The organism is Roseobacter sp. FCG-D35 (genome assembly GCF_033436665.1).
Lineage (GTDB): Bacteria > Pseudomonadota > Alphaproteobacteria > Rhodobacterales > Rhodobacteraceae > JAWQFO01.
In genome coordinates, this window is the sequence record NZ_JAWQFO010000001.1 from 617,704 (window position 1) to 730,655 (window position 112,952).

Annotated in this window: 101 protein-coding genes, 1 tRNA gene and 1 pseudogene (2 of these 103 only partly in view); 38 read left to right on the forward strand and 65 right to left on the reverse strand. The window is 66.3% G+C overall.

All coding sequences use genetic code 11. From position 1 onward, the window contains the following. From R5H30_RS02855 to R5H30_RS02880, 6 genes are all read right to left on the reverse strand, one after another. On the reverse strand, nt 1–640 hold the 5' end (the start) of the coding sequence (locus R5H30_RS02855; RefSeq protein ID WP_318326484.1) for an acetyl/propionyl/methylcrotonyl-CoA carboxylase subunit alpha. 1,292 nt of this gene lie to the left of the window's left edge; 640 of the gene's 1,932 nt are visible here — the first part of the coding sequence; its start codon is at nt 638–640; the stop codon falls past the left edge of the window. After that, entirely contained in the window at nt 633–1,079 is a 447-nt protein-coding gene (locus R5H30_RS02860) for an ASCH domain-containing protein (protein WP_318326485.1), read from the reverse strand. The genes R5H30_RS02855 and R5H30_RS02860 overlap by 8 nt, the downstream gene beginning before the upstream one ends. Nucleotides 1,080–1,193: 114 nt before the next feature. Then, complete coding sequence (locus R5H30_RS02865) at nt 1,194–2,798, reverse strand: carboxyl transferase domain-containing protein (RefSeq protein WP_318326486.1); 1,605 nt, start codon at nt 2,796–2,798, stop codon at nt 1,194–1,196. Nucleotides 2,799–2,808: 10 nt separating this feature from the next. Continuing rightward, nucleotides 2,809–3,525 carry a flavodoxin family protein gene (locus tag R5H30_RS02870; RefSeq protein WP_318326487.1) on the reverse strand — a complete coding sequence of 239 codons (717 nt, stop codon included), beginning with the start codon at nt 3,523–3,525 and terminating at the stop codon, nt 2,809–2,811. After that, nucleotides 3,522–3,836: a hypothetical protein gene (locus R5H30_RS02875; RefSeq protein WP_318326488.1), complete on the reverse strand. Its 315-nt coding sequence runs from the start codon at nt 3,834–3,836 to the stop codon at nt 3,522–3,524. The genes R5H30_RS02870 and R5H30_RS02875 overlap by 4 nt, the downstream gene beginning before the upstream one ends. 7 nt (nt 3,837–3,843) lie before the next feature. Continuing rightward, a complete protein-coding gene (locus tag R5H30_RS02880) occupies nt 3,844–5,007 on the reverse strand; it encodes an isovaleryl-CoA dehydrogenase (RefSeq protein ID WP_318326489.1) in 1,164 nt (387 codons plus the stop codon). A 159-nt stretch (nt 5,008–5,166) separates the two neighbouring features. Between R5H30_RS02880 and R5H30_RS02885 the strand changes: the two genes are divergently transcribed. Together R5H30_RS02885 and R5H30_RS02890 are read left to right on the forward strand one after the other, a co-directional pair. Beyond that, nucleotides 5,167–5,640 carry a pyridoxamine 5'-phosphate oxidase family protein gene (locus R5H30_RS02885; RefSeq protein ID WP_318326490.1) on the forward strand — a complete coding sequence of 158 codons (474 nt, stop codon included), beginning with the start codon at nt 5,167–5,169 and terminating at the stop codon, nt 5,638–5,640. Next, on the forward strand, nt 5,640–6,107 hold the full coding sequence (locus R5H30_RS02890; RefSeq protein ID WP_318326771.1) for a CreA family protein: 468 nt from the start codon (nt 5,640–5,642) through the stop codon (nt 6,105–6,107). Before R5H30_RS02885 ends, R5H30_RS02890 begins: the two co-directional genes overlap by 1 nt. Here the strand turns inward: R5H30_RS02890 and R5H30_RS02895 are convergent. Together R5H30_RS02895 and R5H30_RS02900 are read right to left on the reverse strand one after the other, a co-directional pair. Continuing rightward, nucleotides 6,086–7,294 carry a DegT/DnrJ/EryC1/StrS family aminotransferase gene (locus R5H30_RS02895; RefSeq protein WP_318326491.1) on the reverse strand — a complete coding sequence of 403 codons (1,209 nt, stop codon included), beginning with the start codon at nt 7,292–7,294 and terminating at the stop codon, nt 6,086–6,088. The genes R5H30_RS02890 and R5H30_RS02895 overlap by 22 nt on opposite strands. Nucleotides 7,295–7,325: 31 nt before the next feature. Further along, a complete protein-coding gene (locus tag R5H30_RS02900; RefSeq protein WP_318326492.1) occupies nt 7,326–7,991 on the reverse strand; it encodes an HAD-IA family hydrolase in 666 nt (221 codons plus the stop codon). Nucleotides 7,992–8,119: 128 nt separating this feature from the next. Here R5H30_RS02900 and glmU point away from each other — a divergent pair, with 128 nt between their 5' ends. From glmU to R5H30_RS02920, 4 genes are read left to right on the forward strand one after another with little or no spacing between them, the layout of a single operon-like run. Further along, nucleotides 8,120–9,472, forward strand: coding sequence for a bifunctional UDP-N-acetylglucosamine diphosphorylase/glucosamine-1-phosphate N-acetyltransferase GlmU (gene glmU, locus R5H30_RS02905; RefSeq protein ID WP_318326493.1), 1,353 nt, complete (start codon nt 8,120–8,122; stop codon nt 9,470–9,472). A 2-nt stretch (nt 9,473–9,474) separates the two neighbouring features. Continuing rightward, nucleotides 9,475–11,295 carry a glutamine--fructose-6-phosphate transaminase (isomerizing) gene (glmS, locus tag R5H30_RS02910; protein WP_318326494.1) on the forward strand — a complete coding sequence of 607 codons (1,821 nt, stop codon included), beginning with the start codon at nt 9,475–9,477 and terminating at the stop codon, nt 11,293–11,295. Nucleotides 11,296–11,305: 10 nt separating this feature from the next. Then, nucleotides 11,306–11,857, forward strand: a complete 552-nt coding sequence (locus tag R5H30_RS02915; protein ID WP_318326495.1) for a pyridoxamine 5'-phosphate oxidase family protein — start codon at nt 11,306–11,308, stop codon at nt 11,855–11,857. Beyond that, the gene (locus R5H30_RS02920; RefSeq protein WP_318326496.1) at nt 11,850–12,521 is read left to right on the forward strand and encodes a DNA alkylation repair protein; all 672 of its coding nucleotides are present in this window, start codon (nt 11,850–11,852) and stop codon (nt 12,519–12,521) included. Before R5H30_RS02915 ends, R5H30_RS02920 begins: the two co-directional genes overlap by 8 nt. A 3-nt stretch (nt 12,522–12,524) precedes the next feature. Here the strand turns inward: R5H30_RS02920 and R5H30_RS02925 are convergent, their stop codons facing one another. Continuing rightward, nucleotides 12,525–13,001 (reverse strand): hypothetical protein, encoded by a 477-nt coding sequence (locus tag R5H30_RS02925; RefSeq protein ID WP_318326497.1) that lies wholly within the window; start codon nt 12,999–13,001, stop codon nt 12,525–12,527. Nucleotides 13,002–13,088: 87 nt separating this feature from the next. On the opposite strand from R5H30_RS02925, the gene moaA reads away from it, so the two are divergent. From moaA to R5H30_RS02940, 3 genes are read left to right on the forward strand one after another with little or no spacing between them, the layout of a single operon-like run. Beyond that, complete coding sequence (gene moaA, locus R5H30_RS02930; RefSeq protein ID WP_318326498.1) at nt 13,089–14,096, forward strand: GTP 3',8-cyclase MoaA; 1,008 nt, start codon at nt 13,089–13,091, stop codon at nt 14,094–14,096. Between the two features lie 6 nt (nt 14,097–14,102). Then, entirely contained in the window at nt 14,103–15,392 is a 1,290-nt protein-coding gene (locus tag R5H30_RS02935; protein WP_318326499.1) for a 3-deoxy-D-manno-octulosonic acid transferase, read from the forward strand. Continuing rightward, nucleotides 15,389–16,453 carry a glycosyltransferase family 4 protein gene (locus R5H30_RS02940; protein ID WP_318326500.1) on the forward strand — a complete coding sequence of 355 codons (1,065 nt, stop codon included), beginning with the start codon at nt 15,389–15,391 and terminating at the stop codon, nt 16,451–16,453. The genes R5H30_RS02935 and R5H30_RS02940 overlap by 4 nt, the downstream gene beginning before the upstream one ends. A 30-nt stretch (nt 16,454–16,483) precedes the next feature. Here the strand turns inward: R5H30_RS02940 and R5H30_RS02945 are convergent, their stop codons facing one another. From R5H30_RS02945 to R5H30_RS02970, 6 genes are all read right to left on the reverse strand, one after another. Next, nucleotides 16,484–17,647, reverse strand: a complete 1,164-nt coding sequence (locus tag R5H30_RS02945; protein WP_318326501.1) for a M20 aminoacylase family protein — start codon at nt 17,645–17,647, stop codon at nt 16,484–16,486. 140 nt (nt 17,648–17,787) lie between these two features. After that, a complete protein-coding gene (locus R5H30_RS02950) occupies nt 17,788–18,267 on the reverse strand; it encodes a MarR family winged helix-turn-helix transcriptional regulator (RefSeq protein WP_318326502.1) in 480 nt (159 codons plus the stop codon). 189 nt (nt 18,268–18,456) lie between these two features. Further along, nucleotides 18,457–19,803 carry an NAD(P)/FAD-dependent oxidoreductase gene (locus tag R5H30_RS02955; protein ID WP_318326503.1) on the reverse strand — a complete coding sequence of 449 codons (1,347 nt, stop codon included), beginning with the start codon at nt 19,801–19,803 and terminating at the stop codon, nt 18,457–18,459. Nucleotides 19,804–19,813: 10 nt separating this feature from the next. Next, the gene (argE, locus tag R5H30_RS02960; RefSeq protein WP_318326772.1) at nt 19,814–20,953 is read right to left on the reverse strand and encodes an acetylornithine deacetylase; all 1,140 of its coding nucleotides are present in this window, start codon (nt 20,951–20,953) and stop codon (nt 19,814–19,816) included. Next, complete coding sequence (locus R5H30_RS02965; RefSeq protein WP_318326504.1) at nt 20,856–21,482, reverse strand: hypothetical protein; 627 nt, start codon at nt 21,480–21,482, stop codon at nt 20,856–20,858. Before R5H30_RS02965 ends, argE begins: the two co-directional genes overlap by 98 nt. A 23-nt stretch (nt 21,483–21,505) precedes the next feature. Next, nucleotides 21,506–23,338 carry an ABC transporter ATP-binding protein gene (locus tag R5H30_RS02970; protein WP_318326506.1) on the reverse strand — a complete coding sequence of 611 codons (1,833 nt, stop codon included), beginning with the start codon at nt 23,336–23,338 and terminating at the stop codon, nt 21,506–21,508. Between the two features lie 276 nt (nt 23,339–23,614). Here R5H30_RS02970 and R5H30_RS02975 point away from each other — a divergent pair, with 276 nt between their 5' ends. The 3 genes from R5H30_RS02975 (at nt 23,615) to R5H30_RS02985 (ending at nt 27,429) form a co-directional block, all read left to right on the forward strand. Continuing rightward, entirely contained in the window at nt 23,615–25,318 is a 1,704-nt protein-coding gene (locus R5H30_RS02975; RefSeq protein ID WP_318326507.1) for a peptide ABC transporter substrate-binding protein, read from the forward strand. Between the two features lie 124 nt (nt 25,319–25,442). Next, nucleotides 25,443–26,450 (forward strand): ABC transporter permease, encoded by a 1,008-nt coding sequence (locus R5H30_RS02980; RefSeq protein ID WP_318326509.1) that lies wholly within the window; start codon nt 25,443–25,445, stop codon nt 26,448–26,450. Further along, on the forward strand, nt 26,443–27,429 hold the full coding sequence (locus R5H30_RS02985; RefSeq protein ID WP_318326510.1) for an ABC transporter permease: 987 nt from the start codon (nt 26,443–26,445) through the stop codon (nt 27,427–27,429). The genes R5H30_RS02980 and R5H30_RS02985 overlap by 8 nt, the downstream gene beginning before the upstream one ends. A gap of 80 nt (nt 27,430–27,509) precedes the next feature. On the opposite strand, the gene R5H30_RS02990 is transcribed toward R5H30_RS02985, so the two are convergent. The 3 genes from R5H30_RS02990 to R5H30_RS03000 all read right to left on the reverse strand — a co-directional run bounded on the left by R5H30_RS02990 (nt 27,510) and on the right by R5H30_RS03000 (nt 32,084). After that, the gene (locus R5H30_RS02990; protein WP_318326511.1) at nt 27,510–28,793 is read right to left on the reverse strand and encodes a DUF3422 family protein; all 1,284 of its coding nucleotides are present in this window, start codon (nt 28,791–28,793) and stop codon (nt 27,510–27,512) included. Nucleotides 28,794–28,999: 206 nt separating this feature from the next. Beyond that, the gene (locus R5H30_RS02995) at nt 29,000–30,496 is read right to left on the reverse strand and encodes an NAD(P)(+) transhydrogenase (Re/Si-specific) subunit beta (RefSeq protein ID WP_318326512.1); all 1,497 of its coding nucleotides are present in this window, start codon (nt 30,494–30,496) and stop codon (nt 29,000–29,002) included. A gap of 13 nt (nt 30,497–30,509) precedes the next feature. Further along, the gene (locus R5H30_RS03000) at nt 30,510–32,084 is read right to left on the reverse strand and encodes a Re/Si-specific NAD(P)(+) transhydrogenase subunit alpha (RefSeq protein ID WP_318326514.1); all 1,575 of its coding nucleotides are present in this window, start codon (nt 32,082–32,084) and stop codon (nt 30,510–30,512) included. 283 nt (nt 32,085–32,367) lie between these two features. Between R5H30_RS03000 and R5H30_RS03005 the strand changes: the two genes are divergently transcribed. Next, nucleotides 32,368–33,126, forward strand: a complete 759-nt coding sequence (locus R5H30_RS03005; protein WP_318326515.1) for an SDR family NAD(P)-dependent oxidoreductase — start codon at nt 32,368–32,370, stop codon at nt 33,124–33,126. Nucleotides 33,127–33,135: 9 nt separating this feature from the next. On the opposite strand, the gene R5H30_RS03010 is transcribed toward R5H30_RS03005, so the two are convergent. The 9 genes from R5H30_RS03010 to R5H30_RS03050 form a co-directional block, all read right to left on the reverse strand. Next, nucleotides 33,136–33,534, reverse strand: a complete 399-nt coding sequence (locus R5H30_RS03010) for a RidA family protein (RefSeq protein ID WP_318326516.1) — start codon at nt 33,532–33,534, stop codon at nt 33,136–33,138. 21 nt (nt 33,535–33,555) lie between these two features. After that, a complete protein-coding gene (locus R5H30_RS03015; RefSeq protein WP_318326517.1) occupies nt 33,556–34,245 on the reverse strand; it encodes an ABC transporter ATP-binding protein in 690 nt (229 codons plus the stop codon). After that, nucleotides 34,242–34,997 (reverse strand): ABC transporter ATP-binding protein, encoded by a 756-nt coding sequence (locus R5H30_RS03020; RefSeq protein WP_318326518.1) that lies wholly within the window; start codon nt 34,995–34,997, stop codon nt 34,242–34,244. Before R5H30_RS03020 ends, R5H30_RS03015 begins: the two co-directional genes overlap by 4 nt. After that, entirely contained in the window at nt 34,990–35,973 is a 984-nt protein-coding gene (locus tag R5H30_RS03025) for a branched-chain amino acid ABC transporter permease (RefSeq protein ID WP_318326519.1), read from the reverse strand. Before R5H30_RS03025 ends, R5H30_RS03020 begins: the two co-directional genes overlap by 8 nt. After that, a complete protein-coding gene (locus tag R5H30_RS03030) occupies nt 35,973–36,890 on the reverse strand; it encodes a branched-chain amino acid ABC transporter permease (RefSeq protein WP_318326520.1) in 918 nt (305 codons plus the stop codon). Before R5H30_RS03030 ends, R5H30_RS03025 begins: the two co-directional genes overlap by 1 nt. A gap of 89 nt (nt 36,891–36,979) precedes the next feature. Further along, a complete protein-coding gene (locus R5H30_RS03035) occupies nt 36,980–38,119 on the reverse strand; it encodes an ABC transporter substrate-binding protein (protein WP_318326522.1) in 1,140 nt (379 codons plus the stop codon). Between the two features lie 68 nt (nt 38,120–38,187). Continuing rightward, the gene (gene kynU, locus R5H30_RS03040) at nt 38,188–39,378 is read right to left on the reverse strand and encodes a kynureninase (RefSeq protein WP_318326523.1); all 1,191 of its coding nucleotides are present in this window, start codon (nt 39,376–39,378) and stop codon (nt 38,188–38,190) included. Next, nucleotides 39,379–40,197, reverse strand: coding sequence for a tryptophan 2,3-dioxygenase (kynA, locus tag R5H30_RS03045; RefSeq protein WP_318326525.1), 819 nt, complete (start codon nt 40,195–40,197; stop codon nt 39,379–39,381). It abuts the gene before it with no gap. Next, the gene (locus R5H30_RS03050; RefSeq protein WP_318326526.1) at nt 40,194–41,810 is read right to left on the reverse strand and encodes an AMP-binding protein; all 1,617 of its coding nucleotides are present in this window, start codon (nt 41,808–41,810) and stop codon (nt 40,194–40,196) included. The genes kynA and R5H30_RS03050 overlap by 4 nt, the downstream gene beginning before the upstream one ends. A gap of 258 nt (nt 41,811–42,068) precedes the next feature. On the opposite strand from R5H30_RS03050, the gene R5H30_RS03055 reads away from it, so the two are divergent. Together R5H30_RS03055 and R5H30_RS03060 are read left to right on the forward strand one after the other, a co-directional pair. Continuing rightward, nucleotides 42,069–42,839, forward strand: a complete 771-nt coding sequence (locus tag R5H30_RS03055) for an SDR family NAD(P)-dependent oxidoreductase (RefSeq protein ID WP_318326527.1) — start codon at nt 42,069–42,071, stop codon at nt 42,837–42,839. A gap of 19 nt (nt 42,840–42,858) precedes the next feature. Next, on the forward strand, nt 42,859–43,719 hold the full coding sequence (locus tag R5H30_RS03060; protein ID WP_318326528.1) for an SMP-30/gluconolactonase/LRE family protein: 861 nt from the start codon (nt 42,859–42,861) through the stop codon (nt 43,717–43,719). A gap of 9 nt (nt 43,720–43,728) precedes the next feature. Here R5H30_RS03060 and R5H30_RS03065 read toward each other — a convergent pair whose 3' ends face one another. From R5H30_RS03065 to xylF, 6 genes are all read right to left on the reverse strand, one after another. Next, the gene (locus R5H30_RS03065; protein ID WP_318326529.1) at nt 43,729–44,661 is read right to left on the reverse strand and encodes a glucokinase; all 933 of its coding nucleotides are present in this window, start codon (nt 44,659–44,661) and stop codon (nt 43,729–43,731) included. A 12-nt stretch (nt 44,662–44,673) separates the two neighbouring features. Beyond that, the gene (xylA, locus tag R5H30_RS03070) at nt 44,674–45,978 is read right to left on the reverse strand and encodes a xylose isomerase (protein ID WP_318326530.1); all 1,305 of its coding nucleotides are present in this window, start codon (nt 45,976–45,978) and stop codon (nt 44,674–44,676) included. Then, nucleotides 45,975–47,414, reverse strand: coding sequence for a xylulokinase (xylB, locus tag R5H30_RS03075; protein WP_318326531.1), 1,440 nt, complete (start codon nt 47,412–47,414; stop codon nt 45,975–45,977). Before xylB ends, xylA begins: the two co-directional genes overlap by 4 nt. Before the next feature lies 1 nt (nt 47,415). Further along, nucleotides 47,416–48,177, reverse strand: a complete 762-nt coding sequence (locus R5H30_RS03080) for an ATP-binding cassette domain-containing protein (RefSeq protein ID WP_318326533.1) — start codon at nt 48,175–48,177, stop codon at nt 47,416–47,418. Beyond that, nucleotides 48,177–49,469, reverse strand: coding sequence for a sugar ABC transporter permease (locus R5H30_RS03085; protein WP_318326535.1), 1,293 nt, complete (start codon nt 49,467–49,469; stop codon nt 48,177–48,179). The genes R5H30_RS03080 and R5H30_RS03085 overlap by 1 nt, the downstream gene beginning before the upstream one ends. 88 nt (nt 49,470–49,557) lie before the next feature. After that, complete coding sequence (gene xylF / locus R5H30_RS03090) at nt 49,558–50,583, reverse strand: D-xylose ABC transporter substrate-binding protein (RefSeq protein ID WP_412105093.1); 1,026 nt, start codon at nt 50,581–50,583, stop codon at nt 49,558–49,560. Nucleotides 50,584–50,773: 190 nt separating this feature from the next. Here xylF and R5H30_RS03095 point away from each other — a divergent pair, with 190 nt between their 5' ends. Beyond that, entirely contained in the window at nt 50,774–52,048 is a 1,275-nt protein-coding gene (locus R5H30_RS03095) for an ROK family protein (RefSeq protein WP_318326536.1), read from the forward strand. Next, nucleotides 52,045–53,520 (forward strand): CRTAC1 family protein, encoded by a 1,476-nt coding sequence (locus R5H30_RS03100; protein ID WP_412105094.1) that lies wholly within the window; start codon nt 52,045–52,047, stop codon nt 53,518–53,520. The genes R5H30_RS03095 and R5H30_RS03100 overlap by 4 nt, the downstream gene beginning before the upstream one ends. 5 nt (nt 53,521–53,525) lie before the next feature. Here the strand turns inward: R5H30_RS03100 and R5H30_RS03105 are convergent, their stop codons facing one another. Together R5H30_RS03105 and hpaR are read right to left on the reverse strand one after the other, a co-directional pair. Beyond that, entirely contained in the window at nt 53,526–54,833 is a 1,308-nt protein-coding gene (locus R5H30_RS03105) for a cytochrome-c peroxidase (protein ID WP_318326538.1), read from the reverse strand. A 93-nt stretch (nt 54,834–54,926) separates the two neighbouring features. Continuing rightward, entirely contained in the window at nt 54,927–55,367 is a 441-nt protein-coding gene (hpaR, locus tag R5H30_RS03110; protein ID WP_318326539.1) for a homoprotocatechuate degradation operon regulator HpaR, read from the reverse strand. A 79-nt stretch (nt 55,368–55,446) separates the two neighbouring features. Here hpaR and R5H30_RS03115 point away from each other — a divergent pair, with 79 nt between their 5' ends. After that, nucleotides 55,447–56,856 (forward strand): pyridoxal phosphate-dependent decarboxylase family protein, encoded by a 1,410-nt coding sequence (locus R5H30_RS03115; RefSeq protein WP_318326540.1) that lies wholly within the window; start codon nt 55,447–55,449, stop codon nt 56,854–56,856. A 9-nt stretch (nt 56,857–56,865) separates the two neighbouring features. Here R5H30_RS03115 and R5H30_RS03120 read toward each other — a convergent pair whose 3' ends face one another. The 5 genes from R5H30_RS03120 to dctP form a co-directional block, all read right to left on the reverse strand. Next, entirely contained in the window at nt 56,866–58,380 is a 1,515-nt protein-coding gene (locus R5H30_RS03120; RefSeq protein WP_318326541.1) for a malonate--CoA ligase, read from the reverse strand. Further along, the gene (locus tag R5H30_RS03125) at nt 58,361–59,635 is read right to left on the reverse strand and encodes a malonyl-CoA decarboxylase domain-containing protein (protein WP_318326775.1); all 1,275 of its coding nucleotides are present in this window, start codon (nt 59,633–59,635) and stop codon (nt 58,361–58,363) included. The genes R5H30_RS03120 and R5H30_RS03125 overlap by 20 nt, the downstream gene beginning before the upstream one ends. After that, nucleotides 59,632–60,948, reverse strand: coding sequence for a TRAP transporter large permease (locus R5H30_RS03130; protein ID WP_318326543.1), 1,317 nt, complete (start codon nt 60,946–60,948; stop codon nt 59,632–59,634). The genes R5H30_RS03125 and R5H30_RS03130 overlap by 4 nt, the downstream gene beginning before the upstream one ends. Then, entirely contained in the window at nt 60,948–61,550 is a 603-nt protein-coding gene (locus R5H30_RS03135) for a TRAP transporter small permease (RefSeq protein WP_318326544.1), read from the reverse strand. The genes R5H30_RS03130 and R5H30_RS03135 overlap by 1 nt, the downstream gene beginning before the upstream one ends. Nucleotides 61,551–61,615: 65 nt before the next feature. Continuing rightward, entirely contained in the window at nt 61,616–62,602 is a 987-nt protein-coding gene (gene dctP / locus R5H30_RS03140) for a TRAP transporter substrate-binding protein DctP (protein WP_318326545.1), read from the reverse strand. Nucleotides 62,603–62,749: 147 nt separating this feature from the next. Here dctP and R5H30_RS03145 point away from each other — a divergent pair, with 147 nt between their 5' ends. Further along, nucleotides 62,750–63,406 (forward strand): GntR family transcriptional regulator, encoded by a 657-nt coding sequence (locus tag R5H30_RS03145; protein ID WP_318326546.1) that lies wholly within the window; start codon nt 62,750–62,752, stop codon nt 63,404–63,406. A gap of 48 nt (nt 63,407–63,454) precedes the next feature. Here R5H30_RS03145 and denD read toward each other — a convergent pair whose 3' ends face one another. Next, nucleotides 63,455–64,462, reverse strand: a complete 1,008-nt coding sequence (gene denD, locus R5H30_RS03150) for a D-erythronate dehydrogenase (protein WP_318326547.1) — start codon at nt 64,460–64,462, stop codon at nt 63,455–63,457. Between the two features lie 140 nt (nt 64,463–64,602). Here denD and R5H30_RS03155 point away from each other — a divergent pair, with 140 nt between their 5' ends. After that, nucleotides 64,603–65,526 carry an aminotransferase class IV gene (locus tag R5H30_RS03155; RefSeq protein WP_318326548.1) on the forward strand — a complete coding sequence of 308 codons (924 nt, stop codon included), beginning with the start codon at nt 64,603–64,605 and terminating at the stop codon, nt 65,524–65,526. Between the two features lie 278 nt (nt 65,527–65,804). Here the strand turns inward: R5H30_RS03155 and R5H30_RS03160 are convergent, their stop codons facing one another. Continuing rightward, complete coding sequence (locus R5H30_RS03160; protein ID WP_318326549.1) at nt 65,805–66,416, reverse strand: TetR/AcrR family transcriptional regulator; 612 nt, start codon at nt 66,414–66,416, stop codon at nt 65,805–65,807. Nucleotides 66,417–66,490: 74 nt separating this feature from the next. Here R5H30_RS03160 and R5H30_RS03165 point away from each other — a divergent pair, with 74 nt between their 5' ends. The 3 genes from R5H30_RS03165 (at nt 66,491) to R5H30_RS03175 (ending at nt 71,881) form a co-directional block, all read left to right on the forward strand. Then, nucleotides 66,491–67,651: an efflux RND transporter periplasmic adaptor subunit gene (locus tag R5H30_RS03165; protein WP_318326550.1), complete on the forward strand. Its 1,161-nt coding sequence runs from the start codon at nt 66,491–66,493 to the stop codon at nt 67,649–67,651. Beyond that, nucleotides 67,651–70,782, forward strand: a complete 3,132-nt coding sequence (locus R5H30_RS03170; RefSeq protein ID WP_318326552.1) for an efflux RND transporter permease subunit — start codon at nt 67,651–67,653, stop codon at nt 70,780–70,782. Before R5H30_RS03165 ends, R5H30_RS03170 begins: the two co-directional genes overlap by 1 nt. A gap of 88 nt (nt 70,783–70,870) precedes the next feature. Further along, complete coding sequence (locus R5H30_RS03175) at nt 70,871–71,881, forward strand: GT-B fold glycosyltransferase domain-containing protein (RefSeq protein ID WP_318326553.1); 1,011 nt, start codon at nt 70,871–70,873, stop codon at nt 71,879–71,881. A 15-nt stretch (nt 71,882–71,896) separates the two neighbouring features. Here R5H30_RS03175 and R5H30_RS03180 read toward each other — a convergent pair whose 3' ends face one another. Then, a complete protein-coding gene (locus tag R5H30_RS03180) occupies nt 71,897–72,580 on the reverse strand; it encodes a hypothetical protein (RefSeq protein ID WP_318326555.1) in 684 nt (227 codons plus the stop codon). A gap of 141 nt (nt 72,581–72,721) precedes the next feature. Between R5H30_RS03180 and R5H30_RS03185 the strand changes: the two genes are divergently transcribed. Further along, nucleotides 72,722–74,014 (forward strand): O-acetylhomoserine aminocarboxypropyltransferase/cysteine synthase family protein, encoded by a 1,293-nt coding sequence (locus tag R5H30_RS03185; RefSeq protein ID WP_318326557.1) that lies wholly within the window; start codon nt 72,722–72,724, stop codon nt 74,012–74,014. A 123-nt stretch (nt 74,015–74,137) separates the two neighbouring features. Here the strand turns inward: R5H30_RS03185 and R5H30_RS03190 are convergent, their stop codons facing one another. Then, nucleotides 74,138–74,839: an SIMPL domain-containing protein gene (locus tag R5H30_RS03190; protein WP_318326558.1), complete on the reverse strand. Its 702-nt coding sequence runs from the start codon at nt 74,837–74,839 to the stop codon at nt 74,138–74,140. Between the two features lie 222 nt (nt 74,840–75,061). Here R5H30_RS03190 and R5H30_RS03195 point away from each other — a divergent pair, with 222 nt between their 5' ends. Further along, nucleotides 75,062–77,842, forward strand: coding sequence for a hypothetical protein (locus R5H30_RS03195; protein WP_318326559.1), 2,781 nt, complete (start codon nt 75,062–75,064; stop codon nt 77,840–77,842). A 51-nt stretch (nt 77,843–77,893) separates the two neighbouring features. Here R5H30_RS03195 and hppD read toward each other — a convergent pair whose 3' ends face one another. Continuing rightward, nucleotides 77,894–78,988, reverse strand: coding sequence for a 4-hydroxyphenylpyruvate dioxygenase (gene hppD / locus R5H30_RS03200; RefSeq protein ID WP_318326560.1), 1,095 nt, complete (start codon nt 78,986–78,988; stop codon nt 77,894–77,896). A gap of 150 nt (nt 78,989–79,138) precedes the next feature. Here hppD and R5H30_RS03205 point away from each other — a divergent pair, with 150 nt between their 5' ends. Further along, nucleotides 79,139–79,594 carry an Lrp/AsnC family transcriptional regulator gene (locus R5H30_RS03205; RefSeq protein WP_318326561.1) on the forward strand — a complete coding sequence of 152 codons (456 nt, stop codon included), beginning with the start codon at nt 79,139–79,141 and terminating at the stop codon, nt 79,592–79,594. Between the two features lie 161 nt (nt 79,595–79,755). Then, nucleotides 79,756–81,636, forward strand: coding sequence for a cation:proton antiporter domain-containing protein (locus R5H30_RS03210; RefSeq protein WP_318326562.1), 1,881 nt, complete (start codon nt 79,756–79,758; stop codon nt 81,634–81,636). A gap of 3 nt (nt 81,637–81,639) precedes the next feature. Here the strand turns inward: R5H30_RS03210 and cobT are convergent, their stop codons facing one another. Next, complete coding sequence (gene cobT, locus R5H30_RS03215) at nt 81,640–82,656, reverse strand: nicotinate-nucleotide--dimethylbenzimidazole phosphoribosyltransferase (protein WP_318326563.1); 1,017 nt, start codon at nt 82,654–82,656, stop codon at nt 81,640–81,642. Between the two features lie 78 nt (nt 82,657–82,734). Between cobT and cobS the strand changes: the two genes are divergently transcribed. Continuing rightward, a complete protein-coding gene (gene cobS, locus R5H30_RS03220; RefSeq protein ID WP_318326564.1) occupies nt 82,735–83,502 on the forward strand; it encodes an adenosylcobinamide-GDP ribazoletransferase in 768 nt (255 codons plus the stop codon). Between the two features lie 139 nt (nt 83,503–83,641). Here the strand turns inward: cobS and R5H30_RS03225 are convergent, their stop codons facing one another. From R5H30_RS03225 to R5H30_RS03245, 5 genes are all read right to left on the reverse strand, one after another. Continuing rightward, nucleotides 83,642–84,154: a CarD family transcriptional regulator gene (locus R5H30_RS03225; protein WP_318326565.1), complete on the reverse strand. Its 513-nt coding sequence runs from the start codon at nt 84,152–84,154 to the stop codon at nt 83,642–83,644. A gap of 270 nt (nt 84,155–84,424) precedes the next feature. After that, the gene (gene fdxA, locus R5H30_RS03230; protein ID WP_318326566.1) at nt 84,425–84,763 is read right to left on the reverse strand and encodes a ferredoxin FdxA; all 339 of its coding nucleotides are present in this window, start codon (nt 84,761–84,763) and stop codon (nt 84,425–84,427) included. Nucleotides 84,764–84,814: 51 nt separating this feature from the next. After that, nucleotides 84,815–85,192, reverse strand: coding sequence for an Hsp15 family ribosome-associated heat shock protein (locus R5H30_RS03235; protein WP_318326567.1), 378 nt, complete (start codon nt 85,190–85,192; stop codon nt 84,815–84,817). After that, complete coding sequence (locus R5H30_RS03240; protein ID WP_318326568.1) at nt 85,193–88,159, reverse strand: helicase-related protein; 2,967 nt, start codon at nt 88,157–88,159, stop codon at nt 85,193–85,195. 51 nt (nt 88,160–88,210) lie between these two features. Next, complete coding sequence (locus R5H30_RS03245; protein ID WP_318326569.1) at nt 88,211–88,768, reverse strand: tetratricopeptide repeat protein; 558 nt, start codon at nt 88,766–88,768, stop codon at nt 88,211–88,213. A gap of 74 nt (nt 88,769–88,842) precedes the next feature. Between R5H30_RS03245 and R5H30_RS03250 the strand changes: the two genes are divergently transcribed. Genes R5H30_RS03250 through R5H30_RS03265 form a run of 4 tightly spaced genes read left to right on the forward strand, consistent with a single transcriptional unit; the run spans nt 88,843 to nt 92,728 of the window. Beyond that, nucleotides 88,843–89,133 carry an SCP2 sterol-binding domain-containing protein gene (locus tag R5H30_RS03250; RefSeq protein ID WP_318326570.1) on the forward strand — a complete coding sequence of 97 codons (291 nt, stop codon included), beginning with the start codon at nt 88,843–88,845 and terminating at the stop codon, nt 89,131–89,133. Beyond that, nucleotides 89,133–90,083, forward strand: a complete 951-nt coding sequence (locus R5H30_RS03255; protein ID WP_318326571.1) for an alpha/beta fold hydrolase — start codon at nt 89,133–89,135, stop codon at nt 90,081–90,083. The genes R5H30_RS03250 and R5H30_RS03255 overlap by 1 nt, the downstream gene beginning before the upstream one ends. Before the next feature lie 39 nt (nt 90,084–90,122). Next, nucleotides 90,123–91,130, forward strand: a complete 1,008-nt coding sequence (locus tag R5H30_RS03260) for a ligase-associated DNA damage response exonuclease (protein WP_318326572.1) — start codon at nt 90,123–90,125, stop codon at nt 91,128–91,130. After that, nucleotides 91,130–92,728 carry an ATP-dependent DNA ligase gene (locus R5H30_RS03265; protein ID WP_318326573.1) on the forward strand — a complete coding sequence of 533 codons (1,599 nt, stop codon included), beginning with the start codon at nt 91,130–91,132 and terminating at the stop codon, nt 92,726–92,728. Before R5H30_RS03260 ends, R5H30_RS03265 begins: the two co-directional genes overlap by 1 nt. 37 nt (nt 92,729–92,765) lie before the next feature. Here the strand turns inward: R5H30_RS03265 and R5H30_RS03270 are convergent, their stop codons facing one another. Next, entirely contained in the window at nt 92,766–93,677 is a 912-nt protein-coding gene (locus tag R5H30_RS03270; RefSeq protein ID WP_318326574.1) for a hypothetical protein, read from the reverse strand. Between the two features lie 207 nt (nt 93,678–93,884). Between R5H30_RS03270 and R5H30_RS03275 the strand changes: the two genes are divergently transcribed. Continuing rightward, the gene (locus R5H30_RS03275; RefSeq protein WP_318326575.1) at nt 93,885–95,708 is read left to right on the forward strand and encodes a M3 family oligoendopeptidase; all 1,824 of its coding nucleotides are present in this window, start codon (nt 93,885–93,887) and stop codon (nt 95,706–95,708) included. Between the two features lie 51 nt (nt 95,709–95,759). Here the strand turns inward: R5H30_RS03275 and R5H30_RS03280 are convergent, their stop codons facing one another. From R5H30_RS03280 to R5H30_RS03295, 4 genes are all read right to left on the reverse strand, one after another. Then, nucleotides 95,760–96,059: a DUF4389 domain-containing protein gene (locus tag R5H30_RS03280; protein ID WP_318326576.1), complete on the reverse strand. Its 300-nt coding sequence runs from the start codon at nt 96,057–96,059 to the stop codon at nt 95,760–95,762. A gap of 49 nt (nt 96,060–96,108) precedes the next feature. Beyond that, the gene (locus R5H30_RS03285) at nt 96,109–97,077 is read right to left on the reverse strand and encodes a Gfo/Idh/MocA family protein (RefSeq protein WP_318326577.1); all 969 of its coding nucleotides are present in this window, start codon (nt 97,075–97,077) and stop codon (nt 96,109–96,111) included. Between the two features lie 208 nt (nt 97,078–97,285). Next, entirely contained in the window at nt 97,286–98,182 is an 897-nt protein-coding gene (gene rpoH / locus R5H30_RS03290) for an RNA polymerase sigma factor RpoH (protein ID WP_318326578.1), read from the reverse strand. A gap of 183 nt (nt 98,183–98,365) precedes the next feature. Further along, the gene (locus R5H30_RS03295; protein WP_318326579.1) at nt 98,366–99,394 is read right to left on the reverse strand and encodes an RluA family pseudouridine synthase; all 1,029 of its coding nucleotides are present in this window, start codon (nt 99,392–99,394) and stop codon (nt 98,366–98,368) included. Here R5H30_RS03295 and R5H30_RS03300 point away from each other — a divergent pair. Continuing rightward, a complete protein-coding gene (locus tag R5H30_RS03300) occupies nt 99,393–99,692 on the forward strand; it encodes a DUF6476 family protein (protein ID WP_318326580.1) in 300 nt (99 codons plus the stop codon). The genes R5H30_RS03295 and R5H30_RS03300 overlap by 2 nt on opposite strands. A gap of 38 nt (nt 99,693–99,730) precedes the next feature. Here the strand turns inward: R5H30_RS03300 and R5H30_RS03305 are convergent, their stop codons facing one another. The 3 genes from R5H30_RS03305 to R5H30_RS03315 all read right to left on the reverse strand — a co-directional run bounded on the left by R5H30_RS03305 (nt 99,731) and on the right by R5H30_RS03315 (nt 104,493). Further along, nucleotides 99,731–103,636 carry an ExeM/NucH family extracellular endonuclease gene (locus R5H30_RS03305; RefSeq protein WP_318326581.1) on the reverse strand — a complete coding sequence of 1,302 codons (3,906 nt, stop codon included), beginning with the start codon at nt 103,634–103,636 and terminating at the stop codon, nt 99,731–99,733. A 209-nt stretch (nt 103,637–103,845) separates the two neighbouring features. Beyond that, nucleotides 103,846–103,922 (reverse strand) — tRNA-His (locus R5H30_RS03310). Between the two features lie 88 nt (nt 103,923–104,010). Continuing rightward, on the reverse strand, nt 104,011–104,493 hold the full coding sequence (locus R5H30_RS03315) for a GNAT family N-acetyltransferase (RefSeq protein WP_318326582.1): 483 nt from the start codon (nt 104,491–104,493) through the stop codon (nt 104,011–104,013). An 83-nt stretch (nt 104,494–104,576) separates the two neighbouring features. Between R5H30_RS03315 and R5H30_RS03320 the strand changes: the two genes are divergently transcribed. After that, nucleotides 104,577–104,780, forward strand: a complete 204-nt coding sequence (locus tag R5H30_RS03320; RefSeq protein WP_318326583.1) for a DUF6324 family protein — start codon at nt 104,577–104,579, stop codon at nt 104,778–104,780. A gap of 7 nt (nt 104,781–104,787) precedes the next feature. On the opposite strand, the gene R5H30_RS03325 is transcribed toward R5H30_RS03320, so the two are convergent. From R5H30_RS03325 to R5H30_RS03350, 6 genes are all read right to left on the reverse strand, one after another. Then, nucleotides 104,788–105,243 (reverse strand): MmcB family DNA repair protein, encoded by a 456-nt coding sequence (locus R5H30_RS03325; protein ID WP_318326584.1) that lies wholly within the window; start codon nt 105,241–105,243, stop codon nt 104,788–104,790. A gap of 587 nt (nt 105,244–105,830) precedes the next feature. After that, nucleotides 105,831–106,313, reverse strand: a complete 483-nt coding sequence (gene nusB / locus R5H30_RS03330; RefSeq protein WP_318326585.1) for a transcription antitermination factor NusB — start codon at nt 106,311–106,313, stop codon at nt 105,831–105,833. 19 nt (nt 106,314–106,332) lie between these two features. Continuing rightward, the gene (locus R5H30_RS03335) at nt 106,333–106,857 is read right to left on the reverse strand and encodes a 6,7-dimethyl-8-ribityllumazine synthase (protein WP_318326586.1); all 525 of its coding nucleotides are present in this window, start codon (nt 106,855–106,857) and stop codon (nt 106,333–106,335) included. A gap of 4 nt (nt 106,858–106,861) precedes the next feature. Next, on the reverse strand, nt 106,862–107,986 hold the full coding sequence (ribB, locus tag R5H30_RS03340) for a 3,4-dihydroxy-2-butanone-4-phosphate synthase (RefSeq protein WP_318326587.1): 1,125 nt from the start codon (nt 107,984–107,986) through the stop codon (nt 106,862–106,864). A gap of 83 nt (nt 107,987–108,069) precedes the next feature. Beyond that, nucleotides 108,070–108,654: a hypothetical protein gene (locus R5H30_RS03345; protein WP_318326588.1), complete on the reverse strand. Its 585-nt coding sequence runs from the start codon at nt 108,652–108,654 to the stop codon at nt 108,070–108,072. Beyond that, entirely contained in the window at nt 108,651–109,238 is a 588-nt protein-coding gene (locus R5H30_RS03350) for a riboflavin synthase (RefSeq protein WP_318326589.1), read from the reverse strand. Before R5H30_RS03350 ends, R5H30_RS03345 begins: the two co-directional genes overlap by 4 nt. Nucleotides 109,239–109,384: 146 nt before the next feature. Here R5H30_RS03350 and R5H30_RS03355 point away from each other — a divergent pair, with 146 nt between their 5' ends. The 3 genes and pseudogenes from R5H30_RS03355 to R5H30_RS03365 all read left to right on the forward strand — a co-directional run. Then, the gene (locus tag R5H30_RS03355) at nt 109,385–110,671 is read left to right on the forward strand and encodes a capsule polysaccharide biogenesis protein (protein WP_318326590.1); all 1,287 of its coding nucleotides are present in this window, start codon (nt 109,385–109,387) and stop codon (nt 110,669–110,671) included. A 117-nt stretch (nt 110,672–110,788) separates the two neighbouring features. After that, nucleotides 110,789–111,922 carry a polysaccharide biosynthesis/export family protein gene (locus tag R5H30_RS03360; protein ID WP_318326591.1) on the forward strand — a complete coding sequence of 378 codons (1,134 nt, stop codon included), beginning with the start codon at nt 110,789–110,791 and terminating at the stop codon, nt 111,920–111,922. Nucleotides 111,923–112,116: 194 nt separating this feature from the next. Further along, nucleotides 112,117–112,952 (forward strand): annotated as a pseudogene (locus R5H30_RS03365) (capsular polysaccharide export protein, LipB/KpsS family) (its annotated part continues 73 nt past the right edge of the window); the annotation flags it as partial.

Genomic DNA, 112,952 nt, shown 5'->3' on the forward strand with positions numbered 1-112,952 from the left:
AGACCTGCACCTCGATATGCCGCGGCCGCGTGACGAATTTCTCGACCAGCACGTCGGGGTTTCCGAAGGCCTTCTGCGCCTCCGACCGCGCGCTTTCGAGCGCCGCAGCGAAATCGCCGGCCGTCTCGACCAGCCGCATGCCCTTGCCGCCGCCGCCCGCAACGGCCTTGATCAGCACCGGAAACCCGATCTTCTCGGCCTCCGCCGCCAGCAGCGCATCGTCCTGATCCGCCCCGTGATAGCCGGGCACCACCGGCACGCCGGCCTCGGCCATCAGCGCCTTGGCCGCGTCCTTGAGCCCCATCGCCCGGATCGCCTTGGCCGACGGCCCGATGAAGACCAACCCCGCAGCCTCGACCGCCTCGACGAAATCCGGGTTCTCGCTCAGAAACCCGTAACCCGGATGAATGGCCTGCGCGCCCGTGGCCTTTGCCGCGTCGATGATCGCATCGCCCCGCAGGTAGCTGTCGGACGGTGCCGGGCCGCCGATATGCACTGCGCGGTCGGCCATCTGCACATGTTTTGCGCCCGCATCCGCGTCCGAATAGACGGCGACCGTGCGCACGCCCAGAGCCCGCGCCGTCTCGATTACCCGGCAGGCGATCTCGCCCCGGTTCGCGATCAGGATCCTGTCAAACATCGCCTTGCCCCTTCGTCCCGTCATCTTCTGCGAAATCCTCGACCACGGCGAAGCGCTCCCAGATCAGCCCCATGTCCTCCGAGAAGATGCCCTTGCGCTCGAAATAGCGTCGGTGGTCCGCCTTCCAGCCTTCCAGCGTCTCGTTTTCGCCTTCCATCAGCGCCATCTCCTCGGTCATCTTTGCCCAGGTCGTCGGCACCAGCTCCAGCGTCTTGATCACCAGCGCCGGTTCGCCGTCCGGTCCGAGAGCGATATCGCGGCGCCCGACCTGCGGTGCCGCCGCGCCGGCTTCGATTTCCGCCAGGGACGAACAGGTCGCGCGCTTCTTTCCCGATCGCACAAGCGCCGTCAGTTCCGCGATAAAGTCCGGCGTATCCCCGAAGGAAAACGTCTGCGCCCCCGGATACCGCCGCAGGGCCTCGTCCAGCGTCACGGCCATCCTGCGCACCTCCGCATCGTCACGCCCCCCATCTCTGGTTGAGAAATATCCCGGGGGTCCGGGGGCTGGCCCCCGGTCCGGACACCGAACCTTGTCCCACTATCTCGCATCGCATCACATCCGGAACACGCCGAAGCGCGTCTCGTCGATCGGCGCATTCAGAGCCGCGGAAAGCGACAGCGCCAACACGTCGCGCGATTTGCGCGGATCGACGATCCCGTCATCCCAGAGCCGGGCCGAGGCATAAAGCGGATGCGACTGTTCCTCGAACATGTCGATGGTCGGTTGCTTGAACGCCGCCTCCTCCTCTGCGGACCAGTCCTTGCCGGCGCGCTCCATGGCGTCGCGCCGCACGGTGGCCAGCACGCCCGCTGCCTGCGCCCCGCCCATCACCGAGATCCGCGAATTCGGCCAGGTCCACATGAAGCGCGGGCTGTAGGCACGGCCCGCCATCCCGTAATTCCCGGCCCCGAAGGACCCGCCGACCAGCATGGTGATCTTCGGTACCTCGGTGCAGGCCACCGCCGTCACCATCTTGGCCCCGTGGCGCGCGATCCCCTCGTTCTCGTATTTCCGCCCGACCATGAAGCCGGTGATGTTCTGCAAGAACACCAACGGGATCTTTCTCATCGAGCAGAGCTCGACGAAATGCGCGCCCTTCTGCGCACTCTCCGAAAACAGCACACCGTTGTTGGCGACGATCCCCACCGGGCAGCCCTTCACATGGGCGAAACCGCAGACCAGCGTCTCGCCGAAGCGCGGCTTGAACTCGTCGAAGCGCGAACCGTCGACCAGCCGCGCGATCACCTCGCGGATGTCGTAGGGCGTGCGCAGGTCCGCCGGCACAACGCCCAGGATTTCCTCGGGGTCATAGGCCGGATCCTCGGGTGCCTGCATCTGCACGCCCGCCGGTTTTGCGCGGTTGAGCCCCGCAACGGACCGCCGGGCCAGCGCCAGCGCATGCGCGTCGTCCTCGGCAAGATAGTCGGCGACACCCGACAGCCGCGTATGCACGTCGCCGCCGCCGAGATCCTCGGCGCTGACCACCTCGCCAGTCGCCGCCTTGACCAGCGGCGGCCCGGCTAGGAAGATGGTTCCTTGCTCGCGCACGATGATCGTCACGTCCGACATCGCCGGGACATAAGCGCCGCCCGCTGTGCAGGACCCCATCACCACGGCGATCTGCGGGATACCTTTCCCGCTCATCCGGGCCTGATTGTAGAAGATGCGCCCGAAATGATCGCGGTCGGGAAAGACCTCGTCCTGGTTCGGCAGGTTGGCACCGCCGGAATCCACCAGGTAAACGCAAGGCAGATGGTTCTGCTCGGCGATCTCCTGGGCGCGCAGGTGTTTCTTGACCGTCATCGGGTAGTAGGTGCCGCCCTTCACGGTGGCGTCGTTGCAGACCACCATGACCTCCTGCCCCTGGACGCGCCCGATCCCGGCAACGACGCCCGCGCAGGGTGCGGCCCCGTCGTAAAGCCCGTGCGCCGCGGTCGCCCCGATCTCGAGGAATGGCGAGCCGGGATCGAGCAGCCCCGCCACGCGTTCGCGCGGCAGCATCTTCCCGCGCGAGACATGTCTCTCGCGCGCCTTCTCGCCACCGCCCAGCGCCGCAGCTTCGGCGGCCTGCGCGATCTCGTCCAGCGCCGCGAGATGCGCCGTGCGGTTCGCCTTGAAGGCGTCGGAGGACGGCAGCGCCTGTGAGGTAAGTTTCATGGAGTGCCCCTCAGCTTCTGTACTCGGGATTTTCGAACCCGAACCGTGCGCCCGCCTTCCAGGCCTCGCGGTCATTGCCCTCGTTCGGATATCCGCCCACGCGTTTCAGCAAGGCAGCGAGATGCATCAGGTTCCAGGTCATGATCGTGGTGTTGCGCTGGGTGAAGGCGTTGTCGAAGCCGACCGGCCCGTCGTCGCCGTCATCGCCGTAGGACGGACCCGGACCGGCCTCGCCGATCCAGCCGCAATCGGCCTGCGGCGGAATCGTGTAGCCGAGGTGGTTGAGCGCGAAACCGGTGGTCATCGCGACATGCTTGATGCCGTCCTCGTTGCCCGTGACGACGGTGCCGCCGACCTTGCCGTAGAACACGGACTGGCCCTTGTCGTTGAGCTCCGCCGACATCGCGTAAAGCCGCTCGATCAGCACTCGGCAGACCGAGCTTTCTTCGCCCAGCCAGATCGGCGTGCCGATCACGAGGATGTCTGAGGACAACACCTTTTCCCAGATCTCCGGCCAGTCATCGCGGTCCCAGCCGTGCGCGGTCATGTCCGGATAAACGCCGGGCGGCACCTGAAAGTCCAAAAGGTGGAGATGCTCGACCGTCACGCCCTGTGCTTCCATGATCCGCGCAGAGGCGTTCATCAGAAGCTGCGTGTGGCTCTCGCCGCGCGTCTTCTTCAGCGAGGTGTTGACGTAAAGCGCCTTGAGGCCCTCGAAATCGCTCATGTCTCGGGCTCTCCCGCCTTGCGGCCCTCGGGCCGTCTCCATCGTCCCAGCCGGTCGGCCGGATAGTCGAAGCGGCGGCCGTCGGCATGACGGCAGCTCACCACCAGCCACAGCCCGCGCATCTCCGCCGGCCGGGCCACGCAATCGGTCACGCGCGCCCCGGGACCGGCGTCCTGAAGATAGCGTTGCGCGAACCCTCCGATCACGTCCGTCTCCGTTATCGTCGCCGCGATCCAGCCCAGTCGAAAGAGCCAGACCGCAAGAAACAGCGTCAGCGCGGCCAGCGGGGCGAACCAGAGCCAGCGCGGCATGCGCGGCTCACGCCATCGCGGCCATCAACTCGCGCCCCACAAGCATGCGCCGGATCTCGCTTGTCCCGGCACCGATCTCCATCAGCTTGGCGTCCCGGAAGATGCGGCTGACCGCCGTGTCGTTCATGAAGCCCGCGCCACCCATCGCCTGCACGGCCTGGTGCGCCTGCTTCATCGCCTCCTCGGAGGCGTAGAGACAGCAGGCAGCGGCGTCCTGGCGTGTCACGTCACCCCGGTCGCAAGCCTTTGCCACCTCGTAGACATAGGCCCGCGCCGAGTTCATCGCCGTATACATGTCGGCGATCTTGCCCTGCATCAGCTGGAAACTCCCGATCGGCTGGCCGAATTGCTTGCGCTCGGACAGATAGGGCATGACCTCGTCGAGGCAGGCCGCCATGATGCCCAGTCCGATGCCCGCCAGCACCACGCGCTCATAATCGAGTCCGGACATCAGCACCCGGACGCCCTTGCCCTCTTCGCCGAGCACGTTGTCGAAGGGCACCTCGACGTCCTCGAAAATCAGCTCCGCTGTGTTCGATCCGCGCATGCCGAGCTTGTCGAAATGCGCGCTGGTCGAAAACCCGGTCATCTCCTTCTCGATCAGGAAGGCGGTGATGCCCTTGGAGCCGGCGTCGGGGTCGGTCTTGGCATAGACCACCAGGGTCGAGGCATCCGGGCCGTTGGTGATCCAGTACTTGGTGCCGTTGAGGCGGTAGTGGTCGTTGCGCTTCTCGGCGCGCAATTTCATCGACACCACGTCGGACCCTGCGCCAGCCTCGGACATGGCAAGCGCGCCGACATGCTCGCCCGAGATCAGTTTCGGCAGGTACTTCTGCTTCTGCACGTCGCTGCCATTGAGCTTGATCTGGTTCACGCAGAGATTCGAGTGTGCGCCGTAGGACAGCGAAACCGAAGCCGACGCGCGGGCGATCTCTTCCACTGCGACGACATGGGCGAGATAACCCATGCCGGACCCGCCATCCTCTTCGCTGACGGTGATGCCGAGCAGGCCCAACTCGCCCATCTCGGTCCAGAGATCGGCCGGAAAGACATTCTCGGCGTCGATCTTGGCGGCCATCGGCTTGACCCGTTCCTGCGCCCAACGGTGAGTCATTTCGCGCAGCGCGTTCACGTCCTCGCCGAGATCGAATCTCATGGTCGCGTCGAACATCATCGGGCTCCTCTCCCGGAAATATTGAACAGTCGTTCATTTGTTCGCACGCGGGCTTTTCCCGGTCAAGCCCCACTCGCCTGTGCCGGAACTTTCGCAATGCCCGGCACGTTTGGGCAGCAGAGTAACACAGACCTGCCCCATTGGAGGACAACGAGAATGACGACGGACCTGAAGCAGCAATTCTGGGAGCGAATCGGCGATGTGCGCGCGGGCATGCTCGCCGCGGGCGATCATCGTGCCGTTCCCATGTCGCATTTCGCGATGCAGGACGACAACGCGCTGTGGTTCGTCACTGCCGATGGCACCGGCGTGGCGGATGCCGCGAAGTCGGGTCAGTCGGGCGAATATGTGATCGGTGCTGCGGATGCGCAGCTCTACGCCCGGGTCGACGGCCGGCTCGAGCACGTGACTGATCGCGAGAAGCTGGAGCAAATCTGGTCGCCGATCGCCGCCGCCTGGTTCGAGGATGGCAAGGAGGATGAGGACGTCTGCCTCGTGAGGTTCTCGCCGGCCTCGGCCGAGGTCTGGACAACCGATGGCGGCGCGAAGTTTCTCTACGAAATCGCCAAGGCGAACCTGTCGGACGACAAGAAGCCGGATATCGGCGACCACGGGACGGTGTCGTTTTGATCACCCGTAGCGGATCGGCCGCGAGCCTCGCGCTCGCGGCTTTCGTCTGTGGCCCGGCCGAGGCCGAACAGGTGGGCGAGATCGGGGTCGACTGGGTCGGAAACGACATCGTTATCGAGGCGGTGCATGATCCCAAGGTTGAAGGCGTCACCTGCCACATCGCCTATTTCGACCGTTCCGTGATCGACCGGCTGTCGAACGGAAACTGGTTCGAGGATCCGTCCAACAGTTCGATCGACTGCCGCCAGACCGGCCCGATCACCTTGGGGGACATCGACCGTTCCGAAGATGGCGAGGACGTGTTCCGCACCAGCCGCTCGATCGTGCTCAAGTCGTTGCGGATCAAGCGCGTCTACGACGAGGGCAACAAGACCCTAATCTACGTGGCCCACGCCCGCGAGTTGACGCAAGGATCCGCCAAGGTCTCGATCTCGACCGTGCCGCTCTACACGCCCGGCGAGGACTGAGCCTGAAAGACCGCGCCGACCTCGGCGCGGATGATCCGGGCGATCAAGGCGCAGTCCTCGAGACTAAAGGTCAGTGGCACGCGCATATCCAGCAGACCAGCGAGCACCCTGTCTGTTGCGGGCATGGCGTCTGACTCGACGTAGCGCCATGAATCATACCGGCTGGTGAAGGCGACCGGTTCCGCGGCACCAAACCATTTCAACTCGACGCCGCGAGCCGCACATCGCGACACGACCTCGCGCACCGCTTCCGCTGCCCAATCCAAAAGCAGGAACTGGAAAGATGAGCCGACGATCGACTCCGCGGCGGGACGGTCCACGATGGTCAGACCGGGTGTCCCGCTCAACCCTTTTTCCAACCTGCGATAGCGCGCGTTCCACCGGGTGCATTGTGCCGGAAGGTCAGCCAGTTGCGGCCGCAGGATCGCCGCGCGCAGGTTGTCCATGCGGCCGGAGATGTTCGGCGTCTCGTAACGGATCGACTCGTAGGCTTCCGGCGGTGGCCCGGCCGCGTGACGCCCATAGAGCATGTAGCTCCCCGACAGCATAATGGCGCGCGCGGCGACTGCCTCATCGTCGGTGACGAGAAACCCGCCTTCGCCCGAATTGACGTGCTTGTAGGTCTGGCAGGAGTAGCAGCCGACTGTGCCGTGCCGGCCGGACGGGGTGCCGTTCCAGGCCGCGCCCATGGTGTGGGCGCAATCCTCGATGACGGTGATGCCGGCCGCGTCGCAGATCGACATCAGCCGGTCCATGTCGCAGATATGGCCGCGCATGTGGCTGAGCAGCAAGACACGCGCCTTGTCCGCCTTGGCCGCGAGATCGTCGAGGTCGATGGTCAGGCTTTCGGTAACCTCGACGAAGACCGGCACGGCGCCCACCGCAGCGATCGCGCCAGGGACAGGAGCCAGCGTGAAGGCATTGGACAAGACCGGCTGGTCCGGTTTCACGCCCACGGCGCGCAGCGCCGTGGCCAGCGCGTAACCACCGGACGCGACGGCGAGGCAGTATTTCGCGCCGACCAGAGTCGCGAACTCCTGTTCGAGCAGCGCCGCCTCGGCAGTCTCGCCCGGGGCGGTGTTGTAGCGATGCAGACGCCCGTGCCGCATGACCGCGATGGCGGCCTCGATACCGGATTCCGGGATCGGCTCCTGCTGGGTGAAACTGCCGGTGAAGACCTCGCTCATGTCCCGTTTGTGGGCACGAGCGCGCGGCGGGTCAAGCCAGCAGGCGCCCGACGGCCTGCGGCAGTTCGGCATAGCTGCCGATCAGCGCCTCGGGTTCCAGCGCGGCCATATTTGCACCGGACGGGCCGAAGGTGACCAGCACACAGGGCACGCCCGCGGCGCGCGCCGTGCGTCGGTCAGTGTCGGAATCGCCCACCAGCAGGCAGCGCGCCGGGTCGCCACCGGCGCGCCTTGCCGCCTCGAACAGCGGTTCCGGATCGGGCTTGCGCACCGTCAGCGTGTCGGCGCCGACCATGGAGGCGAAGGACTGGCGCACACCGAGCCGGGTCAGAAGCAGCTCGGCCAGCGCCTGTGGCTTGTTGGTGCAGATGCCCACCCCGTAGCCCGAGCTGGACAGTTCTTCCACTGCCTCCATCGCACCGGGGTAGAGCCGCGTGTGCGTGTCGATGGCATTGCCATAGGCCTCGAGCAGCACCGGATAGTAGCTGTCGATGGTCGCGGTCTCGCCGTCCCGGCCCAGACGCTCCATGCCCAGGGTCAACATGGCGCGACCGCCGCGCAGGGCGGTTCCGGCATCGGTCAGCGGGTCGAGCATGTCGCCCGCTCCCATCTCGCGGAAACAGTGGTTTGCCGCGGCGATCAGGTCGCCGCTGGTGTCAGCCAGCGTCCCGTCGAGGTCGAAGATCACGGTTCTCATTGCCTGCCCTGCCCGGTTGACCGCCCGCCGGCGGCTTGTTGCAACCCGCAACCTAGTTTGATCGCGTCCGCCTTGCACCAGTGCGTCAACCGATTAAACAGAGCCGACCCGGAACGAAAGTGATTTCCATGCCTACCGCCCTCGTCGTCCTCGCTGCCGGAAAAGGCACCCGGATGAACTCGGACCTGCCCAAGGTTCTGCACCCGATCGCCGGCGCGCCGCTGCTGGTGCACGCCATGTCGGCGGCGGCCCCTCTGGAACCCGAGCACGTCGTCGTCGTCGCCGGACACGGGATCGAGCAGGTCCGCGCCGCGGCTCTGGCCCATGACGAGACCGCGCGGGTGGTCGCGCAGTCCGAACAGCTCGGCACCGCGCATGCGCTGGCCCAGGCCGCGCCGGCGCTTAAGGATTTCGACGGCACCGTCGTCATGCTTTTCGGCGATACGCCGTTCGTGCGCCCCGAAACGCTCGAGACCATGATCGCGGCGGCCGAACAGAAGGACGTCGTGTTCCTCGGGTTCGAGGCCGCCGATCCCGGCCGCTACGGCCGGCTTATCATGGACGGCGACCGGCTTGCGCGGATTGTCGAGTACAAGGACGCCACCGAGGCCGAGCGCGCCATCACCTTCTGCAACAGCGGCGTCGTCGCCTGCCGTGCGCCCCTCCTCTTCGATCTCGTGTCGCAGGTCGGCAATGACAACGCGGCGGGTGAGTACTACCTCACCGAGATCGCCGCCATCGCCGGCGAGCGCGGGCTGTCGGTCACCGCCGTATCCTGCGACGAGGCCGAGACTCTCGGCATCAACTCGCGCTCAGAGCTTGCGGATGCAGAGGCGCAATTCCAGGCCGCGGCCCGCGCCGCCGCCTTCGAGAACGGTGTCACGATGATTGCCCCGGACACCGTCTATTTCGCCTATGACACCGTGATCGGGCGCGACGCGATCATCGAGCCCAACGTGGTCTTCGGCGCCGGGGTGACGATCGAATCCGGCGCGCACATCCGGGCCTTCTCGCATCTCGAAGGCTGCCATGTCGCGCAACGCGCCACGGTCGGGCCCTACGCCCGCCTGCGCCCCGGTGCGGAACTTTCCGAGGACGTGCACATCGGCAATTTCGTCGAGGTCAAGAACGCCCGCATCGACAGCGGCGCCAAGGTCAACCACCTGACCTACATCGGCGACGCCTACGTCGGCGAGAAGACCAACATCGGCGCCGGCACGATCACCTGCAACTACGACGGCGTCATGAAGCATCACACCCATATCGGGGCCAATGCCTTCATCGGGTCGAACACCATGCTGGTCGCACCCGTCAGCATCGGCGACGGGGCGATGACCGGAAGCGGCTCGGTCATCACGTCGGATGTCGAGCCCGACGCGCTGGCGCTGTCGCGTGCGCCGCAGGTGGAGAAACCGGGCAGCGCCGCGAAATTGTTGAAAATCCTGAAGGCCAAGAAGGCCCGACTGCAAAGAGGCAGCTGAAAATGTGCGGAATCGTCGGGGTCCTGGGAGACCACGAAGCAGCACCGATCCTCGTCGAGGCGCTCAAGCGGCTCGAGTACCGCGGGTATGACAGTGCGGGGATCGCGACGGTCGAGGACGGCATTCTGGACCGCCGCCGCGCGGTCGGCAAGCTGGTCAACCTCAGCGACCTGCTGGTGCACGAACCGCTCACCGGCAAGTCGGGAATCGGCCACACACGCTGGGCCACCCACGGCGCGCCGAGCGTCGCCAATGCGCACCCGCACCAGGCCGGCCCGGTGGCCGTGGTGCATAACGGGATCATCGAGAATTTCCGCGAGTTGCGCACCGAACTCGACGCGGCCGGATTTTCCTTCGTCACCGAGACCGACACCGAAACCGTGGCCCTGCTGACCCAGCTCTACATGGACGAAGGCGCGAAACCGGTCGAGGCGGCGTTCAAGGCGCTCGACCGGTTGCAGGGGGCCTTCGCGCTCGCCTTCCTGTTCTCGGGCGAGAACGACCTGATGGTCGGCGCGCGCAAGGGGTCGCCGCTGGCTGTGGGGCATGGCGACGGCGAGATGTTCCTTGGCTCGGACGCGATCGCGCTGGCGCCGCTGACCAACCGGATCACCTATCTCGAGGAAGGCGACCGCGTCGTGCTGACCCGCACCGCAGCCACGATCTTCGATGCGACCGGGGCGCAGGTCGACCGGCCCATGAAGACCGTGCAGATCGGCGCCAACCGGATCGACAAGGCCGGGCACAAACACTTCATGGCCAAGGAGATCGCCGAGCAGCCGACAGTGATTGGCGAGGCGATCGGAAACTACCTGGGCAACGACGGCAGCATTCGCCTGCCCGGAGACGGCCTCGACTTTTCCGGGATCGACCGCCTGACGATGGTGGCCTGCGGAACCGCCTATTACGCCTGCCTGACCGCGAAGTACTGGTTCGAGCGCATCGCGCGAATCCCGGTCGACGTCGATGTCGCGTCCGAGTTTCGCTACCGCGAACCGCCAATCCCTGCGCGTTCGGCCGCGATCTTCGTCTCGCAATCGGGAGAGACGGCCGACACGCTGGCCGCGCTGCGCTACTGCGCGGGCAAGACCGACCACATCCTGTCCGTGGTCAACGTGCCGGAAAGTTCGATCGCCCGCGAAAGCGACCTCGCGCTGCCGATCTTCGCCGGGGTCGAGGTCGGCGTCGCCTCGACCAAGGCCTTCACCTGCCAGTTGACCGTGCTCTACCTGCTGGCCCTGAAGGCGGCATCGGATCGCGGTGTCATCGGCGCGGAGCAACTGGCCGATCAGGTTTCGGCCCTGCGCGGCCTGCCCGCCACGATCAACATAGCACTCGAGGCGGACGCCGAGATGCGGCAGGCCGCCCTGCGCCTTGCCGAAGCGCGCGACGTGCTGTTCCTGGGGCGCGGCCTGATGTATCCACTCGCGCTCGAAGGTGCGTTGAAGCTAAAGGAAATCAGCTACATACACGCCGAAGCTTATGCGTCCGGGGAACTCAAGCACGGACCCATCGCACTGGTCGACAAACTGGTCCCGGTCGTCGTGCTCGCGCCCCGCGATTCGCTTTACGACAAGACCGTCAGCAACATGCAGGAAGTGATGGCCCGCAAGGGCCGTGTGATCCTGGTGTCGGACCGGTCCGGGCTCGAAGACGCTGGCGAGCATGTCTTTGCCCGGGTAGAGATGCCAAGCGTGGCCGAAGCGCTCACGCCGATCCTTTACGCCATCCCGGCGCAGCTTCTGGCCTATCACACGGCGGTCGCCAAGGGGACGGACGTCGACCAGCCGCGCAACCTCGCCAAATCGGTGACCGTCGAGTAGGAAGAACATCATGGCCAAGCAGTTCGACGCCCTCAGCGACACCCTGACCCGCTTCATCGAGGCGCAGCACCTTTTCTTCGTCGGCACTGCAGGGCTGGAAGGACGAGTGAATGTGTCGCCGAAGGGCATGGACAGTCTGCGCGTGCTGGGGCCGAACCGCATCGTCTGGCGCAATCTCACCGGGTCCGGCAACGAGACCGCCGGCCATCTCGCGCAGATCAACCGGATGACACTTATGTGGTGCTCGTTCGAGGCCAAGCCGATGATCCTGCGCTGCTACGGGTCGGCCCGCACGCTGCATCCGCGGGATGCCGATTTCGACGCGCTCAACGAGCTTTTCCCGGCGTCCGAAGGCGCACGGCAGGTCTATGACCTCGCCATCGACCTCGTGCAGACCTCCTGCGGATATGCCGTGCCCTTTTTCGAGCATGCAGGCGGTCGGGACGTGCTGGCCGACTGGGCCGCACGCAAGGGCCGCGACGGGGTGAAGGCCTACTGGGCCGAGAAGAACCGCAACACAATCGACGGCCTGCCCACGCATATCCTCGACGCCGATGCATGAGGCCGCGCTGGCGGAACTCGAGTCGCTTGCCGATCCGGCACGTGGCGCTCAGATGCGGGCCTATCACAAGGCCGACCGCACCTACCTCGGGCTCTCCAACGAGGACATTAACCGCCTGAGCACCGCGTGGCGCCGTGCGATGGACACCGAAACCCGTGTCGCGGTTGCCGACGGTCTCTGGCGCACCGACATCCACGAGGCGCGCGTCGCGGCCGCCAAGCTGCTGACCCAGGCGCGGATCCGCGATGATGCACCGGTCTGGACGCTGATCCGGTCCTGGGTGCCGCAGTTCGACGCCTGGGCCATAGCGGACCACGCCTGCAAGGCCGGCGAGAAGCGGCTGGTGGCCGATACCGACCGGCTCGACGTAGTGGAGAGCTGGACCGGATCCGACCACCTCTGGATGAAGCGAGCAGTACTGGTCATCACGCTGCCCTGGACCAAGCAGAACTTTCCGTCACCGGACGATCTTGCCATCCGAGACCGCGTGCTGGGCTGGGCGGCCGGCTATGTCGAGGACCGCCGCTGGTTCATCCAGAAGGCCATCGCCTGGTGGCTGCGCGAGTTGAGCAAGCACGACCCCGAGCGCGCCACCCGTTTTCTCCACGCACATGGCGCCGAGTTGAAGCCCTTCGCCCTGCGCGAGGCGCGCAAGTACCTCTGAACCTCAGCCGCCCGCGCTGACCTCGACCGTCGTGAGGTCAGTCAGGTCCGCCCCGATGAGCCGCATCGCGGGCAGCGACATGCGGCTTCCGGCCGTGGATGGCCCGTCGATCGGAATCAGCGTCACGCTCGCCGACTTGCCGGTCGCGGGATTGGTCACCCGGCCTTCGGTCTCGGCATCGACCAGTGGCGTCTTAAGCCAGAAGCCGGGCTCGGTCGGGCTGCCGAGCGAAGCGACCGTGGTGCCGAGGCTGCGCGCGCCCGCGGGCTCGGGCGCCGCGGCGGCGGCGCGCTGCTCGGCCGTGGTGGTGTCGAATTGCTCGGCCGTGCGTGCGCCCGCGGGCGGTGGCGGGCTTGCCGCCGGCGCCGCGGCGGCGGCAGGAGTCTCCGTCTCGGGCGCGGCCTCGCGCTCGAAGGGGTTTTCGAGCCCCGCGCATCCGGCGAGAACAAGAACGCTCAAACAGGCAAGCCGCGCTTTCATGGGTCCGAGATGACCACAGCGCGCCCCGACCGGCAATCCCGTTAATCGCCCTTGCCGCCCCGGGGGCGGACCTTTACCTATTGTGCCATGACCGCACCGCTTATCGATCCGTTCGCACGCGCGATCACCTACCTGCGGGTTTCCGTGACGGACCGCTGCGATTTCCGCTGCGTCTACTGCATGTCCGAGAACATGACGTTCCTGCCGAAAAAGGAGCTTCTGACGCTCGAGGAACTCGACCGGCTGTGTTCGAGCTTCGTAAAGCTTGGTGTCGAGAAACTGCGTATCACAGGCGGCGAGCCACTGGTGCGGCGCGGGATCATGACCTTCTTCAATTCGATGACCCGGCACCTGGAAAGCGGAGCGCTGAAAGAGCTGACGCTGACCACCAACGGCAGCCAGCTCGAGAAATACGCCGACGATCTTTATGCCGCGGGCGTCCGGCGTGTGAACGTCTCGCTCGACACGCTCGACGCCGACAAATTCGCCGAAATCACGCGCTGGGGTCGCCTGCCGCAGGTGCTGCGCGGCATCGACGCGGCCCAACGCGCCGGCCTGCGCGTCAAGCTCAACGCGGTGGCGCTCAAGGGCTTCAACGAGGACGAACTGCCGCGCATCACCGAATGGTGCGCCGAGCGCGGCGCGGACCTGACCTGGATCGAGGTCATGCCCATGGGCGACATCGGCAATGAGGACCGGCTCGACCAGTACTGGTCGTTGCGCGACGTGCGCGCGCGCTACGCCGAGCACTACATCGTCACCGACCTAGCCGAGCGCACCGGTGGGCCCGCGCGCTACGTGCGGCTCGAGGAGACCGGGCAGAAGATTGGCTTCATCACCCCGCTCAGCCACAATTTCTGCGAAAGCTGCAACCGCGTGCGCGTGACCTGCACGGGCGAGATCTATCTCTGCCTCGGACAGGAGGACCGCGCCGACCTGCGCGCGCCGCTGCGCGACTGGCCCGAGGACGACCGCCCGCTGGAAGAGGCGATCCGCGCGGCGATATCGCTCAAACCCAAGGGGCACGATTTCGACTATTCGCGCCAGCGTCTCGACGGTCAGATGCCACGCCACATGAGCCATACGGGCGGCTGACGCCCGATGACTCCCCCCCTGCTCTACCGGGCCTATGTCGCGCTGACATCGGTCATCCTGCCCTTCGCGGCGCTGTCCTCGCTGCGCAAGCTTCGCGCCGCCGGGGTGCCGGTCGAGCGCGCGCATGAACGGCTGGGCCACGCCACCGAAGACCGGGCCGGGACCGGCCCGCTGGTCTGGTTTCACGCTGCCTCGGTCGGCGAAAGCCTGTCGGTGCTGGCGCTGATCACCCGCATGGGCCGCGCCCTGCCGCGCGCACGCTTCCTGATCACCTCCGGCACGCCGACCTCGGCCCGGCTGGTTGCCGAGCGGATGCCGCCCAGTACCCTGCACCAATACGCGCCGCTCGACGGTGCCGGCCCGATGCGGCGCTTTCTCGACCATTGGCGCCCGGACGCGGCGGTCTTCGTCGAAAGCGAGATCTGGCCGCAGATGCTGCGCCTGACCCGCGCACGCGGGACGCCGATGGCGCTGGTCAATGCACGGCTCAGTGCGAAGTCCCGGAAAGGCTGGGCCAAGCGGCGGCGGACGGCGGCCTACGTGTTCGATGTCTTCGACCTGATCCTGACGCAGAACGACGAGATGGCGCAGGCGATGGTCGAGCTTGGCGCGCCTCCCGAGCGCGTTGCGCGCGGGCTGAACCTCAAGTCCCTGTCCGACCCGCTGCCGGTCCGACCCGAAGTCGTGGCCGAAACCGAGACCGCGCTTGCAGGCCGACCGCGCTGGGTCGCCGCCTCGACCCATGAGGGCGAGGAGGCGGTCGTGCTCGACGCGCATCGCGCGCTGCTGGAAGGCTGGCCGGATCTCTGCCTAATCCTCGCCCCGCGCCACCCGCAGCGCGGCGACGCGGCGACAGACGCGATCCGGACGGCGGGACTGTCATTCACGCGCCGCACCGAGGGCGGCGCGCCGTCCGCACAGGTCTACCTTGCCGACACCCTGGGCGAGCTCGGCAACTGGTACGCGCTGACCGGCTTCGTCTTCCTTGGCGGGTCGCTGTTTCCGATCGGCGGTCACAACCCCTTCGAGGTCGCGCAGGCCGGCGCGGCGGTGCTGTCCGGTCCGCACGTGACCAACTTCGCCGAAACCTTCGACGAGATGGAAGACCGCGGCGCAGCCGTCATCACGCCGGATGCCGCGCGCATCGCGGCGCACGCCGGCGAGTGGCTGGCCGACGAGGATCGCCTCGACCGGGCGCGGCGTGCGGCCTCGAAATTCGCAGCACAGCGGCGCGACCAGCTCGACCTGATCGCCGAACGGCTGATCCAAGCGCTCAAGCTGGAGGACCCGGAGTGAGCACGGTCGATCCCGCCCGGGTCGAAGTGATCGCCCCCAACTTCAAGCGCCGCCTCTCGGGTGTCACCGCCACCATCGTGCGCCTCGTGCCCCTCCAGGCAGGCGAGATCGCCATTGCGGCGACCGGTCCCGAATTGCCCGACCACGTGCCGCAGATCGCACTGTCGGCGCTGCCCGCGCTCAGCCGACGCGGGCCCGGACCTTCGGGCTGGCGGGTCTGGCACGCACGGCGCAACGTCGAGATGATCGGCGGGCTGGTCCTGCGCGACTTGCTGCGCAAACGCCTGAAGCTCGTCTTCACCTCAGCCTCGCAGCGCGAGCAGAGCTGGCTCACGCGCTGGCTGATCCGGCGCATGGACGCGGTGGTGGCGACCTCCGAGCGCACAGCGGCCTATCTCGAAGGTCCGAGCCAGGTCATCATGCACGGCATCGACACCGAGGCCTTCGCGCCATCGGGCGACCGCGGCGCACTTCGGCGCGGGCTGGACCTGCCCGATGACGGTCAGCTGATCGGCTGTTACGGACGCATCCGGGAGTCGAAGGGCACCGATGTCTTCGCCGAGGCGATGATCGGGCTGCTGGCTGACCGCCCGAATGCCGTGGCGCTGATCATGGGCCGCGCGGTCAAGGCGCACGAAGGATTTGAACGGGACCTGAGAACCCGCGTCGCCGATGCCGGAATGGAAAACCGCATCCGCTTCCTGCCCGAGGTGGCGACGCACGAGATCGCGGACTGGTACCGGGTGCTCGATCTTTATGTCGCGCCGCAGCGATGGGAGGGGTTCGGGCTGACCCCGCTCGAGGCGATGGCCTGCGGGGTGCCGGTCGTGGCGACACGCGTCGGCGCGTTCGAGGCGCTGGTCGCGGAGGGAGAGACCGGCGCGCTGGTGCCGCCAGACAACCCGGAAGCCATCCGTGACGCTTGCGCGGCGATCCTCGACGAGCCCGAGCGGCTCGCGGTGATGTCAGAGGCCGCGCGACGGCGCGTCGAACACCAATTCTCGATCGAGAAAGAGGCGGCGACGCTGGTCTCGCTCTACCGCCGCCTGCTGTCCAATTAGGGCGCGCCGTGGCCAGCCCTGCGCTGTGTGTCAGGCCGCAGGAAGACGCTGCTCGACAATCTCAGCCCACCAGCTGCACCCGGCGGGAATGGCCTCGTCGTTGAAGTTGTACTGCGGGTGGTGGACCATCGCCGTGTCGCCGTTGCCAACGAGGATGTAAGCGCCCGGACGCTCCTCGAGCATGAAGGCGAAATCCTCGCCACCCATGACCATCGGCGCCACTTCGCAGTCGCCCGAGACCTTGCGCGCCACGTCGGCGGCAAAGGCGGTCTGCTCGTCGTGGTTCACCATCACCGGGTAATTGCGCAGGTAGTCGACCTTGGCCGTCGCTCCGAAGCTTGCCGCGACGCCCTCGGCTATGGCGGTCAGCCGGGTCTCGGCAAGATCGCGCACCGCGTTCGACATCGTGCGCACCGTGCCCTTCATGGTCACGCGCTGCGGGATCACGTTGAAGGCCTTCGAGGAAGTCTCGAAGGAGGTGACGGAAACGACAATGTTGTCGATCGGGTCGGCGTTGCGGCTGGCAATGGTCTGCAGCGCCAGCACAACTTGGCTGGCGACCACGGTGGGGTCGATGGTCTCCTGCGGCTTGGCCGCATGGCCACCGCGCCCCTCGATCACGATGTCGAAGAGATCGGTTGCGGCAAAGAAGGCACCCGGACGGATCGCGAAGCTGCCTACCGGACGGCCCGGCCAGTTGTGCATGCCGTAGACCTCCTGGATGCCGAAACGCTCCATCAGCCCGTCCTGGCACATTTCGCGGCCGCCGCCGCCGCCTTCCTCTGCCGGCTGGAAGATCACCACGACCGTGCCGTCGAAGTTGCGGTTTTCGGCCAGGTAGCGCGCGGCGCCCAGCAGCATGGCGGTGTGCCCGTCATGGCCACAGGCATGCATCGCGTTGGGAGTCTTGGAGGCGTAGTCGAGCCCGGTCTGTTCGTGGATCGGCAGCGCGTCCATGTCGGCGCGCAGCCCGATCACCTTGCCCTTGCTGTCGCTCTTGCCGCGGATGACGCCGACGACGCCGGTGCGCCCGATGCCGGTTGCGACCTCGTCGCAGCCGAATTCCTTCAGCTTCTCGGCCACCAGCGCCGAGGTGCGGTGGGTCTCGAACAGGATCTCGGGGTTCTCGTGGATGTCGCGGCGCCAGGCCGTGATCTCGTCATGCAGTTCGGCGAAGCGGTTCTTGACGGGCATGGTGCATCTCTCCTTGCAGGGGACCGCCGGCGGGACGCAAGAAAGCGCCCGGGCCTTGGCGGGATCGCGTCCTCCCTACGCCCCGTGACCGGCAGGGGCAAGTCTTGCACTGCTCATTCGCCGAGTGCGCGCGGCGCAACTCAGCGCGGCGTCACGTTGCGTTCGAGAAAGACCTTGAGCGCCGCCACGAGCTTGTCGTAGTCCCGTCCGCCGACGCGCGCCCTCACCTGTTTTTCGTAATCCCGATAGGCCGTGCGTTGCTCGGCCAGAAGTGCCGTTCCCGCAGGCAGGAGACGCAGCATACGCTTGCGCTGATCGTCGTCCGCCGTGACCTTCTCGACCAGCCCGTCATCGACTAGCGCGTTGACGTAGCGCCCGATGCTTGCAAGATCGAGAGACATGAGCGCCGCGTAATGCGAGATCGGCCTGCCGGGTTCACGGTGAATATGCCACATCAGAGTGAGCATCGGCGGCAACTGCCCGTGGTTGTCCAGCGACGCGGCCTCCTGCTCGAAGACGCGCCGCGCGGCGTCGCCGAGGTAGCCCCCAAGAGGGGCTTCGGACAGCAGTTCCTCGATCGGAACCGCCTTGATCTGTTTGGACCTGCGTTCGGCTGGCACGAAAAAATTTCCCGTATTACGAGTAACTTAGCGGTTTTCCCCTGACGGCATCGAGTTCGCACAAAACAATTTTGCCTGACAAGGCATAATTGGACCGGAAGGCCTTAAAATACGGGAAATGGCGACCGCAGCGCGAAATCCTTGGCATCGGCTCTCGCCGGGGTGGCGTGGGCGCGAAAACCTGCCGATCTAAAGGGCAGGACCGAGCCGCATCGCGGACCCGTCGGAAAATCGCGTGGCGCGAAACCGCGTAAGGTCGTGTCCGGTGTCTCGCCCCTGCGCCAGCGCGGCCAGGATCCGGCCCATGGCCGGACCGATACCGAACCCGTGACCGCTCATTCCGGTGCCGAGAGTCAGCCCGGGAAGCTGCGCGATCCGGTCGACGACCGGCACCACGTCGGGCATCGTGTCGATCATCCCGGCCCATGCGCTGCGGATACGAACCGGAGCGAGGTCCGGGAAAAGCCGGCCGAAGTCCCGGGAAAGTGCTGCGATTTTCCGCCGGTTCGGAGCGGGGTTCAGCACGCGAAGGGCTTCGAAGGGCGACACCGCATCGCCTTGCCAGCGGCGCGGCGTGCGCCACGCATCGGGATATCCTCGCGGTGCCGCGGGCAAAATCCGGGTGCCGAAAGGATCGGCGCGCAGCTGCGTCAGGAATTTCGGCAGTGCGCGCACCGCATCGGGCCCCACGAACAGCTCGTGGAACCCGCCCGCGGCAAGCGACAGCCCGCCGTCCGCCCGCGTCCGAAAGGCGATTTGGCTGTCTGCAGCGCCGCCCGCATAGGACATCGCCACAGGCTCGGTCGCCGCGACGGTGGCGCGGACCGACAGTTGCGGCAGGCTGACACCGTGGTTGCGCAGGAAAAGCGCGCTCCAAGCGCCCCCGGCAAGAACCACCTCGGGCGCCCGGATCCCGCCGCGCTCGGTCACCACGCCCGCGACGCGACCCGCCGAAAGGTCGAGGCACCGCACGGCGCAATGCTCGAGGATAGTCGCGCCCTCGCGCACGGCGATGCCGGCCAGGGCCGGAACCGCCACCCAGGGCTCGGCACGCATGTCCGACGCGGTGTAAAGCGCACCCGCGTAGTCGCGCGCCATGCCGGGGATCAGGTCTGCTGTCTCGGACCGGCTCAGCAGGCGGGTGTCGACACCGTTGGCCCTGGCATGCGGCAGCCAGGCCTCATAGCGCGCCATCTCGGCTGCGGTCGCCGCGAGGTAGGTCACCCCACCCCGCACGAGGCCGATGTCGACATTGGTCTCGCGCGCCAGTTCGCGCCACAACCGGTTCGCCTCGACCATGATCGGCAACTCGTCGGGGTCGCGTCCCTGCTGGCGGATCCAGCCCCAGTTGCGGCTCGACTGTTCGCCAGCGATCCGGCCCTTCTCGAGCAGAACCACGCGCAGCCCGTCGCGGGCGAGATAAAGCGCCGTGCAGGTGCCGATCACGCCGCCGCCGATGACCACGACGTCGGCCTCGGCGGGCAGCGGACCGTCGAAGACGACCGGCGACGCTTCGGAAATCGGGAACGGGATCATCCGGTGCGCGTCACCCGGCCAGCCGCGTCACGAGCCCGCGCATGAAATCGTGGCCGGCCTCGAACTGGGCCACCTCAATGTATTCGTTGGGCTGGTGCGCCTGGGCGATCGACCCGGGGCCGCAGATCACCGCGGAGTAGCCGGCGACCTGAAAATGGCCCGCCTCCGTGCCGTAGCTGACGACTTCTCGGGCGTTCGAGCCGGTGATGGCCCGCACCAGCGCCTCGGCCGCGCCGTCCTCTTCGGGTTGCAGCGCGGGCACGTCGAACCGCGTCGAGATCTCGATACCCGTCTCCGGGACGATCGCCTGCATCATCGCCTCGACCTCGGCGACCCGGTCGCGGTAGGCCTGTTCCCAGACCGCCTTGTCCTCGCCAGCGACGACGCGGAAATCCATCGCGAAACGGCAGTCCTTGGCGGTGATGTTATGCGCCGTGCCGCCCGCGATCTGGCCGACATGCGCGGTGGTGAAGGGCGGGTCGAACAGCGCCGCGATGTCGCTGGGTTCGGCGGCCATGTTCGCGGCGTTCACGTCGTTGGCCCAGTCGATCAGCTTGGCGCCGTACATGATCGCGTTGACCCCGCGGTCGAGCAGCGAGGAATGCACCTCGAAGCCCTGGACATGAGTGTCGAAGCCGATGCCGCCCTTGTGCCCCGTGACCGCCTGCATCGAGGACGGCTCGCCAACAATCACCGCCTTGCCCTTCGGCAGGACCGGCTCCATCGCCCGGATCAGCGGCGGCGCGCCGGTGCAGCCGATCTCTTCGTCGAAGCTGAGCGCGATCTGCAAGGGACGCGCGATGCCCTGAGAGTGCGCCGCGACCAGTGCCCAGATCGCCAGCGCATCGAACCCCTTCATGTCGCAGGTGCCGCGCCCGAAGTAACGCCCGTCCTTCTCGATCACTTCCCAGGGGTCCGTGTCCCAGGCCTGCCCATCCACCGGCACCACGTCGGTATGTCCCGACAGCACGATTGCGCCCTCTTCCCAAGGGCCGACATGCGCGAAGAGCGCCGCCTTGTGCGGCTGGTCCGGGTCGATCCAGCGATGCGCCTCAATGCCATGATCGGACAGATACTCCGCGACCCAGTCGATAAGCGGCAGGTTGGTATCCCGGCTGACGGTCGGGAACGAGACCAGTTTCTCGAGTATTTCGCGCGGCGATAGCTTCTGCGGCATGGGGCGATCCAGTTGTTCGGCGACAGGTGGCGAGGCTATCAGACCCGGTGTCGGGGTCCATCGCATTCACAGCAGGATCGACAGAAAAAAATCCCTGTGCGATCAGAAGACCGGCCCAGATCGCCGTTGAGAGTTGCTGGCCGTAGCGCAGCCCTTCGAAGGCTTTTTCGCCGTGTGTGTGTTCGGAACGCAGGAACACGAAGTAGTATTCGGCCCAGAACCAGATCGGCGGACCAATGGCCCAAAGCAGGGCAAGGAGGCAGAGCAGCCAGACATTCGCCAATTGCCAGAAACTCAGCGTCTCCGCCTGCAAGGCACCGTCTGAGGTTCGCGCCAGCATCGGCAGCATCCAGATCATGCTGGCGAGATAGACAAGCGCGGTCACGACCGCCAAACCAACGGAAAGCCAAGAGAGGCGGTGCACGACCGGCGGTGTCCGGCCTTCGTAGGGGTGGTAGGGATGCGCCGCGCTCTGATCGACCTCGCTCTGGTCTCCCTGCATGGCCTCTGTCCCCGAGCGCCGACCTAGTAGCCGCTGTCGGTCTGCAGCACGAGATGCCCCGGTTCCACCTCGGCATAGACGGAAGGTTCGGCCTCGTAGCCGACGGGGTGGATCGGGGACGGGATCGGCTTGAAGTTCAATTCGCTCTCGTCCTTGCGCTGGCGCGGATCGGCGATCGGCACCGCCTGCATCAGCGCTTGGGTGTAGGGATGCTGCGGGTTCTCGAAGACCCGCCGGCGCGGACCCAGCTCGACGATCCGGCCGAGGTACATCACCCCGACGTGGTGGCTGACGCGTTCGACCACGGCCATGTCGTGGCTGATGAAGAGAAAGCTCAGCCCCATCTCCTGCTGCAGTTCCATCATCAGGTTCAACACCTGCGCCTGCACAGACACGTCGAGCGCCGAGACCGCCTCGTCGGCGATGATCAGCTTCGGGTTCAGCGCGAGGGCGCGTGCGATGGCGACGCGCTGGCGCTGGCCGCCGGAAAGCTCGTGCGGGTAGCGCCGCATGAAGCTGCGCGGCAGTTCCACCCGGTCGAACAACATCGCCACGCGGTCCTTGACCTCGGTTCCTTTGAGCGTGCCGAAGTTGTTGATCGGTTCGGCCACCTGCTCGGCGAGCTGCATCTGCGGGTTCAGCGAGGCGAACGGATCCTGAAAGATCATCTGCATGTCGCGCCGCGCCGCCCGCAGCTTCTCGACGCCGAGCGACATGACATCGGTGCCGTCGAGGTCGATGGAGCCCGAAAGCGGCTCGACGAGGCGCAGGATCGACCGGCCCGCGGTCGACTTGCCGCAGCCCGACTCGCCGACGAGGCTGAGGGTCTGGCCCTTGTTGATCGAGAATGTCAGATCCTCGACCGCATGCACGTTCGCCACGGTGCGTCGGAAGAACCCGCCCTTGACCGGGAAGCGCGTGGTCAGGTTCTCGACCCGCAGCAGCCTCTGGTCGGTGCCGATGATCGGCTTGATCTCTGCATCCGGCGTGCCCAGCAGGCGCATCGGTTCGGGCGCGGACTTGCCGGTCATCTCGCCGAGCTTGGGCACGGCCGCCAGCAGCGCCTTGGTATAGGGATGTTCCGGCGCCTCGAAGATCTTTTCGACCGGCCCCTCTTCGACCTTGTTGCCACGAAACATCACCACCACCCGGTCCGCCATCTGCGCAACGACCGCCATGTCGTGGGTGATGAACATCACCGCGGTGCCGGTCTCGCGCTTGAGGCGATCCATCAGCGCCAGGATCTCGGCCTGGATGGTGACGTCGAGCGCCGTGGTCGGCTCATCCGCGATCAGAAGGCGCGGCTTGCAGGCCAGCGCCATCGCGATCACGACCCGCTGCCGCATGCCGCCGGACAACTCGTGGGGATACTGTTTTAGCCGCCGCTCGGGTTCGGGAATGCGCACCTCGCGCAGAAGTTCAAGCGCGCGCGCGTCGGCCTCGGCCTTGGACATGTCCTTGTGCAGGCGCAGCCCTTCGGTGAGTTGTCGCCCGATGGTGAAGACCGGGTTGAGCGCGGTCATCGGCTCCTGAAAGATCATGCCCATCTCGTTGCCGCGGATCTCGCGCATCGTGTCGCCCGGCGCATGGGCAAGGTCGAGAACCTCGTGGTCCTTTCGGTCAAAGAGCAGCCGGCCCCCGGCGATTTCGCCACCGCCGAATTCCACCAGACGCATCAGCGACAGCGAAGAGACCGACTTGCCCGATCCGGACTCGCCCACCACGCAGACGGTCTCGCCGGGCTTGATGTCGAAGGAAACGTTTTCGACCCCGACCACGGGCCCGTCCTTGGTCTGGAATTCGACCCTCAGCCCCTCGATCTGCGCGATCGGCTGCGTCGCGGCGCCGTCCAGCATGAATGCCCCCGTTTTCGGTGTCTCATCGGACGCTATGGCCAAGGCTCGGTCAGTGTCAAACCCTGGCGCCGAGTTTCGCAACGACAGCAGGTCACAAGGCTTGCATTTTCTGCTAAAGGTGGTTGGATGACGCCATGCGTTTCTGGGGGCGAACGAAAATGAGAAGCTTTCCCCGCTCTGGGTGAAGCGGCATCACATCCCCCTTGATCGTCAAAAACAGCGCCGGGCGAGTCCACGGTGCGAAACGGCACGAATGTGTCCAACATGGAGTATGACATGAAACTAAAAACCCTATTGATGGGGGCGATCGCGACAACCGCACTGGCCCCGGCCGCCCTGGCCGAGCGCGGCTCGGACGGTCACGTCAACATCATCTACTGGCAGGCCCCGTCGATCCTGAACCCCTATCTCTCGGGCGGCACCAAGGACATCGAAAGCGCCTCGCTGATCATCGAACCGCTCGGCCGATACGACCAGAACGGCGCACTCGTGCCCTACCTCGCCGAAGAAATCCCGACCGTCGAGAACGGCGGCGTGAGCGAGGACCTCACCTCGGTCACCTGGAAGCTCAAGCCCGATCTGCTGTGGTCCGATGGCAGCCCTGTGACCTCGGCCGACGTCAAGTTCACCGCCGAGTACTGCATGCATCCCGAAGGCGGCTGCGCCCAGCGCGCCAAGTTCGACGGCGTGGAGTCCGTGGAAGCGGTCGACGACCTGACGGTCACGGTGACGTTCAGCCAGCCGCAGCCGAACCCCTACGGCCCGTTCATGGGTGGCCAGTCGCCGATCATCCAGGCCGCGCAGTTCGCCGACTGCCTCGGCGCCAAGGCGCCCGAATGTACTGACGCCAACTTCAGCCCCATTGGCACCGGTCCGTTCGTGGTGACGGATTTCCGTCCCAACGACGTGATCCAGATGGAGGCCAACCCTAACTTCCGCGACCCGGCGAAACCCGCCTTCGCGACGCTGACCTTCAAGGGCGGCGGCGATGCCACGGCGGCCGGACGCGCGGTTCTTGAAACCGGCGAGTTCGACTACGCCTGGAACCTGCAGCTTGCGCCCGACGTGCTGGCCAAGATGGCCGAGGCCGGCAAGGGCGTTCCGGTCGCAGCCTTCGGCACGCTGGTCGAGCGGATCGAGATGAACATGACCGACCCCTCGCCCGACTTGCCGGAAGGCGAGCGGTCAACGGTTGCGCATCCGCACCCGATCCTGAGCGACATGAAGGTGCGCCAGGCGCTGTCGATGGCCATCGACCGCGAACTGCTGGTCGAGGTCGGCTACGGACAGGCCGGTCGCGCGACCTGCAACCTGGTTCCGGCGCCCGCGCTTTATGCCTCGGACAACACCGAGTGCCTGACGCAGGATCTCGAAGGCGCCAAGGCGCTGCTCGAGGAAGCCGGCTGGACCGACAGCGACGGCGACGGCATCCGCGAGAAGGACGGCATGAAGCTGTCGCTGCTCTACCAGACCTCGACCAATGCCGTGCGCCAGGACTTCCAGGCCCTGATCAAGGACTGGTGGAACCAGATCGGCGTCGAGACCGAGCTGCGCAACGTCGACGCGTCGGTGTTCTTCGGCGGTGACCCCGGTTCGCCCGACACCTTCCAGAAGTTCTACGCGGACGTCGAGATGTACGCGAACAACTTCGACGGCACCGATCCGCAGGCCTATCTGTCGATGTACCGCTGCGGCAATGAGCCGAAGCCGTCCTCGCAGTGGCAGGGTGAGAACATCAACCGCTTCTGCAGCGAGGAATACGACGCCCTGCTCGACGAGCTGGCGCGCACCGGTGAACTCGACAAGCGCGGCGAGATCGCCAAGAAGCTCAACGACATGCTGACCAAGGAAAGCTACACCATCGTTCCGCTGGTGGACCGTGGTCGCGTCTCGGCGCACTCGGTCACCCTGGGTGGCGTGATCCTGAACACCTGGGATTCCGAGCTCTGGAACGTGGCCGACTGGTACCGCGTGAAGTAAACCATTGCGTGCGGGCGTGGCAGCGATGCCGCGCCCGTATTGCATTCAACGACCCCGTGCTTGCGGCCCCGGCGTCCGGCAGGCACGGTCACAAAGACAAGACTGACCCGAAAAGGCAGCGCGCATGCTGACATTCACCGTCCGAAGGCTGGTTCTGGCGATCCCGACCCTGCTCTTCATCAGCCTGGTGATCTTCCTGTTGCTGCAACTCGCCCCCGGCGACCCGATGGCGCAGGTGCCGCTGACGGTCCCGCCCGAGGTCAAGCAGCAGATGCGCGAGGCGCTGGGACTGGGGCAGCCAATCCACATCCAGTACCTCAAGTGGCTGGTGCAGTTCTTCTGGATCGAGCCGCTGAACCTCGTCGACCACTACTTCGGAACGACCTTCGCCGAGGGCAAGCTGCGGGTGATCTCCTGGCAGACCCGCTCGCCGGTGATGGACATCGTGGTCCAGCGCCTGCCGCAGACGCTCTGGGTGGTCGGGCTGGCCTACGTCGTCGGCGTGCTGATCGCGCTGCCGATCGGCATCTATTCGGCCTACAAGCAGTATTCGCTTTTCGACCAGGCCGGGACCTTCGTGTCGATGATCGGCTTTTCCGTTCCGCCGTTCTTCTCGGGCGTGCTGGTGATCGTGATATTCTCGGTCCAGCTCGGCTGGTTCCCCTCGATCTACGATACCACGCACGTGGTGAACGACTGGGACAGCTTCAAGGTGCAGCTGCAACAGATGATCATGCCGGTGATGGTGCTGGCGCTGCAGACAACCGCGCAGATCAGCCGCTTCATGCGGGCCTCGATGCTCGACAACCTCAACCAAGATTATGTGCGCACGGCGCGTGCCAAGGGGCTCAAGGAAACCTCTGTGGTGATGGTGCATGTGCTGCGCAACTCGATGATCCCGGTGATCACCGTGATCGCGCTGGGGATCCCGGCGATCTTCGGCGGTGCGATCATCACCGAACAGGTGTTCAAGGTGAACGGGATCGGGCAGTTGCTGATCACGGCGCTTTTCGCCAACGACCTGCCGATGGTGATGACGCTGACCTTCATCTTCGCGATCCTGATCGTGCTCTTCAACCTGATCGCCGACATTCTCTACGGCATCATGGACCCGAGGATCCGCTATGACTGAAGACTCCGTTGCGGAAGCCGACCTGCAGACTTATGGCGCGCTGCGCGACAAGGAGCCGCCGCAAGCACCGCGCAGCCAGTGGAAGGACGTCTGGGACCAGTTCAAGCGCCACAAGGGCGCGCTGATCGGTGGCGGGTTCCTGCTTTTCATCACGCTGGCCGTCGTCTTCGGCGGCTGGATCTGGAATGTCGATCCCAAGGCGCTGGACATCCGCAACAAGGACATGCGCCCGATCTACCACGCGCTCTGGGACAGCGAGGCCAAGGTCGGCTGGAACCATCCTGCCGGCACCGACAACCTCGGGCGCGACATCCTCGCCACGCTGATCGCAGGTGGACGCGCCTCGATGGCGGTGGGCTGGACGGCGATGGTGCTGTCGCTTCTGATCGGCACCGCCGTGGGCGTCTGCGCGGGCTATTTCAAGCGCCTCGACGGGCCGCTGATGCGTCTTACGGACCTGTTTTTGTCGCTGCCGATCCTGCCGCTGCTGCTGGTCGCCGTGACGCTGTTCCGGCAACCGCTGCGGGCGAATTTCGGACCCGAGGGTGGCATGTTCATCCTGATCGTCGCGGTGATCGGGATCACCTCGTGGATGCAGACCGCGCGGATCGTGCGTGGCGACATCCTGGCACTGAAGGAACGCGAGTTCGTCCTCGCCGCCCGCTCGATCGGCACCACGCCGTTCAAGATCATCCGCCGTCACCTGCTGCCCAACGTGATCTCGCCGATCATGGTGTCGGCGACGCTTGGCCTGGCCACGGCGATCATCACCGAAAGCGCGCTGTCGTTCCTCGGGGTCGGGTTCCCGTCGGATTTCCCGACCTGGGGCAAGCTGCTGTCGGACGCGGTGCCGCGGATGACCGAGTTTCCCGAACGGGTGATGTTGCCCGGGTTCCTGATCTCTCTCACCGTGCTCAGCGTGAACTACCTCGGCGACGGTCTGCGCGACGCGCTCGATCCGCGGATCCGGGGGCGCTGACCTGCTGCTGGCCAGGGGGCGCTGCCCCCGTCCCTGCGGGACTCCCCCGGGATATTTGAGAACCAGAGAGGACCCGAACGTCAGGTGACGTGGGCGCGGACGCGGCGGACCATCCACCAGACCATCAGCACGATGGGGATCGTGACCGCGGCGGTCAGCGCCCCGCGCGACATTCCGAGCGTTTCGGCAAAAGGATAGAGCAGATAGGCCGCAAGCGACACGGCGTAATAGCTGATCGCAACGGTCGAGAGCCCTTCCACCGTCTTCTGCAAGCGCAATTGCATGTCGGCGCGCCGGTCCATGCTCTCCAGAAGTGACTGGTTCTGGGCCGAGCGTTCGACGTCGACGCGGGTCCGCAACAGGTCGGAGGCGCGCACCGAGCGGTGCGACATGGTTTCGAGCCGGCGCACGGCCGATTGCACGGTGCGCATCGCCGGGGCGTAGCGGCGCATCATGAACTCGGCGAAATGCTGACGACCGCCGAAGCGTTCTTCGCGCAAGGCGGCGATGCGCTGGTCGACGATAGCCTCGTAGGCGCCCGTGGCGCCGAACCGGAAGGAGGCGCGCGCCGCCAGTCCCTCGAGTTCGGCGGAGATCGCCAGCAGATCGTTCAGCGTGGATTCGGCCGCCGCCGTCTCGTCGGCCATCGCGGCCATGAGCCCGGTCAGGCGGGTGTCGAGCGCGTTCAGATCGTCCTGCATGGCGCGGACCCGGGCAAAGCCGAGCATCGACATGGCTTTGTAGGTCTCGATCTCGCAGAGGCGTTGGACGATACGGCCGATGCGGCGCGCGTCGGTGCCCCCCGAGGCGAAGACCGCGAAGCGCAGGTGCCCGCTCTCGTCGATGCGGAAATCCCCGGCGATGATCGCGGCATCGTCGATGACCCGTGACACCGCGAGGCTTTCGCTGACGAACCAGTCGTCGAGGTGTGCGGAGACCGCTGCCTCGGTATCGGGTCGGGCGACGATGTTGACGATGGTCGATGTGATGCGCTGGCCCGGCGCCTGCGCAAGCCAGTCCTGCGGAAAGACGTCGAAGGCCGCCGGGTCGAAGGCACGCGCCACCGACCCTTCGGCGAAAGCAGTATAGGTGACGAACTCGGTGTGCTGTTCCCATTTCAGCCAGTAGCGCCCGATGCGGCCGTAGTAATGCGTGGCGCCCGGCTGGGGGTGCGGGGCATCGTAGCGATCGAGAAGGGCCACGAGATGTGCGAGGTCCTTCTCGCGGTCGCGGCTGACGGCGTCGTCGGGTTGCTTGATCGCAATGAAAACGGCCGTTGACGGCGCCTCCATCGACGGAAACGGGCGGGCGTGCAGCTCGTTGGCGAGCCGGTAGCGCAGGGGGTGGTCAGCGATGGGCGGCATCAGGAGCTCCGTTGGCCGCAGGCTGGCCCGCCGTTGGTCCCATGTCAAACATTCCGGCAAGCATCTTCAATCACTTGGCCGAATGCGGCGGCATTTGACACCCGTCGCAGCACTGTGCTGGTCCGCCCGGCAACTGCGTCCCGAAAAAGGAAAGGCGCGCCGCATCGGGGCGGCGCGCCTGTCGTGACGTGCATCTGTCTCCACGCTCAGTCGATCAGCGGCAGCAGCTTGTTGAGGCTTTCCTTGGCATCGCCGTAGAACATCCGAGTGTTGTCTTTGAAGAACAGCGGATTCTCGATGCCGGAATACCCGGTGCCCTGCCCGCGCTTCGAGACGAAGACCTGTTTCGCCTTCCAGCATTCGAGCACCGGCATCCCGGCGATGGGCGAGTTGGGATCGTCCTGGGCCGCCGGGTTCACGATGTCGTTCGAGCCGATGACGATGGCGACATCCGTGGAGGGGAAGTCGTCATTGATCTCGTCCATCTCGAGCACGATGTCGTAGGGCACCTTGGCCTCGGCCAGAAGCACGTTCATGTGCCCCGGCAGGCGACCGGCGACCGGGTGGATCGCGAAACGCACCTCCTTGCCCTTGCCGCGCAGCTTGCGCACAAGCTCGCTGACCGCGCCCTGCGCCTGGGCCACGGCCATGCCGTAGCCGGGGATGATGATGACGCTGTCGGCCTCGTTGAGCGCCGTCGCCACGCCGTCGGCGTCGATGGCCACCTGTTCGCCCTCGACCTCCTGGGCCGGGCCGCCAGTGCCCCCGAAACCGCCGAGGATGACCGAGACGAAGCTGCGGTTCATCGCCTTGCACATGATGTAGCTCAGGATCGCGCCCGAAGAGCCCACCAGCGCCCCGACGACGATCAGCAGATCGTTGCCGAGGCTGAAGCCGATGGCCGCCGCCGCCCAGCCGGAGTAGGAGTTCAGCATCGAGACCACCACCGGCATGTCCGCACCGCCAATACCCATGATCAGGTGGTAGCCGATGAAAAGCGCCAGCAGCGTCAGCAGAACCAGCGTCCAGGACCCGGCGCCGCCGAGGTACATCGCGGCGAAGATCACCGAAAGCGCCGCCGCGGCCGCGTTCAACAGGTGCCCGCCGGGCAGTTTCTTCGCGGCGCTGTTCACCTTGCCCGCGAGCTTGCCATAGGCGATCACCGAACCGGTGAAGGTCACCGCCCCGATCCAGATGCCCAAGACAAGTTCGACTCGCAGGATGGTGATCTCGACCGACGTCTTCTTGGCGATGAGTTGCCCGAAGGCCGAGAGGCCGTCGTAGATCTCCTTGGGCAAGGCGATGGCGGTATAGCCGTCGGGCCCGGTATCGCCCAGCACCAGCGCGTTTTCGGCAAAAAGCGCCTGCATGGTGTTGATCATGATGTCGGCGTTGAAGCCGACGAAGACCGCCGCCAGGCCGACGAGGCTGTGCATGATGGCGACAAGCTCGGGCATCTGAGTCATCTGCACCCGCGTGGCGAGTTGATGGCCGACACCGGCGCCCAGCGCCACCAGGACCAGCGAGACAAGCCAGAGCCCCGAGCCGGGTCCGACCAGCGTGGCGAGCACGGCGATCGCCATGCCGGCGATGCCGTACCAGACCGCGCGCTTGGCGCTTTCCTGGTTGCTCAGGCCGCCGAGGCTGAGGATGAAGAGAACTGCCGCGACCGCGTAGGCCGCAATCGTGAATCCGTATTCCATGATCCTCTACCCCTTACGATTTCTGGAACATGGCGAGCATGCGCCGGGTGACGAGGAAGCCGCCGAAGATGTTGATCGACGCCATGAAGATCGAGAGCGCGGCCAGCAGCGTGATCAGCAGTGAGCTCGACCCGATCTGGATCAGCGCGCCCAGGATGATGATCGACGAGATGGCGTTGGTTACGGCCATCAGCGGCGTATGCAGGCTGTGTGCCACGTTCCAGATCACCTGGAAGCCGATGAAGACCGAGAGCACGAAGACGATGAAATGCTGCATAAAACTTGCCGGGGCAACGAGGCCCACGGCCAACACCAGCACTGCGGCCACGGCAATCAGCCCGACTTGCGTCTTGGTCTGCTGGCGGAAGGCGTCGAGTTCGGCGGCGCGTTTCTCTTCCGCGGTGAGTTCCTTGACCTTTTCCTTTTTCGGCGCGGCTGCGATCGCGGCGACCTTGGGCTTCGGTGGCGGATAGGTCACCTCCTTGCCATGCGCGATGGTGGCGGCGCGGATCACGTCGTCTTCCATGTCATGCACGACGACCCCGTCCTTTTCTGGCGTGAGATCGGTCATCATGTGACGGATGTTGCTGGCATAAAGCGACGAGGCCTGCGTCGCCATGCGCGACGGGAAGTCGGTATAGCCGACGATGGTGACGCCGTTGTCCGTGACGATCTTCTCGTCCGGCACGGTCAGCTTGCAGTTGCCGCCCTTCTCGGCGGCGAGATCGACGATGACCGAGCCCGACTTCATCGCCGCGACCATGTCCTCGGTCCAGAGCTCGGGCGCCTCGCGGTTGGGGATCAGCGCGGTGCAGATGACGATGTCCATGTCGGGCGCCATCTCGCGGAATTTCTCGAGCTGCTTTTCGCGGAACTCGGGTGAGGACGGGGCCGCGTAGCCGCCCGTGGCCGAACTGTCCTGGCCGCTTTCCTCGAAGTCGAGAAAGACGAATTCTGCGCCCATCGATTCGATCTGCTCGGCCACTTCGGGCCGCACGTCGAAGGCGTAGGTAATCGCGCCGAGGCTGGTCGCGGTGCCGATCGCGGCAAGCCCCGCGACGCCTGCGCCGATGACCAGCACCTTGGCGGGCGGCACCTTGCCTGCCGCCGTCACCTGGCCGGTGAAGAAGCGTCCGAAGTTGCCGCCGGCCTCGATCACGGCGCGGTAGCCGGCGATGTTGGCCATCGAGGACAGCGCGTCCATCTTCTGCGCCCGGCTGATGCGCGGCACCATGTCCATCGCGATCACCGTCGCGCCCTTGGCCGCCGCCGCGTCCATGAGTTCGGTGTTGCCCGCCGGGTTGAAGAACGAGATCAGCGTGTGTCCGGCCTTGAGGCGTTTGATTTCGGCCTCGCTCGGCGCGCGCACCTTGGCGATGACCTCGGCTTCCTTCCAGAGCGCCGGCGCGGTCTTGACCACACTCACGCCTGCCGCCTCGTAATCCGCGTCGGCAAAGCCGGCGTCCTTCCCGGCACCCGCCTCGATCAGGCAGTCATGCCCGAGCTTTTGCAACTGCGCCGCGCTTTCCGGTGTCATCGCCACGCGGCGCTCGCCCGGAAAGGTCTCTTTCGGTGTCCCGATTTTCACCTGGATCTCCCCCTTGAAAGTCTCGTCCCGCCCATAATGCCGTCTGCGGGTTCCATGTCCACTAGCTTGCCCGGATGCCCGTCACAAGCGAACCACGTCCTGTCACACGCTAACAATCCGGCCTGTGATGCCTTCGTGCCTGCGGAGGCTGCAACCGGGTGGCGCCGCGGCGGTTTTCGCCCGGGATCGCATGGACCGTAACCCCGACGAAGGTCCCGCGATCGCAGCTTGCGCTCCGGACCCGGTCGCATAGTCTGCGCGGGGCAGCAGAGAGGGCGCGAACATGACACTCGAGGGCAAACATGCACTGGTCACCGGCGGCGGTACCGGCATCGGGCTCGCCATCGCGCGCGACCTCGCCGCCAAGGGGGCGCAGGTCACGATCACCGGGCGGCGGCAGGAGGTGCTCGACACCGTGGCCGCCGAGAGCGCGGGCCTGTTCGGCCTCGCGATGGACGTGCGCGACGAGGCGGATGTCATCGACAAGGTGGCCGCGGCCGTGGCTGAACGGGGCCCGGTGCAGGTCTGCATCGCCAATGCCGGCATCGCCGAAGGCCGGGCGGTGCACAAGATGGACCTCGCGTTCTGGCGCAACATGATGGCCACCAACCTCGACGGCGCATTCCTGACCATCCGCGAAAGCCTCAAGTCGATGCGCGAGACCGACTGGGGCCGGGTAATCGCCGTGGCCTCGGTCGCGGGTCTGCGCGGTCTGCCCGGGGCGGCCTGCTACACCGCCTCGAAACACGGCATGGTCGGGCTGATCCGGGCGCTGAGCGAGGATTATCTCGGCAGGCCCATCACCTTCAACGCGCTCTGCCCGGCCTACGTCGATACCGAGATCGTGGACCGCAACACCGCCTCGATCTCGCAGCGCGCCGGGGTGAGCGCCGACGAGGCGCGCGAGATCATGGTCTCGGCCAACCGGCACCGTCGCCTGATCCGCCCCGAGGAGGTCGCCGCCGCCGCCGCCTGGCTGGTCTCGCCCGGATCCGAAAGCGTGAACGGTCAGGCCATCGAGATCGCCGGCGGCATGATGTAGCTGCGCGCCCTACTGCGCGATCACCGCGGTCGCTTCGATCTCGACACGCGCCGCGTCCTCGACCAGTTCCTTGACCACGACCATCGTCATCGCCGGGAAATGCCGGCCCATGACATCGCGATAGGCGCGTCCGACCTCGCCCTGGTGCGCGAGATACTCCGCCTTGTCGGTCACATACCAGGTTAGCCGCACGAGGTCTTCCGGCGTGCCGCCCGCCGCCTCGACCACGGCGCGAATGTTCTGCAGGGCCTGGCGCATCTGCCCAATGAAATCCTGCGCCTCGAACACCTGTTCCGCGGTCCAGCCGATCTGACCGCCGACGTAAAGCGTACCGTCGGCGCAGAGCACACCGTTGGCATAGCCTTTCGCCGGGGCCCAGCCCTCGGGGTGAATGATCCGATGTCCCATGTCCTGTCCTTTCGCTTCGGCTCAGACGCCGAGATATCGTTCCGCCACGCTCGCATCGAGCGCGCCCATTGCCCCGCTCCAGACCGTCGCGCCGCGTTCGAGCACCACCGCTCGGTCCGCGACCCCGCGCAGTTCCGCGATCGACTTGTCCACCACGATCAGCGCCAGCCCGGTTTCGGCCTTCAGGCGGCGCACCGCCGCCCAGATCTCCTGCCGCACCACCGGGGCCAGGCCTTCGGTCGCCTCGTCGAGCATCATCAGGCGCGGATTGGTCATCAGCGCGCGACCGATCGCCAGCATCTGCTGTTCGCCGCCCGAGAGCGACGCCGCCATCTGGTCGCGCCGCTCCGCCAGACGCGGGAAAAGCCCGGTCACGCCGTCGAGCGTCCAGTCTCCGGGTCGCGCCGCTGCGATCAGGTTCTCGCGCACGGTGAGGTTCGGAAAACAGCGCCGCCCCTCGGGCACCAGCCCCAGTCCACGACGCGCGGCCTTGAAGGACGGCAGGCCCGCGATGTCCTCGCCCGCGAACCGCAGGGTACCGCCCGAATGCTTCAGCATCCGGCAGATCACCTTGACGGTCGAGGACTTGCCCATGCCGTTGCGCCCCATCAGCGCGCAGACCTCGCCTTCGCCGACCTCGAGATCGACACCGAAAAGCGCCTGGCTCGGTCCGTAGAAGGCTTCGATCCCCTGAAGCGACAGCAGGCTCACGCGGCGTCCTCCGTCCCGAGATAGGCCTCGCGGACATCCGGGTTGGCGCGGATCTGGTCGGCGGTGCCGGTCGCGATGACCTTGCCGTAGACCAGCACCGAGATGCGGTCGGCCAGCGCGAAAACCGCGTCCATGTCGTGTTCGACCAGCAGGATCGGCGCTTCGCCGCGCAAGCCGTCGAGAAAGCCGGTCAGCGTCTTCGACCCGTCGGTGCCGAGCCCCGCCATCGGCTCGTCCATCAGGAAGGCCCGCGGGCTGAGCGTCAGCGCCACGGCGACCTCGAGCAGCCGCCGCTGGCCGTGGGACAGATCTGCCGTGCGCCGCGCCGCCTGATCGGCGAGCCCGACCCGTTCCAGCGCCGCTTCGGCACGCGCGCGCAGGGCCCTGTCGCCCATCACCGGGGTGAAAAAGCGCCAGACCGTGCCGCGTTGCCCCAAGGCGCCCAGCATGGCGTTCTGGAGCACCGTGCATTCCATCGCCAGCGACGAGATCTGGAAGGTGCGCCCCAAACCCAGCCGCGCCCGCTGCACGGTGTCGAGGGGCGTCACGTCGCGCCCGCCGAAATGCACCTCACCGGCGTCCGGGGCGAGGTTGCCGGCGATCTGCTTGATCAGGGTCGACTTGCCCGCGCCGTTCGGGCCGATCAGGGCGTGGATCTCGCCCGGCCTCAGCGTCAGAGACACGTCGTCGGTCGCCGTGAGCGCGCCGAAGGACTTGCTCAGCCCGCGGATGTCGAGAAGCGATTCAGTCATGGGCGACCTCACGGCCCGCAAGGCTGCCGATCATGCCGCCGCGGGCAAAAAGCACCACAAGCAAGAGCAGCAGGCCGAGGTACACGTGCCAGAATTCCGACAGCCCTCCGAGCACGTGTTCGAGCAGGATGAACAGGGCCGCCCCCGCGACCGGGCCGAAAAGCCGCCCCACCCCGCCGAGGATCACGAAGATCATGATCTCGCCCGAGGTCTGCCAGCTCAGCATTGTCGGGCTGACGAAACGGTTGAGGTCGGCAAAAAGCGCCCCGGCCAGTCCGGTCAGCGCACCCGAGATGACGAAGGCCACCAGCCGCAGCCGGTAGGGCGAGAGCCCCACCGTCGCCACGCGCTCGGCGTTCTGGCGCGCCGCCGACAGCGCGAGGCCGAAGGGCGACCGCGCAAGCCGACCTGCGAGAAAGAGCGCCAGCGCCAGCACGACGAAGCAGAGGCCGAAGAACTGGATCGGGTCGAGCGTGTTCAGCCCCGGAAACTCGTTGCGCACGTAGACCGACAGCCCGTCCTCGCCGCCATAGGCCGGCCAGCTAATCGCGAAATAGTAGAGCATCTGCCCGAAGGCGAGCGTGATCATGATAAAGTAGACGCCCGAAGTGCGCAGCGACAGCGCCCCGATGGCCAGCGCCGCAAGCGCGCTACTGACCAGCGCGACAAGCCAGATCACCGGCATCGACTTGGTGCCCTCGATCAGGAACGGGACGTCCATCAGCGGCGTGTAGCTTTGCGCGTGGCTGGCGAGAATGCCCATTGCGTAGCCGCCGATCCCGAAGAAGGCGGCATGCCCGAGGCTGACCAGCCCGCCGAGCCCAAGCGCGATGTTGAGCCCGACGCCGGCCAGCGCGAGGATCGCGACCTTGGTCGTCAGGGTGATGATGAACGGCTCGTCCAGCGCCAGGGCGACCGCCGCCGTCACCGGCAGCAGGGCAAAAAGCACAGCATTGATGAGGGAGGCGCGGTGCATCAGGCCACTCCGTAAAGACCGGTGGGCCGGAACAGCAGCACGCCCGCCATCAGGATGTAGATCGACATCGACGCCAGCGCCGACCCGATGGCGGTGGCTTCGGACGGCTCCATGAAGGTGCCGAAAAGGATCGGCAGCAAAACCTTGCCCAACGTGTCGGTCAGTCCGACCAGCAGCCCGCCCACCAGCGCGCCCTTGATCGAGCCGATGCCGCCGATGACGATGACGACGAAGGCGAGGATCAGCACCGGCTCGCCCATGCCGACCTGAACCGACTGGATCGCGCCCACCAGCGCTCCGGCAAGCCCCGCCAGCGCCGCGCCGAGCGCGAAGACGATGGTGTAGAGTTTCGAGATGTCGACGCCCAGCGCCGCGATCATCTCGCGGTCGCTTTCGCCGGCGCGGATGCGGATGCCGATCCGGGTACGCGCGATCAGCTGGAAGAGGCCGAAGGCGACGGCAAGTCCGATGGCGATGATGAGCAGCCGGTAGGCGGGGTACTGGATGCCGCCAGGCAGCGTGACGGGGCCGGAAAGCGCGGCGGGAATGTCGAGATAGAGCGGGAAGGATCCGAAGAGCCAGCGCGTGCCTTCCGAAAAAATCAGGATCAGCGCGAAGGTGGCAAGGACCTGGTCTAGGTGGTCGCGATCATAGAGCCTGCGGATCACCAGCAGTTCGACGATGGCCCCCGCGGCCGCGGCGGCGGCAAGGCTCGCCGCCAGCGCCAGAACGAAGGATCCCGTAGCGCTCGCCACACCCGCCGCGGCGAAGGCACCGACCATGTAGAGCGAGCCATGCGCGAGGTTGATCAGCCCCATGACCCCGAAGATCAGCGTGAGCCCCGCCGCCATCAGGAACAGCATCACGCCGAACTGAAGCCCGTTCAGCACCTGTTCGAGGAGCAGAAGCAGCGTCATCGGGTCGCGTCCTTTCCGGGCAAGGCGGTGGTGTCCGGTGCCCCGGTCCGGCCGGGGCACCGCGTGGATGGCTTCTGTGAAGTGTCAGCTCAGAACTTGCACTCTTCCGCGTAGGCGTCGGTGTGGTCGGTGAGCGAGGTGGCGATGATCTTGTTCGTGTAGACCTCGCCTTCCTTGATCACTTCGCGCACGTAGACGTCCTGCACAGGGTGGTGGTTCGGCCCGAAGGAAAACTTGCCACGGGTCGAGTCGAAATCGGCCTCTTCCAGCGCCGCCTGGAACGCTGCCTGGTCCGAGACGTCCGCCTTCTCGATGGCGCTCAGCAGCAACAGGGCGGTGTCATAGCCCTGGCTGGCGTAGAGCGACGGCAAGCGGTCGTACTCCGCCTGGAACGCCTCGACGAACTCTTTGTTCGCCGGGTTGTCGATGTCCTTGCTCCATTGCGAGGTGTTCTTGACGCCCAGCGCCGCGTCGCCCACCGCCTGCAGAATGCCCTGGTCGAAGCTGAACGCCGGTCCGATCAGCGGGATGTCGACACCGCTGCCCGCGTATTGCTTGAGAAACGAGATCCCCATGCCGCCGGGCAGGAAGAAATAGACGCTGTCGGCCCCCGAGGCGCGGATCTGCGCGATCTCGGCGGCATAGTCGGTCTGGCCGAGCTTGGTGTAGACTTCCTCGGCCACCTCCCCCTCGTAGAAGCGCTTGTAGCCGGTCAGCGCGTCCTGGCCCGCCGGGTAGTTCGGAGCCATGATGAAGCTTTTCGCAAAGCCTGCCTCGTTGGCATAGGCGCCCGCTGCTTCGTGCAGCGCGTCGTTCTGCCAGGCGACGTTGAAATAGAGCGGGCTGCAGCCCTGCCCGGCCAGCGCGCTCGGCCCGGCGTTGGGCGAGAGGTAGAACTTGCCCTGCCCGGTCGCCGCCGGCACCACGGCCATAGCAAGGTTCGACCAGATGATGCCGGTCAGCACATCGACCTTTTCGGATTGGATCATCTTGTCGGCCAGCTGCACCGCGATCTCGGGCTTGCGCTGGTCGTCCTCGACGACGATCTCGAGATTTTCGTTTCCGGCCATCTTGGCGGCCAGCAGAAAGCCGTCGCGCACATCGATGCCAAGGCCCGCCCCGCCACCCGAAAGCGTCGTGATCATGCCGACCTTGACCTTGCCTTCGGCGAAAGCCCCGGTGCCGAGGGCCGCAAGGCCCGCGGCGAGGATCAGTGATCTGAGTTTCATGTCGTTCTCCCTGTTGTCGGGGCGTCTTTGCGCGCCTCCGGTTCTGTGGCCGTGCGGCCCGTGTGTTCTCAGGTCACCTTTCCGCGCGACCTGAACCTGGGATCGTCCCAGAGCCTTTCCTGCATCACCTTCGCGATCCTGTCCACGGCCTCGGTCACGTCGCCGGCGTCGAGATAGAGCGGCGTGAAGCCGAAGCGCATGATGTCGGGCGCGCGGAAATCGCCGATGACGTCGAGATGGATCAGCGCCTGCATCGCGGCGTAACCTTCCGCGAAGCGGAACGAGACCTGGCTGCCGCGGGCCTCGGGATCGCGCGGGCTGGCGAGTTCCAGCTCCGGCACGCGGGCCTCGACCTCTTCGATGAATTGCTCCTGCAACGCCAGAGAAGCCTTGCGCAGGTCATGCAGGTCGACACCCTCCCAGACCTTCATTGCCTCTTCCAGCGCCGTCATCTGGATCACCGGCGGCGTGCCGACGCGCATCCGTTCGATGCCAGGACCGGGTGCGTAATTCTGGGCGAAATCGAAAGGAGCGGCATGGCCCAGCCAGCCGCTCAGAGCCGGTTCCGCGATGTCGGCAAGATCGGGTCGAACATAAATGAACGCCGGCGCGCCGGGCCCGCCGTTGATGTACTTGTAGGTGCAGCCCACCGCGAACTCGGCTTTGCTGGCGGCGATGTCCACGGGCAGCGCCCCGGCGGAGTGTGCCAGATCCCAGATCATCACGGCCCCCGCGTCATGGGCGGTCTTCGTTATGGCGTTCATGTCATGCAGCCGTCCGGTACGATAGTCGACCTCGGTCAGCAGGACCGCCGCCACATCCTCGGTGATGGCGCCGCTTACCTCTTCGGGGTCCACCTTGCGCAGTTCGTAGCCTGCGTCGAGCGTGCGCAGCAGCCCTTCGACCATGTAGAGATCGCTCGGAAAGTTGCCGGTGTCGGACAGGATCACCTTGCGCTCGGGGCGCATCTTCAGCGCCGCGGCGACCGCTTGGTAAACCTTGATCGACAGCGTGTCGCCCATGACCACCGATCCGTAAGGCGCACCGATTAGCAGGCCCACCATGTCGCCGACGCGACGTGGCTGATCCATCCAGCCGGCGGCATTCCAGCCCTTGATTAGCAACCCACCCCATTCGGTTTCGACCATTCCAGCAATGCGCGCTGGCACGCTCTTGGGCAATGGGCCCAGCGAATTGCCGTCGAGATAGATCAGCCCCTCGGGCAGGTCGAACAGGTCTTTTCGCGTAACGTCAGTCACTTACAATTCACCTCTCACGTGCCAGAGTTCGGGAAACAGCTCGACCTCGAGCATCTTGCGCAGATAGGCCACGCCAGACGTCCCGCCGGTCCCGCGCTTGAAACCGATGATGCGTTCGACGGTGGTGACGTGGTTGAAGCGCCAGCGCCGGAAATAGTCCTCGAGATCGACGAGCTTCTCGGCCAGCTCGTAAAGCTCCCAGTGCGTGCGCGGATCCTCGTAGACGCGTTGCCACAGGTCCTGCACCGCGGCCTCGGCCCTCCAAGGCGTTTCTCCGGGCGCGCCGGAGGGGTCCGGGGCGTCGAGGCGTCGCGCCAGAAGCGTCATCGCGACCTGGTAGAGGCTCGGGCGCTCCAGTTCGCGCCGCAGGGCGGTGTGCGCTTCCGATCGATGTTCGTGCAGCTTCATCAGCGACGCGTTGCGATTGCCGAGCAGGTATTCGATCAACCGGTACTGGTGCGACTGGAAGCCCGAGGAATTGCCCAGAGCGGGCCGGAAGGCCGTGTACTCGCTGGGCGTCATGGTGCGCAGCACGTCCCAGGCCCCGTTGAGCTGTTCGAAGATGCGCGCCACGCGCGTCAGCATCTTGAACGCCGGTTGCAGGTCGTCCGCCGCGATCGCCGCGCGCGCCGCCTCGAGTTCGTGGATCGCCAGCCGCATCCACAGCTCCGACGTCTGGTGCTGCACGATGAAAAGCATCTCGTCATGCGCGTCCGACCGCGGATGCTGCGCCGACAGGATCGGATCGAGCCCGAGATAGTCGCCGTAGGACATGTCCCCGGCGAAATCCATCTTTGCCCCCTCCGGCGCCTCGCTCATGTCGTCTCTCGCAAGGCGAAGCGCTGGATCTTGCCGGTGGCCGTCTTGGGCAGCGCGTCCACGAACCGGATGTCGCGCGGGTACTTGTAGGGCGCGATCTGCGCCTTGACGTGCTCCTGCAGCAACTTGACCGTCTCGTCCGAGGCTGCGGCCCCTTCGACCAGCACCACATGCGCCTGAACGATGTGCCCGCGCGCGTCGTCAGGCGCGCCCACCACGGCGCATTCCGAGACATGCGGATGCGACAGCAGCGCCGCCTCGACCTCGGGTCCGGCGATGTTGTAGCCCGAGGACACGATCATGTCGTCGTTGCGCGCCGCGAAATGCAGGTAGCCGTCTTCGTCCATCGTGAAGCTGTCACCGGTGACGTTCCAGCCGTCGACGACGTAGCCGTCCTGCCGGTCGTCGGCGAGATAGCGACAGCCGGTCGGGCCGCGCACGGCCAGACGGCCCACCGTGCCGCGCGGCACCTCATTGCCTTCGGCGTCGATCACCTTGGCCTCGTAGCCGGTCACCGGGCGGCCCGTGCAGGCGGCGCGGTGATCGTCGAAGCGGTTGGTGATGAAGATGTGCAGCATTTCGGTCGCGCCGATCCCGTCGAGCATCGGCTTTCCGGTCTTCTCCATCCAGTCACGGTAGACCGGCGCGGGCAAGGTCTCGCCCGCCGACACCGCGGCGCGCAGGCTCGTCAGGTCCGCCCCCTGCTCCATCGCTGCCAGCATTGCCCGGTAGGCGGTGGGCGCAGTGAAGCAGACGGTGGCTTTGTACTTCTCGATGATCTCGATCATGTTGGGCGGCGTCGCCGATTCCAGCAGCGTCGCCGCCGCGCCGAAGCGCAGCGGAAAGATGGCCAACCCGCCGAGGCCGAAGGTGAAGGCCAGGGGCGGCGAGCCGACGAAAACGTCCTCGGGGGCGACCTTCAGCACCTCTTTCGCATAGCCGTCGGCGATGATCAGCAGATCGCGGTGATAGTGCATCGTCGCCTTGGGACTGCCCGTCGTGCCACTGGTAAAGCCCAGCAGCGCCACGTCGTCCTGCGCGGTATCGACGGCCTCGAACTGCACCGGTTTCTCCAAAGCCAGCCGGTCGAGTTCCGCGTCGTGGTTCGAGGTGCCGTCGAACCCCGCGACGCAGGTCAGGAAGTCGCTGGTCTTGGCGCAGGCGGTCATCTCCTCCATCAGCCGCGTGTCGCAGAGCGCGTGGCTGATCTCGGCCGTGGCGACGATCTTCGACAGCTCGCCCGCGCGCAGCATCGGCATCGTGTTGACGACCACCGCGCCGGCCTTGGTCGCAGCCAGCCAGCAGGCCACCATCGCCGGGTTGTTGGCCGAGCGGATCAGCACCCGGTTACCGGGCTTCACGCCAAGGTTCTCGACCAGCGCATGGGCCAGGCGATTGGTCCAGTCCGACAACTCCTTGTAGGTGCGTCGGCGTCCATTTCCGATCAGAGCGGTGTGATCGCCGAAACCTTTTGCGACCATCGCGTCGGTCAGCTCGACAGCGGCGTTGAGCCGGTCGGGATAGTCGAAGCCTTCCAGCAGAAAATCCGGCTGAGCTGCGTCCGGCGGCAGGTTGTCCCGGGCGAAAGTGTCGCTGTGTCCGCTCGGCCGCATCCAGACCGTCTCCCCCATCCGTGGTGGCACTGCCCCGGGCACCGTCGCCTCCCGGGCGGCCCCGAACGTCTGAAACGTTAGGCCGAGTCGGCAGATGCTTCAAGGAAAAATATTTTATGCCTAAAATAACTGGTGAGTGCCGCCGAACCTCACCATCGTCTCGCCCGGATATTCCATGATTCCCGGGGCTTGGCGTCTTGCGGGTGACCCGAAGACATGGGAACGTGCGCGTGAAGAAATGCCAATTCGAATGCAGCCATGATGACCAACGCCACCTTCCACGATCTGAACGGGATGTCGGTCTTCATCACCGGGGGCGCGTCCGGAATTGGCGCGGCGCTGACGGATGCCTTCCTCGGCCAGGGCGCGCGGGTCGCCTTTGTCGACCTCGCCGACGGCACCGAATTTGCCGCCGAGATGGAAGACAAGCACGGGCGCGCACCGCTGGCCTTCCGGGGCGACGTGACGGACACCGCGCAGCTTCAGGCCATCATCGCGGAGGCCGCAGAGCATCAGGGGCCGATCGACGTGCTGGTCGGGAACGCGGCCAACGACCAGCGCCACACCCTTGCGGAGTTGACGCCGGAGACGTGGGACGACCTGATCGCCGTCAACCTCAAGCATCTCGTATTCGCGGCGCAGGCGGTGGCCCCGGAGATGCGCGCGCGCAAACGCGGGGCCATCGTGCTCTTCACCTCGGTCAGCTACATGATGGGCCTGTCGATGATGCCTGCCTATACCACCGCCAAGGGCGGGATCACCGCCCTGACCCGCAGCCTCGCCCGCGATCTCGGGGCCGACGGCATCCGCGTCAACGCCGTTGCCCCCGGAATGGTGGTGACCCCGCGCCAGCTCGATCTGTGGCTCACGCCCGAGGGCATGGCCGCGCACCTCGAACGGCAGTGCCTCAAGGAGCACATCCAGCCCGAAGACATGGCCGGCACGGTGCTGTTTCTCGCCTCGGAGGCCAGCCGCATGATGACCGGACAGTGCCTTGTCGTCGACGGCGGCGTGGCCACGACCGGATAGCCCAGAAAGGACCAGAACCATGACCGCCAACATCTTCGACGACCGCCCCTGTGCCCTCGGCGAAGGGCCACTCTGGCATCCCGAGCGCGAACAGTTCTTCTGGTTCGACATTCTCGGCAAGCGGCTGCTGTCGCGGACCGACGACGGGCCGCTGGAATGGCAGTTCGACGAGATGTTCTCGGCCGCCGGCTGGGTCGACCGCGACACTATGATCCTCGCGTCGCAGACCGCGCTCTGGCGGTTCTCCATCGGGACCGGCGCGACCGAGAAGATCGTGGCCCTCGAAGCCGGCAATGCCGCGACGCGCTCGAACGACGGGCGCGCCGATCCCTACGGCGGCTTCTGGATCGGCACGATGGGCCTCAACGCGGAACCGGGGCTCGGCGCGATCTACCGCTATTACCGCGGCGAGTTGCGAAAGATCTTCGACGACATCACTGTCTCGAACGCAATCAGCTTTCCGCCGGGACGCGGGACCGCCTGTTTCGCCGACACCCGGACGCGGCAGGTCATGCGCGTGGCACTCGACAGCGACGGCTGGCCGTCGGGCACGCCGGACGTCTTCATCGACACGCAAGATGAGGAGCTGAACCCCGACGGCGCCGTCTTCGACGAACAAGGCAACTTCTGGGTGGCGCAATGGGGGTCTGCGCGGGTCGCCTGCTACGACGCGCAAGGGAATTTCGTCCGTTCCGTCGAGGTCGATGCGCGGCATTCGAGCTGCCCGGCCTTCGGCGGTCCGGACCTCGGTGACCTCTACGTGACCTCTGCGCGCCAGGGTATCTCGAAAGACGTGCTGGAAGACGAGCCATCGAACGGCATGACCTTCCGCGTTGCCGGCGTGGCGACCGGGCAGAAGGAGCATCGCGTCATCCTGTGACCGCGTCGCTCAGCGGTTGTCCTCGGCATAGGCGAGGCATCCGAGCAGGGCCGCCTCATCGCGGGTGATCACCGACACCGGCACCGGGGGGATCTCGGACTTGCGCGTTGGTCGGCCTTTCAGGCGTTCTACGAACACGTCCCGAACCGGGCTGTCGACCAGCCCGCGCGCGACGGATCCGGCAAGGAACACGCCGCCCGCCGGCATGTACTGCAGGCGCAGGTCCAGAACCATCTCGCCCAACATGCGCGCGAAGGTCTCGAGCGTCTCCAGCGCCTCGTCGTCACCGGACGCCGCGGCCTTGAGAATATCCTTGCCGTCCATCTTCCGGCCCGTGGCATCCGCGTGCAACCGCGTAAGACCGGGCCCCGACAGCGCATCCTCGACACAGATCATGTGGCTCGGCTTGTGGCCCAGCAGATCGACCATTGGCGCCGCCACACGGCTTGGCATCGAGGACAGGCCGGATTCGGCCCGCAGGCAGCGCACCATGCCTTCGTACTGCAGCACCGGGCTCACGTTGAAGCCGGTGCCGACGCCGACCACCAGCCGCTGGCCCTGCCGGTGCGGGCGAACCTCGGCCTCGAGCAGCAGTTGCAGGTCGTCGTCGCCGAGCTTGTCGAGCGCATAGCCCAGCGCGCCGAGATCGTTGAGAAGATGCACCCGGGCGCCATCGTTCGACTCGGAGAGCTTGTCCTCGTCGAGCGTCCAGTTGCGGTTGGTCAGCCGCGCGACTTTTCCGGTCACCGGCCCGGCGACGGCAAAGCACATCGACTCGACGGTCTCAACCCCGGCCGCATCTCGATAGGCGGCAAGCGCCGCCTCGAAGCTGTCGTGATCGTCGTTCTGGAAGCGCTCGATGCTTCGCAAATCGCTCGATCCCGCCTCGGCCGTGGCGAAACGTACGTTGGTGCCGCCGACGTCAGCCAGGATCAAACTCATCGCGCAAACCTCTCAGACGAAACGGGAAACGTAGTTCTCCAGGATTTCCTGCCGACCCGACTGCGGGCGCGGGTTGATGTCCTGTGATACGACGCGCTCGGCAATGCTGTCCAGCGTGCCGCTTTTCAGCATCTCCTGCGCCGCCGCGCCGTCCCAGCCTGAGTAGCGTTCGGCGCGGGCCGTCTCGAGCCCGCCGTCCTCGAGCATCGCCGCCGCCGCCTTGATGCCGCGTGCGCAGATGTCCATCGCACCGACATGCGCAGCCACCAGGTCCATCGGGTCGAGGCTCTGACGGCGCAGCTTGGCGTCGAAATTCGTGCCGCCGGTGGTGAAGCCGCCCATCTTGAGGATCTCGTAATAGGCCAGCGCCACTTCCGGCACGTTGTTCGGGAACTGGTCGGTGTCCCAGCCGGACTGGTAGTCGTTGCGGTTCATGTCGATCGAGCCGAGGATGCCCAAGGCCGAAGCCAGCGCCAGCTCGTGTTCGAAGCTGTGCCCGGCGAGGATCGCGTGGCCCTGCTCGATGTTCATCTTGACTTCACCTTCGAGCCCGAAGTCCTTGAGAAAGCTGTAAACCGTGCCGACGTCATAGTCGTACTGGTGCTTGGTCGGCTCCTGCGGCTTGGGCTCGATCAGGATGGTGCCGTCGAAGCCGATCTTGTGCTTGTAGTCGACGACCATCTGCAGGAAACGGCCCGCCTGCTGACGCTCGCGCGCGAGGTCGGTGTTGAGCAGCGTCTCGTAGCCCTCGCGCCCGCCCCAGAGCACGTAGTTCTGCCCGCCGAGCTTGTGTGTCGCGTCGATGCAGCTTTTGACCGTCGCCGCCGAGTAGGCGAAGACGTCCGGATCGGGGTTGGTCGCAGCCCCGGCCATGAACCGGCGGTGCGAGAAGAGGTTGGCGGTGCCCCAGAGCAGTTTCGTCTTCGCCGACTGCATCTTTTCGCCCAGGTAGTCGACGATTTCCTCGAAGTTGCGCTGCGACTCGGAAAAATTCGCGCCCTCGGGCCGGATGTCGGCGTCGTGGAAGCAATAGAACGGCTGGCCGAGGATCCCGAACATCTCGAAGGCGACGTCGGCCTTCAGCTTCGCGGCCTCGATCGTGTCCTCGAACCAGGGCCGCTCGAAAGTCTGACCGCCGAACGGATCGCCGCCGGGCCAAGCGAAGCTGTGCCACCAGGCCACGGCAAACCGAAGCTGATCCTCGAGCCGCTTTCCGCCGACCATCTCGTCCGGGTCGTAGTGACGGTAGGCCAGCGCGTCTGCCGGGGCCTCGGGGTCGAACCGGACGGGTTCGATGCCTGCGAAAAAGTCGGTCATCGGATCTCCTTGAGGGCTTTGTAGGCCGCGCGGTAACGTGCGTGGCCGGAGAGAAATGCATCGGTCAGGGACGGGTCCGGTTCGACCGTTCGTGCGATCCGCGGACGCGCGGCAAGCTCGGCGCCGCCGCCGGTCGCGGCCATCTGGCCCAGCCGCGCCGCACCGAAGGCGCCGCCGTAGTCGCCGGCTTCCGGAACCTCGAGCGGCGTCTCGAGAACCGTCGCTAGGATCTGCAACCAGTAGTCCGAACGGCTGCCGCCGCCGACCGCGATCAGGCTGGAGATCTCCGTGCCGGTACCGACAAGCGCGTCGTGGCAATCACGGAAGGCGAAACTCACGCCTTCCAGCACGGCGCGCGCGCCCGCCGATCGGTCAGTGGCATGACCGAGACCGATGAAAGCGCCACGCGCAGCGGCATCGTTGTGCGGCGTGCGCTCACCGCCGAGATAGGGCAGGAACAGGGTTTCGGACGGCGCCTGCAACGGGCCGAGATCGCCCGTCAGCGCGCCCGCTTCGGCTCCGACAAGCGTGCCGTACCAGTTCAGCGCATCTGTCGCGGCGAGGATCACGCCCATCTGGTGCCAGGTCCCGGGAACCGCGTGGCAGAAGGTATGCACCGCCGTTTCCGGATCGGGCTGGTAGGCCGCGCTCGAGGCAAAAAGCACGCCGGACGTGCCAAGCGAGACAAAGCCCTGCCCCGGCCGCACCACACCGACGCCGATTGCCGAAGCCGCATTGTCGCCGCCGCCGCCGGCCACCGGAACGCCCTGCGGCAGCCCCAAGCGCGCGGCCAGCGTGTCGCGCACGGTCCCGGAGACGGCGCTGCCCTCGACCAGCCGCGGCATATGACCAAACCCCAGGCCCGAGGCCTCGAGCAGGTCCGAGGACCAGTCCCGCGCCCCGGTATCAAGCCAGCTGGTTCCGGCGCTGTCGGACATTTCCGACACCGCCTCGCCGGTCAGCCAGAGCCGCAGGTAATCCTTTGGCAACAGGACCTTGTCGACCCTGTCGAAGATCTCGGACTCGTTGTTGCGGACCCAGGCCAGTTTCGGCGCGGTGAAGCCGGGGAACACGATGTTGCCGGTGATCTCACGCCAGCGCGGATCGGCGTCCATCTCGGCCGCCTCGACATGGCTGCGGGTGTCGTTCCACAGGATGCAGGGCCGCAACACCTCGCCCGAAGCGTCGATCAGCGTCGCCCCGTGCATCTGCCCGCTCAGCCCGATGCCGCGCAGCGCGTCGAGCGGATGGTCCTTGCCAAGCGCCGCGATCACCATTTCGGCCGCGCTCAGCCAATCAGCCGGATTCTGTTCGGACCAGCCGGGCTGCGGGCGCTGCACGGTCAGCGGGGCCGAGGCTTCGGCCAGAAGGCTCTGGTCTTCCGAGATCAGGACGCCTTTCAGCCCGGAGGTTCCGAGATCGAGCCCGAGATACATCTCAGGCCGCCTTCTCGGGTTTCTTGCCCATGATGATCATGCCGAGGATGTCGTCCTCGGTCACGTCCTCGACCCGCTCGGTCCCGACAAGCTGGCCGTTCTTCATCACCGAGACCCGGTCGCAAAGTTCGAGCATCTCGCGAGTGTCGTGCGAGATCAGGAAGATGCCCAGACCCTGTTTTTTCAACTCATGGATCAGCTCCGCGACCATCTGCGTCTCGTGCACGCCAAGCGCCGCGGTGGGCTCGTCCATGATCAGGATCTTGGCGTTGAAATAGACCGCCCGGGCAATGGCGACGGACTGGCGCTGGCCGCCGGACAGCGCGGCAACGGGCGTGTTGAACTTGCGGAAGTTCGGGTTGAGCCGCGCCATGATCTTGCGCGTCTCCGCTTCTTGCCGTGCGTCGTCCACGAAACCGATCGGCGTGGTCAACTCGCGCCCCAGGAACAGGTTGGTCGCGGCATCGAGATTATCCGCCAGCGCAAGCGTCTGGTAGATCGTCTCGATGTTGTAGCGCCGCGCGTCGCGCGGATTGCCGATCTCGGCCTTCTCGCCGTTGATGCGGATCTCCCCGCTGTCGGCGTTATAGGCGCCCGAGAGGATCTTGATCAGCGTCGACTTGCCAGCGCCATTGTGACCGAGCAGGCCGACGACCTCGCCCGGCCAGAGGTCGAGCGAGACGTGGTCGACGGCATGCACGCCCCCGAAGGACAGGCAGATGTCGCGCAGTTCGACAAGCGGGGTCTGGTTGTAATCGACCATCAGACGGCTCCTGTGCGGCGGCGGTAGATGATGTCGACGAGGACCGCGATCACGAGGACCGCACCCACGACGATGTTCTGGAACGGCGCGTCGACGCCGACCATCGCCATGCCCGATTGCAGCGACTGCATGATCAGCGCGCCGAGAATGGCCCCGTGAATGGTTCCGATCCCGCCCGACAGTGCCGTGCCACCAATCACGGCCGCAGCGATGACGCGCAGCTCGTCGAGCGTGCCGATGTCGTTGGAGTGAAACGACAGGCGCGCCGAGGCCACCACCGCCGCCAGCCCGCAGAGCGCGCCCATGATGGCGAAGATCTTGACCGTCAGCAGGCGGGTGTTGATGCCGCTCAGTTCGGCCGCGTCGGGATTGCCGCCGGCGGCGAAGATGTAGCGCCCGAGGCGGGTGCGCCGTGCGACGATGGTCATCACGATCGCTACCGCGATCAGCAGCAGGACCGAATAGGGCACGCCGTAGCCCGCCGTGAAGCCTTCCGGCATGGTCTCGCCTCGGGCCTCGAACATCCGCTCGAGCCGTGGTCCGGGAATGTCGTAGCTGTTGAGCAACCAGACGAAGCCCAGGATCAGGATCCCGACAAGCCCCATCACGGCCGCCTCGGCCCAGACCGGCTTGACCGGGAATTCGTGCGCGATCTTCGCGCGCCGGGACTGCCATAGCGCCACCCATGCGGCGACCACCGCCACGAGGCCGACGATCCAGCTCCACGTCTCGCCCAGGGTACCGCCGATGCCGCCGAACAGCAGGAAGCTTTCGTCGAGCGGCCCGATGGTCTGGCCGCTTGTCAGATACCAGGCGACGTTGCGCCAGACCAGCAGACCGCCCAGTGTGACGATGAAGGCGGGGATCGTGAGATAGCCGACGAGCCAGCCGTGAAACGACCCGATCACGATGCCCGTAAGGATGCCGGCGACAATCGCCAGCGGCGCTGTCACTGGATGGTTGAGCCCAAGCCCGAGCAGTTGCGGGGCGAAATCCGTCTGCACGATCGCCATGACCGCAGAACAGGTGGCCAGCAACGATCCGACCGAGAGGTCGATGTGCCGGGTCACGATGACGAACACCATACCCGTCGCCATGATCGCGACCGAAACCGTCTGGATCGCAAGGTTGAAGACGTTGCGCGGGGTCAGAAAGCGACCCTCGGTGAAGATGTTGAACGCGACCGCGAGCACGAGGAACGCTCCGACCATGCCTAGAAGGCGGGTGTCGAGTTCGAGTTGGGCAAAGACGTTGCGGCGGGTGGGGGCAGTCTGTCCGGCGGAGTCGGTCATGGGTCGCCTTCTCTTTTAAGTGCGCCTGTGCGGCACGGTCAGGTGCCCCGGCGCAACCGCCGGGGCACCCGATCCGTCAGCCTTCGGATCAGTTGCAGGGGGCGGGGCCGCCCGAGACACCCTGGCAGAGGTCTTCCTGGCTGATCCAGCCTGCGTCGACCACCGCCGAAAGGTTGTCCTTGGTGACCGGAACCGGCTCGAGGAAGCGGGCCCAGAGCGTGGTGCCGCCGGGCGACGTCCATTCCTGTGCACCTTCGACCGCCGACATTTCCGTGCCCTGGGCCATCGAGACGGCGATCTCGCCGGCCGCCTTGCCGAGGTCACGCGCGTCCTTCCAGACGCTGACCGTCTGCGTGCCCTGCGCGATGCGGTTCAGCGCCGCGTGGTCGCCGTCCTGTCCGGACACCGGAATGCCGTCCATGCCTTGCGCCGTCAGGGCTGCAACCACGCCGCCGGCGGTGCCGTCGTTCGAGGCAACCACGGCGTCGACCTCGTTGGCCTGGGCGGTCAGGATCTGTTCCATGTTGCGCTGCGCGTTGGCCGGAAGCCAGCCGTCGGTGTAGGCCTCGCCGACGATGGTGATGGCGCCGGAATCGACAGCTTCCTGCAGGACTTCCTGCTGACCGCCACGCAGGAAATCCGCGTTCGGATCGGTCGGCGAACCCTTGATCATCACGTAGTTGCCCTCGGGCGCCGCCTCGAGAACGGCACGGGCCTGCATGCGGCCAACCTCGACGTTGTCGAAGGTCAGGTAGAAGGCGCGCGGATCCTCGATCAGGCGGTCATAACCCACGACCGGAATGCCCTCGTCGGCAGCGGCCTGCACGGCCGGCCCGATCGCCTGGCTGTCCTGCGCGAGGATGATAAGGGCATCGACGCCCTGCGCGATCAGGCTTTCGATGTCCGAAAGCTGCTTGGCGGAAGAGGATTGCGCGTCAGAGGACACGTATTCGGCACCCGCCGCTTCCAGCGCCGCAACGATCGCCGCCTCGTCCGTCTTCCAGCGCTCTTCCTGGAAATTCGACCAGCTCACGCCGACCGTCAGATCCTGCGCGTATGCGCCAGTGCCAAGGGCCGCCGCCATCGCGACGCCCAGAAACAGGGTCTTTCTCATGATGTTCTCCCTAGGGTCCAGTTCTGATTGACTGTTGCCACCCGTCGCTTTGACGGGTCCTCAAAATGATTGACTGTTTTAATTCAGCTGTCAAAATAAATTTGGTGAGGAAGCGCCGATTTTTGCGGCGATCCGGAGGAGAACGCTGAAATCATGGCTCGAAATGCATTTCTGCCCAAGAATATTTTCGATGACTGAAGTAATCGATTCACTGGGTATCGCAGCGCCCTTCGATGACGCGCGTTCCGGATGCGGCCCGATTCGTCCCGAAGCGGAAACCCCGACGACCAGCGGGCTGCGCCACAGGATCTTCGAATGCGTACGCGCCGCGGGCCAGATCTCGCGCCGCGACGTCGCCAAGCATCTCAAGGTCAGCCCCGCTTCGGTGACGGCGCTTGCCGGCGAACTGCTGGAGCTCGGGCTGTTGCAGGAAGAGTCCGAGACCGCGCCCAGCAGCGCTCGCGGGCGTCCTCCGGTTGCGCTTTCAGTGCGCCCAGACGCGGGCTACGTGGTCGGGATCAAGCTTTCCCGCACCCAGCACACGGCTCTGCTGGTCGACGCCGCCGGTCAACCTGTGGCCCATGCCAGCCTCAAGGGACTGCCGCGCAAGCGATCGGTCAACCAGATCCTCAGCGAGACCGGGCAGGTTCTCGACGATCTGCTGGCACAGACCGGGCTGGCGCGCGCCGACATTTCCTGCATCGGGCTCGGGCTGCCGGGGATGATCGATCACGCGTCGGGGCGCATGGTCTGGTCGCCTTTGCTCACCGAATCCGACCGCCCTCTGCGCACGCTCGCCGAGGACCGCTTCGGCGTTCCGGTGGCGGTGGACAACGACACCAACATCGTGACGCTGGCCGAGCTCTGGTTCGGACGCGGGCGCGCCTTGCCCGACTTCGCGGTCGTGACCATCGAACAGGGCGTGGGCATGGGGCTGGTGATCAACCACCGTCTCTACCGCGGCGCCGGCGGGCTGGGGATGGAATTGGGTCACACCAAGGTACAGATCGACGGCGCGCTCTGCGCCTGCGGCCAGCGCGGCTGCCTCGAGGCCTATCTCGCCGATTATGCGCTGGTACGCGAGGCCTCGACCGCGCTCGATTCTCCCGAAACCGCCCCCGCCGGCCCCGAGGTCGCCTTGCAACGGCTCTTCGAACAGGCCAAGGCCGGGAACGAGGCGGCCCGGGTGATCTTTCGCCGCGCCGGGCGGTTCCTGGCGCTCGGGCTTGCCAATGTTGTGAACCTTTTCGATCCACCGCTGATCATCTTGTCCGGAGCGCGCATGCAGTACGACTACCTCTATGCCGACGACGTGCTGGCCGAGATGGAATCGCTGGCGCTCGACCGCAAAGCCGGCCCGCAGCGGGTCGAGATTCACGCCTGGGGCGACCTGATGTGGGCGCATGGCGCGGCGGCGCTGGCGCTTTCGGAAATCGCCGACATGATGGCGGAGCGCGCATCGTGAGGATCGCCGCGCTTCTGTCATTGCTGGCGACGCCGCTTGCCGCAGACGTCGCCTTCGAGGACGTGTCGGCAAACCTGCCGCACCACATCTATTCCGGCGGCTGGGAGCATTTCGTGGGTGGCGGTGTCGCCGTCTTCGACTGTAACGGCGACGCGCGTCCCGACATCTTCGCCGCGGGCGGCGAAACGCCGGCGCTGCTGCTCGTCAACGGCGGCGCAATGCAATTCACGCCAGCCCCCTTGCCCGATCTTACCGGCACGACCGGCGCCTACCCGCTCGACGTGGACGGCGACGGCCATGTCGACCTGATGGTCCTTCGCGTTGGTGAAAACGTCCTGCTGCGCGGCAACGGTGCCTGCGGGTTCGCCCGCGCCAACGAAGCCTGGGGGTTTGACGGCAGCAATCGGTGGTCGACCGCCTTCTCGGCCACCTGGTTCGACGGTGCGCCGGTCCTGGCGGTGGGCAACTACGTCGACCGAGACGACCCCGACGGCCCTTTCGAGGCTTGCGACACCAACGCACTCTACTTCGGGACCGCCGGTGGCTTCCGGCGCGAAGAGCTGTCGCCCGGCTTCTGCGCGCTGTCGATGCTGTTCGCACGCGATGCCTCGGGCGTTCTGCGCCTGCGGCTGTCGAACGACCGCCACTATTACGTACGCGACGGCCACGAACAGATGTACGACCTCGCGACACGCCGGTTTCTCGGGCCAAAGGACGGTTGGGACGAGGTAATGCTCTGGGGCATGGGCATCGCCAGCCGCGACATCACCGGAGACGGGCGCTCGGAAGTGATGCTGACCTCGATGGGCGACCAGCTGATGCAGATCGCCGGGGCGGACGGGCGGTATACCCCAGCACCTTACGGGCTCGGCACCTATGCCCAGCGTCCGCATCTCGGCGACGACGGCCGCCCCTCGACCGGCTGGCACGCGGAATTCGGCGATCTCGACAACGACGGTCGCCCGGACCTCTTCATCGCCAAGGGCAATGTCGACCAGATGCCGGGCAACGCGATGGAGGATCCCAACAGCCTTTTGGTGCAGCAGCCTGACGGCACGTTCGTCGAAGCGAGCGTTGCTGCCGGCGTGGCGAGCCTCGCGCGATCCCGCGGCGCGGCGCTGGAGGATTTCGATGGCGACGGGCGGCCGGATCTCGTCGTCGTCAACCGCCGCGCGCCGATGGAGCTTTACCGTAATGTGACCGCCAGCACGGGGCAGTGGCTGAAGGTGGCGTTGCGCGCGCCCGCCCCCAACACCCGCGCAGTGGGCGCGCTTGTCACCGTCGAGACCGAGGCCGGACGGCAGGTGCAGGAGGTCACGGTGGGTGGGGGTCATGCGGGCGGTTCGGAGACGCCGCTGCACTTCGGGCTGGGCACGATGAGAGTCGCCGACGTCAGCGTGACATGGCCGGACGGCGCGGTGACCACGCTGCGGGGTGTCGCTTCTGGCGGGACCGTGACCGTCTCGCCCTGACGCTTTCAGCGATCGACCGGCAGGCCGCTTGGGACGGTGTCCGGCACGCCGAGGCGTCCGCCCAGAGCGACAGGGTCCGAGAGGGTTTCGAGGAACGCGACCAGCGCCGTGATGTCGTCCTGCGACAGGCGGACCGGCGTCACCGACACCGCCGCCAGCAACGCCGCCTGCTCGGCCTCGGTTTCGGCATGCCGCCAGTCCTGCGCACCGGGCAGATCGGGCAGGCGCACGGTGCCGGGGTCGAAACGCGCCAGCGCCGCCGCCGGGTCGGCGTGATCGGCGATGAAGGCGCCGAGGTCGGCGTGGCTGCCGGTATGCCCGTAGGGGGCGGTGTCAGCCACATTGCGCAGCGACGGCGTGCGGAAGGCATAGGCATCCTCGACGCGCCCGGTCACCCGCATGCGTCCGGTGTCGCGCATGTGGCTCTCGAACCGCGCCGCCTTGCCCGGACCGAACTGCGGCACGCCGGTTGCGTGAAATCCGTGGTCGGTCTGGAACGGGCCCGCGTGGCATGTCGCGCAGCCGGCCTCGCCGTAGAACAGGGCCATTCCCTCCATCGCGCGCTGCGGAAGATCACCAGCACCACGCAGATAGGCGTCGAACGGGCTTTCGTCCGAGCGCCATTCGAAGGCGACGAAGGCCGCGATGGCATCCGACAGATCCGTGAAGCCCACCTCGTTCGCCTTGGGGAAGGCCGCCGCGATCAGCGGAGCATAGCCCGGTGTCTGCGCCACCCGGCGGCTCAGGATCGCCCAGGCGCCGTCGGGCCCCGTGATGCGCCCCATGCGCACAGCGCGGCTCACATCGTTTTCGCTGTAATGCCCCGCCATCTCGTCCTGGGACAGAACGGGAAACATGGTCTGCGCCGACAAAAGGTTCGCGAAGCCCTGCGTCATGTCCGCGCCCATCGGCGTGCGCAGGCCTCCGGGTTTGGTGTCGTCGACCTCGATGCGCCCGTCATGGAACATGCGCGTGAACTCGTAGGCGCCGAGGTTGAAGAGCGCGGGAGAATGGCGCGGAATGCGTTGCTCGGGCGGGTTTTCCGCATCGACGCGGCGCTCGGGTCCCAATCCGATGCCGCCCTCTCCGAGACCAAGCGGCAGGCCGTCACCGGTCCCGAAACGCGGATGGTGGCAGGTCGCGCAGGAGATATTGCGATTGCCCGACAATATAGGATCGTAGAAAAGCTTCTGCCCCAGACGGGCCTGCGCCATGTCGACAGGGCGATAGGCGTCCTCACCCACCGGTTCCGGCAGATCGGCCCCGGCACTTGCCGCCACCACGCATCCCAGCAGAATTGCTGTCCATCGCATCGTCAGTCTCCCCATTCGGGATAGCCCCGAGATTTTTTCGCGCAGTTTCGGGGTTTTGTCCTGCGGCGGCAAGGGCCCGCGGCGCGAGACCGATCAGGAGGGTTCCGCAAGCGCCTCGAGCATGTCGAGCAACTCCTCGATACGTTCGGCACCGAAGCGCGCCTCGATCTCGGAAAAGATCGCCGCGCTTCGCGCCGCGTGGCGCGCCAGCGTTTCGAGTCCTTGGTCGGTCAGCTTGGCGACGGTGCGGCGCCGGTCGTGCGGAACCGACTCGCGGGCAACGAGACCCTCATGTTCCAACGCGTTCAGGATCCGCGTGAGGCTCGACAGAAGCAGGCCGGCGCCGCGGGCAAGTGCGGTCTGTTCCATCGGGCCGCAGTCCTCCAACACGCGCAGCACGCGCCATTTCTGCTCGGACAGCCCGCTGTCTTGCAGCATGTCGCGCAACGGGGCCGACACGGCCTCGCGCGCGCGCAAAAGCGCGATCGGCAGGGCGGAAGCCCTGCGATGGACGACCCGGGGTTGCTTGACCATGGCTTGACCTATGGCATGGGCAAACTTAACAAAGCAACAAATTTGCGGCGACAGGACGCGTCGTGGGAGAGGCAGGCGGATGGACTGGCAGGACTTCGGCAAATGGGGCCGGCGCGCGGCCGACTGGGCGCGGGACTACCACGCAAACCTGCGCGACCGACCCGTCCGGGCCCGGACAGCGCCCGGCCACGTGCTTGACCGGTTGCCCGCGGCGCCGCCCGACGCGCCTGAGGCGATGGAGACGATCCTCGCGGATTTCGAGACCGTCCTGATGCCGGGCATGACCCATTGGCAGCATCCGCGTTTCTTCGCCTATTTCCCGGCCAATGCCGCGCCGGTCTCGGTTCTGGCCGAATTCTATGTCAGCGCCATCGCGGCGCAATGCATGCTCTGGCAAACCTCGCCCGCCGCCACCGAACTCGAGACCCGCGTGACCGACTGGATGCGTCAGGCGGTGGGTCTGCCGGAGGGATACATCGGGGTCATCCAGGACAGTGCCTCGACCGCGACGCTCTGCGCGGTGCTCACGATGCGCGAAAAGGCGCTGGAATGGCGCGGCAACCGAACCGGGCTTTCTGGCGAGCCTGCGCTACGCATCTACTGTTCCGCCGAGGTCCACAGCTCGGTCGATCGCGCGATCTGGATCGCGGGCATCGGCGAAGAGAACCTGGTGCGGATCCCGACACGAGGGCCGTGGCGGTCGATGGACCCAGACGCGCTGCGCGACGCCATCGCGACGGACCGCGCCGCGGGGCACCTGCCCGCCGGCGTGATCGCCTGCACCGGCGGAACCAGTGTTGGCGGGTCGGACCGGCTCGACGAGGTGCTGGCGGTGGCCTGCGACGAAGGGCTGATGAGCCATGTCGACGCGGCCTGGGCCGGATCGGCGATGATCTGCCCCGAATTCCACGACTATTGGTCCGGCATCGAACTGGCCGACAGCGTCGTCTTTAACCCGCACAAGTGGCTGGGTGCCCAGTTCGACTGCACGGTACATTACCTGCGCAGCCCCGAGGACCTCGTGCGGACATTGGCGCTGCAGCCGGAGTACCTCAAGACGCATGGTGCCGACGGGATCGTGAACTATTCCGAATGGTCGGTGCCGCTGGGCCGGCGATTCCGGGCGCTGAAACTGTGGTTCCTGATCCGCGCGCACGGGCTCGACGGTCTGCGCGGGATGATCCGCAACCATGTCGCCTGGTCGCAGGCGCTGGCGGCGCGCATCGCTGCCACGGACGATTTCGAGATTGTGACCGAGCCGATGCTGTCGCTTTTCAGCTTCCGGTATGCCCCAAAGGGCGCGACGGACCTTGACGCGCTGAACCTGTCGCTGGTGACCGCGATCAACGACGACGGGCGCATCTATCTCACCCAGACCCGCGTGGACGGAAAGCTTGCGATCCGGTTTCAGGCCGGCGCCTTTACCACGACCGAAGCCGACGTGGTCACGGCCTACGATGTCATTACGGAGATGGCCACGCGGCTCTGAGCGGCTCGATCAGGCGAAGGTCTTGGCGTAGCGCTCGCGCAGGACGTTTTTCTGAACCTTGCCCATCGTGTTGCGCGGCAATTCGGCCATGACCTCGATGGCGCGCGGTTGCTTGAAGCCTGCAAGTTCCGAGGCCACGGCGGCCTTGATCGCGTCGGTGTCCGGTGCCGCGCCCTGCTGGGCGACCAGCACCGCCACCACGCTTTCGCCGAAGTCGGGATGCGGCACACCGATCACAGCGCTTTCCAGCACGCCGGGCTGGGCGTCGAGCACCAGCTCGATTTCCTTCGGGTAGATGTTGTAACCGCCCGAGATGATCAGGTCCTTGTTGCGCCCGATGATGTGCACGTATCCGTCGCCGTCGATCTTGCCGAGATCGCCGGTGATGAAAAACCCGTCGTCGCGCAACTCCTCGCGGGTCTTTTCCGGCATCTGCCAGTAACCGCTGAAGACGTTAGGCCCGCGCACCTCGATCTGGCCGATCTCACCTTCCGGCAGGTTCGCGCCGGTTTCGGGGTCGGTGATCTTGAGCTCCACCCCCGGTAGCGGGAACCCGACCGTCCCGGCCCGCCGATCTCCGTCGTAGGGGTTCGAGGTGTTCATGTTGGTCTCGGTCATCCCGTAGCGTTCGAGAATGCGGTGCCCCGTGCGTGCCTCGAAGTCGACATGGGTCTCGGCCCGCAGCGGCGCGGACCCGGACACGAAAAGCCGCATGTGCGCGACAAGGTCACGGTCAAAGCGCGCGTCGCCCAGAAGCCGGGTGTAGAAGGTCGGCACGCCCATCATCGTCGTGGCCGCGGGAAGTGCCGCGATCATCTGGTCGAGGTCGAATTTCGGGCAGAAGATCATCGACCCGCCCGCCAGCAGGATCACGTTCGTCGCGACGAAGAGCCCATGGGTGTGAAAGATCGGCAGCGCGTGCAACAGCACGTCCTCGCCCGTGAAGCGCCAATACTCCTTGAGCGTTTCGGCATTCGACAGCAGGTTGGCCTGCGTCAGCATCGCCCCCTTCGAGCGCCCCGTCGTCCCGGACGTGTAGAGAAAGGCAGCGAGGTCATCGGCATCGCGTGCGACAGTCTCGAATTCGTCCGACGCTCCGGCGGCGCGATCGGGAAAGCTGCCCGCCTCGTTCGCGCCCATGGTTTCAAGCCGCGCGCCGCAGGCCTCGGCAACCGGTGTCAAAGCCTCTTCCGACCCGGTATCGCAGACCATCAGCCGAGCCCCGGAATCCTCGAGAAAGTACGACACTTCGGAGGCGGTATAGGCGGTGTTGAGCGGCAGGTAGACGATCCCGGCCTGTACACAGGCGGCATAAAGCGCCAGCGCCGAGGGTGATTTCGGCACCTGTGCGACCATCCGGTCACCGGGCGTCAGCCCGAGGTCGGTCAGCGTATTGGCGAACCGCGCCGCCTGTTTGATGAACGCGCCGTAGCTTGTCGATTGGCCGCTGCCGGGCGCAATCAGGAAGGGAGCGTAGCTGCCGGAATGTGGCGCGAAAAGAGCGTCATAGAGTGGGTTCTTCATCGTCTTCTTTCTCGGATGCGAGCGATCGGCCGGCGCTGGCGAGGTTGCGGACCTCCGCCGAGGCGGCGATCGTTCCGGCGGTGGCAAAGCCCTCGTGGTTCTGCGTGATCCGGTCGAGATCGTAAAGGTAGTTGACCATCGCCCCGCCCGACTGCGCGAGCCCTTTTTCAGAGGTGTCGGCATCGCCGTGGACCCGGAAGACCGAGGCACCGTTGCCGAGATGGAAGCGCTGCACCGCATCGCGCGGCCGGCCGCCCGCCGACTTGGCGTCGAGCAGGTAATGCGCCGCGATCTGCCGCAGCGTCTCGCCGCGCACAGGCTTCGCCAGTCCGGTCTCGGCCATCCAGGCCGCAAGCCCGGGGATCGGAGACAGCGTCACGAAGGTCTTGAGGTTCGGCAGCTCAACGGCAAGGTCGCTCGCGACCTGCTTGATCAGCGAGTTGCCCAAGGAAATCCCCGCGAGCCCCTCCTGGCAGTTGGAGATCGAGTAGAAAACGGCCGTGTCGGCCGCCTCGGGCGCTATGTCTGCGCGGTCCTCGGCCAGCAGCGCCTGGATCGAGCCCGGCACGCCACGTGTCAGCGCGACCTCGACGAAGATCAGCGGCTCGCCAGGCATCGACGGGTGGAAGAAGGCAAAGCAGCGCCGGTCGCGCGGCTTGAGCCGCCGCCGCAGGTCGTCCCAGTTCTGGATCGCATGCACCGCCTCGTAGGCGATGATCTTGTCGAGCAGCGCCGCGGAGGTGTCCCAGTTGATCGGGCGCAGCACCAGAAACCCGCGGTTGAACCACGAGCCGAAAAGATGCCGAAAATCGAGGTCGAGCGCCGCGCAGTCGGGGTGTTCGCGTGTGAACCCCAGCAGGTCGCGGCGCATCGCGACCAGTCGCGCGGTCCCGCCGGGAAGCTGGTTCAGCCGCCGGATCAGCTCTTGTCGGGGCGGCTCGGCGGCTTTTGCATAGGCGCGGTAAGTCTCGCGGCCCGGTGTGGCCTCGTAGGCGTCGAGGGTCTCGCGCACGTGGGCGGGATCGAGATCCAACTCGATCGCCAGCATCCGGAAAAACCCGAGCCGCGCCGGCCTATCCATCTCGGCGTAACGGTCGAAAATCTGCTGCGCGATCGCCATGCCCGAGATTTCGCCCGAGCCGCTCAGCAGCGCGCGGACCAGCTCCGGCGTCGTGCTGTTGCGCGCGGCGATGCGCGGAATGCTGCGAACGCCGCGGTCGAGCACCGTGCTCAGGATATCTCCGAGCACGCTCACAGCGCCGGTCCCATCACCGCGTCGGGCAGCCATGTGGCGAGGCCCGGAAAGAGGCAGAGCAGGACGATGGCGATGACCATGCAGGCCACGAAAGGCAGCGAGCCGACGAGGATCGTGCGCAGCGAAATGTCTGGCGCGATGCCGTTGATGACATAGAGGTTCAGCCCCACGGGCGGCGAGATCAGCCCGATCTCCATGTTGATGGTCAGCACCACGGCGAACCAGATCGGATCGAACCCGGCGGTGGTGATGATCGGCAGCAGGATCGGCGCGGCCATCAGGATCACCGCGACCGGCGGCAGGAAAAAGCCCGCGATCAGCAGGAAGACGTTGATCGCCCCCATCAACACCCAGCGATTGACCTCGAGCGTGCCGATCCAGTTTGCGATGGATTGCGTGATGAAGAGCGAGGACAGCATGTAGCTGAAGACGCCCGCGGCGGCGATGATGAAAAGGATCATCACCGACTCCCGCGTGCTGTCGCGCAGCACGACCCAGAGCGCCCGCGGATCCCAGAGCCGGTAGATCACGATGGCGATCAGCATGCACAAGAGCGCGCCCACGGCGGCGGTTTCCGAAGGCGTCGCGACGCCGCCGTACATGGCGTAGAGCACGCCCACGATGATCGCGATAAAGGGCAGCACACGCGGCAGGATCTCGAACCGCTGGCGCCACGAATAGCTGCCCGCGCTCAGCACCCGCGCATCGCCCGAGCGCCAGGTCGAATAGAGCGACCAGGCCATGAAGAGGCCCACCAGCAGAAGGCCCGGGATCACCCCCGCCAGGAACAGCCGGCCAATCGAGGTCTCGGTTGCGATGCCGTAGACGATCATCGTGACCGAAGGCGGGATCAGGATGCCCAGAGTGCCGCCGGCGGCGATGGAGCCGGCGGCCACGCCGTCCGGGTAGCCGCGCTTGCGCATCTCGGGGATGCCCATCTTGCCGATGGCGGCACAGGTCGCGGGGCTCGATCCCGACATCGCGGCGAAGAGCGCGCAGGCCCCGAGGTTCGACACCACCAGCCCCCCCGGCACGCGGGTCAGCCAGCGCTCGAGCGCCTCGTAGAGATCGGCGCCGGCACGGGTCGAGGCGATGGCCGAGCCCATGATGATGAACATCGGGATCGACAGCAGCGCAAAATTGTCGAGCTTGCCGAAGAAGATCTCGGGCATCAGGCTGAGCGAGCGCAGCCCGTCGAAGACCACGAGAAACCCGGCCGAGACCACCATCAGCCCGACGGCGACGGAGATGCCCGAGAAGAGAACGAGGATGGTCAGCAGCGCAACGAGGCCGCCAAGCGTCAGCGGATCCATCAGTCGGCCCTTTCGCTGGGAATTTCACCGGCCGCCACGTCGGCGAGCGTCGCGTCCTCGGGCAGCCCGAACGGTGTCTCGATCCCGGTCAGCATGGCATAACTGTCCGCGGCGAGTTGCAGGGCATAAAGGCCGAAGCCCACGGGCAGCGCGAGATACGGCACCCAGAGCTTGGGATTCCAGGGCGAGTTCGAGGTCTCGCCCCAGTCCCAGGCCTCGTGCCAGAAGTGGTAGCCGTGCCAGAGCATGACGAAGACCACGGCCAGCGTCAGAAGCATCACCACGACCGCAAGCAACTTGCGCGCGCCGAGCGGCAGCATCATCGGCAAAAGATCGACGTTCACGTGACCGCGCAGGTATTGCACGTAAGGAAGGCCCAGCATCGTCGCGCCGATCATCATGTAGGTGACGCCTTCGGTCTGCCAGATCGTCGAGCCGTTCAGCACGAAGCGGATAAAGATCATCTGGCAGGTGATGAGCACGGCGGCGACGATCATGAAGGCCGCGGCGATCCCGCAGATCCGGCTCAGCAGGCCGATAAGGCGCAGCACGGGGTTTCCGCCGTGCCGGGCGGAGTTCTGGGCGTGGACGCTGCCGGACATCGCTGTTCCTTCGCGGATCGGTCGTCAGGGATGGCCGGCCGCGACATGCGCGGCCGGCGCGGATGTCACTCGACGCTCAGGGCGAGGTCGAGCAGGCGCTGGCCGTCCGGCGAGCCTTCGAGGAAAGCCTTGTAGGCCGTGTCCTTGGCGATGGTCTGCCAGGCCTGGAATTCCTCCTCGGTCATCTCGGCGATTTCGACGCCGTTCTCCTTGAAGACGTCACGCGCCTCGCTGTCCTGCTTCTTGGCTTCCTCGAGATAGAAGGCCTCGGCCTTGGCAGCCGCGTCCATCAGAGCCTGCTGCTGTTCCTCGGTCAGCCCGTCAAAGACCGACTTGTTCATCAAGAGCGGCTGGTACATGAACCACAGTGCATAGTCGCCCGCGGGCGTGAAGCAGTTGACCTGCTCGTAGATGCGGTAGGACACGAAGGACGAGGACGAGGTGTTGGCCGCATCGAGAACGCCGGTCTGCATGGCGTTGTAGATCTCGGCGGATGACATCGACGCGATCGAGGCCCCTGCCCCGGCGAGCATCTGCTCGAACGCCTTGCCGGCCGCCCGGGTCTGAAGCCCCTGTACATCGTCGGGCGCGGTGATGCAGCCTTCCTTGCCGGCGAACCCGCCCGCCAAGTAGCCGCTGACCAGTGTCATCACGTCATCCTCGTTGAGGATGCTCTCGATCTCGCCCATGAACTCCGACTCGTTGAGCCGCGCGGCGTGGTCGTGGTTCTTCACCAGTCCCGGCATCAGGGTCAGATTGTAGGCGTTGCGCAGACCCCCTGCATAGGCGAGCGGGAAGACGATCATGTCGACCTGTCCGCGCGACAGGGGCTTGTATTGCTCGCGCGCCTTGAACAGCGACTGGGTCGGGAAGATCTGGATGTTCAGATCGACGTCGGCCGCCGCGACCTCGTCGGCGACCATCTGGGCGACCTGGTGGCGCACGTCGCCCTCGGACCACTGGTGCGACAGGCGCAGGTCGGCGGCCTGCGCTGCGCCGGAGATGGTCGCCAGCGCACCGGCCGCCACGGCATTCATCAGAAATTTCTGCATTTCGATCCTCCCTGGATTTCACTGACCGGTGTGCCTCCCACATCCCGGCTTGCCCAGAGCATCGGCAGTTCCGCATCCAGAGTCAATCATCTTGTATACAATAAAATAGAAATTGCATCCGCTCGACCTGCATCGTACACAAAGAGCATGGATCCCAAGCGTGCGGACGTGATCTTTGCAGAGCTGCAGGAGATGATCCTGCAAGGCGAGTTCGTCGACGGCGACCGGCTCGACGAGATCCGGCTTGCCGAACGTTTCTCGGTGTCGCGCACGCCGATCCGTGAAGCGTTCCAGAAACTGGCCCAGACCGGGCTGATCGAACAGATCCCGCGCCGCGGCGTTTTCGTGCGCCTGCCCGGCCCGGTCGAACTGATCGAGATGTTCGAGGTCATGGCCGAACTCGAATGCGCCTGCGGTCGCTTTGCCGCGAGCCGTATCACCGATGCGGCCTTGGACCAGATGCGCGCGGCCAACGCGCTTTGCCGTGCCGCGGTCGAGGCCAATGACGCGGGCGGCTACTACACCGCGAACGAGAAATTCCACCACATCATCTATCGCCAGTCCGGAAACGGGTTTCTCGAACAGGAGGCCCTGCGGCTCTACCTGCGGCTCAAGCCCTATCGGCGCGTGCAGCTGCGCTTGCGGGGGCGCATGGCGCAGTCGCTAGCCGAACACGAGGCGATCCTCGCGGCGCTCGAGGACGGTGATGGCGAGGCCGCCGGGGCGCACCTGCGCGGCCACGTCGCGATCCAGGGCGAGAAGTTCCACAACCTCATGGCAAGCCTCAAGCCCGCCGCGGAGTGACCAGAACACCGCGGCGACCGTGGCGCAGGACCATTCGGGTGCCGTGCGTTACCCTTGACGCTCGCGGTAGTCCTCGACCGTCGTGCCCAGCTCATCCTCGAGATGCACCGCAATGATCTCGCGGAAATCGCTTTCGGCGGAAAAGCCAAGCTCGCGCGCCCGCGCGGTCTCGAAGCGTTGCGGCCAGCCCGCGACGATGCGTTGGATGGTCTCGTCGGGCTCGGACCGGATCAGCGCCACGGCCTTGTCGCCGGCCACGTCGCGCAGCGCCTCGATTTGCTCAGCCACGGTGGCCGAAAGACCGGGCAGAGAGATTGACCGCCGATGACCCAGCGGCGCGAGATCCATCGCACCGGCGCGTACGAGGTTGCGCACCACGGCGCGCGGGCTTGAGTGCCAGTGCCGCACGCTGTCCGGCACCGGCAGTACCGCCTCCTGACCGGCCAGCGGCTCGCGCAGGATGTTGGAGAAGAATCCCGAGGCGGCGAGGTTCGGCTTGCCGGGGCGGATGCAGATCGTCGGCAGGCGCAGGGCCAGCCCGTCGAAAAATGCGCGGCGCGTGTAATCCTCGAGCAGCAATTCGCTGATCGCCTTCTGGGTGCCGTAGCTGGTCTGCGGCGTGCGGAAATAGTCGTCGGGGATCGAGTCCGGGAACGGCGCACCGAACACCGCGATGGATGATGTGAAGATCATCCGCGGGCGATACCCGTCCTGCCCGTGCGCGTGGCGGATCGCGTCGAAAAGATAGCGCGTGCCGTCTAGGTTGATCCGGTAGCCCTTGTCGAAATCCGATTCCGCCTCGCCAGAGACGATGGCCGCGAGGTGATAGATCACGTCCGGCCTGAGATCGACGAGGCTTTTGGCGACCTTCGGATCGGACAGATCCGCCTCGCGCAGTTCGACCTGCGGTCCGTCGGGCAGTTCGACACGCGGCGCCACGACATCGACCAGCGTCAGCTTGTCCACCGGCGCGTCGCCTAGCGTCCCTGCCCCGGCCAGCGATTTGGCAAGCTTGGCGCCGACCATCCCGGCGCCTCCGATGATCATGATGTGCATGGCGTGTCTCCTCCGTTCCAACCGTGGCGCAGTAGCAACCGCGGCCCAAGGACTGTCAAGGCCGGGCTCCACCGGCTAGCCCTTGACGCCGGACGCCGCGCGCGCGACCCCTTGCGCGACCACCTATCCGGAGCGATCCCATGCAGACCGAGACCCTGACCACGCACGACGCCGAAGAAGACGCGCGCAACCGCGACATCAAGATCTACGTGAACGGCGAGATCGTTCACCGCGACGCGGCGAAGGTCTCTGTCTACGACAGCGGGTTCATGCTGGGCGACGGCATCTGGGAAGGCATGCGGCTTTACGACGGCACCTGGGCCTTCTTCGACGAGCACATGGATCGCTTCTTCGACAGCTGCAAGACGATCTCGATGGAGGTCGGCATGGACCGCGCCGGCATCCTTGACGTGCTGAACCGCACCGCCGAGGCCAACGGGATGACCACGGACGTGCACTGCCGCCTGATGCTGACGCGCGGGGTCAAGGTGAAGCCGTTTCAGCACCCGTCGCTCAGCCGCTCCGGGCCGACGCTGGTGGCGATCCTGGAACACTCGAAACCGCGCGAGGACCTGCAGAGCCAGGGCATCCGGCTCGCCACCGTGCCGCAGGTGCGCGGATTGCCGATGAGCCAGGATCCCAAGCTCAACAGCCACTCCAAGCTCAACTGCATCATTGCCTGCCTGCAGGCCGAACAGGCGGGCGCGGACGAGGCGCTGATGCTCGACCCGCATGGGTTCGTAAACACCACCAACGCCTGCAACTTCTTCATCGTGCGCCGGGGCGAGGTCTGGACCTCGACGGGCGACTACTGCATGAACGGCGTGACGCGCCAGAAGGTGATCGACCTCTGCCGCGCCAACGACATCCCCGCCTTCGAAAAGAACTTCTCGCTTTACGAGGCGCACGGCGCCGAAGAAGCGTTCCTGACCGGCACATTCGGCGCGCAGACGCCGGTCGCCAGCATCGACGGCAAGCCTGTGGGGACCGGTGAGCGGCCGATGACGCGGCGCATCCGGCAGCTCTACAAGGAGCTGATCGCCAGCCACGTCGCAATCCGGTAGGTGGCGCGCGCCGCCCAAGCGGATTGTTGTTGGGACAAGCGTACGAGGAAAAAACCGGACGGTGTGACCTTGTTTACAGACCAGCCCCTAAGGCTCGGCTAGTGTCGGTGTAAACAGGGAGCATCGACATGATCACCGCATCCGCCACCGCATCGAAGGTCTTTCGCAACGTCGCCATCGCCGTCCGCCAGTGCATCCGAATGCAGGAAAGCGTCGACCGCCTGCACTGACCGCTTCGGCCCGGACGGCACTGACGCCGGTTCCGCCCCGCAAGTTCTCTAGCCCAGCAGGACCCGTCGCGAAATCTCCGCAAGCAACCGATCTTCCTCGAGCGGTGCCTCGGAGATCTCCGCCTTTCCATCCATCGAGAGCGATGCGTGCCCGTGCACGAAGCTCCACAGCATGTAGGAGCGGAACTGGCATACCGGGTCGTCCTGCGTTGTCGCGAGACAATCGGCGACGGCCCGCTGCAGGATGCCGAAGGTGTCGCACCCGACCGCCCGCATCATCTCGCGCTTGTCCTCGGTATCGACCTGGCCGAATGTCAGCCGGAAAACGCCCGGCTCATCGCGGGCGAACCCGACATAGGCCCGGCCCATCGCCGTGACCCGCGCGAGACCGTCATCGGCAACCTTTGCCGCCTCCGCCTCCATCCTGTCTCCAAGCCGGAATAGCCCGTCGACCGCCACAGCGACAAGGATTTCCTGCTTGTCCTTGAAGTGCTTGTACGGTGCAGCACTGCTGACTCCGGCACGGCGGCAGGCCTCGGCGATCGAAAAACCGTCGAAGCCCTTCTCCTCCACAAGCTCTCTGACCGCCGCGACGAGATGGGCGCGCAGGTCGCCGTGGTGATAGCCGGTTTTCTCGCTCACGAGGGTGCCAGGCAGCATGTTTCGACTCCGTCGTTGACTAAGTTAGTATCTCTAACATATGTTAGAGGCGCTAACTTTGAAAGGTCACTCGCATGAACGACCGTAACGTCGCAACGCCCGGGACCAAAGGGCTTTTCGGAAAACTCGTCGCTCTTGCCCTGACACTTGGTGTCGTGGCAGCCGCAGTCGCGGCTGTCGCCGGGCTCACCGCAATCCTCGGCGCGCGGGCGGACGCGGTGGCGGGACCGGCACCCGCGCCGCTGACGCAGGTCCGTGCAATGACCGCCGAACGCACCGACGGATTCACCGTCACGCGCCGCTTCGCCGGCCAGATCGAACCGGCCCGAACCGCGGCGCTGGGGTTCGAGGTATCGGGCGAGATCACCGAGATACTCGTCGACGAAGGTCAACGCGTGGCGCAAGGCGCCCTTCTTGCGCGGCTCGACACGGACCTGCTCGACGCGGACCGCGCGCGGCTCGCGGCCAGCCGCAAGGCGCTGGAAGCACAGGCTGAGCTGGCACGGCTGACGACGGAACGGCAGTCGGCGCTGCAAAGCCGCGGGTTCGCCGCGGCGCAGGCGCTAGACAACGCCCGGCTGGGACTGGCCGAGATCGAGGCGCGGCTGACCGAGGTCGATGCCTCGATTGCGCGGCTCGACGTGCTGGACGCACAATCCGAACTCCGCGCGCCCTTCGACGGCCGCGTCGGCGACATCGCGATCGACACCGGCACCGTCGTGGCGCCGGGCCAGACCGTTCTGGCCCTGCTCGAAGACGGCCCGGCGCTGTTCCGCGTGGGGCTCGATCCCGCCCTAGCCGATGAGGTCGCCGGACTGGGTCCGACGCGCCTGCACATCGCGGGTCGCGTTCATGACGCGGAATTCGCCGGCTTCCGGCCCGATCTTGATCCGCGGACCCGGACGCGCACGGCGCTCTTCGAGGTCGACGGCGCCGGGGCGGCCTATCTGCAAAGCGGCACGCTGGAGATCGAAACCGAGCTTGCCGGCAGAGGCTACGCCCTGCCCGTCTCCGCGCTGCAGGACGGGATTCGCGGCCTCTGGACCGTGCTGGTGCTGACGCCCGAGACGGACGGCACCTACCGCGTCGCGACCGAAGCGGTCGAGATCCTACACGCCGACGAGACCCGCGCCTTCGTCCAGGGCACTCTCTCGGACGGCGCGCTGATCGTCGGCGACGGCGTACATCGCGTGGTGCCGGGCGACCGCGTGACGCTCGCCGGGGCTCCGGGCTGATGGAAACCCTGACCTTCCGCCAGCCCCGTCTGGTCGCGCTGGCCCTGCTGGTCATCATCGCCGCCGGCGTTTCCTCTCTGCTTGCCATCGGCCGGCAAGAGGATCCGACGATCACCAACCTTTTCGGCACCGTCACGACGGTGTTTCCGGGGGCCGACCCCAGGCGTGTGGAATCGCTGGTGACCTCCGAGATCGAGGACGTGCTGCGCCAGATCCCGGAGGTGGATGTCATCGAAAGCGTCTCCGCCACCGGCATCTCGGTGGTCACCGTCGAGCTTGGGGCGACCGTGCCCGATGACGCGATCGAAGGTATCTGGTCGGAAATCCGCGACGATCTGGCCGATGTTGCCGCCACCTTTCCCGCGGACGTGCAAGAGCCCGATTTCGACACCGACAACGGCGCCTTCGCGGCGATCTTGGCCCTGCGCGCCGCCGACCCGGCGACGCCCCTTACCCTTCTCGGGCGCTATGCCGAGGACATCGCGCAAAAGCTGCGCAACATTTCCGGTACCGAACAGGTCGAGATCTACGGCGCCCCGGAAGAAGAGGTGCTGGTCACGCTCGACCCCGAACGCAGCGCGGCGCTGGGGCTGAGTGCCGGGGATGTCTCGCGCGCCGTGGCCGCCGCAGACAGCCGCGGACAGGCCGGCAGGCTGCGCGGCGATGCCGGCGACTATCTGGTCAACGTCGAAGGCGAGGTCGACGCCCTCGACCGGCTGCGCGAGGTGATCCTGCGCGAAGGCGCGGATGGCAGCGTGACCCGGCTCGACCAGGTAGCCAAGGTGACCCGCGGACCGCGCCTGCCCTCCTCCGAACTGGCGCTGGTCGACGGCACGCCCGCCGTGCTGGTCGCCGCCAAGCTCGAATCCGGGCGCCAGGTCGATGTCTGGGCCGGACAGGTCCGGGACGAGATCGCCACCTATCGCGCCGACCTGCCCGAAGGGCTCGCGCTCGATCAGATCTTCGACCAGAGCGCCTATACCGCCGAGCGCCTCGCCGAAGTCGGCCTCAACATGGCGATCGGGGTGGCGCTGGTGGTCGCGGTCCTGCTGGTCACGCTCGGCCTGCGCTCGGCGATGATCGTGGCGCTGATCCTGCCCGTCGTCACCCTGGCGACGCTTTTCACCATGAACCTGATCGGCCTGCCGATCCACCAGATGTCGGTCACCGGCCTGATCGTGGCCCTGGGGCTGCTGGTCGACGCCGCCATCGTGATGACCGACGAGGTCGGCCAGCGCCTTGCGGCCGGCCTGTCGCGCCGCCGCGCGGTCTCCGAGGCGGTCCGTCGGCTTTTTGCGCCGCTGCTCGCCTCGACGGTCACCACCGCGCTGTCTTTCACGCCGCTGATCCTGCTGCCGGGCGCCCCGGGCGACTTCGTCGGCGCCATCGCCATCGCCGTCGTCACGATGCTGTGGTGGTCCTTCGTGATCGCCATCACCCTGACCCCCGCCATCGCCGGCTGGTTCCTGCCGGACGGCGCAGGCGCACGCCGCGGCGAAGGTCTGCCGGGGCGCCTCTTCGCCCGCTCGATCCTCTGGGCGGTCGAGAACCCGGTGAAATCTGTGGCCCTGTCGCTGGTCCTGCCGGTCACCGGCTTTCTGAGCCTGCCGACGCTGACCGCGCAATTCTTTCCCGGCGTCGACCGCGACCAGTTCACGCTCGAGGTCGACATGGCCCCCGGCACGGCCATCGCGGCCACCCGCGACAGCGTCGACCGTCTCGATGCCGCCCTGCGCGGCGATGCGCGCGTCACCTCGGTCACCTGGCTGATTGGCCGCTCGGCACCGCCCTTCTACTACAACGTCATCGGCAACCGCGAGGATGCGCCGGGCCATGCCCATGCGCTGGTGACCACGTCCTCTCCGGACGCCACCGAGAGCCTGCTGTTCGAACTCGAGCGCGACCTCGCGCACGCCGCGCCCGAGGCGCAGGTCCTGGTCCGCGGTCTGGTACAGGGGCCGCCGGTCGCGGCCCCGGTCGAGGTGCGCATCGTCGGCGACAACCTCGAAACCCTGCGCGAGCTTGGAGACGCCGCGCGCACCGTCATGGCGCAGGTCGACGCGATCAGCGTCGCGCGCAGCACCATCGGGGCGGGAGCGCCGAAGCTGGCGGTTGCCGTCGACGAGGCGCAGGCCCAACGGCTCGGGCTCGACCTTGGCGGCATCGCGCGCCAGCTCAATGCCGGGCTCGAGGGCGTGACCGGCGGCGCGCTGGTCGAGGGCACCGAGCAGATCCCCGTCCGCGTGCGCCTTGGCGACGATGTCCGCGGCGACCTGCAACGTGTCCGCGACCTGCCGATCCTGCCGCCGGACGCCGCGGCGCTGTCGGCCGAAGGGCGCTGGCCGGCGCTGCCGCTGTCGGCCATCGCCACGGTGGACCTCGTGCCGGCCGCCTCCAGCATAACCCGGCGCAATTCCGAGCGGGTGAACTCGGTGCAGGGATTCGTGCAGCGGGCCGTGCTGCCCGAGGAGGCGCTGGCGCAGGTGCGTGCGGCGCTCGATGCCGAAGGCTTCGCCCTGCCCCGCGGCTACCGGCTCGAGATCGGGGGCGACAGCGACGCGCGCAACGACACGCTCAACGACCTCTTCGCCTCGCTCGGGCTGATCGTCACGCTCTCGATCGCGGCCATCGCGCTGACGTTCAACTCGTTCCGCCTGACCGGCGTGGCGCTGGTCGTCTGCGGGCTTGCCGCGGGTCTGAGCCTGCTGGCGCTCGCGATCTTCCAGTACCCGTTCGGGATCACCGCGATCATCGGTGTGATCGGCTCCATCGGCGTGTCGATCAATGCCGCCATCATCATCCTGACCGGCCTGAAGGCAGACAGCGCCGCACGCCAGGGGGACCGCAGCGCCATGGCCGCGGTGGTGGGCCGATCCGCGCGCCATATCGTGTCGACGACGATCACGACCTTCGGAGGATTCCTGCCGCTGATCCTGGCCGGAGGCGGTTTCTGGCCGCCATTCGCCATGGCCGTCGCCGGCGGAGTGCTGTTGTCGACCGTCGTCTCGTTCTACTTCACGCCGCCGATGTTCGCGCTGGTCTATGCCCGCCGGCCGGAACGGCGCGAGATCCTGACCTTGCGCGAGAGCGACCGGATCTACCCGCTCGACCTGCGCCCGGCGGCTGAGTAACGCACGACACACATCTTGCGCCGGGCCCGGTCCGGACCTGTTCGCTGTCAGGCCGCGCGGCTAGTGTCGGTCGCAAACCGGGACTGCCATGACTCTGCCAGCGCACCAGACCGCCCCCGAGGGCTTCGACGTCGTGATCGTGGCGCAGCGCGGACGGCTGTCCTACGAAGCGCTGCTATTCGCCGCCTCGCTGCGGCATTCCAGCCCGCGCTTTGCCGGGAGGCTGCTCGTCGCCGAACCTGAGCCCGGCCCACTCTGGGAGAAGGACCCGCGCATCAGCGACCCTGATGTCCGGTCCGCGCTCGCTGATCTGGGCGCCGAGATCGTGCCCTTCGAGACCCAGCATTTCGGAGACACCTACCCGACCGGCAACAAGATCGAGATGCTGGCCGCACTGCCCGAGCAGAGACCTTTCGTGTTCTTCGACAGCGACACGCTGATCACCGGGGACCTCATGGAGGTGCCTTTCGACTTCAACCGTCCCTCCGCCTCGCTGCGGCGCGAAGGCACTTGGCCGCGCCCGGAACTCTACGGCCCGGGCTACGCGAGCATCTGGAAGGCGCTCTACGACCGCTTCGGGCTCGACTTCGCAAGCTCGCTCGACCCTACGCAGCCGGACGAGTACTGGGAAAGATACCTCTACTTCAATGCCGGCGTCTTCTATCACGCCTGTCCGCGCCGGTTCGGGGACCGGTTCCTCGCCTACGCGCGCGAGATCCGCGATGCACCGCCACCCGAGCTTTGCGCGCAACCGTTGCTGCCCTGGCTCGACCAGATCGCGCTGCCGCTGGTGATCCATTCCCTCGGCGGTGGGCGTGATGCGCTGCAGCCGGGCTATATCGACGCCGAAATAAGCTGCCATTACCGCGCCATGCCGCTGCTCTATGCGCGTGAGCCGGACCGCACGGTCGATCTGCTGGAAACCATCGCCGCGCCGAACCGTCTGAAGAAGGTTCTGAAGCGCCACGAGCCGTTTCGACGCTTCATCTACCAGGGTCGCGGACGGAAGGTGCGCGCGCTCTTCAACCGCACCGACCTGCCGCGCCGCGAGCAGGCGATCCGCAATCGCATCAGATCCGCGGGGCTCTGGATACGCTAGCCGCACCCGCGCCGGTCATTCGGAAGGCGGCTTTTCGAGCAGCGTGTAGGTCGTGACCAGCGCGTCCGGGGTCTGGCCCCGCATGATCCGGCCCTTCTCGTTGCGCTTCGACCGTGCCCCGACCGCACGCTTGACCAGCCGCCCGAGCTGCTGGTTGAGCGAGACCCGCGTGCGCGCGGCTGCGCGCGCCGGGGCGCCGGCGACATCGGTGGCGTTGCGGTAATGCTGCATCAGCGCCTCGTCCTGCTCGGCCGCGCGGAACACGGTCAGGATGAACTGGTCGTCGAAGTGCCCCTCGGCCTCGAGCTTGCGCGCCAGATCCACGAAGCTGTCGATCACAAGACGCTTGGATTGCAGCCGCAGCGCCAGAGGATCGCCTTTGGGCGCCGAGAGCAGGATGTGGTTCTCGACCATCTTCTGCATGAAATGCGCCATGTCCATGCCGATGGAGCGTGCCTGCTCCTCGACGAAACGCCGGACCGGGGTTTCGAGGGTGAAGGAGATCGTCGAGGCCTGCTCGAGCCGTTCGAGCCGTCGGCGCCGGCGTTCGGCGCGCGCTTCGGCCGTCTCGGGAGCGGGTTGCGTGACTTCTTCGGAGGCGATTGCAGAGGCCCGCTCGCGCGTTGCGCGTTCGGCCTGGTCGGCCGCGCCGGTTCCGGAAACGGCTTTCGTGAGAATGGTTTCGCCGGTCTCGTCCATGGCACAAGCCTCCCTGCCAACATACTTGTGTGATATGCCGGCGAACCGGACCTGTCAATCCGCGGGCCGGTGTCGCCAGCCTTGTGCGGGCCCGGGCCATCGCCTAACCATGTGCCGAACGACAGAGCGAGGAGACCCCACATGTCCGACGGCCCGACCTACGGCTTCGACACCCTGCAGATCCATGCCGGCGCACGGCCCGATCCGGCGACGGGCGCGCGCCAGACGCCGATCTACCAGACCACCGCCTACGTCTTCCGCGACACCGAGCACGCGGCAGCGCTGTTCAATCTCCAGGAAGTCGGCTTCATCTATTCGCGCCTGACCAACCCGACGGTGGCGGTGCTGCAGGAACGCATCGCGACGCTCGAAGGCGGCGTCGGCGCGGTCTGCTGCTCGTCGGGGCACGCGGCGCAGATCATGGCGCTTTTTCCGCTCATGGGCCCGGGCCGCAACATCGTTGCCTCGACGCGGCTTTATGGCGGCACGGTCACGCAGTTCACCCAGACCATCAAGCGCTTCGGCTGGTCGGCGAAATTCGTCGATTTCGATGACCTCAACGCGGTCAAGGCGGCGATCGACGAGGACACGCGTGCCATCTTCTGCGAATCCATCGCCAACCCCGGCGGGTATGTCACCGACATCGCGGCGGCGGCGAAGATCGCAGACGGCGCCGGCATCCCGCTGATCGTCGACAACACCTCGGCCACGCCTTACCTCTGCCGGCCGATCGAGCATGGCGCGACCCTGGTAGTGCATTCGACGACGAAGTACCTGACCGGCAATGGCACGGTCACCGGCGGCGCGATCGTGGATTCGGGCAAGTTCGACTGGTCGGCCAACGAAAAGTTCCCCTCGCTCAGCGCGGCGGAACCCGCCTATCACGGGCTCAAGTTCCACGAGACCTTTGGCCCGCTTGCCTTCACCTTCCATTCGATCGCGATCGGGCTGCGCGATCTCGGCATGACGATGAACCCGCAGGCGGCGCATTACACGCTGATGGGGATCGAGACGCTGTCGCTGCGCATGCAGCGGCATGTCGAGAACGCCGTGAAAGTGGCGGAATGGCTCGAGAAGGACGACCGGGTCGACTATGTGACCTATGCCGGTCTGAAGTCCTCGCCCTATTTCAAGCGCGGCCAGACCGTCTGCCCCAAGGGCGCGGGCGGGCTCTTCACCTTCGCGGTCAAGGGCGGCTACGACGCCTGCGTGAAACTTGTGAACGCGCTGGAGATCTTCAGCCACGTCGCCAACCTCGGCGATGCGCGGTCGCTGGTGATCCACTCGGCCTCGACGACGCACCGCCAGCTCACGCCGGAGCAGCAGGAAGCCGCGGGTGCGAGCCCGAACGTCGTGCGGATCTCGATCGGGATCGAGGATGCCGACGACCTGATTGCCGATCTCGACCAGGCGCTGAGCAAGGCATCGGGCTGAGCGCGGGCGCCGGACCGGGCGGGGGCTCTGCCCCCGTCGCCCTGCGGGCGCCTCCCCCGGGATATTTGCAAACCAGAGAAAGGACGCGCGCACCCGGGTGAAGGTCGCGTGCCTGAGCCCGGCTCAGTCGGCGATGCCAAAGACCATCTGCACGCTGCCCTCGAAGCCGACCTCGCCTGCCGCCACGGGCACGGAAGCGCCGCGGGCGGCGTCGGCCATCTCGAGCCGGACCGGACCGCCGCGCCGCACCTGTTCGATGATCGACTGGACCGGTCCCAGCGTGACCCCGGCGGCCTCGGCCAGATCCTGCGCGCGCGCCATCGCGTCGGCCACGGCGGCCTTGCGCGCCTCGCGCTCGAGCGGAGCCGGATCCTGCACGTCGAAGGCAAGACCATCCAGGGTGTTGGCCCCGTCCGCGATCACCGCGTCGAGCAGACCGCCCAGGGCGTCGAGATCGCGCACCCGGACCGTTACCGCGTTGCGCGCCTCGTATCCCGTGATCTGCGGCGGGGCATCCACATTGCCGGAGCGGTCGGACCAGACCGGCTGCAGCGACAGGCCGCTGGTCTGGCGGTCTCGCGCCTCGATTCCGGCGCCGTCGAGGCGGGCGAGAATGTCACCGACGGCGGCGGAAGCCGCCTGCATCGCCGCGGCCGCGTCCGCGGCCTGCTCGGTGACGCCGAGCCGGATCGTCGCCATGTCCGGGGCTGCCGGCACGCTGGCCTCTCCGGTCACGGTTATCACGCGCGGTGCGGTCACATCCTGCGCGACGGCCGCGCTTCCGAAGCCTGCCACCAGGCAGAGCATGATGAGGGTCTGTTTCACGGGGCTGGTCCTCCTATGTTTGCTGTGCTGACCTAGACCCATGGCACCGCCGAGGACAAGCGCGATCCTAGCCCCAAGGCGGATCGCCGCGGGTCCGGCCGGCGCCCCGCGAACGCGTGTCCGGAAGGCGTTTTCCTTTCCCTCGGCGAAGTCCTGCTATAGGCTGTCGGAAAACCGAGGCCGCGCTGTCAAGGCGCCCGTTGCAGTGTAAAAAGGCAAGGCATGAAGCCCAGTTTCGCCCTGTCCCTCTCCTTCGACGGAATCCGCCTGCTGCATCGTGCCGCAGGCGGCTGGCGAGTAGTGGGCGAGGTCGATCCCGAAGCTGCCGACCTCGCCGGCGAACTGGCCGCGCTGCGCCGCTCGGCGGCGGCCATCGAGCCCGGCGGCGTGCGCTGCAAACTGTTGATTCCCAATGAGCAGATCCGCTACCTGACGATTCCGAGCCTAGGCATGGATGCCGACGCCCGGACCGAAGCGGCGCGCCGGGCGCTCGACGGGGCGACGCCCTATGACGTCGAGGACCTGGTGTTCGATACCTGCCCGGACTGCGACAGCATGCATGTGGCGGCGGTGGCGCGCGAGACGCTTGACGAGGCAGAAGCCTTCGCCGAAACGCACCGCTTCAACCCAGTGAGTTTCGTGGCCGTGCCGGGCGCGGAAGCTTTCCTTGGCGAGCCCTGGTTCGGGCGCGCGCGGGCCGCCGATCGCGTGCTCGGACCGGATGAAGCCGTCGAGCCTGACGGCGTGGCTGTGGTGATCGTCGGAGAGGTGGAAATTCCGTCCGGTCCGGTTGTCGCCGAAGAGACCGGCGCGCCGGTGGTCGAGACCGAAGAATCGCGAGAGCCAGGCGCGATGTCCGACGAAACGTCGCCGGACATGCCGCCGATCGCGGTTGGCGAGGCCGCCAGCGAGGCGACGGCAGACGTGCCCAAGGACGATCCGGCCCTGCCGGAGGGCGGGCGTGCGGGCGACAAAAAGGTCTTGGCCGAAGCACCGAAGGCAGAGCTTCCCGAACCGGACGACGGGCCGGAGGACGTCCTGCCGATGCCGGTGCCGCCGTTGAAGCCGTCGCGGGCGGAGTTCATCGAGGCGGCGGACCAGGGCTTTGCCGAGGCGCCTGCACCGCCGCCCACCGCGCCCGCCCCATCGCGAACCACGCCGTCCGCCCCCAAGCCCGAGCCGGTGACCGGGTTCAGCAGCCGGAGGACAGCGCCTCCGGTATCGCAGGATCAAGGGATTGCGCCCGCTGCCTCCGGACGTGAACCCGCGGTGCAGGCTCCGAAGGTGCAAGGTGCGGGGGAAAGGCGCGTGCCGACCCTGTCGGCTCCGGGCGCGCGGGTGAACGGCGCACGGCTCGACATCGCCGACGCCGAAGCGGAACCTGCCGGGAAGCCGGGGTTTTTCAGCCGCCGAAAGCCCGCGCGGGTCGAACCGGCACCGGCGCGCAAGGTGCAACCGGTGCCCGCGCCGGAAAGGCGACCAATCGCGACGAGCCCGGCGGCGGCGCCGAAACTGGCCCCGACCCCGCCAGAAGCCCAACGTCCGCCCGAGGCGCAACCCAAGAATGATCCCTTCGCCCTGCCGGTGGAGCGGCCCCGCGGCAAGCCGCGATACCTCGGGCTGATCCTGACGGTGATCCTGTTGCTGGTCCTCCTGGCCGTTGCGGCCTGGGCTTCGGTCCGGCTGGACGGGAGCATCGCACGGATTTTCGACCGTCCGGAGGCCGCACCGGAGTCCGAGACGGAGACCGGGATCGCCGCGATCGCCGACCTGCCGGCACCGAAGTTTCTCGACGAGTTGCCGGAGAATGCCGGCATGGTCACCGCGTCGGTGGAAACGACCCTCTCGGAAGAGGATGCGGCGGTGCTGCGCGCCCTGCGCCGCCCGACGCCCGGGATCGAAACCGGAGACCCCGAGACAGTCACGCCCGAAACCGCCGAAACGGCGGACGTGGGACAGGACGGAGCGGCGGATGCCGTCGTGGAAGTGGAAGCGGACCGGATCGAGGCGGATTATGCGGTCACCGGGATTTGGCCGGTCAGCCCGCAACTGCCGCAAGCCGGCGCCGAAATCGCCATCGACGACCTCTACGTGACCAGCATCGACCCGGTCAGCCTGGTCGAGGATGCCGTGGCGCTGCCGGATGCCATGCGGCAGGACACCGACGCGGCGATGGTACCGCAGAATTCGCCGGTCGCCCCGGGCACCACCTTCGATCTCGACGAACGCGGGCTGGTCGTGGCCACCGCGCAAGGCGTCGTGAACCCCGAGGGGATCACCGTCTACCTGGGTCGTCCGGCCCTGGTCCCGCCTGCCGAGATGGCGCGGCGCGATCCCGAAGTCGTCGAGGATCCGCTGCAGGCCGCGCTGGCCGAGGCACGTCCACGCCTGCGCCCGGGCAACCTGATCGAGAACAACGAGCGGGCCAACAATGACGGGCTGACGCGCTCCGAACTGGGCGCGCTGCGGCCTCAGGTCCGTCCGCGCTCGGAGCAGGAAACGGCGCTCGCCGCCGCGAGCCTCGTGCCGCAGGATGGCGGGCCGGTCGCCGCCCCGGCCGCGGCGGATCCCTTTGCGACCGGAACCCGCCTTGCAGCCGCGCAGTCAGCGCGTCCCGACGCGCGCCCGGGCAATTTCGGCCGGATCATCGCCCATGCACAGGCCACGGCGGCCGCGCAGGCCGCCCGGGTCACCACGCAACGGCAGGCCGCTGCAGCGGCGCCTGTCGTGCAACGGACGGCGGCGCCGAACATCCCGTCCTCGGCCACGGTGTCACGCAGCGCCACGGTCAAGAACGCGATCAACCTGCGGGGCATCAACCTGATCGGGGTTTATGGAAAGCCTTCGTCGCGCCGCGCGCTCATAAGGCTCTCAAACGGGCGCTACCAGAAGGTCAAGGTCGGAGACCGGCTTGACGGCGGGCGCGTCTCGGCGATTGGGGACAGCGAGTTGCGCTACCAGAAAGGCGGGCGCAACGTGGTGCTGAGGATGCCGCGCACGTAAAGGCGCACCCCGCAGGGGCGCGCCTACCGTCATTTCAGGATTGCGATCGCGCTATTCGGCCGCGATTTCGCCGTTGGCGATTTGCTCGGCTTCGATGGATTCGAACAGAGCCTTGAAATTGCCTTCGCCGAAGCCGTCGTCACCTTTGCGCTGGATGAACTCGAAGAAGATCGGGCCGATCACAGTCTTCGAGAAGATCTGCAGCAGGATCTTGGTTTCGCCACCGTCGACGACGCCTTCGCCGTCGATCAGAATACCGTGCTTCTTCATGCGCTCGACAGGCTCGTCGTGGCCGCTCACCCGGTCGTGGCTCAGGTCGTAGTAGGTGTCTGGCGGGCCCGGCATGAACTTCAGCCCGTTCGCCGCGATTTCGTCGGTCGAGCCATAGATGTCGTCACTTCCCACCGCGATATGCTGGATGCCCTCGCCCTTGTACTTCTTGAGATAGGACACGATCTGCCCGGTCTCGCCGCGGTCCTCGTTGATCGGGATGCGGATGCGTCCGCAGGGAGAGGTTAGCGCGCGGGAATAGAGGCCCGTGAACTTGCCCTGGATGTCGAAGAAGCGGATCTCGCGGAAATTGAAGAGGTCGCCGTAGAAGGCGAACCACTTGTCCATGTTGCCCTTGAAGACGTTGTGGGTCAGGTGGTCGAGGTAGAAGAAGCCAACGCCGCGCGGCTTGGACTGCTCGATCCAGTCGAATTCCGCGTTGTAGGGACTGGTGTCGTAGTACTGGTCGATGAAGTAGATCAGCGAACCACCGATGCCCCGGATCGCAGGCACGTCCATCGTCTTGTCGTCGCCGGTGTATTCCTCGGCGCCTTTCGACACCGCGTGGCGCAGCGCCTTTTCAGCATCGACGACACGCCAGGCCATCGCCGGGGCGCAGGGACCGTGCTCTTCCACGAACCGCGCGGCAAAGCTGTCGGGGTCGGCATTCAGCACATAGGTGATGTCGCCCTGCTGCCAGAGTTCGATCTTCTTCGTCCTGTGGTTCGCCACGTGGGCATAGCCCATGCGCGTGAAGAGGTCGCGCAGTTCCTGCGGCTCGGGATGTGCGAATTCAACGAATTCGAAACCGTCGGTTCCGGCGGGGTTCTCTGCAGTGATGGTCGACTTCGGAGCGTTGTGCGGGAACGGACCCATGGCGCGCCTCCTGTGAAAAGCGATTTGTTTCGTTGAATCGAAAATATGCCATTCCGGACGCGGATTTTGCGTGAATATCTGTTCATCTCTCGACATATACGACGGTTTCCCGCATATATTCTTCCATCCACGCATGGATTCCGCATCGAGATGCTCGACCCGACCGACATCCGCTTGCTCGCCGCCCTGCAGCGCAATGCGCATCTGACGGCGCAGGAACTGGGCGAGGCGCTCAATCTGTCGCCCAGCCAGGCCGGGCGGCGGCGTCAGCGCCTCGAGGCCGAGGGCTTCATCACCGGCTATACCGCCCGGCTCGATCCGTCACGGCTCGGCCTGCTGGTGCAGGGCTTCATCCAGGTGCATCTCGAAACCCACGGCCCCGAGAACTCGCGCAGTTTCGCCCGGCTTGTCGAGACCCGCTCCGAGATCACCAGCGCATGGACGATGACCGGTGACGCGGACTACCTGTTGCGGATCTACTGCGCGGACTTGCCGGCATTGAACCGGCTGATCCACGACGTGCTGCTGCCGCACCCGGCGGTGGCGCGCGTCCACAGCCAGATCGTCATGGCGCAGCTCAAGCAGGACAGCCCGCTGCCGACCTGAACGGCCCACCTCCGGCGACGGGTTTGAATGCCGCCCGCGCAGGCAGCGCTCCGCCGGTCGGAACGCAATCGCCAGACAAGTCCGGAAACCCGTGGCAACCACGCAAGCGGCTGTTATAAATCACGGACGACTCCCGCATCCGAGGTCGAGATATCGCACCCATGGAAGGTTTTCTCTATCAGGCATCCGTCTACCTCGCCGCCGCGGTGATCGCGGTGCCGCTGGCCGCGCGCCTGGGGTTCGGATCGGTCCTGGGCTATCTCGCCGCCGGGATCATCATCGGCCCGGTCCTCGGCCTTGTCGGATCCGAAACCCAGGACCTGCAGCACTTTGCGGAATTCGGCGTGGTGATGATGCTGTTCCTGATCGGGCTCGAGCTTGAACCGCGCGCCCTGTGGGACATGCGCCACAAGCTCGTTGGCCTCGGCGGGCTGCAGATCGCGCTTTGCACGCTGGCGATCATGGGCATCGCACTGGCCTACGATCAGCCCTTCTCCGTTTCGCTCGCGATCGGCCTCACCCTGTCTCTGAGTTCGACCGCCATCGTGCTTCAGACCCTGTCCGAGAAGGGGCTGATGCAGACCGGAGGCGGACGGTCGATCTTTTCGGTCCTGCTCACGCAGGATATCGCCGTCATCCCGATTCTTGCCTTCCTGCCGCTGCTCGCCGTCGGCATCCCGGCCCAGATCGCCGAGGACGGCTCGATCTCGCTGGGTGGGGACGACGGGCACGGCGGCCATGGTGACGGCCATGCAATGTCGCTGGTCGAAGGCCTGCCTGGCTGGGGTGTCACGCTGGTCACCATCGGTGCGGTCCTCGCCGTAATCCTGGCCGGCGTCTTTCTCACCCGGCCAGTGTTCCGTTTCATCCACGCCTCGCGCCTGCGCGAAATGTACACCGCCCTCGCCCTGCTCATCGTTGTCGGCATTTCCTTCCTGATGACGCTCGTCGGACTTTCCCCCGCCCTCGGCGCCTTCATCGCCGGCGTCGTGCTGGCCAGCAGCGAATTCCGGCACGAGCTTGAAACAGACCTCGAACCCTTCAAGGGCCTCCTGCTCGGTCTTTTCTTCATCACCGTGGGGGCCGGTATCAACTTCCCGCTGCTGTTCGGCAACATGCCGGCCATCGTCTCGATGGCCCTGCTGCTGGCGATCGTGAAGGGCCTGATCCTCTGGGGGCTCGGCCGCGTGTTCGGCCTGAGCGGCAAGAACCTGTGGCTGTTCGCCCTCGGCCTTGCGCAGGCCGGCGAGTTCGGCTTCGTGCTCACCGCCTTCTCCGAACAGCAGGGCGTCATGCCCATCGACGTGGCCGAGACGCTGCTTCTGGTGATCGCCCTTTCGATGCTGATCACGCCGCTGCTCTTCATCCTTTACGATGTCATCTCGCGCCGGACCGAAACCACCGAAGAGCGTCCGGACGACGACGAGATCGACGACGAAGGCCCGGTCATCATCGCCGGCATCGGGCGCTTCGGCCAGATCGTCAACCGGCTGGTGCAGGCCAACGGATTCAACACCGTCGTGCTCGACCACAACATGGAAACCATCGCCGTCATGCGGCGCTTCGGTTTCAAGGGGTTCCTCGGCGATCCCACGCGGCCCGACATCCTGCGCGCCGCCGGCATCGCCAACGCGCGGGTGCTGGTCGTGGCCCTCGACGACAAGGATGCCAGCGCCCGGCTGGTGGCCTATGCGCGCAAGCTGCGGCCCGACCTGCATATCGTCGCCCGCGCCTATGACCGCACCCAGGTCTACCGGCTCTACCAGGCCGGCGCCGACGACATCGTGCGCGAGATGTTCGACAGCTCGCTGCGTGCCGGGCGCTACGTTCTGGAAAACCTCGGCCTCAGCGAATACGAGGCGCACGAGGCCGAGCGCATCTTCTACGAGCACGACCGCGTTTCGGTGCGCGAACTGGCCGAGCTTTGGGATCCCGGCATTCCGACCTCGCAGAACGCCGCCTATGTCGCGCGATCCCGACAGCTGCAAAAGGATCTCGAGACCGCGATCCTCAGCCAGGCGACCGAGAAAAAACGTGCCTGAGCCTCAGGCTTCGGACACCCCTGCCTCGCCAAAGGTCGCCATGCCGCTGTGACAGGCGATTGCAGCTTTCAGGATCCCGATGGCCAGGGCGGCACCCGACCCTTCGCCGAGCCGCAACCCGAGGTCCAGAAGCGGCACCTTGCCAAGGTGGTCCAGCAGCCGCGCATGTGCGCCCTCGGCGCTGCGGTGGCCCGCGACGCAGTGATCGAGCGCACCCTCCCGGGTCCGGGCCAGACAGGCCGCCGCCGCACAGCAGATGAACCCGTCGAGGATCACCGGGATGCGCAGGTCGCGCGCCCGCGCGATCGCCCCGGCCATCGCCGCGATCTCGCGCCCGCCGAGCCGCATGAGGATGTCGAGCCCGTCGGCCTGCGCATCGGCGTGCCGCGCGACCCCGTCGGCCACCACCTGCGCCTTGCGCACCAGCCCCGCATCGTCGACGCCCGTCCCCCTCCCGGTCCAGTCTTCGGCAGCCCCGCCGAAGAGCGCCGCCGCGATCGCCGCGGCTGGCGTGGTGTTGCCGATCCCCATCTCGCCGGTCACCAGAAGGTCGGCCTGCGAGTCGACCGCCGCCCAGCCCGCCCGGAGGGCATCGACAAGCTCGGCCTCGGACATCGCCGGACCGGCGGTGAAATCCGCCGTCGGGGTATCCAGCGACAGCGCGATCACGTCGAGCCGCGCTCCAAAGGCCTCGGCCAGCTGGTTGATCGCCGCACCGCCGGATTCGAAATTCGCCACCATCTGCGCCGTCACCTCGGGTGGAAAGGCCGACACGCCCCGCGCCGCGACCCCGTGGTTTCCGGCAAAGACGATGACCTGCGGCGCAGTGAGCGTCGGGCGCGCGGTCCCGCGCCAGCCCGCGAACCAGACCGCCAGTTCTTCGAGCCGACCCAGCGCGCCCGGCGGCTTGGTCAGCTGCGCATCGCGGTCCCGCGCGGCGGCCTCGGCTTCGGGATCGGACGACGGCATTGCCGCCAGCAACGCGCGAAAGCCTTCCAGGTCGGCGAAATCGGAACTCATGAAGCACACCCTCGTTGCAAGATCGTTGCCCCCTCATTAACCAGTGGGACGGCACCGGCAACCCGCGAAACGGACAGAATGGCCTTGGTCAGCGACATCTTCCGATCCCGTCTCGACGAGTTCCGTGTCGCCTTGAGCCTGCTCAGCCGCCTGCCGGTCCCCGCACCACCGCCCGCGCGCTTCCGCAACGCCGCCCGCGCCGCCTGGGCCTACCCGCTGGCCGGTCTGGCCGTCGCGTGTCCCGCCGGGTTCGTCGCCGCGATCCTCATGGCCGTGGACACCGGCCCCGCCATTGCCGCCGGCGCCTATATTGCGCTCTCGATCCTGTTTTCCGGTGCGATGCACGAAGACGGGCTGGCCGATTGTGCCGACGGTTTCTGGGGCGGCTGGACCGTCGCGCGCCGACTCGAGATCATGAAGGACAGCGCCATCGGCACCTACGGGTTTCTTTCGCTGATCGTCGTCACGGGGATGCGCTGGAGCGCCTGCGCTTTGCTGCTGCCACTGGGGATCGCGCCGCTGCTCGCCGCGGCGATGCTGTCGCGCGCCGCGATGCCCCCCGTCATGGCACTGCTGCCGAATGCCCGCGACACGGGTCTGTCGCACGGCACCGGCCGGCCCGGGGCTGCCGCAACAGTCGCCGGCCTTGTCCTCGCGCTGACGCTGGCGCTGCTGCTCACCGGTCCCATTGCCCTTTTCGCCGCTGTCTCCGCTGCTATCGCGACCGCCGCGCTTGCCGCCCTTGCCCGCGCGAAAATCCGTGGCCAGACAGGTGACGTGCTCGGCGCCTGTCAGCAACTCAGCGAATTGGCGATTCTTCTCACCTTCGCGACCATGCTCACCTGACGCGGCAGTAGGGTCCCTCTCTGGTTGGGAAATATCCCGGGGGAGGCGCGCGCAGCGCGGCGGGGGCAGCGCCCCCTGAAACAAGAAAGGACCGCGCCCGGTCGGGCGCGGTCCTGAATGATAAGGAGTTTCGGTGCCGTCAGGCCGCGACGCGGCTGTCCAGCACGTCTCCGACCTGCTTGGCCGCAGCCAGCTCGTCGCCACCGCTCACCGCAGCGACCTCGCGGGTGAGCCGCTCGAGCGCCGCCTCGTAGAGCTGACGCTCGGAATAGCTCTGTTCGCGCTGGTCGTCGGTGCGGTGAAGGTCGCGAACAACTTCCGCGATGGCGATCAGATCGCCGGAATTGATCTTCTGCTCGTATTCCTGCGCCCGGCGCGACCACATCGCGCGCTTGACCTTGGCCTTGCCTTTCAGGGTCTTCATCGCGTGGGTGATGACGTCGGGCGAGCTCAGCGCACGCATCCCGATCTCCATCGCCTTGTGGGTCGGCACGCGCAGCGTCATCTTGTCCTTCTCGAAGGAGATGACGAACAGCTCGAGAGAGATCCCCGCCACTTCCTGCTCTTCGATCGAGATGATCTGGCCGACGCCATGCGCCGGGTAGACCACGAACTCGTTGGGACGGAAATCGTGCTTCTTGGATTTGGACATTCGGTTTTCCTTGCCGCAGGAGACGTCCCACAGGGTCGTTCAACAGTCAAAACCACACCGGATCGCCGCTCTTCTGCCGCGAATCCGGGTGGACATGGGTCGAAACCTTATGGCCAATCTCAATCGAGGGATTGGCTGGGACGCATCCGTTCAGTGATATGTGACATCAATATAACACAAAAAACGCCAATCCGGAAGCGGGACCGACCCGATTCCGCCCGACGTTGCGTCAGCTTCGGCGGCGTGCCGCCCAACCCCGATCGAAGAGCCTCAGCCGCCCTCGCCGGGCGTTTCGGAGAAATACTTCTCGAGCTTGCCGCTTTCCCCGTCCCGGTCGTCGGCTTCGGGCAGCGGATCCTTCTTGGTGATGATCACCGGCCAGAGCTCGGCATACTTGCGATTGAACTCCACCCATTTCTCCGTGTCCGGCTCGGTATCCGGCCGGATCGCATCTGCCGGGCATTCAGGTTCGCAGACACCGCAATCGATGCATTCGTCGGGATGAATGACGAGCATGTTCTCGCCTTCATAGAAGCAATCCACCGGACAGACTTCGACGCAGTCGGTGTATTTGCAGGCGATGCAGGCATCGTTCACGATATAGGTCATGGGAACGTCATCTCGGAAGCTACAGGGGCCTAGCTAAATCAGCGCCCCAGATCATTCAAGGGACCGTGCCCGAGAAAGATCGAGGGCCCGGCGATCGCGCTTGGTTGGGCGACCTTTTCCCTCGAAGGCAGGGTTCTCCGGACGTTCGTTCCGTTCCTCGTCCCGAGTCGGGGTCAGGTCGGAATAGAGTTCCCTGGCTTCAGGTGCAGGTCCGCGCCGCGTGCCCAGAATCTCGATACGGACCACCCGGACAGCGGTGCCTTGCGAAAAGGTCAGAACGTCGCCGGGGGACACCGGCGTGGCCGGCTTGTTGACCCGCACGCCGTTGATGCGCACACCGTCCTGCTGCACCCTCGAAGCCGCGAGCGTGCGCGTCTTGAAAAAGCGGCCCTGCCAAAGCCACTTGTCGAGCCGTAGCTTGCCCGCCACCTATTTCCCGTCGCGAAGGCCCATCAGGGCCGCCGCGAAGGGGTTGTCCGGGTCAATCTTCTTTTCGGGCTTCGGCGGCCGTGCGTTGAAGGTCTTGGGACCTTTCTGACCACGATCGCGCGGCGCGCCCTTCTTGCCCTTGGGGCTGCCGGACCGGGCCTTGCCGCCCCGGTCGCCGCGTTGCTGCCCGCTCCGATTGCCCTGCTGGCGCGGACCACGGCCCCATGTAAAGGTGTAGAATACTTCCGTCTCCGGGCCCGCCAGCGCTTCGTCGGGCGCCGTTCCCAGCGGAACCTCCTCGGCAGGCTGATCCGGAATGTCCTCCGCTGCGCCTGTCTCGCCGACATCCGCTGCCTCCGTAGACGTCTCCTGCGGCGCATCACCAACCGGTATCTCGGCGATCGGCGCAACGCCCGCATCCTCAATGCCTGCGGCTTCCTCCGGCACGTCGGCAGGCGGAACTGTTTCGGCGGGTTCGTTCGACGTCCCCGGCGCCGCGGTATCCGCGGCATCCATGACCGGAACATCGGTCTCGGGTGTCTCGGTCTCGGGCGCCGGTGCATCGCCGGGCACAACCGCCTCGACAGGCCGCACCTTCTCGCGTTCGCCGCGCTCGGCACGGTAGCCAAGCCCTTGCATCAGGTCGGCGAACTGCTCCAGCGTCATGCCGGTGATCGACAGCATGTCGGGCTTCGCCTCGAAACCCGCCCGCGTGTTCTCGGCACGCAGCATGTCAGCCAACCGCTCGAGCATGTCGATGCGGATCGCCCGCGTACCGGCCGTGCGGTAGCCGGCCATGGTGTCGGCGCCCTCGGGCGCATCCGCCGCGGCGGGGATCGTCACCAGCCCGGGCGGCGGCGATTCCGGGAATTCCCCCAGTCCTTTCGACAGCGACCACAGGACCAGCCGAAGGCGCGTCGGCGCCGGTTTCAGCAGAAGCGGCATGAAAATGGTGAACTGCCCGAACCGGATGCCATGCTTGCGCAAGGCACCGCGCGCGTCCTGGTCAAGCACTTTGACCTCTTCGGCCACCTCTGCGCGCGGGATGATCCCCATTGCCTCGACCATGCGGAAGGCAAATCCGCGCGCGAGACCGGTCAGTCCCTCGTCCCGGCTGAGGTTCAAGAGCGGCTCGAACTGCGCAGCCACCTTGCGGTCGATGAAATGCTGCAGCCGCCGCTGGACCTTCTGCGCGACCTCAGCCCCGGCGTGGTCGTCGACAAAGACCTCGACCTGAGGCTTGAGCGGATCCGAGCCGGCCACCAGTTTGCCGACGGCGGACTTGCCCCACATCAACCCGCCTTGTTCGGTGAAATCGATCTCGGTGTCCGGGGCATTGTAGAAGCGGTCGGCGCGCAGGTGGAAATGCGGTGCCAGAGCCTGGAGCGCGGCGCTGCGGATGGTCTTGGTTTCCGCCCCGTTGGAGCCCTTGTCCTGCGAGAACCGGAACCCGTCCAGCCTGCCCACGAATTCGCCCTCGACGGTCACGTCTCCGGTCTCTGATACTTCGGCCACCATGGCTTCCTTCTGACCCAGCCGGCGCAAGAGCACGGATGTGCGCCGGTCCACAAATCTCTGTGTCAGACGTTCGTGCAGCGCGTCCGACAGCCTGTCTTCTACAGAACGCGTCTCGCCGCGCCAATGGCTTTCGTCGCCGGTCCAGCCGCGGCGTTGCGCGACATAGGTCCAGGTCCGGATATAGGCCAGCCGCTTTGACAGGGTGTCGATATCGCCGTCGGTCCGGTCGATACGCCTGATCTGTCGGGCAAGCCAGTCATCCGGCACCGTTCCCCGTTCGTGAAGATAGTTGAAGATAACCTCGAGCAACCCGGAATGTTCCGCGTGGCTGATGCCGCGGAAGTCGGGGATCCGGCACACGTCCCAGAGCAGCCGGACCGAGGTCGCGTCGGTGCAGCGGGCCGCGATCTCGGCGACGTCGCCCAGCGCCTTCAGCGCCGAGAGGTCATCGGCCTCGCGCGCACGTGTCAGCCATTCGCTTTCTGGAGGCCTTTCGAGCGACGACACAAGCCGGTCGATCGAACCGAACTCCAGCGCATGATTACGCCACACCAGTTTTCTCAATGGCGTGAACTGATGGTCCATGATCGCCCGCGCGACCTCGTCCGGCAGCGGCGGCGCATCGCCGGTCACCCCGAACGTGCCGCGTTTCAGGCCGCGCCCGGCCCGCCCGGCAATCTGGGCCAGCTCGTTCGGCGCAAGGGGGCGCATCCGGCGACCGTCAAACTTGCTCAGCGCCGAAAAGGCGACGTGGTCGACGTCGAGGTTCAGCCCCATGCCGATGGCGTCGGTGGCGACAAGAAAGTCGACTTCGCCATTCTGGTACATGTCGACCTGCGCGTTTCGCGTGCGCGGGCTCAGCGCCCCCATCACCACCGCCGCCCCCCCCTTCTGCCGCCGGATCAGTTCGGCGATGGCATAGACGTTCTCGACCGAGAAGCCGACGATCGCCGACCGGCGCTGCATCCGGCTGATCTTGCGCGAACCGGTATAGGACAGGTCCGACATGCGGTCCCGACGCAGGAATTGCACCTTCGGCACCAGCGCCGAGATCGGTCCGCGCATCGTGTCGGAGCCGAGCAGCAGGGTTTCGCTCTGGCCGCGCGCGCGCAGCAGACGGTCGGTGAACACATGGCCGCGCTCGGGGTCGGCGCAGAGCTGGATCTCGTCGACGGCGAGGAAATCGCAGCCCATTCCTTCGGGCATCGCCTCGACTGTGCAGACCCAGTACTGGGTGCGCGGCGGCACGATGCGCTCCTCGCCCGTCACCAGCGCCACGATCGACGGGCCGCGCAGTGCCACGATCCGGTCATAGACCTCGCGCGCCAGAAGCCTCAAGGGCAACCCGATCACGCCGGTGCGGTGACCCAGCATGCGTTCGATCGCGTAGCTTGTCTTGCCTGTGTTGGTCGGGCCCAAGACCGCCACGACCTGTGCATCACCCGTCACGCCACCGCCCCTATCTTCTGCTGACCGCCGAACCCCACGACCCCGCAAGGGTCAGAGAGCGCGGCCAACCCCGCGACTTTCCAGCGCCTCGAGGGCCGTCTTGGCGTTCTGATGATGCGGATGCAAGGCGAGAACCTGCCGGAAGGCCTGTTCTGCGCGTCGCAGGTCACCGAATTCCTCGAGCATCACACCAAGCCCGAAGATCGCGTTGAACTGGCTGGGGTTGAGTGCGAGCGTCCGTTGCAGATCGTCGAGCGCGGGACCGTAGAGACCACGCTGGAAGTAGGCGGTCGCCCGCGCGTGGTAGCCCTCGGCGAAGTCCGGCGCATGGTCGGTCAGCGCCGTGAGGTGCTCGATGGCGGTCACCGGGTCTTCCTCCTCGAGCGCATCGCGTCCGCGTTCCAGCAACAGATCCATCGCCGCCGAGCCCGAGCGCGACCAGACGATCTCGAGGTCGCGCGCCGCGCGCAGCGCCTCCTGCTCCGGCGCCGATTGCAATATGCCCAGCAACTCGTCGACCCTTTCATCCGCCGCCAAAGGCAAGGAATTCAGGGCTAGCGCGAAAAGTGCCGCAACGATAGATTTGAGATTGAAGCTCGGGGTGCCCATAACACCTTTGAATGTAACAGTCCTTCGCGCCAAATCCAGACCGGGCGACGGACTCTCGACAAAAGGGCCCTCAGATGAGCGAAACCGTGAACCAAGCCGTAACGATCCTGAACGAAAAGCTGGCAGGCGCCGACATTGGCGGCACCGCCAAGTTCGATATCGAGGGCGAAGGCAGCGTGATGATGGACGATAGCGGCGCGCGGGCCGCCGACGAACCTGCGGACGTCACGCTGACGGCGGATTCCGAAACCTTCCAGTCGATCCTGAGCGGCGACACCAACCCGACCAGCGCTTTCATGACCGGCAAGCTCAAGGTCGACGGCGACATGGGTCTTGCGATGAAGCTGGCCTCGATCCTGGCCTGATGCGACTGACGCCGGCGCAGCTTTTCACCGATGTGCATCCCGGTCCGGCGAATGGTGCCGCACACTGGGTCGCCACACAGGACGGAAAGCGGGTCCGGCTTGGTCACTGGCTCCCCGAAGGTGCGGCACGGGGAACGGTCCTGCTGTTTCCGGGCCGCACCGAGTACATCGAGAAATACGGTGTCGTCGCGGGCGAATTGACCACCCGTGGTCATGCGGTTCTCACCATCGATTGGCGTGGCCAGGGACTGGCCGACCGGATGCTGGGCGATCCGCGCATCGGACACGTCGACCGGTTTCCGGACTACCAGAAGGATGTCGCGGCAATGGTTCATGCCGCGCGCGAACTCAACCTTCCCCGCCCTTTCTACCTGCTGGCACATTCGATGGGCGGAGCCATCGCGCTGCGCGCCGCGATGGAGGGGCTTGCCGTGCAGGCGGCGGTCTTCACGGGACCGATGTGGGGAATCCGGATCTCGCGCCACCTGCGCCCCATCGCCTGGAGCATGTCGCAGATCATGCCGCTCATCGGCCAGGGCAGCCGCGTCCCACCCGGCAGCAAGCTCGAACCCTACGTGCTTGCCGAGCCGTTCGAGGACAACATGCTGACCACGGACGAGGAAATGTACGACATGATGCGCGATCAGATCCGCGCACATCCCGAACTGGCGCTCGGCGGTCCCAGCTTCGTCTGGCTGCGCGAGGCCCTCGCCGAGACCGCGCATCTCGAACGGCGCCCCTCGCCGAACCTTCCGACCCACGTTTTTCTCGGCAGCAACGAACGCATCGTGCAGGTCAGCCGGATCCACGATCGGATGCAGCGCTGGAAGCAGGGCCGGCTCGAGGTCATCGACGGCGGCGAGCACGAGGTCCTGATGGAATCGCGCGAGATCACCCGGCCGCTCTATGACCGGATCGCCAGTTTCTTCGAGGGTCATCGCAACCGCTGATCGCTGGGCAAGGACCGTGCCGCGCCTAGATTGGCCGGTATGACGCGCCCTGCCCTGACATTCACCGACCGCGGGATCTATTGCGAAGCTGGTGACTTCTTCATCGACCCATGGCGCCCCGTCGACCGCGCCCTGATCACCCATGGCCACGCCGATCATGCCCGCGACGGACACGCGCATTATCTCGCAACCCACTCCGCTCTGCCGGTGATGCGGCACCGGCTGGGCGACATCACGGCCGAGGGCATCGCCTATGGTGAGGTTCGGACTATCGGCGCGGCGAAGGTCTCGTTCCATCCGGCCGGTCACGTCCCGGGCTCGGCGCAGATCCGGGTCGAGGTCGCGGGCGAGGTCTGGGTGGTCTCGGGCGACTACAAGGTGGACCCCGACGGGCTGTCTGAACCTTTCGAGCCGGTGACCTGCGATCACTTCATCACCGAATCGACCTTCGGCCTGCCGGTCTTTCGCTGGCGTCCGCAGGCCGAGGTCGCGGCCGAGATCAACGGCTGGTGGCGCGGCTGCGCCGAAGCCGGCAAGACCGCGATCCTCGGCGCCTACTCGCTGGGCAAGGCGCAACGCCTGCTGTCGATGCTCGAGCCCGGTATCGGCCCGATCCTGACCCACGGTGCGGTCGAGAACACCAATGCCGTGATGCGCGCCCAGGGAATCGCGCTGCCCGACACGGTGCAGGTGACGCCCGAGACCAATGCCAAGGATTTTCCCGGCGCGCTCGTGATGGCGCCACCTTCGGCGCTCGGCTCGGCCTGGGCGCGGCGCTTCGGCACCCGCGAAAGCGGTTTCGCCAGCGGCTGGATGCAGCTTCGCGGCATCCGGCGGCGCCGGGCCGGCGATCGTGGCTTCGTCGTCTCTGATCATGCCGACTGGGACGGCCTGCTGTGGGCGATCCGCGAGACCGGCGCGGAAAACATATATGTCACACACGGTTACACCGATATCTTTGCGCGATACCTCAACGAGAACGGCTGGAACGCCTCGGTCGTGCGCACCGAGTACGAGGGCGAAAGCCTTGAACCGGAGGCCGGCTGATGCAGCGTTTCGCCGCCCTTTTCACCGCCGTCGACCAGAGCACAAAGACCAACGTCAAGGTCGCGGCGCTTGCGGACTACTTCTCCGAAGCGCCGGAAAAGGATCGTATCTGGACCATCGCGCTTTTTTCGGGGCGCAGGCCGCGCCGGGCCGTGACCACGACGCGGCTTCGCGAGTGGGCGGCGGAAATGTCGGGGCTGCCGCTCTGGCTGGTCGAGGAAAGCTACGCCATCGTCGGCGATCTCGCCGAGACCATCGCCCTTGTCCTGCCGTCGGACGACGGGTCGAGCGATGACGGGCTGGCGCACTGGATCGAGGCGCTGCGCACGGTCTACGACCGGCCAGAACCGGAGAAGAAACAGTTCGTGCTCGACGCCTGGGCGCGGCTCGGCGGGACCGAGCGGCTGGTGTTCAACAAGCTCATCACCGGCGGTTTTCGCGTCGGCGTCAGCCAGAAGCTGATGACCCGCGCCCTGTCACGGGCGACCGGGCGCGACGAAGCCGAACTGGCGCATCGCCTAATGGGCAACTGGCAGCCCGACGACACCAGCTGGCACGGGCTGATCGAGGCCGAGTTCGCCGCCGCCGACGCCTCGCGGCCCTATCCCTTCTACCTCGCCTACGCGCTCGAAGACGGCCCCCAGGATATCGGCCCGCCCGAGGATTGGCGCGCGGAATGGAAATGGGACGGCATCCGCGGCCAGCTGATCCTGCGCGAAGGCCGTCACTTCGTGTGGTCACGCGGCGAGGAGTTGATGACCGACCGTTTCCCCGAGCTTGCCCGTGCGGTGGATTTCCTGCCCGAGGGCACCGTGCTCGACGGCGAGCTGCTGGTCTGGCAACCGGGCAGCGACGCCCCGGACAGCTTCAACGCCTTGCAGGCCCGGATCGGACGCAAGACCGTGCCGAAGAAGCTGCTGGCCGAGGCGCCGGTGGTGCTGCACGCCTACGATCTGCTGGAATGGCAGGGCGCGGACATCCGCGACACGCCTTTTGCGGAACGCCGCGCGCTGCTCGAGGCAGCCGTGTCGCCGCTACCCGGGGATGCGCCGGTGCGCCTGTCGCCACAGCTCGAATTCTCCGATTGGGATGACCTCGCCGCGCACCGCGCCGATGCGCGCGACGCGCGCGCAGAAGGCGTCATGCTTAAGCGCGCCGACAGCCCGTACCTTTCGGGCCGCAAGAAGGGCGATTGGTGGAAGTGGAAGCTGGACCCACTGACAATCGATGCGGTGATGATCTACGCGCAGTCCGGTTCAGGCCGGCGCGCCAACCTCTTCACCGACTTCACCTTCGCGGTCTGGAACGGCAACGACCTCGTGCCGTTTACCAAGGCCTACTCGGGCCTGACCGACGCGGAGTTCCGCCAGATCACGGCCTGGGTGCGGCGCAACACGCTTCAGCGGTTCGGACCGGTCCGGCAGGTGACGCCCGAACATGTGTTCGAGATTGCCTTCGAAGGCATCCAGAAAAGCACCCGTCACAAGTCCGGCGTCGCCCTGCGTTTTCCGCGCATGTCGCGCTGGCGCAAGGACAAGCCTTTGGCCGAGGCCAACACGCTCGACGATTTGCGCGACATGCTACGGATCTACGGCTAACCGTCGGATCCTGTGAACGGCCGAAACTCCAGCGGTTTCACTCTTTCGGCGCTTCTGCTTCCTCAGCGTCGGATGCCCCTGCATCGCCGCTTTCGCCTTGCGAACCGTCGCCGGTGCTTTCCGTTTCCGACTCCGCGCCTGCCTCTTCGGATTGTGCCGCATCAGCGTCCTCCGACGCCTCAGCGTCCGCACCGCTCGCGGCGGACTCGGTCTCGGACTGCGCCGCCGCGGCTTCGGTCGAATCGGCTTCGCCTTCCTCTTCAGTGGCCACGCAGTCCGAACCCAGGGCAACGCCTTCGTCCGCGATTCCCATCACGACCAGCGTGCAGTCGGTCTCGTCGAAGCTCACCGGGGCCGAACCGCCCGCGCCGAGGTTCATGCGTTCGCCGTTGACCGAAAGGGTCACGCCACCGCCGCTCGGATCGATCCGCGATATGAAGGCACGAACCTTGCCATCGGCGAAAATGGCGGTCTGGCCGACATTGAGCGGATCGCTCACGGTGACGTTTTCCGCGGTGGTCTTGTCGCCGGTGGTGGCCGAAGCGACGGCGGCGGCCGCGGCCTGCGCGCTGCGTTCAAGACCGGACGAGATGCGCAACATTGCATCGTCGAGGCTCGTCTTCTGTTCGTCCACCGCGTTCGAAATCGCCTCGGACAGGTTGTCCCGAAGTCCGGTCAGCCGCTCGCTCACCGCGCTCGAGACCTGTTCGGTCATCGAACCTGCGTCCGGAATCGACGCCTCGAGCGCCGCGATACGCTCGCCCAGCGCCGCGATGGCATCCTGATGTGAAGCGGTGGACTGTTCCGCGGCCTCCTGCACCGGCGCCAGTTGCTCGGCCACTGCATCGCCCACCTCGGTCTTGGTAAGGCCGCCCGCACTGAAGGCGAGACCCAGGAGAACGCCGATCAAAAGACCGCCGATCCCGTAGAGAAGCTGCTGTTGCGACATGACCTTAATTCCTCCGCCCATCGAAATTGATTTTGGACCATCTCCTCCAGATGGCCCGCCCAGCAATATTAGCCCGATCCGGCCACCGATCTACGGATTTTCGACGGAACCGCGCGAGACCGGACCATTTGCATGGCTTTTCGCGGCGTGGCGGTTGCCATCGTGGCATCCCCGACCCTATGTGAAGCAAAACGCCAAGAGGATCACATGCTCACACATCTCCCGCGCCCGCTTCGCGACGCAAACGCCGCCTCCGGCGACAGGAACCTCGGCGATCTGCCGGAATGGAATCTCGACGATCTCTATGCCGGCACCGACGCGCCCGAACTCAAGCGCGATCTCGACTGGCTCGAGGAGGCCTGCGCCAGCTTCGCTGCCGATTACGAGGGCAAGCTTGCCGATCTCGACGCCGCCGGCCTGCTCGACTGCGTGCTGCGCAACGAGAAGATCAACAACATTGCCGGGCGCATCATGTCCTTCGCCGGCCTGCGCTATTACCAGCAGACAACCGACGCCGAGCGCGCCAAGTTCATGGGCGACCTGCAGGAGAAAATTACCAACTTCACCACGCCGCTGGTGTTCTTCACGCTCGAGCTCAACCGCCTGCCGGACGATCATATCGAGAAGCTGTACGACAGGAACGCGGATCTCGCGCGCTACAAGCCGGTCTTCGACCGCATCCGCAAGATGAAGCCCTACCAGCTTTCGGACGAGCTGGAGAAGTTCCTGCACGATCTCGGCGTCGTCGGCGACGCCTGGGAGCGGCTGTTCGATGAAACCATCGCCGGCCTCACCTTCGAGGTCGACGGCGAGGAGCTGAACATCGAGGGCACGCTCAACCTGCTGACCGAGCAGGACCGCGACAAGCGCGAGGCGGCGGCGCGCGAACTGGCGACGGTGTTCGCCGAGAACATCAAGATCTTCGCGCGCGTCCACAATACGCAGGCCAAGGAGAAGGAGGTCATCGACCGCTGGCGCGGCATGGAGACCGCCCAGACCGGACGCCACCTCAGCAACGACGTCGAGCCGGAAGTGGTCGAGGCCCTGCGCAACGCCGTGGTCGCGGCCTACCCGAAACTCAGCCACCGCTACTACGAGCTCAAGCGCAAGTGGCTCGGGCTCGACAAGATGGAGGTCTGGGACCGCAACGCGCCGCTGCCGATGGAGGACAAGCGCATCGTGGCCTGGGACGAAGCCGAGCGCACGGTGATGGAGGCCTACAATGCATTCGATCCACGCATGGGCGAGATCGCCGAGCCGTTTTTCCGCAAGGGCTGGATCGACGCCGGTGTGAAGCCGGGCAAGGCGCCGGGTGCCTTCGCGCATCCCACGGTGACCAACGTGCACCCCTACGTCATGCTGAACTACCTCGGCAAACCGCGCGACGTGATGACGCTGGCGCACGAGCTGGGCCACGGTGTGCACCAGGTGCTGGCCGCGGGACAGGGCGAGATGCTGTCCTCGACACCGCTGACGCTGGCCGAGACCGCCAGCGTCTTCGGCGAGATGCTGACTTTCCGCAAGATGCTTGACGGTGCCGAGACGAAGGCCCACCGCAAGGTGATGCTGGCCGGCAAGGTCGAGGACATGATCAACACGGTCGTGCGCCAGATCGCCTTCTACGACTTCGAGTGCAAGCTGCATGAAGCCCGACGTGGCGGCGAGCTGACGCCCGATGACATCAACGCGCTCTGGATGTCGGTGCAGGCCGAGAGCCTCGGGCCGGCCTTCGAGTTCATGGACGGCTACGAGACCTTCTGGGCCTACATCCCGCATTTCGTGCATTCGCCCTTCTACGTCTACGCCTATGCCTTCGGCGACGGGCTGGTGAACGCGCTCTATGCCGTCTACGAGCAGGGCGAACCGGGCTTTGAGGACAAGTATTTCGAGATGCTGAAGGCCGGTGGCTCGAAGCACCACAAGGAGCTTCTGGCGCCCTTCGGCCTCGACGCCTCGGACCCCGCCTTCTGGGACAAGGGCCTGTCGATGATCTCGGGCTTCATTGACGAGCTCGAGGCGCTGGAAGACTGACGCCAAGCGGCGCGGCGTAGGCCGCGCCGCTTGGCAACCGCAGACCTGCCCTCAGTCCAGGTCTGTCCAGGGCCAAGGCTTCACGTTACTGGCGGCGGTCTGGTAACGCGCGGCCTTGGCCAGCCAGATCCCGAGGTCGGTGCCGAACTCGGCGAGCCTTTCGTTCGGTTCGCCGTTGTTGACCAGCAGGATCACGTACTGGATCACCGTCGCCACCGTCAGAACAGTCTGGGCGATGGAGATCATCAGCGCGATCAGGATGGTGTAGAGCAGCCGGTGCCAGCGCCCGTCGCGCTCGACCTCGGGCTGCTCGCCGTGCAGCCGACCGTCCAGTTTCTCGTCGTCCGTCACCCTTCTACCTCCGTCACAAATTCCGGTCGACCGGACCCGCGCACCCGCTTCACCCCCGCGCGGCGTCGAACGTCATGTCGATCATCCGTTGCGTGCCCTTGCTGAACTCCAGCGGGCAGGCATAGGGCGATCCCTCGCGCACCGCGCGGCCGAAGTTCTCGACCTGAAGCACGTACTGGTTCACGCCCGGAAAACGTTCGACCGTCACTTTCCTGTCGCCGGTATCGAGCCGAATCTCGGCCTGGTCGAAGACACCGGCATTGAACGGCGCGGTCAGCGTCAGCACGCCCTCTTCGCCGTGAAAGGCGATGTACTGGCGCGGATGAATCCGGATCGAAACGATGGCCGAATAGGTGAAGTCGGGGAAATCCGCTGACATCCGTACGAACGTGTCGATGTCGTTCTCGAAAGTAATGTCGGCATAAGGTACCGCGACCGGCTCCTGCCCGGACACGAAGCGCACAGAGCCGAAGGTATAGACGCCGATGTCGGGAAGCCCACCACCGCCGGCCTCGGCCTGGTTGCGGATGTTGCCCATGTCGCGGTTGTTGTAGGAGAACACGGTGTCGACGTGGCGCAGCTTGCCGATCGCGCCGGTCTGGACCAGTTCGCGGGCGCGGATGAACTGCGGGTGATGCACGATCATGTAGGCTTCGGCGGCGAGCAAACCCGACTTGTCGCGCGCTTCGATCACCGCGTCGAACGCGTCGGCCCTCATCGCCAAGGGCTTTTCGCAGAGCACATGCTTGCCGGCTTCAAGCGCCTTGATCGTCCACTCGATGTGCAGATGGTTCGGCAGCGGGATATAGACGCAATCGATGTCGGGGTCGGCCAGCAGGGCGTCGTAGCTGTCGTGGACGCGCAGGCCGGGCGCGAAGGCCTGAAACGGTTTCGCCTTGTCGGGCGACGATGTGGCAAGGGCGGCAAGCTCGGCGCCCTGTGCGGCGTGGATCGCCCGGCCCATGAAGGTGAGCGCGAAATTCGACGCGCCGAGAATGCCCCAACGTAGCGGTGTCATGCAGAAATCTCCCGATGTTTGCGCGCACACTAGCTGCGCGCACCGGGGCGCGAAACCCCGCGAGGAAAAATCCTGCCGAACCCGACAACCACGCCGTCCCGTCTCTGCGAGACAGCCCAGGCGATGGGAACCGTTCCCATCATGGCAAAAGGAAAACCCCGCGCCGTTGCCGGCACGGGGCGATGTCGGATGGACAACCCGAGCGGGATCAGGCCGCCGGCAGCATGCCCTTTTCCTTGGCCAGATCGCGCATGCGCTTCTGCAGCTTTTCGAAGGCGCGCACCTCGATCTGGCGGATGCGTTCGCGGCTGACGTCGTATTCCGAACTCAGATCCTCGAGCGTCACGGTCTGGTCGCTCAGGCGGCGCTGGGTCAGGATATCCTTTTCGCGGTCGTTGAGCACGCTCATCGCTTCGGCCAGCAACTCCCGGCGCGCCTCGAGCTCGTTCTGCTCTTCGTAATCGCCGGCCTGATCGGCGCCCTCGTCCTCGAGCCAGTCCTGCCACTGCATGCTGCCCTCGCCCTCGCTGCCGACGGTGGCATTGAGAGAGGCATCGCCGCCCGACAGTCGCCGGTTCATCGAGATCACCTCGTCCTCGGTCACGCCGAGATCGGTGGCGATCCTGGTGACGTTGTCGGGGTGCAGATCGCCCTCTTCCAGCGCACCGATGCGGCTTTTGGCCTTGCGGAGGTTGAAGAACAGCTTCTTCTGCCCCGAAGTGGTGCCGAGCTTCACCAGCGACCAGCTGCGCAGGATGTATTCCTGGATCGCGGCGCGAATCCACCACATCGCGTAGGTCGCGAGGCGAAAGCCCTTCTCGGGGTCGAAACGCTTGACCGCCTGCATCAGGCCGACATTGGCTTCCGAGATCACCTCGGCCTGCGGCAGACCGTAGCCGCGGTATCCCATCGCGATCTTGGCCGCGAGCCGAAGGTGCGACGTGACCATCTTGTGCGCGGCCTCGGTGTCCTGCTCCTCGACCCAGCGCTTTGCGAGCATGTATTCCTCTTCAGGCTCCAGAAGCGGAAACTTCCGGATTTCCTGCATGTACCTGTTCAGACCACCTTCCGGCGTCGGGGCCGGAAGGTTTGCGTAATTTGCCATTCATGGGCCTCCCGATGTTATAGGGCTTAACATGAAGATAGGAACTGAACTGAACGGTTCAAGACCTGTACTTGGCAATCCTTAACCAAAGGTTGATGGACCCGCCACGGCAAAGCCCGCACACGCCCTGTGCGTCACGCGCTTGTGCGAGGTGTTTCAATTGGCTCGGCCCGGCGGCCCTGGTCATTCGCCCCGCAGCGTTCCGATCAGGCTGGCCATGTCCGGCGGCAGCGGCGCCTCGAACCGCATTAGCTCGCGGCTCACGGGGTGACGGAAGCCCAGCACGGCGGCGTGCAGCGCCTGCCGCGGAAAATCTTGAGCGGCATCGACAGCCGCATCGGGCAGCGCCTTTTTGGGCACCCGCCTGCGTCCGCCGTAGGTCTGATCGCCGACCAGCGCATGCCCGGCGTGGGCCATGTGCACGCGGATCTGATGCGTCCGCCCGGTCTCGAGCCAGCATTCCAGCAATGCAAGCGCCGGCGGCTGGCCGAAGGTCTCCAACACACGCGCTCGGGTCACGGCGTGGCGCCCACCCTGAAAGGTCACCGCCTGCCGCTGTCGGTCGGTCTTGTGCCGCGCCAGTTGCGTCGTCAGCTTAAGCACGTTGCCAGCTTCGAAGGACGTGCCCCGAATGCCGCGCAGTCGCGGATCGGCCGCGTCGGGCACGCCGTGAACGAGGGCGTTGTAAATCCGGTCGACCGTGTGCGCCTCGAACTGGGCCGCCAGACCCTGGTGCGCGGCATCGGATTTCGCGGCGACCAGAAGGCCGGTGGTGTCCTTGTCGATGCGATGCACGATGCCAGGGCGTTTCATCCCGCCGACGCCCGACAAGGCGTCGCCGCAATGGTGCAGAAGCGCGTTGACCAGCGTGCCACCGGGGCTGCCCGGTGCGGGATGCACGACCATCCCGGCGGGCTTGTTGACCACGATCAGGTCGTCGTCCTCATGCACGACGTCGAGCGGAATCTCCTCGGGCAGGATGTGGCTGTCCTGCGGCTCGTCGACAAAGATGTCGATGCGGGCGCCCGCTTCGATGCGGGCCTTGGGGTCGGTCACTGCGGTACCGTCGACGCGCACCGCGCCATCCGCGATCAGCCGTCCGATCCGGGTTCGCGAGAGCGCCGCGAAGTCTGGCACATCGCGGGCCAGCGCCTTATCAAGTCGGGGCGGCGGCGCGGCGCCGATGGTGAAATTGATGTAACGAAGCGACATGGATGATCCCGAACAACCGGCAGAGCCGGCAAACCTGCGATTCCTGCGGCGTCTGGTGACCGTGCTCACCGCCGTCATGATAGCAGGTGTTCTACTGATAATTGTATTGATTGTCATCCGGTTAACGGACGACAGCCCACAATTGCCCGAGACCATCGACCTGCCCGGCAACGCCCGGGCCATTGCCGTCACGCAAGGCCCGGACTGGTACGCGGTGGTCACCGACGGTGACGAGATCCTGATCTTCGACCGCCTCACGGGGCGGCTGCGTCAGACCGTCGAGGTCATTTCGGAATAGGCACCGGCGACACCATCGTCGACGCCGGCCCGAAACCGTCAGACGAACGCGAGACCCTCGTTGTCGATCTGCACCGCATCGAAATCGGAGACGCGAAGCAGGAAGATCTCGTCGCGATCCTGATCGAGCGAGATCCGCAGATTCCGGCCGATGGCGCTGACCTCCGCGATGACCGCCCCGTCGAGATCGAGTCGATCCTCTTCGGTGTCGAAGTCGAGAACGATCAGCTTGTCGCGCTTGCCATCGCGGTCCCCGAAGACGAATACGTCCTCGTTGCCGCCACCGCGCACGATGTCGACCGGTCCGCCCTTGCCTTCGAACCGTTCGGCGGCATCGCTGCCACGCAGGAACTCGCTTTTGGACCGGCCTTCCACAAGCTGGAAATCGTCCCGTTCGAGGTCCAGCCCGATGATGACGGGATCATGGTCCGACCCGCGCAGCGGGCTGGAACCGTCAAAGAGGTTCTGGTCGGTCGGACGGTCCTGCCCTGTGAATGTGCCGTCGAGGTTGTAGTCGAAATAGACCGGTGTGTCGGAATTGACGTTCCATGTCGTGGCCCCGGTCACCTGCTCTTCGAGCGCGGCGTTGGCCAGCGCGTAGTCGAGCGTGCCGATCTGCCCGCTGAAGCGGTAGGAATAGACTTCGTCGCCCTCGAAAGCGCGGGCTAGGTCGGTATATCCTTCGGCCTCCAGCACCTGGATCGGCGTCTCGCGGGCATAGGCGTTGAGATCGCCGAGGATCAGCACGTCCTCGTCTCCCGATCCGGTCGGATCTGTCGCCAGCCACTCCGCCAGTTCCTGCGCCGCCGCGGTGCGGGTCGCGTTGTTGTTGCCGGCCCCGTCGCGCTGATCCTCGTCCGCCTCGGCCCCGGTCAGCGAGCCCTTGGACTTGAAGTGATTGACCGACGCGGTAAATTGCCCGCCGCTGTCGATGTCCTCGAAGGTCTGCGCGAGGGCTGCCCGGTTGAACGATGTGCCCGACGTCTCTTCGCCCAGCGGATCGAGGAAGTCCTCGCTGTCGAGGATCGCCGCGTCGCCGATCAGGCGCGTGCTCGTGGTATCGTAGATGAACGCCACCGCGATCGCGTCGTCGCCGACGAACTCCTGCCCCGGATCGACAAAGCTCCAAATCTCCTGGCCCAGAGTCGCGTTGATCTCGGCCACCAGCGTCTGGATCGCGAACTCCTCGCCGGCGAAGTCGTTTTCGATCTCGATCAAGCCGATCACGTCGGCATCCATGCCGAGGATCGTGGTCACCAGCTTCTCGGTCTGGCGCGCCAGTTCCTCTGCGCTCTCGGCCCCGCGGGGCGACGCGCCGATGTCGGTCTGACCGGACAGGGTCGTGAAGTAGTTCAGCACGTTGAGCGAGCCGACCTTGTAGTCGCTGCCCACGTCGGCGGGCGCCGCCTCGACCGGGTTGGTGGCGGGATCGAATTCAAGATCGACGCCCTCGGGTATGCGCAGGCGGAATTCTCCGAAGTCGAAGTCCATGATGGCCGTGAGGCCGGTCACCGACTGGCCCATTTGCGCCGCGTCGGCAAAGTCGATCAACTCACCATCCGGCGCGCGCAGCGGGTCGCCGTCGCCGCGGCGCCCGGACTGACCATCCTCGATCAGGATCGTCCGGTCCGCGACCTCCTCCTGGTAAGCCGCGTTGCCGACGGCGTCGGGGTTGTTGACCTGCGTGTACTGGTAGACCGGCCCGTCCGTGCTCAGGGTCGCCTGCTGGAAATTCTCGTAATCGAAGCTTTCGCTGAACGTCAGCGACTCCTCGACCGTCACCAGCATGGATTCCAGAGCTTCGCGATCCTCGACGTCCGGCACTGACGTCGTTACCGCAAGACTCAGCGGATCGACAGAACTGGCCTCCTCGAGACGAATTTCGGTGACCTCGATCACGGTCTTGCCGAAGCGTTCGGCGACGGTACCAAGGACCCGCACCTTGTCTCCGGCGGCCACGTCGCTCAGCAGATCGCCGGAGCCTTCATAGGCGAAGATGCCCTCTGAAGTCATCGCATCGCCGTCGCGGTCGCTGCTCTCCTCCATGAGGAAGAAGCCACCGAGATCGCGCAGCGGATCGTCGTCTCCGTTCTGGAAATCGCCCGTGACGATGGCTTCAATAACGACAGTCTGCCCCACCAGAGCGGCCACATCCTCGGTGCCTTGCACCGCGCTGATCAGCGTCGGATCGTCGTCGATCGAGACGTCGCCGCCACCGCCGCCGCCACCTCCAAGCCCGGTACCCGCGACGGGTGTGTTCTCGGCCGTGTCATTGAAGAAGTTCAGAATCTTCCAGTCGGATGCCTGATCGGTGTCGACCCCGTCGGCGATCCGGCCGACACCGGCCGGAAAGAACGAACCGTCCGGCCCGATCACGGGCGCGCCGAAGTAGGATGTGCTGGACGTCGAGTCGATGCTCGCGACCGCGTCGATCACGCTCTCGCCCCCGGTCACGACGTCGCCCGCGAGACTCGCGGTCTCGACCAGCGCGTAGGTGGCCGAACTGTTCTCGAGGCTGTTCTCGGCGATGATGACATTCGGGGTCACGCCATAGGTCGCCGCCGCGGTCTGGTTCGCCAGCAGCAGAAAGCCGTTGTCTCCGATCACGGCGTCACCGGCGAAGTCGTAGCGAAACTCGATGGCGCCGGGCCCGCTGGCGTCATTGCCTTCGACGGCAATGAAGCTCAGCCCGGCCAGCGAGGCGCCGGGCGTCCCGAATATTTCGATGTATTCGGAATCGGTGCCCGTGGTACTGGCGAGCACCTCGTTGATGACCGTCGGCACCTCTTCGACCGGATCCGTGCCTGCGGTCGGGGTATTGACCGCGGGATCGTTGCCGAAGTCGAGGATCGTCCAGTCCGCAACGCTGTCGGTGTCGACACCATCCGCAACGCGCCCGGCCCCCGCCGGGAAGAACGTGCCGTCAGGCCCGATGACCGGTGCGCCGAAAAAGAAACTGTCGGTCGCCCCGCCGTCGCTGAGCGCCACCGCGTCGAGCACCGTCTCACCCACGGTCACGCTGCCGCCCGACAGGGATGCCGTCTCGACCACGGCGAAAGTGACGGAACTGTTCTCGAACGCGTTCTCGCCGATCAGCACGTCGGCCGCGACACCGTAGGTCGTCTGCGCCGTCGCGTTGGCCAGCAGGAAGAACCCGTTGGCCCCGATCACGTCGCCGGCGGTAAAATCGTAGCGGAAATCGATGGAGCCTTTGCTCGCGATATCGTCGCTTTCCACCGCGATCAGGCTAAGCCCGGCCAGCGATGCGCCGGCCGCGCCGAAGATCTCGACATATTCGGAGTCGGTGCCTGCAGTGCTGGCCAGCACCTCGTTGATGACGATGCCGTTGCCGGCCGCATCCTCGGCCGCGACCACGAGGTTGTCGATGCCGAACTCGTCGCGCGAACCGGAGCCTGACACGTCGTCACCGCGCCATTGCAGGTAGAAGGCGGTGTTGGCGGGCAGGTCGGGAAGCGCGACCGAGACCGGCACGACGGTCAGGCCGCCGGCATCCGCCGCCTCGACGCTGGTGTAGGCGAAGACCTCCGTGAAGCTCACCCCGTCGAGCGAGAACCACAGCGAGAAGCTGTTCGCGCGGGTCGCATCGTTGCGGACCAGCTGATCGTAAGAGACCGTGACCGAAGACAGATCGACATCGCCGCTGTCGAGCGTGAGCGTCAGCGCGCCGGGCGTGAAGTCCGAGCCCGTGGGTTGGATCAAGAGGGCATTGTCGGTCGCGTCACGCTCCAGCGCATAGAGCCCACCCGAAGTCACCGCCCCCGAGGTCGCACCGCGGGCAAAGTCACCTGACGCGCCGCTGCTGCCGCCATCACTGAAGCCGGTCAGCATGAAGACATCCGAATCAAGCTGCCCTGCCCCGGGATCCGCGACCAGTCCAAGACCGAGAAAATCGTTGAAATCGTTCGAGTAGATCACGCGCGCCATGGTTCATCCCTTATGTTCTCGACCCTTGGGACAGACCTCGCGCGATCGGCGACTCTAGCCACCGCGAGCCGCCCGCTCCCGCCTTCGTGCTAGAATTGAAAGGTAACGGGCGGACGACAAGACCGAAGTGACACGAGGTCCGTCAAAGGCGGAAATCGGCCATACCCTGCGCGAGCGCCGTACAGGAAGCAGGTGGAAACATGGATGGATGGTACCGCCTCCCCGGCTTGAACGGGGGACCTCTGGATCCACAATCCAGCGCTCTAACCAACTGAGCTAAGGCGGCACTGCAGGAGCGTTTAGCCCCGCGCGAACGTGATTGCAAGGGCGCCGGGGACGGTTTGCCGCACCGTCGCATGGCACAGCCGCGCGGGTCAAAGATCGCGTGTCCAGTGCTGCTCGACATTGTCGACGCCGAAGCTGTGCACGGGCCGCGTCGCTTCGAGATGCCAGCCACTGCGGGCGTAGAGCCGGCCCGCGGCGCGATGACTTTCGTGGGTCCAGAGCACCATCGCGGAATAGCCGCTCGCACGGGCGAAATCGGTGCAGGTGTCGAGCAGGCGTCGCCCGAGCCCCTGCCCGCGTCTTTCCGGTTCGAGAAAGAAGAGCCGCAGCTTCGCGGTGCGCGGGTCCAGACGCACGCAAAAGATCGACCCCAGCCTTTCTCCGTCCGCCTCGGCGATCCAGCCGGTCTCACACGCGGGATCGTGGTCCGCCACGAACGCGTCGACGACCTCTCCGACAAGGACACCGAAACTGCCATCGAAGCCTTCGTCGCGGGTATAGAGCGCCGCGTGGCGCGCAACCAGCCAGTCGCGGTCGCCGGGGACGAATCTGCGGATCACAACCTCACCCATGTCGGCCACGAAACCGCGCCACGGCTTGCCTTTCAAGGCTCCGGAGGCTAGCAGATGCAGCCAGCCAATTCAGGAGCCCGCATATGGGGATCGACAGCGAACGCGATATCGAGGCCAACCTCCAGGTCGGTCCGACCGACAAGGGCATGGTGCGCATCTTCGTGGAATCCGGCGGCGTCGAGATCCCGATGGACTTTACGCCGGACGATGCCGTCGAGATCGCAGAAGAGATCATGGCGGCGGCAACTCGTGCGCGCGGCATCTCGCCGCGCGGCGGACGGCGCTAGCGCACGGTCAGAACGCGCGCGGCAACTCGGGGTCGCGCAGGACCTGAAGCCGCCGCGCCGCGGTCATCGCGAAGGTCCGCAGCATGACCTTTCGGCGCGCCGGGGCAAGTTTGGTTTCGGGCGCCATGCGGATGATCTCGGCGCCGTAGGCATCGCCCACGATGAGACCCGTCTCATCCGGCAGCAGCTCGGTCGGGAAATGCGCGTCCACCGCCCAGAAGAACCGGTCGCACCAGTCGAGGTAGCCCTGCCATTTGCGGTCGGACATGAAATCCGCCCGGCTCGACTTGCACTCGACGATCCAGACCTCGCCTTTCGGTCCCAGCCCCATCACGTCGACACGCAAGCCGCGCGCCGGCACCAGTTCCTCGACGCTGGCAAAACCACAGCTGGCCAGGTGGCGCGCAACGCCACGGGCCAGCAACTGGCCGGGCTGGAAGGTCTGTGCGATGTCCGAAGGCATATCGCGACAATGAACAGAACGGGAACAAAAGGCAAGGCTGCAGAACCGCGGATCAGGCACCGAAAGAATTCGCGGAACGTCTTGTCCGATGCCGGCCGGACGCCTAGATGTCGGGGTGTGGCGGTTCTGCTCTTCGCGTTACTGGTGACGTTCCAGTGGCCTTAAGCAAATCCGAGGGAGCTGGCTCTGGTCAGGCCGTGGTCTGGTTACCCGGCGCCCACCTGTATATACAGGTCCTCGGGAACTTCGATCCAAGCCGGTTGCAGCGGTTCCGCCACGCTCTTTCCCGCAGATGCAGAAGATGGTGCCGAAAATCGTGGGGTGGCCGGAGAACCGGCCGTGCGCTCAGTAGCGGTCGAGCGGGTGACGCTTGCGCGTGACGCGGACCGGGACGAGCTGCGCCTGTGGCCGGGCACCCGGCAGGATGCTGCGGAAAAATTCGACGACGACGTTGAACATGGCGTTACTCCTCGGGCGTCAGTTTGGCATCGAACGCGTCGATGTCCAGTCCCCAGATATGGGTAACAGAGTATGAATTCCACACCTGCGACGCCGCGTCGCGGCGGCAGGCGGATGAGCGCCGGTCGTCAGAAGGATTCGGGCCGCGCCTCGCGGGCCATGTGATCGAGCACCGCGTTGACGAACTGCGGCTCCTTGCCTTCGGGAAAGAAGGCGCGGGCGACGTCGACGTATTCGGTGATGACGACCTTCGGCGGCAGGGTCTTGTCGCGGAATTCGGCGCCGGCGGCGCGGAACAGCGCCCGCAGGGTCGGGTCGATCCGCGCGATCGGCCATTTCGCCACCAACGCCCGGTCGGTCGCCTGGTCGATCGCGGCCTGGTAGTTGACGGCCGCGTCCATGACCTGCCCGAAGTGGTCGACGTCGCCATCCTGCATCTCGGCGCCTTCATAGGTGGCGCCGAAACGGAAGTTCAGGAACTCGCCCTTGATCGCCTCGACGGTCTGGCCGGACTGCTCCATCTGGAACAGCGCCTGCACGGCATAGAGCCGCGCCGCCGACCGCATCTTGCGGCGCTGGTTTCCGGAAAGGTTGCCGTGGAGCGTGCTCATGCGTCTGGGGTCCGTTGGTTCAAGCGATGACGGTGTCCTGGCCAGCCGGCTTGAAGCCGATGCCTTTGGACGAAGACGCCCACTTACGGGCCAGCGCCACCAGATGCAAGGCGGCAGCGGCGGCCCCGCCGCCCTTGTCGCCACGTTCCGGATCGGCACGAACCTCGGCCTGCGCGGTACTCTCGACCGTCAGGATGCCGTTGCCGATGCAAAGCCCCTGCAGCCCCAGAAGTTGCAGCCCACGGCTCGAGTCGTTGCAGACCGTGTCGTAATGCGTGGTCTCACCCCGGATCACGCAGCCGAGCGCGACGTAGGCGTCGAAGTTGCTGCGCCGGTCGGCGATTCCGATGGCAGTAGGCACTTCCAGCGCACCCGGAACTTCGACCAGCTCCCACGTGGCGCCTGCGGCCTCGATTTCGGCCTGGGCCCCGGCGATCAGGTCATCAGCGATGGCCCGGTAATAAGGAGCGACGACGATCAACACCTTGACCGGCTTGTCGAATTCGGGACGCGGCAGCGTGTAGTGGCTTTCGGCTTCGGCCATGCGTTCACTCCGTGGTGATAGGGCGCGTGCCCACGATGCTCAGATGGTAGGCGTCGAGGCCCACATAGCGCGTGCGCGGGCTGTCGGTCAGCAGGATCAACTCGCGGAAGCCCAGGGTCGACATGATCTGAGCGCCGATACCGGTGCGCTTGATGGTGCGCGGCCCGTCGTCCTCCTCGCCGTCGAGCCGCAGGGTCGGATGCGGGTCGCGAAACAGCAGCACCGCGCCGCGACCTTCGTCGGCGATGATGCGCATGGCCCGTGGCAATTCGTCGACCGGGCCGGGTCCGAGACCCAGCACGTCCTCGAGCGCGTTGAGCGCGTGGGTCCGCACGAGGATCGGCTCGGGCGTCGAAAGATCGCCCTTGGACAGCACCACGTGGTCGGTCCCGGTGATCTCGTCGGCGAAGATGCGCATGTGCCAGTCGCCGCCATAGGCGGAACTCACCATGCGGCTGTCACGCTCGCGCAGCAGGTTGTCGTTCTTGGTGCGGTAGGCGATCAGGTCGCTGATCGTGCCGATCTTCATCCCGTGGCTTCGCGCGAACTCGACCAGATCGGGTAGACGCGCCATCGTCCCGTCGTCCTTCATCACCTCGCAGATGACGCTTGCGGGATTGAGACCGGCAAGGCGCGAGATGTCGACCGCGGCCTCGGTGTGGCCGGCGCGGATCAGCACCCCGCCCGAACGGGCGCGCAGCGGAAAGACGTGGCCCGGGCTCGCGATGTCCTGCGGCCCCTTGGTCTCGTCGATGGCAACCGCGATCGTGCGCGCGCGGTCGGCGGCGGAAATGCCGGTCTCGACCCCTTCGCGCGCCTCGATCGACACCGTGAAGCCGGTGCCGTGGCGCGAGGAATTGTCCGGCACCATCATCGGCAGGTTCAGCTTGGCGATGCGCTCGGCGGTCATCGGCATGCAGATCAGGCCGCGCCCGTGCGTCGCCATGAAATTGATCGCCGCGGCATCGGCGAATTCCGCCGGGATCACGAGGTCGCCCTCGTTCTCGCGGTCCTCGTGATCGACCAGCAGGAACATGCGCCCTTGCCGCGCCTCCTCGATGATCTCCTCGGTCGAGGCGATGGCCGCGCGCAGGTCGCTTTCCACGGGTCCGGGGGTCTCGAAGCTCATCGGCATGCCTTTCGCGTCAAACTGCCTGCCAGATAGACAAGGATGGATCGAATATCCAGCCCGCGTGACCGAAGGTTACGCCGTCATCCCGCGGGCGAGAAGTACCGTTCGGCGTCGAGGTAGCCGGCGGCCTGCATCGCCACCGTCCAGTCGCGTTCGCGCGCGGTGTCGCCGATGATCAGGACCTGGTCCCCCGCGAGGCGCTCGGTGCGCGCAAAGGCCCCGAGCTTGCCGCGCATCTCGGTCCAGCTGTCCGAAAAGAGCGGCGCCGCCTCGGTCCCGTCGAGCACCGGGTTGGCCGCGTGGAACACGTCGGGCGTCAGCGGGCGATGCACCAGCGCCAGCTTGCGCGCGCGCTGCACGGCATCCAGCGCCGTCGTTCGCGGCAGCGGGATCTTGGGTGTTTCCGCGCGCACGACATGCAGGGCGTTCGACGAAAAGAGAAGCGCGAGGATATCGCGCCCCGTCGCCTGTCGGATCGCGGCATAGGCCTTGTAATCCATCCCCAGTTCGCGCGCTCGCGCAACCCGCATCTTCACGATCATCAGCGGGATGGTCTTGGGCATCGCGGCCTCGCGCGCCCGGCGCCACTGGAACGTGCGCCAGCGGTGCCCTACCTCCAGCGTCGGCCCCTGGTTGTGACCGATGCCCGGCAGCGGCGCGCTCATGCGAAGTCCCGCAGGCGGGCGACGTAGCGCGCCATGGTGTCGATCTCGATGTTGACCCGGTCGCCAGTCCTGACGTCGCCCCAGGTCGTCACCTCCTTGGTGTGCGGGATGAAGTTGATGCCGAAGTCGCGGCCATCGACCTCGTTGACCGTCAGCGACGTGCCGTTGAGCGCGACCGACCCCTTGGGCGCGATGAAACGGGCCAGATCATCGGGCGCGCGCAGCACGACGCGCGTGCTGTCGCCCTCTTCGGTGACCGAGATCACCTCGGCCACGCCATCGACATGGCCCGACACGATATGCCCGCCCAGCTCGTCGCCGACCCGCAGCGCGCGTTCGAGGTTCACGCGCTGCCCGGGTTCCCAGTCACCGATGTTGGTGCGGCTGACGGTCTCGGCGCTGATCTGCACTTCGTACCAATCCGGCCCCAGCGCCACGACCGTCAGGCAGACCCCGTCCGAGGCGATCGAAGCGCCCATCTCGATGCCGGAGGTCTCGTAGGCGGTTGTGATCCGGGCGCGCAGATCGCCCTCGCGCTCCAGTGACGCGACGGTGCCGACGTCGGTGACAATTCCGGTGAACATCTTCTCGGCCTCGTTCCGGTTTTCGAGTCCCGACCTATCGCCCGGGCTCACTGCTGGCAAGGCCCGCACCGTGCCGCGCTTGCCTCGCGCGGCCGCGGCGGGCAAGGTCGCGGGTGCCGCCCGAGTTTACACCGAGCAAGTACCCGATGCCGCAAGATCCGCGCCGTGTCTTTCTGTTCCTGCAAGGCCCGCATGGCCCGTTCTTCTACCGTCTGGGACAGATGCTGCGGACCGCCGGGGCCGAGGTCTGGCGAGTGGGGTTCAACGCCGGGGACCGGGCGTTCTGGTTTGACCGTGACAGCTACCTGCCGTTTACCGGAACGCTCGACATGTGGGGCGACGCGCTGGCACGGCTGCTCGAGGACAAGCGGGTGACCGACGTCGTCCTTTACGGCGACACCCGCCCGATCCACACCGAAGCGGTTCGGCTGGCGCGCGCGCGCGGACTGACAGTGCATGTCTTCGAGGAAGGTTACATGCGCCCCTACTGGATCACCTACGAGCGCGGCGGATCGAACGGCAATTCGCGCCTGATGCAGATGCCGCTGGCGCAGATACGGGCGCATTTGCCTCCGGAAAGGTCCGAGCCTGCGTTACCGCCGGGCACCTGGGGCGACATGCGCGAGCATATCTTCTACGGCGCCCTCTACCACGGGTTCGTGATGTTCCGGAACCGGCACTACCGCAACTTCACCCCGCACCGGGCCCTGCCCGCTTCGGCCGAGTTCCGCCACTATCTGCGGCGCCTGCTCGGCATGCCCGCGCATGCCCTCGAACGCCACCGCGCGACGCGCGCGGTCCGCAACGGCGGCTATCCCTACCACCTCGCACTTCTCCAGCTTGCCCATGACAGCGCCGTGGTCTGTCACTCGCCCTTCGCCAGCCAGACCGAGTTCGTGCGCTTGGTGATCGAGGGCTTTGTCCGCGGCGCTCCCGCACATCATCACCTCGTCTTCAAAGCCCATCCGCTCGAGGACGGGCGTACCGAGGCGCGAAGGGCGATCCGCCGCATCGCCGCCGAGCACGGCGTGGCCGCCCATGTCCACTACATACGCGGCGGCAAGCTGGCGCGGCTGCTCGACGAGGCCCGATCCGCGGTCACGATCAACTCCACCGCCGGCCAGCAGGCGCTCTGGCGCGGCATACCCCTCAAGGCATTCGGCGCGGCGGTCTATGCCCATCCCGGTCTCGTGTCGGGCCAGCCGCTTGACGCGTTCTTTCGCGATCCGGCGCCGCCGGACGGCCGTGCCTATCGCGATTTCCGGCGCTATCTGCTCTCGACGAGCCAGGTTGCCGGAGGCTTCTACTCCGCGCGCGCGCGCCGAATGCTGCTGCGCAGGATCGTCGACATGGTGCTCTGCGCGCAGGATCCCTACGACGCGATCGCCCAAGCAACCGAGGCCCCTCGGCAACAGGTTCGCCTTGTAAGCTAGGCGTATCGGGCGCTTTTTGTGGCTTTTGGCCTGCGTTCCGCCTAGTTTCGCGGCAACCACGCCGGAAGATACCGGCGGGCTCGAGGCAGATTTTGAACAGGTCGAGGAGACCTCTCCGTGACTTCTTTCAGGTTCGGATGGGCACGTCCCATCGCATTCATTGCAGCTCTTTCGGTGCTCGCGTCCTGCGGATTGCCCAAGACTGGTCCCAACAAGCGCCAGATCTACGCCGGCTCGGTCCAGAAAGAGGGTGACGCCTTCGTGGTTTCGGTGAACGACCGTGTGACACGCGCGACCGCGGTGATCCCGGCCTACGGCTTCTCAACCGCGCTGCAAAACGCAGCCCCCGTCGGATCAGACACCATCAACCCCGGCGACGTTCTCGGCCTGACCATCTGGGAGAACGTCGACGACGGGCTGCTGGCGGGCGAGCAGCAGAACGCGACCCAGCTCGAAGAGGTGCAGGTCGACGGCGCCGGGTTCATCTTCGTGCCCTACGCCGGGCGCATACGCGCGGCCGGAAACTCGCCCGAGGCGCTGCGGCGCATCATCACCGCCAAGCTCGAAGAGCAGACCCCCGACCCGCAGGTGCAGGTCCGGCGGCTGGCCGGTGACGGCGCGACCGTCTCGCTGGTCGGCTCGATCGGCGCGCAGGGTGTCTATGCCATCGAACGGCCCACCCGCACGCTGTCGTCCATGCTCGCCCGCGCGGGCGGCGTCACGATCGAACCCGAGATCGCCGAGATCACCGTGATCCGCGGCAATGAAAGCTCGAAGATCTGGTTCCAGGATCTCTACAACAATCCGCAGCTCGATATCGCGCTGCGCGGCGGCGACCGTATTCTCGTCGAGACCGATACCCGAGCTTTCACCGCGCTCGGAGCCACCGGAGCGCAGGCCCGCGTGCCGTTCGAAACTCAGAACCTCTCGGCGCTCGAAGCGATCGCACAGGTCGGTGGCCTGCAGCCCGCGCTTGCCGATCCCACGGGCGTCTTCATCATGCGCAACGAACCGCCCGAGGTCGCCAACTCGGTGCTCGGTCGTACCGACCTCATCGGCGCTCAACGCATGATCTACGTGCTGAACCTGACCGAGCCCAACGGGCTGTTCATGGCCCGCGACTTCGTGGTCCGCGACGACGACACGCTTTACGTCACCGAAGCCCCGATGGCGCAGTGGAACAAGGCCGTCTCGGCCGTCTTCGGATCGCTTGTGGCGCCGGCCGCCAACATCGACCAGCTTGTGAACTGATCGCCGCCATGCGCGCCGAGCCGCAGGCGGACCGCCCCCGGCGGCGGATGCTTGTGCGCAACGCGGGCTTTCTGACCCAGGCACGTGTCCGCCGCATTCTGTCGCTTGCGGGCTACGACATTGCCCTGACACGTCCGCGGCCAGGCGATTGCGTCGGTGTCTGGGGCCAAAGACCGACCGCCGCACGCGGCGTCGCGCGGGCCGCGAAACGGCCCTGGATGGTTTGGGCGGGACGGGCATCGGTAGGTCAGGCTGACGCGGTGCGCGTCGAGGACGGGTTCCTGCGCTCGAAGGGACTGGGCGCGGCGCTGACCCCTGCCCTGTCGCTGGTCTGCGACGATCTCGGCATCTACTACGACCCCGCGCGGCCGAGCCGGCTGGAACATCTGATCGCCGCGCGCGCCGAGCTGACGCCGGCACAGGCACTGCGCGCCCGCGCCCTGATCCGGCAGATCAACAAGGCCGGTCTCAGCAAGTACAACCTCGGGGGACCTGTGCCCACCTTGCCCGAAGGGCGGCGCGTCCTTGTCGTCGGGCAGGTCGAGGATGACGCGTCCGTTGTACTGGGCGCGGGCGATGCGATCCGCACCAACGCCGATCTGCTTGCGGCAGCGCGCGCCGCAGAACCCGAGGCACTGCTGGTCTACAAGCCGCATCCGGATGTCGAGGCCGGGCTGCGTACCGGCGCTCTGGCGTCCTCGGCACCCGCCGAAGTTGTCGCCGTCGGTGCCGATCCAGCGGCGCTGTTTGGTGCGGTGCAGGCGGTCTGGACGATGACCTCGCTGACCGGGTTTGAGGCGCTTTTGCGCGGCGTGCCCGTCGTGACGACCGGCGCCCCCTTCTACGCGGGCTGGGGTCTCACCGAGGATCGCGGTCTGGTGCCGCCGCGCCGCCGCGTGCGCCCGACGCTCGAAGGCCTCGTACATGCGGCGCTGATCGACTACCCGCGCTACATCGACCCGGTGACCGGCCTGCCCTGCCCGGTCGAAGTGGTCGTGGACCGGCTTGCGTCCGGAGCCTGGGGAACACC

Excerpts from the sequence above, each read along its gene's own strand:
- R5H30_RS02885 (WP_318326490.1), top strand. The coding sequence starts at position 5,167 with ATGACGACGGACCTGAAGCAGCAATTCTGGGAGCGAATCGGCGATGTG.
- R5H30_RS02915 (WP_318326495.1), top strand. The coding sequence starts at position 11,306 with ATGGCCAAGCAGTTCGACGCCCTCAGCGACACCCTGACCCGCTTCATC.
- R5H30_RS03085 (WP_318326535.1), bottom strand. The coding sequence starts at position 49,469 with ATGACCGACTCCGCCGGACAGACTGCCCCCACCCGCCGCAACGTCTTT.
- R5H30_RS02955 (WP_318326503.1), bottom strand. The coding sequence starts at position 19,803 with ATGATCCCGTTCCCGATTTCCGAAGCGTCGCCGGTCGTCTTCGACGGT.
- ribB (WP_318326587.1), bottom strand. The coding sequence starts at position 107,986 with ATGAGCTTCGAGACCCCCGGACCCGTGGAAAGCGACCTGCGCGCGGCC.
- dctP (WP_318326545.1), bottom strand. The coding sequence starts at position 62,602 with ATGCAGAAATTTCTGATGAATGCCGTGGCGGCCGGTGCGCTGGCGACC.
- R5H30_RS02975 (WP_318326507.1), top strand. The coding sequence starts at position 23,615 with ATGAAACTAAAAACCCTATTGATGGGGGCGATCGCGACAACCGCACTG.
- xylF (WP_412105093.1), bottom strand. The coding sequence starts at position 50,583 with ATGAGAAAGACCCTGTTTCTGGGCGTCGCGATGGCGGCGGCCCTTGGC.
- R5H30_RS03260 (WP_318326572.1), top strand. The coding sequence starts at position 90,123 with ATGACGCGCCCTGCCCTGACATTCACCGACCGCGGGATCTATTGCGAA.
- moaA (WP_318326498.1), top strand. The coding sequence starts at position 13,089 with ATGACCGCACCGCTTATCGATCCGTTCGCACGCGCGATCACCTACCTG.
- R5H30_RS03270 (WP_318326574.1), bottom strand. The coding sequence starts at position 93,677 with ATGTCGCAACAGCAGCTTCTCTACGGGATCGGCGGTCTTTTGATCGGC.
- R5H30_RS02900 (WP_318326492.1), bottom strand. The coding sequence starts at position 7,991 with ATGAGAACCGTGATCTTCGACCTCGACGGGACGCTGGCTGACACCAGC.
- kynA (WP_318326525.1), bottom strand. The coding sequence starts at position 40,197 with ATGAGCGAGGCGCCGGAGGGGGCAAAGATGGATTTCGCCGGGGACATG.
- R5H30_RS03335 (WP_318326586.1), bottom strand. The coding sequence starts at position 106,857 with ATGGCCGAAGCCGAAAGCCACTACACGCTGCCGCGTCCCGAATTCGAC.
- R5H30_RS02870 (WP_318326487.1), bottom strand. The coding sequence starts at position 3,525 with ATGAGCGATTTCGAGGGCCTCAAGGCGCTTTACGTCAACACCTCGCTG.
- xylA (WP_318326530.1), bottom strand. The coding sequence starts at position 45,978 with ATGACCGACTTTTTCGCAGGCATCGAACCCGTCCGGTTCGACCCCGAG.
- R5H30_RS03120 (WP_318326541.1), bottom strand. The coding sequence starts at position 58,380 with ATGAAGAACCCACTCTATGACGCTCTTTTCGCGCCACATTCCGGCAGC.
- R5H30_RS03175 (WP_318326553.1), top strand. The coding sequence starts at position 70,871 with ATGACTCTGCCAGCGCACCAGACCGCCCCCGAGGGCTTCGACGTCGTG.
- R5H30_RS03180 (WP_318326555.1), bottom strand. The coding sequence starts at position 72,580 with ATGGACGAGACCGGCGAAACCATTCTCACGAAAGCCGTTTCCGGAACC.
- rpoH (WP_318326578.1), bottom strand. The coding sequence starts at position 98,182 with ATGGCAAATTACGCAAACCTTCCGGCCCCGACGCCGGAAGGTGGTCTG.
- hpaR (WP_318326539.1), bottom strand. The coding sequence starts at position 55,367 with ATGGTCAAGCAACCCCGGGTCGTCCATCGCAGGGCTTCCGCCCTGCCG.
- R5H30_RS03115 (WP_318326540.1), top strand. The coding sequence starts at position 55,447 with ATGGACTGGCAGGACTTCGGCAAATGGGGCCGGCGCGCGGCCGACTGG.
- R5H30_RS03170 (WP_318326552.1), top strand. The coding sequence starts at position 67,651 with ATGGAAACCCTGACCTTCCGCCAGCCCCGTCTGGTCGCGCTGGCCCTG.
- glmS (WP_318326494.1), top strand. The coding sequence starts at position 9,475 with ATGTGCGGAATCGTCGGGGTCCTGGGAGACCACGAAGCAGCACCGATC.
- fdxA (WP_318326566.1), bottom strand. The coding sequence starts at position 84,763 with ATGACCTATATCGTGAACGATGCCTGCATCGCCTGCAAATACACCGAC.
- R5H30_RS02865 (WP_318326486.1), bottom strand. The coding sequence starts at position 2,798 with ATGAAACTTACCTCACAGGCGCTGCCGTCCTCCGACGCCTTCAAGGCG.
- R5H30_RS03025 (WP_318326519.1), bottom strand. The coding sequence starts at position 35,973 with ATGCACCGCGCCTCCCTCATCAATGCTGTGCTTTTTGCCCTGCTGCCG.
- cobT (WP_318326563.1), bottom strand. The coding sequence starts at position 82,656 with ATGAGTTCCGATTTCGCCGACCTGGAAGGCTTTCGCGCGTTGCTGGCG.
- R5H30_RS02985 (WP_318326510.1), top strand. The coding sequence starts at position 26,443 with ATGACTGAAGACTCCGTTGCGGAAGCCGACCTGCAGACTTATGGCGCG.
- R5H30_RS02935 (WP_318326499.1), top strand. The coding sequence starts at position 14,103 with ATGACTCCCCCCCTGCTCTACCGGGCCTATGTCGCGCTGACATCGGTC.
- R5H30_RS03105 (WP_318326538.1), bottom strand. The coding sequence starts at position 54,833 with ATGCGATGGACAGCAATTCTGCTGGGATGCGTGGTGGCGGCAAGTGCC.
- R5H30_RS03295 (WP_318326579.1), bottom strand. The coding sequence starts at position 99,394 with ATGTCGCTTCGTTACATCAATTTCACCATCGGCGCCGCGCCGCCGCCC.
- R5H30_RS03245 (WP_318326569.1), bottom strand. The coding sequence starts at position 88,768 with ATGGGCACCCCGAGCTTCAATCTCAAATCTATCGTTGCGGCACTTTTC.
- hppD (WP_318326560.1), bottom strand. The coding sequence starts at position 78,988 with ATGGGTCCGTTCCCGCACAACGCTCCGAAGTCGACCATCACTGCAGAG.
- cobS (WP_318326564.1), top strand. The coding sequence starts at position 82,735 with ATGGCCTTGGTCAGCGACATCTTCCGATCCCGTCTCGACGAGTTCCGT.
- R5H30_RS02875 (WP_318326488.1), bottom strand. The coding sequence starts at position 3,836 with ATGCCGCGCTGGCTCTGGTTCGCCCCGCTGGCCGCGCTGACGCTGTTT.
- R5H30_RS02945 (WP_318326501.1), bottom strand. The coding sequence starts at position 17,647 with ATGCCCGTCAAGAACCGCTTCGCCGAACTGCATGACGAGATCACGGCC.
- R5H30_RS03225 (WP_318326565.1), bottom strand. The coding sequence starts at position 84,154 with ATGTCCAAATCCAAGAAGCACGATTTCCGTCCCAACGAGTTCGTGGTC.
- R5H30_RS02920 (WP_318326496.1), top strand. The coding sequence starts at position 11,850 with ATGCATGAGGCCGCGCTGGCGGAACTCGAGTCGCTTGCCGATCCGGCA.
- R5H30_RS03300 (WP_318326580.1), top strand. The coding sequence starts at position 99,393 with ATGGATGATCCCGAACAACCGGCAGAGCCGGCAAACCTGCGATTCCTG.
- R5H30_RS03320 (WP_318326583.1), top strand. The coding sequence starts at position 104,577 with ATGGGGATCGACAGCGAACGCGATATCGAGGCCAACCTCCAGGTCGGT.
- R5H30_RS03285 (WP_318326577.1), bottom strand. The coding sequence starts at position 97,077 with ATGACACCGCTACGTTGGGGCATTCTCGGCGCGTCGAATTTCGCGCTC.
- R5H30_RS03095 (WP_318326536.1), top strand. The coding sequence starts at position 50,774 with ATGACTGAAGTAATCGATTCACTGGGTATCGCAGCGCCCTTCGATGAC.
- R5H30_RS03315 (WP_318326582.1), bottom strand. The coding sequence starts at position 104,493 with ATGGGTGAGGTTGTGATCCGCAGATTCGTCCCCGGCGACCGCGACTGG.
- R5H30_RS02990 (WP_318326511.1), bottom strand. The coding sequence starts at position 28,793 with ATGCCGCCCATCGCTGACCACCCCCTGCGCTACCGGCTCGCCAACGAG.
- R5H30_RS02860 (WP_318326485.1), bottom strand. The coding sequence starts at position 1,079 with ATGGCCGTGACGCTGGACGAGGCCCTGCGGCGGTATCCGGGGGCGCAG.
- R5H30_RS03325 (WP_318326584.1), bottom strand. The coding sequence starts at position 105,243 with ATGCCTTCGGACATCGCACAGACCTTCCAGCCCGGCCAGTTGCTGGCC.
- R5H30_RS03185 (WP_318326557.1), top strand. The coding sequence starts at position 72,722 with ATGTCCGACGGCCCGACCTACGGCTTCGACACCCTGCAGATCCATGCC.
- R5H30_RS03005 (WP_318326515.1), top strand. The coding sequence starts at position 32,368 with ATGACACTCGAGGGCAAACATGCACTGGTCACCGGCGGCGGTACCGGC.
- R5H30_RS03305 (WP_318326581.1), bottom strand. The coding sequence starts at position 103,636 with ATGGCGCGCGTGATCTACTCGAACGATTTCAACGATTTTCTCGGTCTT.
- R5H30_RS03275 (WP_318326575.1), top strand. The coding sequence starts at position 93,885 with ATGCTCACACATCTCCCGCGCCCGCTTCGCGACGCAAACGCCGCCTCC.
- R5H30_RS02880 (WP_318326489.1), bottom strand. The coding sequence starts at position 5,007 with ATGTTCGACGCGACCATGAGATTCGATCTCGGCGAGGACGTGAACGCG.
- R5H30_RS02970 (WP_318326506.1), bottom strand. The coding sequence starts at position 23,338 with ATGCTGGACGGCGCCGCGACGCAGCCGATCGCGCAGATCGAGGGGCTG.
- R5H30_RS03160 (WP_318326549.1), bottom strand. The coding sequence starts at position 66,416 with ATGCTGCCTGGCACCCTCGTGAGCGAGAAAACCGGCTATCACCACGGC.
- R5H30_RS03195 (WP_318326559.1), top strand. The coding sequence starts at position 75,062 with ATGAAGCCCAGTTTCGCCCTGTCCCTCTCCTTCGACGGAATCCGCCTG.
- R5H30_RS03020 (WP_318326518.1), bottom strand. The coding sequence starts at position 34,997 with ATGACTGAATCGCTTCTCGACATCCGCGGGCTGAGCAAGTCCTTCGGC.
- xylB (WP_318326531.1), bottom strand. The coding sequence starts at position 47,414 with ATGTATCTCGGGCTCGATCTCGGAACCTCCGGGCTGAAAGGCGTCCTG.
- R5H30_RS03050 (WP_318326526.1), bottom strand. The coding sequence starts at position 41,810 with ATGCGGCCGAGCGGACACAGCGACACTTTCGCCCGGGACAACCTGCCG.
- R5H30_RS02980 (WP_318326509.1), top strand. The coding sequence starts at position 25,443 with ATGCTGACATTCACCGTCCGAAGGCTGGTTCTGGCGATCCCGACCCTG.
- R5H30_RS03010 (WP_318326516.1), bottom strand. The coding sequence starts at position 33,534 with ATGGGACATCGGATCATTCACCCCGAGGGCTGGGCCCCGGCGAAAGGC.
- R5H30_RS03060 (WP_318326528.1), top strand. The coding sequence starts at position 42,859 with ATGACCGCCAACATCTTCGACGACCGCCCCTGTGCCCTCGGCGAAGGG.
- R5H30_RS03165 (WP_318326550.1), top strand. The coding sequence starts at position 66,491 with ATGAACGACCGTAACGTCGCAACGCCCGGGACCAAAGGGCTTTTCGGA.
- R5H30_RS02965 (WP_318326504.1), bottom strand. The coding sequence starts at position 21,482 with ATGCAGGGAGACCAGAGCGAGGTCGATCAGAGCGCGGCGCATCCCTAC.
- R5H30_RS02895 (WP_318326491.1), bottom strand. The coding sequence starts at position 7,294 with ATGAGCGAGGTCTTCACCGGCAGTTTCACCCAGCAGGAGCCGATCCCG.
- R5H30_RS03155 (WP_318326548.1), top strand. The coding sequence starts at position 64,603 with ATGCAGACCGAGACCCTGACCACGCACGACGCCGAAGAAGACGCGCGC.
- R5H30_RS03350 (WP_318326589.1), bottom strand. The coding sequence starts at position 109,238 with ATGTTCACCGGAATTGTCACCGACGTCGGCACCGTCGCGTCACTGGAG.
- R5H30_RS02925 (WP_318326497.1), bottom strand. The coding sequence starts at position 13,001 with ATGAAAGCGCGGCTTGCCTGTTTGAGCGTTCTTGTTCTCGCCGGATGC.
- denD (WP_318326547.1), bottom strand. The coding sequence starts at position 64,462 with ATGCACATCATGATCATCGGAGGCGCCGGGATGGTCGGCGCCAAGCTT.
- R5H30_RS03055 (WP_318326527.1), top strand. The coding sequence starts at position 42,069 with ATGATGACCAACGCCACCTTCCACGATCTGAACGGGATGTCGGTCTTC.
- R5H30_RS03130 (WP_318326543.1), bottom strand. The coding sequence starts at position 60,948 with ATGGATCCGCTGACGCTTGGCGGCCTCGTTGCGCTGCTGACCATCCTC.
- nusB (WP_318326585.1), bottom strand. The coding sequence starts at position 106,313 with ATGAGCACGCTCCACGGCAACCTTTCCGGAAACCAGCGCCGCAAGATG.
- R5H30_RS02995 (WP_318326512.1), bottom strand. The coding sequence starts at position 30,496 with ATGGAATACGGATTCACGATTGCGGCCTACGCGGTCGCGGCAGTTCTC.
- R5H30_RS03080 (WP_318326533.1), bottom strand. The coding sequence starts at position 48,177 with ATGGTCGATTACAACCAGACCCCGCTTGTCGAACTGCGCGACATCTGC.
- R5H30_RS03210 (WP_318326562.1), top strand. The coding sequence starts at position 79,756 with ATGGAAGGTTTTCTCTATCAGGCATCCGTCTACCTCGCCGCCGCGGTG.
- R5H30_RS03030 (WP_318326520.1), bottom strand. The coding sequence starts at position 36,890 with ATGACGCTGCTTCTGCTCCTCGAACAGGTGCTGAACGGGCTTCAGTTC.
- glmU (WP_318326493.1), top strand. The coding sequence starts at position 8,120 with ATGCCTACCGCCCTCGTCGTCCTCGCTGCCGGAAAAGGCACCCGGATG.
- R5H30_RS03355 (WP_318326590.1), top strand. The coding sequence starts at position 109,385 with ATGCCGCAAGATCCGCGCCGTGTCTTTCTGTTCCTGCAAGGCCCGCAT.
- R5H30_RS03145 (WP_318326546.1), top strand. The coding sequence starts at position 62,750 with ATGGATCCCAAGCGTGCGGACGTGATCTTTGCAGAGCTGCAGGAGATG.
- R5H30_RS03250 (WP_318326570.1), top strand. The coding sequence starts at position 88,843 with ATGAGCGAAACCGTGAACCAAGCCGTAACGATCCTGAACGAAAAGCTG.
- R5H30_RS03265 (WP_318326573.1), top strand. The coding sequence starts at position 91,130 with ATGCAGCGTTTCGCCGCCCTTTTCACCGCCGTCGACCAGAGCACAAAG.
- R5H30_RS03135 (WP_318326544.1), bottom strand. The coding sequence starts at position 61,550 with ATGTCCGGCAGCGTCCACGCCCAGAACTCCGCCCGGCACGGCGGAAAC.
- R5H30_RS03205 (WP_318326561.1), top strand. The coding sequence starts at position 79,139 with ATGCTCGACCCGACCGACATCCGCTTGCTCGCCGCCCTGCAGCGCAAT.
- R5H30_RS03035 (WP_318326522.1), bottom strand. The coding sequence starts at position 38,119 with ATGAAACTCAGATCACTGATCCTCGCCGCGGGCCTTGCGGCCCTCGGC.
- R5H30_RS03255 (WP_318326571.1), top strand. The coding sequence starts at position 89,133 with ATGCGACTGACGCCGGCGCAGCTTTTCACCGATGTGCATCCCGGTCCG.
- R5H30_RS03345 (WP_318326588.1), bottom strand. The coding sequence starts at position 108,654 with ATGAGCGCGCCGCTGCCGGGCATCGGTCACAACCAGGGGCCGACGCTG.
- R5H30_RS03065 (WP_318326529.1), bottom strand. The coding sequence starts at position 44,661 with ATGAGTTTGATCCTGGCTGACGTCGGCGGCACCAACGTACGTTTCGCC.